This is a genomic window from Bradyrhizobium sp. 155, assembly GCF_023101105.1.
In the GTDB taxonomy this organism is placed as follows: Bacteria; Pseudomonadota; Alphaproteobacteria; order Rhizobiales; family Xanthobacteraceae; genus Bradyrhizobium; species Bradyrhizobium canariense_D.
In genome coordinates, this window is the sequence record NZ_CP064704.1 from 2,386,073 (window position 1) to 2,498,577 (window position 112,505).

Here is a 112,505-nt window from a genome sequence, read left to right on the forward strand (position 1 = left end):
GGGACGCGAGCCCGGGCGGTATCACCGGCCGCGACCATCCCGCCGGCCCGTACCACGCCGAGCACCCCGGATTTGAACGGAGGGCCCGTTTCCGCCGACGAGAGCACCTGTCGCTTCAGGCCGGCCCGAAAGCGGTCGATAAGGAGACAGGGCGTCCGGAGACCGGTCAGCTCGACGATGGCCGAGGGGCCCAACTCGATGAAGGTGCCGAGCGGCATCCGCTCCAGGTCCAGGCCAGTCGTTGTGATATTCTCACCCATATCCCCTGCTGACACCTCGAAGCCGGCTTCCGAGAGGAATGCAAAAAGCTCGGCCGGGATCAGGTGGACCTGCCGGAGATTGGGCAGGCGAGGTCGGCGGCGGGCGAGATAGCGGTGCCGGACGAAAGGGCCGGCGTGGGCGTCGCCTTGGACGCCGTGGCCCTCCACCAGAACGATATGGTCCTGGACTGGTTTGCTGAAGTGGTGCCCAGGGTCGGCGGCGACCGCCGTCACCTTTCCCTCGAGCGAGAGATCGTGCGCCTCCGGCATCAGGCGGCGCGGGCGAGCGAGCGCCGCTTCTGGCGGAAGTAGCGCGTGATCTCGGGAAGCTTCATCGCGTTCAGGACCCGGTCGGCAGGGACGCCGCCCTTTCGGGCCATCAGGACGCCCCAGTGCATGTGGTCGAGTTCGGGGATCGAGTGCGCGTCCGGATTGATGCTCAGCATGCAGCCGAACTCGAGGGCGGCCTGGTGCCAGCGCCAGTCCAGATCGAGCCGCCATGGATGAGCATTGATCTCGACAACGACGTCATGCTTGGCGCAGGCGCGCAGCACCTTCTCGACGTCGATGTCGTAGCCGGGCCGCCGCTGGAGCTGCCGCCCGGTCATATGACCGATGATGGTGGTGTAGGGGTTGGAAATAGCCCGAAGCAGGCGCTGCGTCTGCGCCTTCCGGTCCAGTTTGAAGCGACCATGGATGCTCGCGACCACGAAATCGAAGCGCTCCAGCACGTCGTCGTCATAGTCGAGCGACCCGTCCGCCAGGATGTCGGACTCGATGCCTTTGAGGATCCGGAAGTCCTTGCCGAAGCGCTTGTTCAGTCGATCCGCTTCGCGGTGCTGCTGCGCGATCTCCTCAACGGAGAGACCGCCGGCATAGTGGGCGGACTTGGAATGGTCAGCCACGCCGAAATACTCGAAGCCTCGCTGGCGCGTGGCCTTGGCCATGGTCTCCAGGGTCTCGGTGCCGTCGGAGGCATCGGTGTGGCAGTGAAGGATGCCGCGCAGGTCCTGGTCGGTGACGAGCTTCGGGAGCTTGCCTTTCAGAGCCGCCTCGACCTCTCCGCGCCCCTCCCGCAGTTCAGGATCGATGAACGGCAGGTCGAGGGCGCTATAGATCTCGGCCTCGTCGCCGGCGATCAGGGTGCGATCCTTGTGCAACCCGTCGTTCTCCAGCCGTATTCCTTTCTCCGCGGCCAAAGCCTGGAGCTGCTCAAGGTGAGCGGCAGAGCCGGTGGCGAAAAGAAGGGCGGCACCGAAGTGCTTGCGGTCGGACAAGCGGATTTGCAGTCCGTCCGCCGCCGAAGCATTCGGCGCCTTCTCGATTTTAGCAGCCTCCGCAACGATCGTGAGATCGCCGACGAGTTCGCAGCCGCGGCGGAAGTCGCCTGCAATCGTCACCCGCTTGAGCTCCGGCCAGGCCTTCCGAAGCGAATCCTTAGCGTGCGAGAGCAGGGCGGCCGTACGGTGCAGATGGAGGCGACCTTCTCCGCCTTTCGCGATGGCCAGGTTCTGCAGAATCTTGGTCTGCAGTGCCGCGCCGAGTCCTTTCGCCTTCTTGATGCGGTCGTCCTTCGCCGCCGCCTCCAATTCCGCAAGGGACGTGATGCCGAGATCCTTGTATAGACGCAGCACCTTCTCGGGGCTGAGGCCGGGCACCGACAGCATCTCGAGCACGCCCTCCGGAATCTCCTTGCGCAGCGTTTCGAGACTCGGATGAGTGCCGGTCTTGTGGAGCTTGGTGATGATGTCCGCTATCGCATCGCCGACGCCGGGGATCTCGGTGAGCCGGTCTTCGGCGACAAGTACATCGAGTGGGACGGCAAGAGCTGCCAGGCTGTCAGCGGCCCGGGAATAGGCTTTTGTCCGGTAGGGGTTGCCGCCACGCAGTGCCGTGCGCTGCGCGTATTCTCGCAGGAGGCTTGCTACACCGCGGGCATTGAGAGAAGGCACTCAACAAGCCTCCCGTCGCGCGTCCTGAAACCTCGGCGGACCAGAACGGTTTCCAGCGCTCGAGCCTTCCCCGGGAGGACAGTCGAGAGACCTCTCAAGCTTCTGGGCTGCCCGGAAGTCCTCAAGGTGCTGTGCATTCGGGCCGTAAGCGGCTTCTTTCTTGAGGAGATTAAACATCCGCCCGCCCGGCAGCTGCAGATGCCTCATCCTGCCGTGCGGAATGGATCGAGCCTTACACGGAGCGCGGACAGCATAAGCCCGGAAGTAATCGAAAGCGTCTGACATGATGTCGATAACGCCTGGTCTCGCCTATAGTTCGGTCGCCGGCCTTCACCCCCTGGGGCGCGCCCCCAAAAGTGTAGGCCTATCCCTTTTGTAGAACTGATGCTGCACCTTTGCACGACCGACTTGGCCCGTACTGGATCTCGGGCAGCGGAAACGGCTTCAACAACGCCTAGGAACGAAACGCAGCCGCGTGGCTTGGTCGCGAAAGGAGCCGCGCCATGAAACACTCCGGCATTGCACTTGCGTTAGCTCTCGTCATCCCCTGCGCAGCCTTTGCTCAAGGTGGGGGGGGTGGCGGTGGCGGCGGTGGCGGTGGCGGCGGGTCTGCCGGTGGAAGCGCTGGCGGTGCGTCGTCCTCTGCAGGTGCAGGTGGTTCGACTGCGGCATCTCCGTCCGCTACAGGAGCAGCGGGCGCTGCGAACTCGGGCGGGACTGTAAGCCCATCGGCTACCGCCCCAAATGCAAATACAAATCCAACGACGGGCACCACGAATGCGATAACCGGTATCGCCAATGGTACACCCGGCCCTCAATCCGGGCGCGATCAGGGGGCGGTCAACGGAAATAGCACGAACCCGGCAAGCCCCGGCACCAACGCTGCGGGAACCGCAACTTCATCGGGAACGCCTGCGACTAACACACAGGGAGCCGCCGCGGGCGGCATCGGTCGGCCGACGACCACTGATCAACACGATAGTGACGCCAAGATCGATCAGGAGAACAGCAAAGTCGACCAGACCGTCAAAAAGATATGCAAGAATTGCTAAATCAACGGCGACAAAGGTGATGGATACAGAACCTTGAGGTAGGGCGCGGCGATGGGAGGAACAGAGCGCAGCAATGGAACGCTCTCAATCTTTACCCCCAGAATAAGATAAGAATAGAATGACCGAGAAGTTTGATCCCGTCCCGCTGGACAAACACGCGCAGATCCCAAGCGCAACCCCGAGGTATTTTTGATAGATACGATTAGCATTCCGAACAGGCCGTCGCAGCTCACCACGGCCTCTAAAAGCAGGAAGGGCTGCCGGTCGAGCGGGCAAGAATATCGTACGCTCCGTTGGAACCGAGTAGCGCTAGTCGCGAGCGTAAGAAGAGACCATTCGGGTCACCTGGTATTTGGTACAGGCACCGCCGCGACCTCGTTGAGAAATCATCAATTGTAGGTCACGCGTTTCTTTGAGAACCCAAGAACAGACGGGTTTGGTCTCCCACTACTGTCATGAGCCGGAAAAGCGCCGGCGAGAAGTAAGACCCCACCCGGTTTGTTACCTCGCCGATAATCTCTCAATATTCGCGGCAACCACTTTGCGGTAGTGATCAAGGACGTGACTGCAATCGCCACCGCGGATGAAAATGGTGCGAGCCTCTGCAGCAGCCTCGAGCTTCTCCGTCACCATAAGAAACGTTTCATCGGAGGTGCCATTACCCGCCGCAAGCTGGCGAAGCCGCATATCCATCACCTGGAGAGCATCGGCCATGAGTATCAGCGCTGAATACCAGAAAAACATGCGAACTCCGCTTGAACCCTTGCGCGACCGAGGCGTTCGCGGAGGGCATCTTCGCGGAACGCCCAGGTTAAGCGTCCTTGGCGCCGCAGGTTCCTAGGTGGAAAGGGCGGTCTGCCGCTTGGGGGTGGGAAGAAGAGAGCATGCGGTGCAGCGTTCTTGCGTTTCGCGGCGCATGGGCGTCGTAGTCGTTGTTGAAATAAATCCACGCTCTCTTTGCGGCGCTCGATTTGATCCTGCTGGCCCACTTCAAAAGCTCCTCGTCTGAGTAATTGTGCCGGTACCAGCGCTCAGGTCCATGGAGGCGGACATAGACCTCGTCAGCCGTCTGGACGAGCTCGTCAGGGAGACGCGGACCGCTGCAAGAGCAGAAGATGATCCCCGCTTTGCGGAAGGCACCGTAGACATCTTCGTTCCACCAGCTCTTGTGACGGAACTCAACCGCATTGCGGCGGGCCGGATCGAGCTGGCTGACGATCGAATTCAACCGGGCTTTGGTATAGCGGAAGCTCGGCGGCAGCTGGAAAAGAAAGCAGCCCATCCGCTCGCCGAGAATATCCGCGATGATGCCGAAATCCCGGATCAGCGTTTTTGTACCTTTGAATTTTTTGACGTGTGTGATGAGCTCGCAGACCTTGACTGTGTAGACGATATCCTTGCCGCCCGGCTGACGGCGCCACGCCTGAACATTCGCGACGGTCGGCCATGAATAAAAGGAAGCGTTGATCTCGACCGTGTCGAAGGCAGATGCGTAATGCACGAACCAGTCCGGCTGTGGCACTTCCGCATAAAATGAGTCCCGCCACTTCCAGTAACGCCAGCCGGAACACCCTACGAAGACGGTCTTCTTCAAAGCCGGCGCGGACTTCAGTCCCTCGCTCTCCATTTTGAGCCGGCTTCGGTGCATCTTCGCTGCGCGAGCGATATTGCTTTCGCGCTGTTTCTCGCGCCGAAGCTGACGCCGTTCGCGTCTTTCCTCGGGCGTCAATTCTTTGATCACGGGAGCTGCAGCCGGACGCGGCATCGGTCAGTCCTCCTCCTTGGCTTCCAAGCGGCGCTGCACGACTCCAGATCCTTCGCGAGAGCTCGGCCCTTTCCTCATGCTCCATTTCAGCTTCGAGAACTGCAGAACGATCGGCGCCTTGACGGAAGCAGGGGAAGCGCCGCTTGCCCGCTGCGACCGCCGACACAAAACAAGCCTGCCGATTGAAAGCGTCGCAGGTTTAGATCGCGCCGGCTTCCTTGCCAGCGCGCGGCAGCCAGCGCCACACGCCCAAAACGTTGATCAGGAGAAGCACGACGTTCTGGACGCCAAGCGAGGTTTTGCCTTCAAGCACGCCGTCAGCAATCCAGGCAATGGAAGCCACAGTAAAGATGGCGAAGCCCCACACGGTAATCCGCGCGTTCAAATTAGCCGCGACCATCGTGGCCGCAATTATCGTGATGGCCGCAGCTGCCGCTCTGAGAATTTCGGGGTCCATCTTTTCCTGCTAAATGGCTAGCCGCCCGCATGCGGGCGGCCTCGCTTGCTAACGGCTCACGCTGCTTTCTGGTTCACGCTGCGCAGTGCCATAGTGTTAAGCTTCTGATCCGTCGCTTTCTCCTCGTCGAGGTTCTGCTGCAGGACCGCTGCGCAATCGTCGCGGCCCAGCATTTTGGCCCAGGCGATCAGAGTGCCGTAGCGCGTGATTTCATAGTGCTCGACGGCCTGCGCCGCCGCGATCAGGGCTGCATCGAGAACTTGTTTGTCGTCGATGTCGCCTGCGACTTCACTCGCTTCCTTTAGGATGCCATCGATGGCAGGGCAGTCGACCCCCTTGGCCTCGACGCGGTGCATCTCGAACACCTTTTCCAGCCGCGCGATTTGGCCCTTGGTCTCGGAGAGATGCATCTGAAAGCCGTTCCTGAGGCCTGAATCGGTCGCCTTCTCGATCATGTCCGGCAAGTTCTTCGCGATCTGCTGCTCTGCGTAATAGATATCCTGCAGCGTATGCACGAAGAGGTCGTTGAGTGTTTTGATGTCTTTAGTGAAAAAGCCCATGGCATCCTCCGGAGTGGTTTCCGGACAGGAAACACGCGGGGCTGTCCGGGGGTTCCCGGCGAACGATCGCGGGAGATGACTTCATCGGCGCGATAAAATCCGGTGGATGTCTCTCAATGTCAGTGCTCGTAATAGTGCGTCCACATGCTCGGGCCCTGGCCCGGCTTTTTGGGGGTGCCGCGGTTGCGCTTGACAATATTCGGAAGCACGCGCGGCAGCCGACGGCGTCTTCCATTGGCGTCACGGGGCTTCGCGATCTTCTTCTGCGACGCCGTTGGAGCTAGGCCGGCATTGTCGCTTTCAAAGTTTCGGGACCATGGATTGAGATCGCTGCTGGATTGGGGTGGTCGGTCACCGCAGCGAAGTGTTTCTCGTCGGCCGGATAGAACGGCCCATATTGTGAGCCTTCCCCCAGGGGAACCAATGCCCCCTGACCCTATTGGTTGAGGCGCACAAGGAGATTTCATGCCAAAATCCGAAAACGGAAGAACCGTGGAGACTCCGACCGAAGCTCGGCAGGCTGAGCCTGGTCCAAGTGTGCTTCTGCTGGTCGGCATAAGCACGGTGCTCGCGATTGTTACACCAGACGGTGTCTGGATGGTCTTCTTCAAGACCTGACATCGCTCTGTTGGCTTCGGATCCTAAGGCGGGCGATCGCGACTGATGGCCTGAACAGGCGGCGTTCGCCGCACACATTCGATGCGCGCCGCTTCGCAATCGCGTTGATCCGTTGTTGGTCCAGAAGCAAGCACGGCACGCCAAGCTCGACACGCTGCTGATGTACGACCGCCGCGACAACGAGCTCAAAGTAGGAGACGCGGAGGCATGCGCATCCGCAAAAGCTTGGGTCGACGAAATGGCTTAAAGTCGGCTGCGGTCCCAAGTATCGCGCGACCGCTATCGCCTTACGATACGTGCTCCACAGGCCGAACGCTACTCCCACCAAGTTGAGGTTCCCATCCGATATGCTTGCAAGCGGCACAACATATGCTTGAACCTGCGGCGAGACGCCAAGACAAACGACAGTGGAAGTCCCTCTGACCGATTGGCGGTGGCGATGCCCGAGCACCTTCCTGTTTTCGAGGCCCACCTGAGAAGGCGCGGCCGAAGGTGGACGTGGTTTTGTTACGTCCGACGGTCGCCTGCTCATGCAGGGCTCGGAAAGCAAGCGGTCTGCGGCTAAATACCGGGCCAACCGGGCGCTCTTCCAAAAGATACTGGGGGTCGCCAGCGACTCCCACCGGCATGTTGAAGACAGCAGGAGCCAGCATCGCTTCGGCCGAAGCCGGTCAGACACCTAGTCTGCCTCTTCCAGGCGGCTCATGCTGTCTTTGCGCCCGGCCACGCGACCACCTGCCCCGACATGACGAGCCGATCGCGTCCGCTCTCCTTGGCCGCGTAGAGCGCCCGGTCGGCTGCCGCCACAAGCGAGTCGGATACCATGGCCTGGGCCGGAACGTTGGTGGCCCCACCAAGGCTGACGGTGACCAGCCTTGACGGCGGATTGAGCGCGTGCAGCATGCTCAACTCGCGCAGTGCCTCGCGCACGCGCTCGCCGACCTCGACGCAGCCTTCCGCCCCCGTATTCGGCAGCAAGAGCGCGAACTCCTCGCCGCCGTACCGCGCGGCCAGATCGCCCGGCCGGCGAGCCTGCGCCGCCAAGATACGGGCGAGCGCCCGCAGGCAGGCGTCGCCGGCCGGATGCCCGTATTGATCGTTGAACTTCTTGAAGTGGTCGACGTCGATCAGCAACAGCGAGAGCGACGTGCCGTCGCGCTTGGCCCGGGCCCATTCCTCCTCAAGGCGCTCGTCGAAGTGGCGGCGATTAGCGATGCCAGTCAAGCCATCCAAGGTGGCAAGAGACGCGAGCTTGTCCTGCAGGTCCTTCTGCTCAGTCATATCCCGCGAGATCGCCACCACGCCGTCGATCTCGTTGCTGATCGACGATCGGGTGACGCGGAGTGCCGTCTCGACCCAGATCTCGGCCTTCTCGCGATGTCTCGTCCGGTAGACGATCCGCGCCTCTTCGGCCTCGCCGCTCTTCAGAGCATCGATCGCATGCTGCACCCGCGGTCGGTCCTCCGAGTTGATTCCGGCAAGCGCCGGCGTTCCGAGCAGCTTGGCGGGGTCCCAACCGAAGATGCGAGCGCATGATGGTGACGCGTAAAGAATTCGCGCGTCCAGTCCGATGCGCATGACGACATCGCTGCATTCCTCCGCCAGCAGGCGGAAATCGGCCTCCTTGGCGACCAGGGCCGCCGCCATCCGTTGCCGCTGAGAGAGGTAGCGCACCAGATAGAGACCGATCAGGCCGATCGACAGCGTGAGGCTCGTGACGATCGCCATCCGGACCACGGCCTGCCGGCGCCATGGTGCCAACACGTCGTCTTGATCCTTGGTCGCCAGGATCACGATCGGATACCGGCTGCTCAACTGGTAGAAGCTCAACCGCTGTCGCCCGTCGAGGGGAGATTTGAAGTAGTAGACGCTGGCGTCCGGCCGACCGGGCAGAGTTCGGAAGAGCTGGGACTGGGACATGTCCCGCCCGACATAAGCGCCATCCTCGTCGCCACTGCGCGCCAGCATGATGCCGTCCGCATTCAACAGCGATATCGCGCCATTGGGGCCGATGTCGAACCGCCGATAGAACTGCGTGAAGTAGGCGACCTCGATGCTCGTCAGCACTACGCCGGCGAAACTGCCGTCCGGATGGTTGAACCGCCGGGAGAGCGTGATGATCCACTGGCCGCCGGACCGGCTCTTAACCGGACGACCGATCAGGGTCCCGCGATCGTTCGAAGCTCGATGACGCCGGAAGTAGTCGCGGTCGCTGTTGTCGAGGCCGGCGAGGTCGACTTCTTCAGTCGTGGCAAGCCAGCGGCCGGTCTCGTCGTAGACGAAGATGCCGCGGATACGTTGCCGATTGTACTTCCTGGCTTGCAGGAAAGTCTGGATCTTGGCGACGGCCGCCGGGGTCGTTCCGCCGATCTCCATGCGGTCGACCATTCCTGTGAGGATAGTGTCCGCGAGATCGAATGTGTCCTCTGCGTGCTGCGTCAGCGACCTGGCGAGGTTGGCCATGTCGACTTCCGCGTTTCGAAGATCGACCTCTCGGGACTCCCACTCGCGCCATCCGCTGAGCGCCAGGATGGCGAGGCAAGCCAACGCCACGAATCCTGCGACCCGCAATGGGACTAGAGCTTTGCCGAGTTCGCGGCGGCTATGCGGCATCCGGGCTGCTCCGTTCCGAGCATGCTCGCACGCAGGTCTTAATGGCGGATGGCGCTTCCCGGGCGCCACCGCTCGATAGTAAACAATCCATCACTACGTTGTGGAAAATCAGCGAAGCGACGGAACGACACATTAACCAGGGTCCGCGCAAGCTCGCCGAGGGAGAGCCCCGAACCAGCCAGCTCGCGCGTTAACGCGGGTCTCGGCAGTCCCGCAGGTACCTATGCAAGAACATCGGGCGGCACAGCGGCGGCGAATCCTGAAAGCGGCTTCGATCTCGTTCGGCGGGGGCGCGATCGATTGCACCATCCGCAATCTGTCGGAGACGGGCGCCTCGCTCGACGTGATATCACCCGTCGGGATTCCGGACCGGTTCACGCTTATCGTGGACGCGGATCGAAGCAAGCTGCCCTGCCGCATCGTGTGGTGGAAGGAGATGCGCATCGGCGTTCGGTTCGAGGCGAGTTAGCGCTTCGACGCCTGAGCCCTGGCCCGAAAACCGTCCAAGAATCAACTCGGCAGTACGACGCGGAGCGCAGGCCGATTGACGGGGATTGCCAGCGTTTCAGGCTTCGCCAGCGCCGGAGAACAGCACCGTCGGTGGCGTGGCGCGCTGCGGCGGAAGGGACCACCCGCTCGCGGCGCCTGGTCGGCTCTTGAGATCGTACCGCTGGGCTAGGTCAAGCAGCCGCCGCTTAGTGAAAGGATCGGCATTCTCCGCCAGATCGCGCGCCCGTTGCGCGAAGCCCCTGTAAAACTCTTCCATGACGCACCCCCGCAACATCACCGAAAGCCCGATTTCAATGGCTTGCGGGACCCACGTCAAGCCTGATGGATGCAGTTGCGTAGATGTCGAGAGCGAGATTACGATTGGGCGGTAGGGAAATCCAATGGCAGTGCCCTATTCCGTCCGGAAGGCGTGCCCGGCGTGCGGTAGGCCGATGAAGATTGTGCCCGACGTAGCTCTGGAAGGGGGATGAGCGGATGCCTGGAGTATCCCGCAAGCAGCACCATCGCTATCTTATCAACACAGCCGGACGCGAGGCTTCAGCCTGTACGACGGGGATGATTGGGCCGGCTACGTTGCGTCGACACCGTCGGCCATATCGGACCAGTCGCGGTCCTGCAGTTCAGCGCCGCTGCCACCGCCCTCACGACAGCGCTCCGCCTGGCCGTCGAGAGTGGCGGACCGCAAGTATCGGCATTTCTGCCGGGCGCCAGCGAAGCCGGCCTGACGATGGCCTTCGAGCACGGCATGCGGCTTAAGTTTCCGATGCTGCTGATGTCATCCCGCGATTTCGGCAGTTGGGCCCAGTACCTGCCCCGGGCTTTATGTGAAGCGACCAAGCTTTCTTCGCCATCCAGGTTTGGTCAGCGGGTGCCAGTAGGTTGGGCTTTCATCGGTCTTTTGTGGTCCTGTCTGATGAAGGTCACGCCGACTTCGCCGCCGTTTACCCACGCCAGTTCGCATCGGCGATAAGCAATGCCCGGTGGACGAGAGCACCAGGAAAAACTCCTTCAAAAGCAGCCCCTCCACGGAGCCCTCAATGAAAGCTTGGCTCCGACGTCAGATACGTCTTTCAAAGTGCAAGCGCGCTGCCGCGTTCCGTCGATCGCCATCATGCTCGCCGGAATGGCCCGCTCGAACTCAACTCGCCGTGTCCCTCGCTTGTCCGGTGCTCTCATCACGCGCCCTCCAGATCAGGCAGTGAGGGCACCAGCGACGGCATTTCCAGGCGCGAGGATACCAGCGACGAGTCTGCGACCGAGCAGTCCCGGCCCTGTACCTTTGCGTGGTACAAGGCGATGTCAGTGTCACGGGTGAGCGTCAACTCATCCGTGGTGGCGTCGCCCTTTTCGGCAACGCCCAGGCTTATCGTCACGTACTTTCGTGGCGAGCGCGGATGGTGGATCTGCAAACGAGCGACCAGCATCCGAATCGCGTCGGCCACCTTCACCGCCCTTTCTTCGTTCACGCCGGGCAGGATCACCGCGAACTCCTCGCCGCCATACCGCGCCGACAATCCTCCCGTGTTTGCGGTGGCGCTTCCGATCACCTCGGCAATGCGCTGGAGGCAACCGTCCCTGGCCTGGTGGCCCAGGCGCCCTTGAACTGGTCGATGTCGATCAGCAGCACCGATAGAATGGCGTGCTTGACATAGGCCTCCCGCAGGAAGGCATCGAAGCTCGCCGGTTCGCGAGCCTCGTCAGACCATCTGTGGTCGCGAGCTGCGCCAATCTGAGGTTGGCCGATGACAGCGCGCCAGAAGCGGACGGGACAAGAGTACTTCCTCCATTTCAAAATTACGCTAGGCAGGAGCGGACGACGTGCCCGCGCTTGAGGGCACTGCAACCAGCAGGTAAATTCGTCTTAAATGCCGGTGCATAGGGAAGCCCTGCGTGTTGTTGGCTCGCGACGCCGTCCTCATCCGCAACACGAACCCGGAAACTGCGAGAGGTCGATGCGGGCGATGATCGACCGCAGCAGCTTGCGAGCCGAACGATAGAGATGCCGGGCGAATCTCGGCGTCCTTGCCGCGGGCAGGCCAAAGCTTGTCGTATAGAGTCTTTTTGTATCAAGGCTTTCGATGGAGTGCGACACGTGCCTCTCCGAGATGGCGAGGCCCTTTCTATCGTGGTCGGCTCGCGGCAGCCTTGATCTGCCGCAAAGGGGCCGGACTAATAGTCGCCGGGGTTCATGATCATCGGGCTTCGTGTATCGGCCGGGGCGAGCGCGCTGCTGGCGCTGTCGCGCAGGAAGCGGTCGAGTGTCGCCTGGATCTTCTCCTTGACCGCATCGGGACCGCGATCGCTCATCTCGGTATGCTGTGCGCCAGTGTGGATAATGTCAATGCCGCGCGCCTTGGCCTCTTCCGGCGTCGGCAGCACGCCGGGATCGGTTACAAAACGCGGATCCTTCGAGCGGAACGACAGGATCTTCATGTTGTCGCTAAGCACGAAAGGCACCCGCAGATTGTCGAGCGTGATCACTTTCGACACCAGCTCCGGGTGCTGATGGGCGACATACATCGAAACGTCGCCACCGTTGGAATGGCCGACGAGCGTGACGTGGTCGTAGTCGGCGTTCTCCTGCCGCCGCTTCAACTCGCCCAAGGTGAAGAGGATGTTGGCCTCGCAGCGGATATAGACATCGCGCCGGCCGACATATTGCTGACCGGCCTTGGTCATCAGCGGCGGATCGCTCGGCAGATCCTGCTGGATGCTGGCGACGAGATAACCGCGTGCGGCGAGCACGTTGGCTAGGAAGGAATATTCAGTGGCCTTGACGGTATTGCCGTTGCTGATGATGGCGAGCGGGAGCTTCCAGAGGCCGAGATTGGCCTTGGTCTCGTAATCGCGCCGTACAGCGATTTCGACCGCAATCGGCCGCTGGCGGGCGGCGTCGAACAGGGTCAACACCTCATGGCGGATCGCGAACCGGCTGACCACGAAATACTGGCCGACGCCGAGGACGCAGAAAAACGCCAGAACTGCAAACACCCTTTTCATGGTTCCGTCTCAAATCACTTTTGACTGAACATGGCCATTGGGAACTCCCGGATCGAGCGATCGTGAGCAGGTTACGGGATTAAATTTAGGCAAGGCTGTGGGCCTGGGCCCAAAAAGGGGCCGCATGTCGCGGGCTACAGCGCGAAGGACAAGGGGTTTACAGACAACCGCCCTTGCCGCGTTCGGAGCAGAGCCGCAGCGCGCTTGACAGAGTAAACAGAAAGCGCGGGCTGCGGCGCTCGTTGTCGGGCGCCCGGTAGCTCAGGGGGAGGGCCACGCCGAGATCAGCCTGGAAATCGTCCGGCAGGAAGAACCGCACGCCAGCTCCGGCCGAGGTCAGCGACAGGCCCTCGCTCAGGCGGTAACCGTAGTTCCAGACTGCACCGGCGTCACCGAACGCGTAGAGCTGATAGCCGGTCCAGTAGTGGAAATTGAGCTTCTGGTCGAAGCGCAGTTCGAGCGAGCCGGCAAGACCGTTGTCACCGCTGATCTCGGCTGCGCCATAGCCGCGCCCGAAGGCGGCGCCGCCGAGATAGAATTGCTGCGAGGTGAACAGCGGCCGTGACGCCGTCTGGCTCGCAGCGGAGAGCTTGAGCGACCAGACGTCGTTGAGCGTCTGGTAGCGCGTGAACCAGAGGTTCAGCACGGAGAAGTTCGATGACGCGCCGTCGCGCGACAACAGGTCGTCGTCGAAATGCGAGGCACCGAAGATGTCGAGCCCCTGGCGGTAGGTCAGCGTCGCGAAATTGGTGCCGCCGAAATGATCCTGGAGCCGGTAGTCGGCGGTCAGGCTCGCGGTCCTGATGTGGTCGTTGTACCAGGGGCCGTAAAGGTCATGCTCGGACACGTTGCTGAAGGTCGTCGCCGCGGTCAGGGTCAGCGAGGAGGATTGCGACTGCAATGGGACGATGCTGGCACGCAGCTCGAACGCCTCGGTCGTGGTGATGTCGCTGTCGAGGCGGCGGGCATCGCCCGGCCTAACCGCGCTATACAGCACGGACCCGCCGAGACGCACGCCGTCGACACCGACCGGTGCATCGTAGGACAGCCGTGCGAAGCCGAGCTGGCGGGGGTCATTGGCGATGGTCGACAGGTTGACCCCCAGCGTGTCGCCGGGCGTGAGATAGGAATTGAACGCGCCGGTCGCGTAGGTCTGCCACGGACCGACTGATGATGAGCCGAGATTGTCCAGACCGAATGAGGAGAAGACGTGCCATGTCTTCAAATAGACGATGAGGCGGAAGCGGCCGGTTGCACCGCCGATCTCCTCCAGTGCGGTATCGGTGATCCGGACGCCAGGTCTGCCGCCAATGAGAAAGAGCTGGCGTTCCAGCGTTGCTAGGCGCGACGGTTGCTCGGCCAGAACCGGCCCAAGCATCGGTCTAACGCCGAACTGCTCGGCGCCGTCGCCTTTCAGCTCTGCCTGCACGATGGCGCCTTCGATCACCTGGATCCGGAGCAGGCCGTCGGCAATGTCCTGCGGCGGCACGATCGCACGGCTCAAGTGAAAACCATCGGCGCGGTAGAGATCACTGATCGCGCCGGCGATCGCGGCGAGATCCGCCTGCGAAACCTTCTTGCCGACATAGGGCTGGTAGACCGCGGCGATGCGATCGCGGGAAATGGCCCGGGCTCCGCTGACCTCGATGCCGCGCAGCACGAACTGAGGCTTGGTATCGCCGCCGGTGTTGGGCTGGTCGACTGTCGGGAGCCTGACTGGCGGACGGTTCAGCGATTCCCGCTCGGTTTGGTTTTCAAAATATTTCTGAGGTTGGCGCGGATCGAACCCTGGCTGGTTCGCCTGCTGCGCGAAAGCCTGAGGAACTCCCGCGAACATCGGCGCCAACAGCACCGCTGTGGTAACGAGATGCCGCTTCCCAACGCGCGCGACTCGCTTGTCCCCGTAGTTTGACGGAGATGCGCCCGTGAAGCGGTAAGGGTTCGTTAGCCACATGATTTTTCATAGTTTTTTATGGTCAACGAATGGTTAACGCGACCGCTCCGGTGGCCGCTTCCTGCTAATCCTATGTTGAGTGATTTCGGATACCCCTCAAGGCCGGCTGTAACGGGGACTGAGGATCGTCATGCTGAGCAAAATTGGAATGCGGTGCGCCTTGGCGGCTGCGCTGATCCTGGGAACGGCCTCCGTCGCATCCGCCGCGGACGATGGCGTCTGGTCGGTCGGCAAGGCCAGCGGCGAGGTCTGGGTCGCCACCAGCGGCGCGCAGCAGGTTTCGCTGAACCAACAGGAGGCACTCAAGCCCGGCGATACCATTCGCACCGGACGAAATGGCCGCGTGCTGCTCGTCCGCGGCGAGGAAACGATCCTGATCTCTCCCAACTCGGTGGTGGGTTTACCGACCGAGAGCAAGGAAGGCCTTTCGACCACCATCATCCAGCAGGCAGGTTCGATCCTGCTCGAGGTCGAGAAGCGCAACGTCAAGCATTTCGAGGTCGAGACGCCCTATCTCGCCGCTGTCGTCAAGGGAACGCAGTTCAGCGTTACCGTGAATGCGGGCAGCACCAAAGTCGGCGTGCTCCGCGGCCAGGTCGAGGTCTCCGACTTCAAGACGGGACAGATCGCCCAGGTCCTGCCGGGGCAGGCCGCCACCGTCTTCGAGCATGGCAAGCCCGGCCTTTCTCTCAGCGGCTCCGGGACCTTCAATCCGATCGAGCACGGCAAGCCGCGCGCCTCGAGCATCGAGCGCGTCCCCGTGCCGAAATCGGGCCTGTCGGCCCCGCGCAACGCCGCGAACGGCCATGCGATCCATGCGCTCGGTCCGATCGACAAGGGCGCCAAGGCGGCCGCCGCGCCCAAGCCATCGCAACAGGCGGCCGGAGCTCACGCGCCCAAGGGCGGTGCTGCCAAGGCTGATGCTGCAAAGCCCGGCGTCGTGCGCATCTCGAGTTCGCTGGGCGAGGTCAAGCTGAACGTCCACAAGGTCACGCACGGGCTCGCCCACGGCGGCGGTGCCCCCGGACAGGCGCGCAACTCTTACGCCAGCACCGAGACGGTCTGGGGCGACTCGAAAGCGGGCACAACGGCATCCAACGGCACCGCCCAGACTGCGGTGACCACGAGCAGCGGCGTGACGGCTGGCACCAGTTCGTCGGCTGCGAGCACGACAATAGCCGCCACCACGGCCGGTGCATCCAGCGACGGCTCTGGCGGCGGCAACGGAGACTCCGGTGGCAAGACCAAACCGGACAAGGGCAAATCCGGTAACGGCAATTCCGGCAGTGGGAATTCCGGCAATGGTAACGGCAACAACGGCGCCACCGGTAACGGCCGGGGTAACAACGGCAACGGCAACGGCAACGGCAACGGCAGCAATGGTCACGGCAATGCCCTTGGCCACAACAAGCACTGAGGCGATGTCTTAGGGGATGAGGGGGCGCACCTGCGGAAGCGGGTGCGCAGGAGGATCGGGTGGGACGCTTTCGGCCGCATATTCTTGTCGTGACAGCGCTGGCGATCGTGCTGTCCACGGGGTGGCATGGTGCGCTTCGCAACGCGCTGACCGACCTGCGGTTCGCCTGGCAATCGCGTGCCGCGACCGGCAATGTCGTCGTGGTGGCCATCGACGCGCCCTCGATCGATCAGATCGGGGTGTGGCCCTGGCCGCGCCGGCTGCACGCGGAACTGTTGCACAGGTTAGAGGCCGCGGGGGCGCAGGACGTCGCTTTCGACGTCGATTTCAGCTCGCCATCCGATCCGGCCTCCGACGAGGCTTTCGTCAAAGCGCTGCGTGAGGCCGGGGGCTCGACCATCCTGCCGTCCTTCAAGCAGCCCGCGCCGAATGGCGGCGCAGCTCACATCAATCGCCCCCTGAAGCCGTTCGGCAACCAGTCGTGGCCGGCGCTGGTCAATGTCGCGATCGAATCCGACGGGCTCGTTCGCCGCTATCCGTTCGGCGAGAAGCTCGGCGAGGCCGTGATGCCGTCGATGGCCGTCGTGCTGGCCGGGCAGGACGCCAATCGGCGCCCGCCTTTCCTGATCGATTTCAGCATTCGGGCGGGCTCGGTTCCGAGTGTCTCCTACGTCGACGTGCTCCGCGGCGAAACCGCCACTCTCGACAAGCTGAGAGACAAGAAGATCATCATTGGAGCGACGGCGCTCGAACTCGGCGACCGCTTCAGCGTTCCGAATGGCCGCATTATCTCCGGACCCATCCTCCAGGCGCTGGCAGCGGAATCGATCCTCCAGAACCGGATGCTGCGCTGGACCTCTGATACCGGCATGATCCTGGGTCTCGCTGGGATCTGCCTGCTGATGGTGTATTCGTGGCGCCGCTTGGGACCGGGAATTCGCGCCGCAATCCTGATCTCGGTCGGGGCGGTTTTCGAGCTGGTGGCGGTCCTCGTGCAGGCAAGATGCCCCTTCATCATCGACACATCGCTGTTCCACATCGCGATTGTCGCCTATCTGACGGCAATTGCACTCGACGAAATCGATTTCCGAGGTCTCCTGGGGCGCATCGCCGAAAGCCGCTTTCATCGTATCGCGATGTCACTCGGCGATGGCCTCATCTGCACCGACGAAGATCAGCTCATCACCGTGTGGAATCCCGGCGCCAGTGCGATCTTCGGCTATCTGCCCGCCGAGATCATCGGCCGCCCGTTCGAAACGTTGTGCGCCGTGGCGGGGGACGGTGACGCGAGGCCGTCCATGCGCGACGCCGCGCGCCAGGCACTCCTGGTCCCTGGCGGGGCGGTCGTCGTCGAGTTCGAAGGGCGGCGCAAGAACGGTGAAACTTTCCCGGTCGAGGCGAGCTTCTCGGGCTGGCAGGGAACGGACGGCTTCCAGTACGGAGCCATCCTGCGCGATATCTCGGTCCGCAAGCGTGAGGCCGAACGCGTCAGATATCTCGCCGAGTACGACGCGCTGACCGGTCTTGCCAACCGCAACACGCTGCATGCAGGACTGGTCGGCATGATCGCGGATGCGGGGCAGCGCCCTTGCGAGGTCGCGCTGCTCGTGATCGGGCTCGACGGCTTCCAGAGCATCAACGACATGCTCGGTCATTCCGCCGGAGATCTCGTGCTGCAGGCGGTCGCTGGTCGCCTGAGAGCCGAGGCGTGCGGCGCTGTCGTTGCCCGGCTTGGCGGAGACGAATTCGCCATTGCGCGCAAAGGCGCCGATGGCGACGAGCCGATCGCGGAGTACGCCGAGCGCATGGCGCGCGCCTTCGAAGCGCCGCTTGCGACCGGCACGCGGCAGCACCGCGTCAGGCTCAGCATCGGCGTCGCCATCCATCCGGAAGGTGGCCACAACGCCGACGATCTCCTGAGCAATGCCCATCTCGCTCTGAGCAAGGCAAAGCTGACGCGGCGCGGCGGCCATGTGATCTTCGAGAGCGCGATCCGGGAGGAGCTGGAGAACCGGCTGACGCTGGAAAGCGAATTGGCACTTGCCGCCGATCGCGGCGAGTTCGAGCTGTTCTATCAGCCCCAGGTTCGCCTGATCGACGCCAGCCTGGTCGGGGCCGAAGCGCTGATCCGTTGGCGGCATCCCGTGCGCGGCTACGTTTCGCCCGGAGAGTTCATGCCCGTGGTCAATAGCTCGGCCCTGTCCGAGCGGATCGGCAACTGGGTGATGGAGACCGCCTGCCGGCAGGCACGCGCCTGGGAATTGTCCGGCGACAGCGTGCGCGTCGCGATCAATTTGTCGCCCTCGCAGTTGCACTCCGGCGATTTGGCGCATTCGGTTGCGGGGATGCTCGAAGCGACGGGGCTCACGCCGTCGCTGCTGGAGCTCGAGGTCACCGAGGACATCCTGCTTCATGACGAAGCCCGCGTGCTCGACATGTTCAAACGCATCCAGCAGCTCGGCGTCCGCGTCCTGTTCGACGATTTCGGTACCGGGTATGCGAGCCTGAGCTATTTGAAGAAGTTTCCGCTCGACGGGCTCAAAATCGACCGCTCGTTCGTGCTCGGTCTGCTCGCGGATTCCGACGATGCCGCGATCGTCGGGTCGACCATCGGTCTCAGCAAACAGCTCGGTCTCACGGTCGTGGCCGAAGGCATCGAGAACCGCGCGACGGCCGATTTCCTGGTGAGCATGGGATGCGAGGAAGGCCAGGGCTATTTCTTCGGCCGTCCGATGCCGGCGGAAGCATTCGAGCGGCAATTCTTCGCAGCCGAGTGCGCCGCCGTCAGTGCCGCCTGAACACTTGAGCTTCGCGATCAAGATCCCATAAGGTCGCTTTCAACAGCCACTTCTGAGCGATGCGAAGCAGATCTACTGCTACGAGGAGCGCTGATCACGAATCGGGAGCGCGAGCTGGGCCCCTAGATGATGCGCTGATGTTGTACGCGGAATAATTCGGAAGAGTCGCCGCGGACGTCGCGACGACTCTTCAGTGGTCACAGCACATTAGGCGACTTGGCCCTTTCACGGGCTGCTTCGACTGCATCCATCCCGGTCTGCCTGATTCGATCCAGAGCCTCGCCGCCGGTATCGGAGACCTCTGCTAACAGCGTGTCGGAGTTTTCGCGCAACGCCTGCGAGACGGCACCAACACGGCTGTTCAGGTCGGCCTTCACAGCATCGCTGGTCTCTCCGACATACTCATTCTCAATGTCGGTGGTTCTAAATGCCCCTGCGACTGCGGCGCCAATGGCCAAGCCGACGACGCCAAGCACCAGCGGTTGCTTTTCGAGCACATCAGACAATGACGACTTTGCTTTTGAGACGGCTTCGCCGCCCGGAATCTGGTCGCGCACTTTAGCGAAGCCGTCCCGCGCCATCTCTAGGCCGTCCTCGAACTGAGCCCTCATCTTGTCCGCGGTTCCTGACAGAACGCCGGATGCAGCGTCCTTGGCTGACTGCAACGTGTCTTCGCCATCGAGGGACCCTATGTGATCCATTTCGGGCGCCGTGGGCGGCGCCGCAGTGCGCTGGATCGCCGATGCCGCAGTCCGCATCGTGCTCACCCCGCCATCGACCACACCGGACGCGGCGGCCGCCGTCGACCGAGCTGCGCCCTTGATCCTGTCGTCACCAGCCATAAGCCACAGCGCGCCGCCTCCAATTAGAACGGCGGCAAGGGGATTTTCCTTGGCCGCTGCGACCAGATTGTCGAAAAAGCCGGTTTGCGTGCTCCTCATCGGACCATTCCCTTCACGGTGTCCTTGTCCTTTTCCAGCTGCCGGATGGTCTCCCGCGGCGCAAGATTACGGGCGTCCATCCGATTGATGCCGACCGCAAACAGCACGCCCGCAATGGCGCCAGCGAGGATCGCGGATGTCAGGTAGGAAAGCGGTTGCGACCATCCCGCGGAGATCAACGCCGCCGACAATGCGAACAGCGCCATCACAATGGCGGGGGTCACCAGAAGGGCGCCACCGGCAATGAAGCCTGCTGCTCCCGTTATCTTCTGCACTCTGTCGCTGAGTTCAGCCTTGGCCAAGTCGATTTCGTTCTGGAACAGCTTGGCGAACTGCCCCATCGCGTCCGCTACAAGCGTGGAGATGGTCCGAAGATCGTTCTGGCTTGTCTTGATATCGTGCTGAATGGTCATGATACGCTGCCGCCTTTGAAGGACGTCGTTCGCTGCGGATTGTTGCCGGATACCGATGAGCCCTGCATGGAAGCCTGCCCGGCTCCCGTGGAAGACGTGCTTCCGCGCCACGTGTCGCCCTGCGTCGACGACGTTCCACTACTCATCCCAGGTCGCGATGAAGGCGAGTCACCGCCGGAGGCCTTCAGGAAACGGACGGCGGCGAAACCGGCGAGCACCGAAACGCCAAGGAAAGCGGCAGGCTGACGCTTTGCGAAATCGGTTGCGCCATCGAGGAGATCGCGGAAGCTGCCGTTGCGGATCTTCTCGGCGGTATCTTCAACATAGTCCGCGGCGGAGTTGATGCCGCGGGCGGCAAAAGGCACATCGCTCTCGAAGGCGCGAGCCGCTTCCCGAACATTGCCGGCAAGTCGCTCAATGAACTCGGCTCCAGTCCGCTGCTGCTCGCGTGCCTGGCCGCGAATCTGGTCCATGGTCCCCGAAGCGAGGTCCTTGGCCGCATCCCCGGCTTCCTTGAACTTGTCCTGGGCGATGTCAGCGGTTGCCCGGAAGGCCTCGTCGGCCCGCTGCTTCACAGTCGCTCCAGCCTCCGCCATTTGGTCCTTCAGGTTCTTCGGAGAACCCGCGTTCCGATCTTCATTTGAATTCGTGCCTCTGCTCAGGTCTAGATCGCTCATGGTGTGTTCCTTCAGGTATTGGAATTGCGGGAGGGATTGAAAGCGGCTCCGACGACGTCGTCGGCGGCTGTCTTGAGCGAGTCAGCGAGGTTCTGAGTCATGCGGCTGGCATGCTCACCGAGGCCGGCCTCGGCGACTCTGCTTGTTGCCGCGTCGGCTGCCGACATTGCGGCATCTTTGGCGGCGTCAAATCCGGACTGAGCGGCCTCGGCGGCGGCCCGCTTCACGCCGTCGCTCGCCTGGCTCATGGCCTTGGCTTCAACCTTGGTTTCCGGAAGAGCGGCTGCGATAATGGCTCCGATCGCCACCCCAAGACCGGCGATTAGCGCGGCATTATCGCTAATGATCGCGCGAGCTTGTTCGGGCGCCCTTCCGGCAGCGTCCTTAGCTGCGGAGGCACTGTCCTTCGCCGCATCCACCCCGCTCTTGAGCTTTTCGCCAATCGTCTCGGCGGCCTGGGAGGCCCGTGCGCGTAAATCCGCCGCGAGACCGGCAGTCGAATCTTGCGCCTCGTCGGCCATGCTCGCGGCCTGATTGCGGGCGGAAGATAGTTGATCCCTGAGATCGCCTTGCATGGCGCGCGCTCGATCCGCCATGTCCTCGAAAACCTCGTTCGCCTTGTCCATCGCAGGGCCGGAAACCTCGGCGGCGCGGTCTCGCACGGTTTTCGAGGTGAGCGCCAAGCCGGCACCGATCATCAAAAGCGGCAAGGGGACACCACGCGCCAAGCGTAGGAGTGGAACCACCACGGCGGTCCCGGCGGCCACGCTCCGCATCGGGTTGTCCATAACTTGCTGTTTCAGTCCGTCCACCCAGCTCTTTGTCGTGTGGGTGACATAGTCGGATACTTCCGACTTGATGTGCTGCGGCGACACCTTATGGCGGATGTCCTCGGCCGTCTCCGAGACCTGCTCTTTCAGCCGATCGACCGTAGCGGCCAACTCAGCCCGACTTCGCTCGGACTCACGCCTCAATTCTTCCACGGACCGCGTCATCACATCCCTCTCTCGCTTTTCGGATTTCTTGTATTCAAACTCACGGTTTTTTGAATTGTTCCTATGAGCCGCTTCGCAGTGGATTCGATCCACAGAGCGCACCTGGGATGGGCGAGAGCGCGACCTGATCTTCGTCAAAGTCGAGACCGCAATACAACTCAGGAGCCATTAGCGGCAGCTGCGATAGGAGTAGATATCAGCCAACGGGCGCAGGTGGCCTTATGGTCTACCCCACGTGCGGCCCGGGCGTCGACCTTCGTCCGTGGTGTGCACCGCTACTGCAAGCCCTTCTTGTCATAAGCAGCTCAATTCTGGTGCCGAAGAGGATCGAAAGAGTCGGAGCTGTGATTGAGGACCCAACTGGCTGAGCGCCAGGAACGAACCAGCTGAACGACAGCCGATCTCCGGTCAGGAAGAGTGGCGCACATGAGCTCTGGACGATCGCCCAGCGGCATCTAGTCAGCTTCTGGACTCGCCGGATCGGGGGCAGAAATCTGCAGTCCCGCCTCGTTGAGAGCATCCGCAATTTGCTTCGCGAGCAGCTTGGCTTCTTCAATTCCAATTTTTGCGTCTGGGTGATGTGCAAAAAATGCGCAAATGGTCGTGGAGATAATCGTATTCACCTGGTGCGGATCAATCATTCTGCGGCACTCCAAAATGCCGCTGCTTATCGCGCGTCAATTAGGATGGGTTTAGTGAGGGGAGGTCCGGCTCTCATTGCGATGATGATCTGCAGGTCGCCCTGTTCTACGGCGACCGACGGGGACACGCCTGCTGGGTATTTTTCCGAAAGTACGCCAAGGGCACTCCTAGAAGCGCTATTTGCCTCCCAACGCTAAAGACGTTGCGCGGAAGCTCTCAGGCGCCAAGCCGAAGTGGCGCAAGTTTGATGTCCTTCTAGCGCCGACGTGCCACGGCGACGCCGAACAGGAAAGCAACGAACAGGCTGGCAAGCGGTGCTTCGCGCGTGATTGCGGCGACGGTCGCGAGGGGTTTTCCAGGCTTCCGTGCGTCGTCGATTGCAGAGGTCATGCGGTCGATGGCCGCATGCAGGCCACCTGCGACTTCACCAATGGTGCGGGATACGTCCGTCGCGGCATCAATGGCGCGCTCGGCCATGCCCGGATGGGAAGTGGACTGCGGGATCTCCGTGCTCAAGCGCGCGACCTCCAGGCTGATCATGTGACGGAGGCCGATACCTTTGGCTATCCGCGCGAGCGCTCGTTTTGAACAGCGGGTCAGATGACCTTTGGCTATCCGCGACAGGCGCCGTGGTTTTACGGCGGGTACCGGCCTTGCATGAGCAATTCGGCGCGCGGGCTTTTGTTCCGAGACGATGCGCCCCCCGCGCGGACCGCCCCCGTGAAACGACGGATGCGAATCTCTGTTAGGCTGGCTCAATCTTGCTGATCTCAGGAGACAGCTGTGACCGACCGGACCACGACGGATCGAGCCCGGCGCATCGCCTTGCTCGGCGCTCCCATCGACATGGGGGCTTCGCAGCGCGGTACCCTGATGGGCCCTGCGGCGCTCCGCACCGCCGGCCTTGCGACATTGCTCGAGAGCCTGGATTTCGAGGTCGTCGATTACGGCGATCTCTCGGTGGCCGAGCTCCGGGACCTCGCAGACAGGCCCCCCGACAAAGCCAATCACTACCGCGAAATCCAGCGCTGGACACGCGTGCTGAGCCGCAGAGGCTACGAGATCGCGAAAACCGGCGCGCTGCCGATTTTTCTCGGCGGCGATCACACGTTGTCGATGGGATCGGTGAATGCCATGGCCCGTCACTGGCAGGAGCGCGGACGCGAGCTGTTCGTGCTCTGGCTCGATGCACATGCCGACTACAACACGCCGGAGACGACGATCACCGCCAACATGCACGGCATGTCGGCGGCATTCCTGTGCGGCGAACCCGGCCTCGACGGATTGCTCGGCGATGATCCGCGCGCCTCGATCGATCCCGACAGGCTCGACCTGTTCGGCGCGCGCTCAATCGACAAGCTCGAAAAGGAGTTGATGCGCACGCGCCGGATCAGGGTTGTCGACATGCGCCAGATCGACGAGTTCGGCGTCGCCGTGCTGATCCGCCGCGTCATCGAGCGCGTCAGGGCCAGCAACGGCGTACTACATGTCAGCTTCGATGTCGATTTTCTCGACCCCTGCGTCGCACCCGGCGTGGGCACGACGGTGCCGGGCGGAGCGACATATCGCGAGGCGCATCTGATCATGGAGCTCCTGCACGATTCCGGCGTGGTCGGATCAGTCGACATCGTCGAGCTCAATCCGTTCCTCGACGAGCGTGGCCGCACCGCGCGCACGGCGGTCGAACTGATCGGCAGCCTGTTCGGCCAGCAGATCGCCGACCGGCCGACACCGAGCAATGCGATCGCGCCCGGCGAGTGATGGACGAGCCGTTTGTGCATTGCGAAGAAGAGAACTGCCGTCGCCGCCACCGGATTTAGATCAGTCCAGATGGAAATCGCCTGTTTTTGAAACAGGTGCGAATTGCAAATGCTCGTCGCAGAATGTTTCATGCGGGTCGCGCTTCAGCCGAGGATCCGCCAATGAGCAGAACATTCGACAAACCCGCGGGGACGACTCGCCGCCGCTTTCTGCGCAGCGGTGCTGCGGTGGCGGGTGGTACCGTCCTGGGCGCCCGCGCATCGGTTGCCGCCGAGACCGACAACCTTCCACCCAACATTCCCGAATGGATGAAGGCGCCCGGCGAACCGATGGGAAGCCAGCCCTACGGCGCCCCGTCACCGTTCGAGAAAGGCGTCGTCAAGAACATCTCGAAGACGCTCAAGCAGTACATCTCGGCCTCCAGCCGGACGCCATTGCAGGAGCTCGACGGCATCATCACGCCGAACGGACTGTTCTACGAGCGGCACCATGGCGGCGTTCCGACCATCGATCCGGCCCAGCACCGGTTGATGCTGCACGGGCTGGTCGAGCGCCCACTGATTTTTACAATGGATGATCTCAGGCGTTTCCCGTCGGAATCGCGCGTCCACTTTCTCGAATGCTCCGGCAATCCCGGCTACAGCAAGCCTTACGGCAAGACCGCGTCGGACCTTGTAGGTCTGGTCAGTTGTGCAGAATGGACCGGCGTCAGCCTCAAGCTGGTGCTCCAGGAGGCCGGATTGAAGCCGGATGCCAAATGGATCGTCGCCGAAGGTGCCGACGCGGCTGCGCTGACGCGCAGCATCCCGATCGAGAAATGCCTTGAGGACGCCATGCTGGTCTACAGCCAGAACGGGGAGCGGCTGCGTCCGCAGCAGGGCTATCCGCTGCGGCTGTTCCAGCCGGGCTTCGAGGGCAATATGAGTGTGAAGTGGCTGCGGCGCCTGCATGTGACTGCGGAGCCGGTTTACTCGCGCGAGGAGACCTCGAAATACACAGACCTGCTCCCGGACGGCACCGCGCGTGAATTTTCGTTCTACATGGAGGCGAAGTCGATTATCACGAGGCCCTCCGGCGGCCAACGCCTGGGCGCGCCAGGCTTCCACGAGATCACGGGCATCGCCTGGAGCGGGCACGGCAAGATCGCGCGCGTCGAAGTGTCCGTCGACGAGGGAAAGAGTTGGCAAAGCGCGCAATTGCAGGAGCCGGTGCTGACGCGTGCGTTGACACGCTTTCGCTTGCCCTGGCAGTGGGACGGAAAGCCTGCCGTGATCCAGAGCCGTGCCATTGACGAAACCGGCTATGTGCAGCCGACTCTGGCCGAGCTGCTCGCGGTGCGCGGCGAGAACTATTTCTACCACAATAACGCGATCTGGCCCTGGCGCATCGCGGCTGACGGCGAGGTGACCAATGCGCTGGCGTGAGACTTGCGGCATTGCTGTCGTCATTGTGCTGTGTACGTTTCCGAGCGGAGCGCAGGCGCAGACCTCGTACGGCCTCGGACGGCCCGCGACGGCTGCGGAGATTGCGGGCTGGAATATCGATATCGGACGCGACGGCAGCAATCTGCCGAAGGGAAGCGGCTCGGTGAGCCAAGGGCGCGAGGTGTTCGCCCAGCAATGTGCATCATGCCATGGCGACAAAGGCGAGGGCGGGCTCGGTGACCGGCTCGTCGGTGGGCAGGGCACGATCGCAACGCCAAAGCCGATCCGTACGGTCGGCAGCTATTGGCCGTATGCGCCGACGCTGTTCGACTACATCCGCCGCGCGATGCCGCAGAACGCGCCGCAATCGTTGAGCGATGAAGAGGTTTATGCGGTGTCCGCCTACATCCTGAACCTGAATGGACTGGTCGGAGCGGATGCGACGCTCGATGCCAAATCGCTTGCAGCGGTCAAGATGCCGAACCGCGACCGGTTCGTCGGCGACGCGCGGCCGGATGTGAAACACTGAGCGCCTTGGGGCGACCAGGTTCCCGTATCCGCTTGGAACTTGCCTTGGCCAAGGGCGGAACTCGCAGGACGCGATTGCATTAACCTGTGAGAGGAAAAGCCTATGGATTCCACGATGGCAACGGATCGCTTCGCAAACTCCATGTCCTCAGCGCTTCGCCATCCCGGCGTAATCGCGTTGATTGTGGCCGCGTTGACGATTGCTGCGATGCTCATCGTCGATCACGGACCATGGAATCGGGCCAAAACGCAGCCCGCCCATGTTGCGATGTACGCAACCACGGGTGAAGCCGCGCGGGCCGCAGGTGCCAAAATTCTCCCGACCGAACCGCACTCCCCGATCGAGCCGGAGCGGCCGGGGCCGAAGACGTCCCCAACCGTCAATCCAGTGACGCCGTAAGACGCTCTAGCCCTTCCGGCCGTAGTTGAGCAATCCGCCGGTGGTCTTCGGCGGATGCGCGCGCAGGGCTTCCTCGTTCGGATCGGTGCCCCAGCCGGGCCGGTCCGGAATGACCAGATGGCCGTTCTGAATGTCGGGCTCATGCGTGAACAGTTCGCGGTCCCACGCCAGGCGATCGATGTCGATCTCCATGATGCGCAGGTTCGGCACGGCGGCGCAGAAATGCGCGTTCATCATCGAACAGAGATGGCCGTAGAAATTGTGCGGGGCAACGTTGACTTCGAACGCTTCCGCGGCGGCTGCGATCTTCATCGACTGCCAGACGCCGTTCCAGGGCGTGTCGATGATCGCGACGTCCATGGCCTGCTCGCGAAAATAGGGCAGGAATTCCCGCAAGCCCAATAGCGTCTCGCAGGACGAGATCGGATGCGGGCTTTGCCTGCGGATGTAACCGAGCGCTTCCGGATTGAAACTGTCGATCTCGATCCAGAACATGTCGAGGTCCGCGATAGTGCGCAGGATCTCCAGATAGCCCTCCGTCTTGGCGTTGAAGTTGCAGTCAAGCAAGATGTCGACGTCGGGGCCTGCACCGTCCCGGATCGCTTCCAGATGCATGCGCAGATCGCGCAGGATTTTGCGATCGACGTTGATCTCGGGAGCGAAGGGCGAGCCGAAGCCCGGTCGCCAACCGGTCGGTTTGCCGTCATCATAGGAGAAGATGTTGGTTTTGAGCGCGGTGAACTTCTTCTCGCGGACCTCGCGTCCGATTGCCTTGACGCCGTCGAGGTTCTCGATCGGCGGCTTGTACCAGGACCGGTGATTGATCCGCCACGTTGCGCAATGCGACCAATAGACCCTGACATGGTCGCGGATCTTGCCGCCGAGCAGTTCGTAGCAGGGCACACCAAGACATTTCGCCTTGGCATCGAGCAGCGCATTCTCGATCGCCCCGAGCGCCTGCGCCACCACGCCGCCGGCGGCGGGACGCGTGGCCGCGAACAGTTCGGCGTAGATGCGCTCGTGCCGGAAAACGTTCTGCCCGACGACGCGGGCAGACAGGCGCTGGATCGCAGCACCGACGCCGGGCGAGCCGAAGCCCTCGTCGAACTCGCTCCAGCCGACGATGCCGTCCTCGGTCGTCAGCTTGACGAAGTGGTAGTTTCTCCAGCCGGCGTCGCAGGCGAGAATTTCGAGACTTGTTGCTTTCGACGATTTGGTCATGTCGCTCCCTGTTGCCCGGCTGGGCTTTTTTCTTTGGCGGGCGCAAGCCCGGGTCCAGCCACGATTGTTAGGCTAACGGCCTTGCGCAGTGAAGCCTGGCGAGGTGTGCAGGGAAGCCCTTCCGAACGTTCTATCGAGAAACGCGGGGAATCTGGTGGGGACAGCCATGATCTTGCCCGGGATCGTCCTGAAAAGGCGCCATGCTCTGACGTTTTTGGCCACAATCGGGATCGACCCTCCGGCCATGAGATTTCTGGCTGTGATTTCGATCCTGGCGCTGCTCACGATGAGTGGAGCCGCCATTTCAGATCAGTTTCTGACGGCCGATCAGCACGTCGCGCACGGGGTGGAATAGCGCGGCGGGCGTATACGTTTTTGTCTTGGGGGAGACGGCGATGCTTTCGATCGACCAATTCCTGCGCTTCATCAGCGTGCCGGCCGTGTTCGCGGCCCTCGTCATCGCCTCGCAGATCTCGGCAGCCTTGTCGCAAGGCAAAGGCTAGTCAGCCGATCAATGACGAGCCGAGCAGGGCGAGCACAGCCAGCGCCATCAACGCGGTGCCGAGCCAGCCCAGCGCGACGAGCCATGACCGGCCCTTGAAGCGACCCATGATCGCCTTGCTCGAGACGATCAGCATCATCATGGCCATGATCGGAACGGCCACGATGCCGTTGAGCACCGCGCTCCAGACCAGCATGTGGATCGAGTCGATGCCGGTGAACCCCAGACCGAAGCCGATGATGGTGGCGGCGGCGATGATGGTGTAGAAGCCGACCGCCTCGTCGGGCTTCGCCTCCAGCGTCGCGCGCCAGCCGAAGATCTCCGCCACGCCGTAAGCGGCCGAGCCCGCCAGCACCGGAATTGCGAGCAGGCCGGTGCCGATGATGCCGATCGCGAACAGGGCGAAGGTGAAGTCGCCGGCGAGCGGCCGCAGCGCCTCGGCGGCCTCCGTCGCCGAGTTGATGTTGGTGACGCCATTCGCGTGCAGCACCGAGGCGGTGGTGAGGATGATGAAGAAGGCGATGCCGTTGGAGAGCAGCATGCCGGAGAGGGTGTCGGCCCGGATGCGCGCCAGCTCGAGACTGCCGCCGCGCTTCAGCTCGCGCAGCGGCTTGTCGCGCTTGCCCTGGTTCATCTCCTCGACCTCCTGCGAGGCCTGCCAGAAGAACAGATACGGGCTGATCGTGGTGCCGAGCACGGCGACGACCATCATGAAATAGTCGGCGCTGACATTCGTCTTCGGCCACACCGCCGCGAGCAGCGCCGTGCTCCACGGGATCTTCACGGTGAAGGCGGTCGCGACATAGGCGAACAGCGCCAAGGTGAGGAATTTCAGCACCGGCGAATAGCGCCGATAGGGCAGGAACACCTGCAGCAGGGTCGAGCCCGCCGCGAAGATCAGCGCGTGCTCGTGGTTGAGGCCGCCGATCACCAGCGAGAGCGCCTCCGCCATCGCCGCGATGTCCGCGGCAATGTTGAAGGTGTTGGCGGCGACCAGCATGGCGACGAGCGACAGCACCGCCCAGCGCGGCGCGATCTGCATGACGTTGGCCGCCAGCCCCTTGCCGGTGACGCGGCCGATCCGGGCGCTGACGAGCTGGATCGCGATCATGAACGGCGTGGTCAGAAATACCGTCCAGAGCAGTCCGTAACCGAATTGCGCGCCGGCCTGCGAATAGGTGGCGATGCCGGACGGATCGTCGTCGGCGGCCCCGGTGACGAGACCCGGCCCCAGCCTCTGCAACAGCGACGGTGCGGATTTCGTGGGGCTGACGGCATCGTCGGTCATGGCAGGAGGGGTCTCGGTCGGGGCGCGTCCTTCACAAATGCTAATGAGGGAACAAGGTTCCCGGGCTGCGGGTAAGGCGCGCCTCGTTGATTTCTGATAAAGCTAATTTCGTTTGACTCGTCGGGCAAAACACCTGTATAAGTGCATCATCGGAGAATACCTGGTGCAGCGTTTGCACGCATTCCGAGCGCGACCGGACTGCGATGGCCCGGCGTTCGCGCAGTGCGCAACCCGCGCAGGGACACCGGCGAGATGTTTATCTCCTGAGCGCGTGCGGTCGGGACTATTTGATGCTGACGAACATGCCCCAGGCGCCGGCCAGCGCGGCGCCGGCAAAGACGATCAGCGGGTTGTTGCAGAACGCACTGCCATAGGTGCACATGGTGACGCCGAACGAGCCGATCTCGTGATGGCTCGCGGAGTAGAACAGTCCCGACAGTACCAGCAACGCGGCGGCGACGTAATACATCGATGATCTCTCCGGCCCTTTCCCGATTGCGTTGGTCGCAGGGGACATTGTCCAGCATGGCGCGAACCAATTGCATCCTGGCGAACCCGCCCTGCTGCATTTGAACTAAAGTCGACCAATCCCGGGAGATGCCGTCCCAGCGGGCCGCAATCTGGACGTGTGATCGGGGCCAGAACATCTGCGCGGGAACTGTTGGACGCGCTCTCCATTAACGAACACGAACAGACCAATCGAGGGGAGGGGCCCATGGGCGCCGAGCGGATGCACCCTCCGCGCTACTGGCGGATGCGGGCGGAAGAATTTCGCACCAAGGCGGACAATTGCGAATATCGCGAGACGCGGGACGTGCTGCGCAAGGTGGCGCAAAACTACGACGAACTGGCCCGCCGCGCAGCGCGCATCTGCACCGTCGAGAGCCTGGACGAACTGCGGGGGGGCGCCAACAGCAAGCCGGTTTGATCGTTCAGGGCAAACCCGCTTGATGGTTCACGACGAAGCCGATGATCGGCGGGCGCGATCATGGGGCGTCTAGGCCCTCGCTTCCATCAGAAGCGCTGCCCGTGCGATTTGGAACGAATGTCCACTTTGGTACTTAGGAACTCAGTCCTCCAACGAGGGATGAGATGAGCAGCGAACAGCAAGCAGGCCCGGCAACGAGGCCGGATCAGCATTACAAGCCGGGGCCGGCGTGCCCCAAATGCGAGAGGGGCACGCGCTGCCTGACCTCGATCTTCGACGTGAGGCGCGATTGCTCGGTCCTGATCTATCGGTGCGATTCGTGCCGCGAGGACGTCTGGATTTGAGCGCGCGCCGTCGTCGGCCCATCTGCGGGACGCCCCGTCGGAGATCTCATAGCAATCTCGGATAGGAACTTCGCGGGTTTCGCCCGCTTGTCGCCTGCATCGACCACGCAGGCGAGACAGCTTCTAATCATGCAATCACGCTACCCGTTGTTGAAGAAGTGGACAGCGGAAGAGCACGAGCGGCTGAAGGCGTTGGCCGAAGCGGGCTCGCGGCCGGACGAGATCGCCGGCGAGCTTGGTCGCAGCGAAGCGGCAGTGAGGGTGCGCGCCTGGCAGCACGGCATCGCGCTGCGCCTCGTCACGCAGAAGCGCGGACCCTGAAGACCGGCTGGGTCGAAGGCGGGCATCCCGCCCTGTGTTCACTTATGAACGGTCCTCAATCGCCTCTCGACGTACTCTGCGAATGGGCAGCAACACGGGAGCTTGTCATGCTCACCCGCGAGGACTTCGAGACGGATCTCGACCGGCAAAGAATGCACCAGCTCGATGCAAGCCAAACGACACGACAATTGCTGCGCCGTTCGCGGGAGCAGATCGCGGCATCGATCTCACTGCTTCAGCAGCAAGTTCCGAAGATCTGGCACCCTCAACCTCCAGAACGATAGAAACCTCTTCCGCCGTTCCCGCGTTTGCGCGCATGGCGGATCAAGACACCAGGCAGCGGCCGATTTGTGCTGCGTGCAACAAACCCATGACATTCATCGACGCGGTGAGTTCACCGGACGGCGCGATGGCCATCTTTCGGTGCTCCCAGTGCAACAAGCTGTTCTGGGAGACGCCCAGGCGAGACCAAAGCCAAAGCCAAAGCCAAAGCCAAAGCCGAAACTAAGGCGTAGAAAAGAAACGGCCCCAGCCCGGGGGGCGAGCTGAGGCCGTGGGGGGCGCCGGTCGTGCATCCGGACCGACGCGCGAATAACTTTTTGATCCCAAAAGCTGTTCCTATTTCAGGCGAGCGTGGACATCGCGCGCCCCGATGAAACACGCCTGAAACAGTTCTGAAACCCGATTGTCTCGAACGCCCCGCCGGCTGCGTCCGACCAACCTAGCGAAAAGGAGATCATCATGATCCAGGTTGGCTCGAAGGAAGAAGTCGCGTTTTTGCTCGCTCTGTTCGGCACCCACACCCAGCCGGTGAAGCGGCCGGCGAAATCGCGGCAGGCGTGAGGCGCTGATCCCATGCCAGGCTTGGCCGAATGCCAGAGCCTCTTGCGGCTTCTGATCGCAAGGGGCGACCCGAAGGCCATCCCGCTCGCGACCGGCGCCATCGATCAATATCTGAACACCGCGCCGGTGTGCATGCGCGGCCGTGGCCTGCGCGTGCTCCAGCGCGACGCGCTCGACCAGCATAGCACTGCGGTCGGCGTGCAGCGCTCGTTCGCGGAAACGGTGGATGCCTACATCGTCGGGAAGCTTGCGGAGGAGTGAGGGGGCCGAATGTCGTTTCGCCCTGTCGCTTTCGGCTTCCTGAAGAGGCACGAACGCGGCAGGAGGGAACCGCGAAGTTCCCGGAACCCATTGATCCCCCATAGATTTTTTCGCGACTTCCGGAAACCTTTGTCCGCTTCGGACCTATTAGGGCAAAGGATGCTGCAATGCCCCGATATTATTTCGATCTGCGCGACGACACCGGTGTAGCGCTCGACGAGGAAGGCTTAGCTGGCGCGCCGTTCAGGCGGAAGCCGCCAAGTCGGTCGCGGACATGGCGCGCGATGCTATCCTCTCCGCGCCTGCCGCGGGCGGCAGGCAGACGATGGCGATCGACGTTCGCGATGCCAAGGGTCCCGTGATGCAGGTCAAGTTCTCGTTCGCCATCGAGACCTTCAGGACGCCTGCGGCATCACGCGATCATTGACGCGTGAGAACGCCCGGCGGGGATTGCTCGGGCTCGAGTACGGCGATCTTGCGGCCGAGCTGCCAGACCTCGACCTTGCCGTGCTGCGTGAACTGCTGCGCGAAGGTGAGGGCGTTCGCATCCGACGCGGCCTCGAACGCTTCGGCCGATCGGAACACGCCGTTGTCGCCGACCAGGTAAGCGCGATATTGCTGGGTCATGTCGGTGGCCTCAGCCCTGGCGATTGCAGCCAGGCGGCAATATGCATGGCGGTCTCGTCCTGCCGCGCCTGGCGCAGCAGCATCTCGCGGCGGCGCCCCGGCGCGAGCGTGCGCGCCTCCTCGCGCAGCCGCGCGGCCTCCGCGGCGAGCCGTTCGTCGAGTGTCGTGGTCTGCTTGAATCGTCGTCGCTTCTGCATGCACGTCTCCCTCGTTCGCGTGGGGCGGGAGCAATTTCGGCGGTCTCATCACCGGGTCGATGCCAACTGCCTTGCGGTGATGGATCAATCCTCGCGCTTCTGGCGGCGAGAGGAAACATCATATGATATGTTGGCGGATTTAATTGCGCGAGTAAATTCAGCCACTTGAGCGCGTTACTCATCTTGATTGCTTGTGAGCAATGTGCACTTTTGGACAGAAGCGCATGTCTAATAGGGCGTAGGGAGCCGGCTCCCCTATTAGGAATCAGCTGTAGCGGCGGCGAATGCGTCTTCCTTCTCGATGCCGCGCGCGACGATCTTCAAGCATTCGTCTGGTAGCGGCCGTTGAAGCGCCTTGGCTTCTTCCCACGGCGCCCTTAGCCAAACGTCTCGCTCTTTCGCTGTCGTCAGCAGCACCGGCATTGCCTTCGGATGGATTGGCTCCACGACCGCATTCGGCGTCGTGGTGAGAAAACCGTACACCTGATGCGGCCCCGGAATGGGCTTCGACTTGGTGCCGCGATCGCCATTGAAAGTCGTCCAGATCCCGGCGAACGCGAACAGCGGCCGGGCGTCCGCGAGCGCAAACCACACGATGTCTTTCTTCTTGGTCTCCGGGTTGGGCTCCGGCGCGTATTCGGCAAAGCTGTTGACTGGCACGAGGCAGCGGTGCTCCGGCTTGAGCCACGCGCGCCAGTGCGGCGACGAGGTGTTGCGAATGTTCGTGACGGGCGGGCCGCCGGTACGCGGAGGGGGCGGCATGCCCCAGCGCATCAGCACCATCTCTCGCTCGCCGCCCGCATCGCGAATGATTGGCGCGGGGTAATCCGGAAACACACCCGGCATTGGCGCCAAATTGCCTTCATAGCGGCGGACGACCCGGAAGAGGTCGGCTATCGCGGCTTGGTTGGTGGTGATCGAATAGAGGTTGCACATATGTTCGATGATCCTTAGCGCTCGCCGGGCCACCAGTAAGATGCCGGATTATCCGCCGAGATTTTCGTTGGTCTTAATGCAACGAGTGCGCTTCGCTTATACGGATAGCGCCGCACTTCCGAACAGTTCTTGCATCGCATGTAGCGCTCAAGTTCATGCACCGGCGTCGTCTTGGCACGACGGACGACATCGAGTGCCACGGTTTGGTTGGTGTCGCATCCAAGGCATCGCACTTCGAGGTATAGGAAGCCGGCGTTGATGGCATCTCCGATCGTCGGCGATGGCTGCGCCGGGCCCTTATAGCCAAGCATCCGATAGTTCCAGGCCGCGCAAGCCAGTTTGTCGGCCTCCTTGCGCGCCTCCTTGGCGCGCTCGGCCGAAATCTTGATTTGAGTGCCGTAGAGATGTTGGCGGGACTTGGTGGTCATGCCGCGATCAAAGCCATGTGCCGGCCAAGCTGGCAAATTATCGATAGGTGGTAGGCGAGAAGCGCAACGGGCTACTTCCTGTCGTGGCTGTGGAAAACCAAAGCGCTCTCAAATGCTGACCAACTGGCGGCCCGTCCCCTTGCAATCGACGCAGGCCAGTTCGCCTCCGACCATCTCTGGAGGAAACAGGCAGCGTCCGCTCCCGTCGCATTCCAGGCAGACGATTTGGCCGGCGCCGCATTCGAGTTCCTCAACTTCGGTCTCGAATTCGGTGTCACAATTATGGGCGCAGTAAACCACCATCGTGGTTGTTGCACCCGCCGAACATGTCAAGTCATCGTCGATGAGTTTTTGCAAAGACACTCTCCGGATATTTCTCGATAGCTTCGACACGAAGCCACTCGACAGCATCGACGATATTGTCGGCCTCCCCTTCGGCATCGAAGCCGTTCACCTCATCACCGAGCCCGAGGTTGATTTGAAAACCGCCATTCCAAAAGGCGGCAATCGTGAAATTGATTTCACTGTCGTATAGATCCTGAAGGATGCGGGAGGTTCTATCCATCACAAGTCCTCTCTCAAGCCCTTAAAGAAGGGATGCCGGACTTTCCCCTCCGCCGACTTCGCGCGGTACTCTATTTCCGCAAGCAGCTTCGGCTCGACCCAGATGCCCTTGTGCGCGATCCGCTTGGTGTAAGGTTGCGTCTTGCGGACAAGCGGCTTCAATCGTTTGTGGACTTCTGCGGCAGATGACTTGTCGAATCCGAGGTCGACCTTGCCCGCATAAATGAGATCATCTCCCTTATGGCGACCAAGATAGATGCCGTCCCATTTGCCTTCGTCGAGCGCGAAACCGGCGATGGTCAGTGTCTCGCGTTGCCTGCAAGTCTTCTTGACCCATTTGTTACCCGTGCCGCTGCTGTAGGTGCTGTCGCGAACCCTGGAGACCACGCCCTCAAGCCCGACCTTGCAGGCATGCGCGAACATCTCGTTGCCTGCGATCTCGAAGCTCTCACTGAACTGCACTGCGGTGCCGGAGATGATCTTCTTCAACTCGGCCTTGCGCTGAAACAGCGGCAGGCCGCGCAGGTCTCGCCCATTCAGATAAAGCACGTCAAATGCCACGAGCACGATCTTGGTTGATGTGCCCTTCAGCTCGTTTTGAAGGACGGAAAAATCGGTGCTGCCATCGGCAGCAGGGACCACAACCTCGCCACCGATGATCGCCGATCCTGCCTTGATGTGCGGGCGACTTTCTTAAAGCGCTTGGTCCAGTCGTAGCCGCGACGGGTGTAGACGGTGACAGCCTCATTGGCCAAATGAAGCTGCACCCGGTAGCCGTCGAACTTGATTTCGTGAATCCACCGCGCTCCGGATGGCACGCGGTCCACCCACGATGGCAAGGCCGGTTTGATGAAGCCGGGGAAGGGCGCTTTCACCCCGAGCGCCCCCAGCCTTCGCTGACGCTGCAACGCCACTGACAAACTCCACGCAACGAACGCCTTGATTCGAATCTTCACGGCCGGATTCGTTCCGCCAATCTGGGCGAACCGGATGGGCGTGGGGAACCGTTTGATTCCTCTTGCGTTTCAGAGATGCAAGGAGAGCAACATGGCTAAAGCGAAGAAGCAGACAACTCGCGGTCGCAAGCAGGACCGCGCGCGCGTTGCGGGCGGGCAGAAATACGAAGTTGGCTACGAGGCAAAGAAGACGGGCCGCTCGGCTTCTGCCGTGAAGAAGGCGGTGAAGAAAGTGGGCAGTAGCCGGAAGAAGGTCGAGCGCAAGCTGGGCCGCTGATAGTTTTGCGTTAGCCCACAGGTTTGTGGCGAGCCGGTCGCATGAGCGACCGGCTTTCTTGCGCCTACTGGTGCGCCATCAGGAATCTCCTCAACTCAGGAACTGCGGCAGTCGCACCGGAATTGGTGCGGTGCTGGCTCGCCGCCGAGCTGGCGGAGCGGCCCCGGCCATACCTCCAGCCCCCTGCAAGCCGGGGCCGTCTCTCCGCCCACGCGATGAGGGCAGTGACGCGCTGCAAACAAAACGACAGCAATGTTGCTGTTTATTTCCAGCGACGCCACAACGCAGTTCGCTGTATGGTCCCTTTCCGTTTTTTTCCCACAGCGGATTTGATCACCATGCACCCCATCCAAGGTACGCATATTGCCGCAATCTTCAAACTGGCCACCCAGCAGCTTGAAGCACTTCGCGTCGCCCCAGAGATCCAAAAGGAATATTCCGAAATCCTCGTTTTAAGAGAGAAGATAAAACTGGCGACCGAGCTGAAGAAGGCTCGCCGGCAGCCCTTACTCGGTGCCCCCCCGCGCGCTTGAAGAAGGTGGAAGAGGCTCCAAGGATCGAACATTTTTGATCTAGATCAAAGTCGCATGGCGCGGGGCGGTTCGTATGATGCCATGAGTGATAAGCCGCCCGAAAAGCCAGAAGTGATGCCCCGCGAGAGCGACGAGGCCCGGCGGCGCATCATCGAAGAGTATGCCGCGGACCGCCGCGGATTGATCAGGAAGCTGCGCCAAAAGTCGAAGGGAGCGGACGCTGCGCAGGGAACATCGCAGATGATCTTAAACTCTACCATCACGTGCCCGAAGTGCGGTCACGCTGCTACCGAGGTCATGCCGACCGACGCCTGCCAGTTCTTCTATGACTGCAAAGGCTGCGGCGAGCGCCTAAAGCCGCTCTCTGGCGACTGCTGCGTGTTCTGTTCCTTCGGCACCGTTTACTGTCCGCCGGTTCAAGAGAACGGCAGGTGCTGCTGTAGCTAGCTGCCTCTAAGGGAGTGCGGCTGCCGCGCCTGAGTTTGACACGTCGGGCAAAACACTGGCAGAATGGCATCATTGAAGATCAGCCCGCGCGGAGCAATCCGCCGCGGGCTTTTTATTTGCGGAGTCGTCACTTAAACAAACGGATTTCCAAATGACCATTTAGGAGAAGGACCGAGCTGCATCTTCCTGTTGCTGAGCATGTAGTCAGGGAAGGTTTCAGGGCACCAACGCTGGCCGATATCGAAACCCTGGCACAAGCCAAGACCGAAGCGGCACTCAACGTGCTTGCTACCATCATGTTCAGAGAGACAGCGAACGCTTTTGCGCGGGTGGCCGCCGCAAACTCTATTCTCGATCGTGGGTGGGGCAAGCCGGTACAGCCCTTGGCTACGGACGCGCGGCCGCGCGAATTGCTGCAACGGATCGAACGCATCATCGTACATCCGGATCATCCATCGATAGTCGACAATGAGACCAGCGAACCCGAGGCTTCGTAAGCTTCGCATCGTCTTGTCTCCAGGCGAGGAATTGCAATGGAAACACGGTCGCCACCGACTCCATTGGAGTCTCCACAGCAAGAGAACGCGGCTCTGATTGGTTTACCCCAATGGATGCGCGACGCACTATCTCATCAGCCGGCCCCCACGCCACCGCAGCAAGCCGGAAGCGTCGATGAGCCTGCGCACGGTGAACGCACGAATATTCGAATCTTGAGCCGCGTTCCCTCGCGCCTACCTGACTAGTCTGAGGCAGGTCCGAACCACCTCGTCAGCGTCTCCGCAAGTCCGTGTTGGCTCTCGTCTCCCACCCAGGCCACATGCCCGTCAGGCCGCACCAGCACGGCTTTTGGCGCCGCGACTTGTCCAATGGACGGAAGCTCCCATGCACCGTGATAGTCCGCTTCGACGAGATTGATGCGATCTGCCCAGGGCGCGATGTCGAAGCCGCTGGTCTTCCCAAAATCAAGCAGCAAGCCGCGCGCGCCGTACAGCAACGTGAACAGTCGCAGCGGACGCCCGTCCACCACGAGGTCGAGATCGGGCATGCGGCGTCCGAGCAGCGCGTGGCCTTGGCCGAGATCGTAGTGCACGTCGAGCCCGCTCATCATCGCGCCAAAACGTTGGCGCGGCGCGTCCATCGCGAGCAGTTCGGCGACGACCTCGCGCGCGGCCTTGAGGCCGTCCTCGCCGCGGCGGAGCAGGGCGATTTGCGCCATGGTGTTGCGCAAGGTCCGCGCGCCGACGGGATGGCGCTCGGCATGGTAGCTGTCGAGCAGGCTGTCCGGCGACAGGCCCTTGACCACTTGCGCGAGCTTCCAGCCGAGATTGACGGCGTCCTGCACGCCGATGTTGAGGCCTTGCCCGCCGACGGAGTGATGGATATGCGCGGCATCGCCGGCGAGCAGCACGCGGCCTTTGCGGTAGGACACGGCCTGCCGTGCCGCATCGGTGAAGCGGGAGATCCAGGACGGGTTGTGGAGGCCGAAATCGGTGCCGTAGACGGCGACGAGGGCGTCGCTGAGATCGCGGGCGCCGGGCACGCCGGTGCGATCGAGCGTCGCTTCCGTCACGACCACCAGCACGCGCCCGCTCTCGGTCTTGCTGAGGCCGTGAAAGCCGAGCGCGTCGTGGCGCAGGCCCCATGCGGGCTCGTCCCGCATCTCGACTTCGGCCATGAGATTGCTCAGCGTCGGCTCGGAGCCTGCGAAGTCGATGCCGGCGGCCCTGCGCACCAGGCTGCGGCCGCCGTCACAGCCGACCAGATAATTCGCGCGCAAGGTCTCGCCGCCGGAGAGCGTCACGTCGATGCCGGTCTCGTCCTGCGCAAAATCCGTCACCTCGCGGTTGCGATAGATCGACACCGCGAGCTCGCTGACCCATTCGGCCAGGATGCGCTCGATGTGGCTCTGCCGCAGTGTCAGCCCGTAAGGGTGCCGGGTGGGGAGGTCGCTGATGTCGAGCCTGGTCCAGGCGAAGCCCGCGAGCTGGGTGATCTGTCCTTCGCGCAGGAAACGATCCGCGACGCCGCGCTGGTCGAGAATCTCGATGCTGCGCGCGTGCAAGCCGCCGGCGCGCGTGCCGACCAGTTCCTGATCGGCGCGCCGCTCCACCAGGGCGACGTCGACATGCGCGAGCGCGAGCTCCGCAGCCAGCATCAAGCCGGTCGGGCCGCCGCCGGCGATCACCACGGCGTGGTCTTCGTGGCGGGCGCCGGCGCGTTTGGCGTGGCCGCGCGTCCGGGACGTGGGAAGCAGTACAGGCATGTGAGACCCCTCGGGATGGTGTTCGGGTCGAGGGTTCTACGGCAGGGTCGGGGGCTTGAAGCAAGCCCGTTGCACCCCACATATCTGAGTGGGGAGAGGGAATCCCTTGTCCGCGTTCGCCGCGTTGACACGTCGGGCAAAACACCGGCATAATGCCATCATCGAAAAAGAGTTTGGTTCAACCCGCGCGGATGCGATCCGCCGCGGGTTTTGTTTTGGGCTTTTGGCTTTCAGACTTTTTGGCTTGCGATGTTTCGGTCTTGCGAGCTTCAGCAGATGCCGACGGTGCGCCGCATGGTGCTGGCGAGTTCCTCGAACGAGAACGGCTTTCTGATCATGGGAAGCCCGTCACGCCGGGGTTCACGTCCCGACAGCTGCAGGATCTTCAGCTCCGGGCGGCGGCGCCTGGCCAGCTCGGCCAGTTCATGACCGTCCATGCCGGGCATGTTGATGTCGGTGATGAGGATGGAGATGTCCTGGTTCTGCCTGAGCCGGTCGAGCGCATCCGTGCCGCTGTGGGCGCTGACCACCTTGCAGCCGAGTTCTTCCAGCATGTCGACCATGACGTCGAGCACGCCGGGATCGTCGTCAACAACCAGTACGGTATGGCTCATCACACAACGTTCCTCCTGAAGGAATAAACGCGCCCGCCTTGGCGTAAGTTCCGGTACGGCGTGGTCGAACGAGCGATGTTGGACTCCTCGTGCAAAGCACAAGGCCTAATCATCCTTCGAGAGATCGCCGGGCCTGGTGGGAAGATCGATGGCTCCGCCTTCGCCGTGAACGAGATCACGGTTCTGGTCCTCGGTTTCGTCAGCGTCCGGGATGATGGCCTCTCGCGTGTCGGGCTCCCCGTCGATGCGCGGCTTCTGGCCGGGCAAGTCCCGCGAGGTTTTCGGTGTCATGTTCAGTGTCATTGGTCGATCCTCCTGACCGGCTTAACGCGGGCAGGGACGGTTCGTTCGTTGACACCTCGGGCGAAACGCCGGCAGCCTGACTGGGATTGGCTTTCCGAAGGTCTCCGTCGGCTTTGATTCGCAAAAATCGAAATAGAGCTTGACCCGTCGGGCAAAACACTGGCATAGTGGCATCATCGAAAAGTTCGCAACGCCCGCGCGGGACCAAATCCGCCGCGGGTTTTTTCGTATCCCATTTTCGGAATCGGACGGCGGCCCACGCATCACGGCCACGCACTCGCTTGAAACGCGTTGAGGGAGCGCCGATCGGCGTGCCGCCGTCCGTACCATTGCTGGCCGCGCACGCGCGAACGTGCCGGCCCGCGGCGCGAGCGATCTGCTCGCGCCGCTGCGGTCTCCGGATACGGAGATAGGGTTCGCCCGAAACGATCGCGCCTCATTCGCGATCTGCCGCGCATTTTCTTTGTCGAGGAGAGACGATGACCGCCTATCTGATATCGCTAGCGCTCGCGGGCCTGGTTGCAATCGCGCTGTGGGAGACGTTGTCTTGAGCGAGGACATGGAAATTGCGCTCGTGAGCGAGCCGGTCCGCGCGCCTGCGCGACGGAAGACGTCCAGCGCGCGCACCCTGACCGAAATCCGCTCGCTGGCGCGGAGCCACACCAGGACTGCGCTCCGTGTGCTCGTCGGCATCATGCGCAGCGACGACGCAACGCCGGCCGCCCGTGTCTCCGCCGCCAATGCAATCCTCGATCGCGGCTGGGACAAGGCGGCGCAGCCGATCGAGAACGGAGAAGATGGCGTGCTGGAATTGATTCACCGGATCGAGCGCATCATCGTGTACCCGGGGAGCTTGCGCGGTGGGGATGCCGATCGTGACGCCTGAGCCGTGGAAAAATCGAGCGAGCGCATCCATTGTCCATCCTGAAAATTCCGACGGCCAAGATATTCGAGCCGCTGCTGCAGCCCGCGCGCTACAAGGGCGTTTATGGTGGACGCGGCTCCGGCAAATCGCATTTCTTCGGCGAGCTCCTGGTCGAGACCTGTCAGGCCGAGCGCGGTACGCTCGCTGTGTGCATTCGAGAAGCGCAGCGGACGCTGGCGCAATCTTCCAAGCGGCTGATCGAGGGCAAGATCGCCAGCCTTGGCCTCGGCCACGGCTTCAAACTGTTCTCTTTCGCGGGCTTCAGGCCAATCTGGTTGTCTCCTTCTACTTCGCCAAGCGCGGCTTCGAGAATGTTGCGAGGATCATCAAGCGGTGAAGATGGCGGATGACGAAATCAGGGCGATCGTTGCTGAGACGTTGGCTGAGCAACAGAGGCTTCAGCAGGCGAACATCGATGCCATCGTATTGAGGACGGTGGCATCGGTGCTGGCGTCCTTCGGAATCGAGGATGACGACCGAAAAGAGCTGAGGGCTGATTTTCAGCACCTGCGCCGATGGCGAACGAGCGTGGAGCAGGCGCAGAGCTACACCTTCAAAGCCGTCATTACGGTGATCGCCACCGGGCTGATGGGCGCGGTTTGGCTAGGTGTCAAGGTCGTGCTGGGCAAGTGAGCCTCAATCGGCACGACATTTCTGCACTTCCACTCACATCATCTCATCCCAATGGACCGTCTCATGTACAGAATTCGCATCGTCGATGCATCCGATGACGACATTGTCGATACATTGGCCGATCTGCATCAGTCGGCGTTCTTCGATGCGGCTCCCTTGCCGCAATTCCAGTTAGGGGCGTGGTGGCTTGCCTATCACGGCGCTGAGCCAGTAGCCTTCGCCGGTATCGTGCCGTCAACGCACATTCGAAATGGCGGTTATTTCTCCAGAGTCGGTGTGTTGCAGCGGCACCGGGGACGTGACCTCCAGTGCAGGCTGATGCGGGTGATGGAGGCACGGGCACGGCGTATTGGATGGGACAGCATCGTCTCGGATACGACGGACAATCCGGTGTCTGCCAATAATTTCATCCGGGCGGGCTATCGGCTCTTCGAACCCCATGTGCCCTGGGCTTGGCCGCATACGCTTTACTGGCGAAAGCGGCTTCGCTGAGCGAATGGGGCCATGTTTCCCGTGATGCGGAACGCGATTCCCGCAACGGAAAATGGTTCGCGGGATGAAGCGCACACGGAACGTCTAAGGGCCTGGCAGCTTGACAGCTGCCGGGCCCTTTTTGCGTATTGAAGCGATGCGGGCGGAGCACTTGCGAATTCAGCGGTGCCGGGCTTTAAGTTTGCTCCTGCGGGAAATTCGGCAACGATAAGCCGATGTAAGGGAGCGCCGTCGATGCCCACCAAGCCTCAATTGCCGGAACGTTCGACGCGGGCGACGGGCGCGCCTACCGCGCTCGATGGTCTGCTGGTCATCGATTTCACGCGTGTGGTCGCCGGCCCGGCCTGTACGCAGACGCTTGCTGATTTCGGCGCGCACGTCATCAAGATCGAGAATCCAGACGGAGGCGATGACACGCGTGCGTATGAACACGCCGAGATCGGTGGAGAGAGTGCTGCCTATCTGAGCCTCAATCGCAACAAGCGTGGCATCACGCTCGACCTTACCGTGCCGGAGGCTCGTGAGATCGCGCTGGATTTGATTCGCAAGGCCGACGTGGTCGTCGAGAACTTCTCCAGCGGGGTCATGAAGAAATTTGGCCTCGACTATGAAGCTGTTGCGCCGCTCAATCCGCGGCTAGTCTATTGCTCGATCTCCGCCTACGGGCGCACCGGACCGTTTGCCTCGCGTCCCGGTTTTGATCCGATCACGCAGGCGGAAAGCGGCTTCATGTCGCTCAACGGATTTGCCGATGGCCCTGCGGTTCGCACCGGCCCGCCCATCGTGGACATGGCGACGGGGATGTCTGCCTGCAACGCCATCCTGATGGCGCTGTTGGCGCGGGATCGGCTCGATCGCGGTCAGCATGTCGAGGTCGCCCTGTTCGACGTCGCGATGGGCATGACCGGTTTCTATGGCATGGCCTATCTGATCAACGGCGAAAATCCCGGTCGGTTTGGTAATTCGCCGAGTGGCTCACCTACCGTCGGCGTCTACGAGGCCTCCGATGGACCGCTTTACATGGCCTGCGCGAATGACCGGCTCTATCGCCGGCTGGTGGTTGAAGTGCTGAACAGGCCCGATCTCATCACCGATCCGCAGTTTGCAACGCGCAAAGCCCGCTCCGAGCACAAGGAGCTTTTGCGAGCAGCCATCGCGGAGGTCTTTGCAAGCGATACCCTCGAGAACTGGATGGCGAAGATGAAGCTGGCCAATATCCCGGTCGGCTATCTCCGGACGGTCGAGGAGGGGTTCAATGCACCGGAGGCGCGAGCGCGCCATCGCTTGAACCGGATTCCGCATCGTACGGCAGAGTGGGTCCCGAACATCGAGCCGCCGATTGCCATGAGCTTGACCGGCCCGGTTGATCCTGTGGCTGCTCCGTTGCTGGGCGAGCACACGGAGCAGGTCTTGCGCGATACGCTCGGTTACGACGAGCGTCGGATATCGCAGTTCACCCAAAAGGGCGTCTTCGGGTCGGGCAAACCCTCGACCTCGCGCTGAGCCTGGAGGGCGAACCTACAGGCCAGGCCTCGCGCGGATGGCGTATCATGGCTTGGCAATGCCGCTACCTTCGCGGTATCGCATCCTTCCGGCGCCTTGTTCAGGACGACCATACTCCGACAGCGCTGCCCCGGCTTGATTTGGCAAGGGTCTCGCCGCATAAATGCGTAAAGCGAGGGATACGAATGGCGCCTGGTCAAGAGCCGAGCGTGGGCCGGCCCGCTACGGTGCAATCCGATGAACCTGCCCATGCGGCAATGATCGCGAAGGCCCGGGCGCTCGTCCCACGGCTGCGAGAGCGAGCGGCGCGGACAGAGGAGTTGCGGCATTTGCCGCCGGAAACCGAGAAGGATCTGCACGACGCTGGCCTGTTCCGAATGCTTCAGCCCAGGCGCATTGGCGGCGCAGAACTCGATTATGTCGCCTTGATCGACTGCGCGGACCTGCTCGGACAAGCAGACGCCTCGGTGGCCTGGAATCTGGCCAATCTGGCGAGCCATCACTGGATGCTCGGCATGTTCGAGCCGACGGCGCAGGATCTGGTCTGGGGCCTTGATCCGGACGCACTGATCGCGTCCTCGTTCATTTTTCCGGCCGGCCGTGCCACGAGAGTCGAGGGCGGATACCGGCTCCATGGCAGCTGGCCGTTCTCCTCGGGCGTTGCCTCCTGCGCATGGAACATGCTTGCAAGCGTGGTCTACTCCGACGATGAGGCTGACGGCATCGAGTATCGGATATTTCTGCTGCCGAAAGCCGACTACAAGGTTCTCGACACCTGGAATGTCGCGGGGCTGCGCGGGACAGGGTCTTGCGACGTGGAGGTCAGGGACGCTTTCGTGCCCGAGGACATGACGGTTGCAGTCGGCGATCTTGACGGTGGGCCGACGCCGGGAAGCAAGCTCAATCCCAACCCGTTGTATGCTCTCCCGGTGTTCTCGCTATTTCCCTACGTCCTCTCTGGCGTCGCGCTGGGAAACGCGCAGGCGTGTCTCGACGATTATGCGGAGGTCGTCCGTCATCGCATTTCCACCTATAACCACGCCAGGCTGAGCGACTTTCAAAGCACCCAGATCAAGATCGCTGAGGCCTCGGCGAAGATCGACGCTGCACGCCTGATCATGCGCTCGGCCTGTCTGAATGCCATGGAGGATGCAAGGCGGGGTCATATCCCCGATATGGCGACCAAGACCCGATATCGGCGCGACGGCGCTTTTTCAGTAAACTTCTGCACGGATGCGGTGTCGATGCTGTTTGCCGCGAGCGGAGCACGGGGCCTGTTCACGACGGGCGCGTTGCAGCGGCAGTTCCGCGATGCGCACGCGATCAATTCGCATCTCGCGTTCAATTTCGATGCAGCCGGGACCAACTATGGACGCGTGGCGTTGGGCCTGCCGTCCGAGAATCTCACGCTGTGAGGCCGGCCGATGAATGATCTGCCGAAGCAGCCGGCCGTTCCCGATCCGGCCAACGAACTCGCGAGCGACAGCTCGCCGATCGATCCCCGTGATTTCCGCAGTGCGCTAGGCACCTACGCCACGGGGGTGACGATCATCACAGCCGCGGCTCCTGACGGCAAGCCCTATGGCCTGACGTGCAATTCGTTCGCCTCGGTCTCGCTGAATCCGCCGCTGGTTCTTTGGAGCCTGGTTGTCTATTCCTCTAGTCTGACCATCTTCCAGAACGCCAGTCATTTCACGGTCAACGTGCTTGGCGTTTCGCAACAGGCGCTTGCGAGCAAATTCGCCAAATCGTCTGATGACAAGTTCACCGGTGTCGAGTGGACGCCGGGCCTCGGCAACGCGCCGGTGCTCGCCGAGAGCGTCGCCAATTTTCAATGCCGCTCGGTCAATCGCTATTACGGCGGCGACCACGTGATCTTTCTCGGTGCGGTCGAGGCCTATACTTACAATGCGAAGGAGCCGCTGCTCTTCGCGCGCGGCGCGTTCGGCCGATTTCTCGCCGACGGCTAGCGCAAGCAGTCACAGCCCGCGTGCTTCAGTTCGCGCTCGACGGTTCAGCGCTCCCCGCCGAAAGCTTGTAGATTTCGAGCGCATCCGCATCCGCGCCTCGCGCGGCCTTGGCGAGCCTGAAAAGTTGTCCGGCAAGCGAGGCCATGGGCACCGGGGTCGACGTCGTCTGCGCGACATCGGCGACGGTATCGAGGTCCTTGAGCATTGTAGCGATGTGACCAAGCGGGGGTGAGTGAATGCCCTGGACCATCCGCGGAACGAACAGCTGCAACGGAATGGAGTCAGCAAAGCCGCCGGCGAGTGCTTCGGGCAATCGGTTGGCATCGATTCCGGCGTTCACGGCAAGGCGTGTTGCCTCCGCAAGAACAGCCATCGCGCATCCGACGATCACCTGGTTGCACAGCTTTGTGGTCTGCCCCGCGCCGGTCGGGCCCATGTGGGTGAACCTGCATGCCATAGCCAGCACGTAGGGGCGGACCCGCTCGATGTCGCTGGCTCTTCCGCCGGCCATGATCGCAAGCGTGCCTTCCTCAGCGCCCTTGGTACCACCGGACACCGGCGCGTCGATCCAGCCAGCGCCATTCGCTGCTAACAATCGCGTTGCAAGGTCCCGTGCGGCGTCAGGATGGATCGACGAGAAGTCGACCACGAGCTTACCCGCGCCGGGTGCAGTTGAGATGCTCGCGGGCCCGAAGATCACCTCTTCCACGGCGGCCGCATCCGTCACGCACATGAAGACGATGTCCGAGCTCTCCATCAAGTCGCGTGGGCTGGCTGCGCGTCTGGCACCGGCCTCGACGAGCGCGGCCATCTTCCATTCCGAACGGTTCCAGACAGTGATCTGATGGCCGGTGTTGAGCAGGCGCCGGCTCATCGGTGTCCCCATCAGCCCAAGGCCGAGATAGCCGAGCCGCTCGACGCCTTGCGGGTTTGTCTTGCTCGCTTCAGCCATAGGTTGCCTCCATCTATCCCTCCACGACGCCGCGCGACGTGCACTACCATACATGGTGTATCCCACGACGAAACCGCGCGGCCTGCATGGCTTGCTTGATTGTTTGAACCATGAAACATTTGCCACGGTCGGGTTGGATGGCGCCGGTCGGCGCCTGGGCAGCGGAGTGGGCACGATGCGAACCGTTTCGAAGTGGATCTTGGCTTTGGGGGCGGCAGCGGCCGTGAGCGCGGGCGCAGGCTCGTCATGGGCGCAGCAGACAATTCGCGTCGGCTGGACGATTCCGGCCGAAGAATCCAAATACTGGATGATGCGCCGCCCGGCTGAGTTTCCCAATCTCGGCAAGACCTACAACATCGAATGGACCCAGTTTCAGGGTACCGCTCCGATGACGCAGGCATTGGCGGCGGGCGCGCTGGATTGCGCGACGCAGGCGCCGCTGTCGCTCGCCAACGGTGTGGTTGGCGGCAACCTCAAGGCCTACATCGTGGCGCAGCACGTCTTCGAGAAGGCCGGTGGTTTCTCGGTCTACTGGGCTGTCATGGACGACTCCCCGATCAAGACGATCGCCGATCTCAAGGGCAAGACGGTCGGGATCTCCGTGATCGGCGGCGGCACCCAGGGCCCGTTCAATCTGTTGCTGAAGCAGAATGGCATCGATCCGGCCAAGGACATCAAGCTGGTCGAGGTCGGCTTTGCCGTCTCCGAAGATGCGTTGCGGCAGGGCCGCGTCGATGCGGTCAACATGAACCAGCCGTTTGCCGCGCGTGCGGAGGCAAAGGGCGGCACGCGCAAACTGTTCTCGCTGTCGCAGGCGATGCCGAACATCGTGCACATCCTGGAAGCCTGCCGTGCCGATTTCGTCGACAAGAACCCGGAACTGGTCAAGGCTTACGTGCGTGACATTACTTCCGGCATGAAGAAAGCGCTGGCGAACCGCGAAGAGACGTTGAAGGTCGTCAACGAGGTCCTGAAAGCACCTATTCCGGTTCTCGAGACCTATCTGCTCAAGGACAATGATTTCGGCCGCGATCCGGGGGCGGCACCGAATTTCGCCGCGATCCAGAAGATGCTGGACATCTACGCGGAGACAGGGATGCTGCCAAAATTGGATGTCGCCCAATTCAAGCATTCTACGATTGTCGCTCCGCTTCAATAAGGCGATCGGGCGACTGAACCAAGCGAGAAGGTCGCGGCGTCCAGGATGATCCGGGACGTTGCATGAAGAAGATGCGCGTATGAAGAAGCTCCGATCTCGGATCACGACGGATGGCCTCGACCGGGCTCCGCACCGTGCATTCATGCGTGCGATGGGGCTCGACGACGCTGCGATTGCCAAGCCGATGGTAGGCGTCGTCAGCATGAAGGGCGAACAGACGCCCTGCAACATGACGCACGACTTTCAGGTCGCAGCGGCCAAGACCGGAATCGAAGAGGCCGGCGGCACGCCGCGCGAGTTTTCGACCGTGTCGGTTTCCGACGGTATCAGCATGAATCACGAAGGGATGAAGTTCTCCCTTTTTTCGCGGGAGCTGATTGCCGACTCGATCGAAGCCGTCGTCCATGGTCTCGCCTACGATGCGCTGATCGGATACGGCGGATGCGACAAGACGCTTCCCGGCGTGATGATGGGCATGGTCCGCTGTAACGTGCCGGCTATTTTCATCTATGGCGGCAGCGCGCTACCGGGCCGCGTCGACGGGCGAACCCTCACCGTGCTCGACTCCTACGAGGCTGTCGGCAGCTTCATGACCGGAGAGATCGACGGCGCCACGCTCGAGCGGATCGAGCGCGCCTGCCTGCCGACCATCGGCGCGTGCGCCGGCCAATTCACTGCCAACACCATGGGGATGGTGTCGGAGGCGATGGGCCTCACCATTCCAAACGTGTCGATGGTGCCAGGTGTCTATGCCGAGCGCGCGCAGATATCCAGGCGGGCCGGTCGCCTCATCATGGAGATGCTGGAGCGCGGCGGGCCGTTGCCGCGCGACGTCGTGACGCGGAAATCCCTGGAAAACGGTGCGGCGATCGTGGCTGCCACGGGCGGTTCGACCAATGCTGCGCTGCATCTGCCGGCGATCGCGAACGAGGCCGGGATCGCATTCACGATCGATGATGTCGGCGAGGTTTTTGCCAGGACGCCGCTGATCGGAAATCTGCGGCCGGGAGGCAAATATACGGCAAAGGATGTCTACGATATCGGCGGCGCTGCCGTGGTGATCCGGGAACTGATCCAGAGCGGGCATATTGATGGCAGTTGCCTGTCGATCACGGGCCGTACACTTGCCGAAGAATATGGCGCCGCCAACGCACCTGACGGAGAGGTTGTTTACGCGGCTCGTGCCCCGATCATGCCAGATGGTGGTGTGGCCGTGCTGAAGGGAAACCTCTGTCCCGATGGCGCGGTGATCAAGGTCGCGGGCCTTAAGAACCAATTCTTTGAAGGCGTGGCGCGCGTTTTCGAAGACGAGGAGGCCTGCGTCGCGACGGTTCGTGATCGCACCTATCAGGCGGGCGAGGTTCTCGTGATCCGCAATGAAGGGCCGGTGGGCGGTCCCGGCATGCGCGAGATGCTCGGCGTCACCGCGCTGATCTACGGCCAGGGCATGGGCGAGAAGGTGGCCCTGATCACGGATGGACGGTTCTCCGGCGCCACCCGCGGAATGTGCATCGGCTATGTGTCTCCCGAGGCCTTCGTCGGCGGCCCGCTGGCGCTGGTACGCGATGGCGACAGGATCCGGATTGATGCCGCGAACCGGCGGATGGATATGCTGGTCGACGAGCAGGAACTCACTGCTCGCCGACACGATTGGAAGCCGCGTCCGCCTCGTCACCGTGCCGGTGCCCTCGCCAAATATGCGCGATTGGTTGGCCAGGCACCGGGCGGCGCCGTCACGCATGAGGGCCCCGCAGAATGGCCCTGGTTCGGATGACGCGGCGCACCTGGCCCGAAACAGCCACTGGTCTGGCAAGTTTCTTGCTAAGCTCGCATCGCTGACGGAGGATGTTCAGCAAGCCTGTTGCGCAGGGTTCGCGCGAATGAAGTGAGACGAGATGAAGGTAGTGCCTTCGAGATCGAGCGAATGGGTGAGACCGGTGACGCCGCAAAAGCCGGCTTCTGCAATCATCGAGATCGAGAGCGTCTCTCAGGTATTTCAGACCTCGGCGCGCAAGAACCATGTGGCGCTATCGGACATCTCGCTGGCGATCGAGGAGGGAGCCTTCGTCTCCATCCTTGGTCCATCCGGCTGCGGCAAGTCGACATTGCTTTACGTCGTCGGCGGCTTCGTCAGCCCGACCAGCGGCTCAGCGAAGATCAGGGGACGGACGATCACGGGACCAGGGCCGGATCGCGGACCGGTATTCCAGGAATTCGCGTTGTTTCCGTGGAAGACCGTGCTGGGCAATGTGATGTACGGCCCTCGCCAGCAGGGCGTGCGCACCGCCGAGGCGGAAGCACAGAGCCGGGCCTTGATCAACATGGTCGGGCTCAAGGGCTATGAAAACTTCTATCCCAAGGAGCTGTCCGGCGGCATGAAGCAGCGCGTGGCGCTGGCTCGAACGCTGGCTTACCATCCCGAGGTTCTGTTGATGGACGAGCCGTTCGGCGCGCTCGATGCTCACACGCGAACGCGGCTGCAGAACGATCTGTTGAACATCTGGGAGCGTGATCGCAAGACGGTGCTGTTCGTCACGCATTCTGTGGACGAAGCAGTTTTCCTGTCGGACAAAGTCGTGATGATGTCGAAATCGCCCGGCCGCATCCGCGAGGTCATCGACATCGATCTGCCGCGGCCGCGCCGCCGCAGCGAGCTGCTGCTCGACCCTCGCTACCAGAAATACGTCGTCGATATCGAGCGCATGTTCGACGAGGTCGAAGATACGGGATCGGCGTCATGACATCGCTGACGGCCCTTGCCAAGCGTGCCGCGCCGGTGTTTGCCTGCATCGGGCTTCTTGCGGCATGGCAGGTTGCGTCACTCGCGCTGAAGAACGACAGCTTCCCGACGGCGATCGAGGCAATCCGTGCAATCCCGGACATCCTCGGAGATAAGGAAGCGCTGATCAACATCCTGGCCTCGCTCCGCCGCATGGCGGTCGGGTTTGGCATAGCGGTATCGGTTTCGATCCCACTCGGCCTGTTGATGGGCCGCAGCCGGGCCGTCGCGGCGTTCTTCAATCCGCTTCTGATGGTGATCTATCCGGTGCCGAAGGCAGCCTTGATGCCGATCATCATGCTGTGGCTCGGCGTCGGCGACATCACGAAGACGCTGGTGATCTTCCTCGGCGTCAGCCTGCCCGTAATCTATCACAGCTTCGAGGGCGCCAAGGCGGTGGAAGAGAAGATGCTATGGTCGGGCGCCGCGATGGGGCTTTCGCCTGCGCAACGGCTGGTCCGGATCGTACTGCCGGCGGCGCTGCCGGAAATTCTGACCGGTTGCCGCACCGGACTCGTGCTGGCGCTGATCACGATGATTACCAGCGAGATGATCGCCCGTCAGTCCGGCGCCGGCAACATCCTGTTCAATGCACTCGACATGGGCCAATACGACACCGTCTTTGCCATGATCATCATCGTCGGCGCGATGGGAATTTGCCTGGATGCGATCTTCGAGCGGGTCCGCGCAAGGCTGGTGCGCTGGTCTGAGCCTCAGTTCGACATGCCGCTGAGCTTCTCATGATGCCGCAGCTTCGCTCTACCAACGTCATCCTCGGGCTCGCGCCGATCGTGCTGGTGATCGCGCTGTGGCAAGGCCTCGTATCATTTGGCTTTGCGCCTGCGGTGTTGCTGCCGCCGCCGGGATACGTCTTCAGCAGGCTGCTTCAGCAACTCGTGACATGGTCGTTTCAGCAGGAGATCGCGGCGACCCTGATCCGGTTGTTTGCCGGCTTCGCGATTGCGGTCGTGCTCGGTGTCAGCATCGGCATCGCCGCCGCCGCCAGTCCGGCTATCAACGCCGTGGTCCGGCCGATCGTTCGCGTGCTCGCGCCGTTGCCCAAGGTCGCGCTCTATCCAGCATTGCTGCTGCTGCTCGGCTTCGGTCACGGATCGAAGATCACGCTGGTCGCGGCGGATGCACTCTTTCCCATTTTGCTCTCTACTTATTACGGCGCTTCAACGGTGGAGCAGAAGCTGATCTGGTCGGCCATGGCGGCGGGAACGCCGCGCTATGAGATCCTGTTCAAGGTGGTGCTGCCGGCAGCGATGCCCTCGATCCTGACCGGTTGCCGGATCGGCCTTGTCATTTCGTGTATCGTGGTGTTTCTGGCGGAGATGATCACGTCGAGCGACGGGCTCGGACATGTCCTCGTCACGGCGGCTCGGACCTTTCAGGCCGTCGATATGTTCGTGCCGCTGATCACGATCTCGCTGCTGGGCCTGATCCTCAATGGCCTGCTGGGGGCCGTGCGCGCGTATCTGCTGCGGGGTTTCCCCGAAGCATGAACTGACGAAGAAGAAACCAGAAGACCGGGAGTAGACCATGCTGGCTGATCGCATCGAGGCAAAATGGATCGACGCATTTTGCGAGATTTTTGAGCGATGCGCCGTCAAGGCCGGCGATACCGCGGCGATCCTCTCGGAAACCCAGTCACGTGCGTTGAATGTTCATCTGGCGGAGCTCGCGCTGCTGCGGATGGGCGCGCGACCGTTCCACGTCGTCATGCCGACCCCACGTAACCGGAATATCGTTCCGGTTCGCTCGACCGGGGCGAGCGAGGCGATCCAGCGGCTTGGCCCGGTTATCACCGCGCTTCAACAGGCTGGCTTTGTTGTGGATTGCACCATCGAGGGCCTGATGCATGCGGTCGAGACACCCGAGATCCTCAAAGCCGGCGCACGTATCCTGGTGATTTCCAACGAGCATCCCGAGGCGCTGGAGCGGATGGTGCCGGATCCCGCGCTCGAGAAGCGCGTTCGCGCGGCGGCGAAGATGCTGCGGGGGACCAAGCGGATGCGGGTGACTTCAAAGGCCGGCACGGCGCTCGACGTCGATATGGTCGGCGCGTCCACTGTCGGCGTGTGGGGGTGGACGGACAAGCCCGGTACGCTGGCGCATTGGCCCGGCGGCATCGTCGTCAGCTTCCCCAAGAGCGGAACGATCAATGGCACGCTGGTGATGGCGCCCGGTGACATCAACCTGACCTTCAAGCGTTACCTGACATCGCCGGTGAAGATGACGCTGAAGGACGATTATGTCGTCGAGCTGGAAGGCGAGGGCACTGATGCCGCGATGATGCGTGCCTACCTTGCGGCTTGGGGCGATCGGGAAGCCTATGCGGTATCGCATGTCGGCTTCGGCATGAATCCGGCCGCGCGCTACGAGGCACTGTCGATGTATGACCAGCGCGATACCAACGGCACCGAAATACGCGCCGTCTCCGGCAACTTCCTGTTCTCGACCGGGGCCAACGAATTCGCCGGCCGTTACACGGCGGGCCATTTCGATCTGCCGATGATGGGGACGACGATCGAGCTCGATGGCATTGCCGTGGTGCGCGAAGGTGTGCTTCAGGACTTCTTCGGCTAGTTCCGATCGAGCACGGGCGGACGAGCCAGGTCAAAGTGACGGAGCAGGTCGACCATGGCTTGAAGCCGTTTTGTCCGATAGGCGTCGACGTCCATGCCTGAATAATCCAGAAAGCCTGCGCCCGTGCGCAGGCCGATCCGGCCCTCGTGCATGTTCCGCGAAATGACCTCCGGTGCACGATAGCGGTCGCTGCCGAGCGCGCCTTCGAGATAGCGGCTGGCATAGTAGAGGATGTCGCCGCCACCCCAGTCGATGAATTCGAGCAGCCCGAGCACGGCGTAGCGGAAGCCGAAGCCGAAGCGGATCGCCTTGTCGATCTCCTCGGCGCTGGCGACGCCTTCCTCGACCATGCGCGCGGCCTCGTTCATCGCCAGCGCCTGGATGCGCGGGACGATGAAGCCGGGTGTGGCTGCGCAGACCACCGGCACCTTGCCGATGCCTTCGAGCAGCGCCTTGACCTCCTCGATGATGGCGGGGTCGGTGGCGTTACCGGGCGAAACCTCCACCAGCGGAATCAGGTAGGCCGGATTGAGCCAGTGCACATTGAGGAAGCGGCGGGGATTTACGATCGCGCCTGAGAGGTCGTCGACGAGAATGGTCGACGTCGTTGATGCGATGATGGTATTGGGCCCGACTTGCTTTGAGGCGGCCCCCAGCACATTCCGCTTGAGCGCGACGACTTCGGGGACCCCTTCGAAGACTATTCCCGCATCGGACAGTGCCGCCGCGCTCTGGCTGGCGGGCACCACCGAGACCCGCGCAATCAGCGGATCGACATCCGCCTCGGTCAGTAGCCCCAGCTTCGCCAAGCTGGCAAAGGTCTTGCTGATTTCGCCGAGCGCATCTGCCTCCAGCCTGGCGAAATCTTCGGCTGAACGGGCCTTGATGTCGATCATTGTGACCGTATGCCCGGCGTAGGCGAACGCGACGGCGATGCCGCGGCCCATGCGGCCGGCCCCGAGACAGGCGATGATGGCTCGGCTGGTCATCGCTTAAAATCCCTTGCGAAGAAGCGTTTGCAATGCGGTTTTATCGAGATTGCCGAGTCCCAGCGTCTCGAGGCTCCGGCCGCCTTGCGCGAAATCCTCACCGCAAACTGCGCCACCAATGGCCAGGAATGCTTTGGCCAGCGGCGTAGCCACGCCCGCCAGGGCAGCGACGGAGACCAGCAGCGACAGCCCGAGCCGCAAATCTTCTCTCATGTAGCGATGCTCGGTCAGCACGATCTGCTCGCGCCAGTCGCCGGAATCGGTCAGCCGCTCATGCGAGCCGCGGCCATACATCCACACCTCGCCTTCCCTCGCGTAATGATGGGCGAGCGGAAAATGCGGTGCGCCATATCCGAGCGCTTCACGCACGGCCATCCGTTCGGCATCGAGCGCGTCGGTGACCCGGCGAATCGCGGCTTGCGTTCCTTCCTTATGGATGTCCCACTTTTCGAAGTGCTCGATCGGGCCTGCATTCATCACGATCAGCGGCGGATGGATAATCGGGCCTGCATTCATCAGCGCACCGGAGAGAGCATCGCCACACGGCTCGATTGCACCTGGGAAAGCCTGTCCAATCACCTCAAGTGCGCGCGGCGCCTGATCGAGCGGGAAAATGCCGACCGGCAGTCGCTTGGCGCGGATGGTGATCGCGACCTCGAACGGCCCGTGCTTGCGGGTCAGCCAGGGCAAGGTTCCGGTCTCGGCAAAGCACGCCTTGGCGTGGTTGCCCGCATCCCGCGCAGCCTGGGCGAAGATCATCGAGCCGAACGTGGCCGGCGGCAAAAACACAACCTGTCCATCCCGCAGATGGGGAGCAAGCAGGCGCGCGATATCAGTCTGCGCGAAGGCGGGGGCAGGGCACAGGATCAGCTCTGCACCGTTGACGGCCTCGGCGATGCCGGTCGTCACCAGCGCTAATTTCACGTTATGACGGCCGTTATGATCTTTCACCAGGACGCGCGAGCCGGCGGCGCGATGTGCTGCGACCTGATCCGCGTCGCGGCGCCAGAGCCGGACCTCATGTCCCGACAGCGCAAAATCCCCCGCGGCCGCGAAAGAGCCGTTTCCTCCCCCCAGAACCGCAATCTTCAAGATGCTTCTCCTTGCGTGCGCGATTGCGCATCAAGCTGTTTCAGCAGGAAATGCTGGACCTTGCCGAGCGCTGTGCGCGGCAGGTCCGTGACGAAAATGATGTCGCGCGGAACCTTGTAGCGGGCGAGCTGGGCCTGGAGATGCACTTTCAACGCGTCTGCTTCCAGTCGACCGCCGGATCGCGGGATCACATAGGCGATAGGCACCTCGTCCCAGCGTGGATCGGGCCGGCCGATCACGGCGCATTCGCTGACATCGGGATGTTCGAGCAGGACGCGTTCGACCTCCGCCGGATAGATGTTCTCGCCGCCGGAAATGATCATGTTCTTCTTGCGGTCGCGCACCCAGAAATAGCCGTCCGCGTCGCACAGGCCGATATCGCCGGTACGATACCAGCCGTCGTGCAGCGCATCGCGCGTGGCGTCCGCATTGCCCCAATATTCGAAGAACACGTTCGGGCCGCGCACCGCGATCTCGCCCGGTGCGCCCGCCGGCACCTCGTTGCCGGCCTGATCAATCACTTTCGCTTCGCAGCACAGGCCGGCAAGTCCGGTCGAGCCCGCGCGCGAGAGATCGCCACCAAGCCGGGTGTAGACTGCAATGGGGCATGTTTCCGTCGAGCCGTAGACCTGGAGCACCGGGACGCCACGCGCGACGAAACGGTCGATCAGATGCGGCGGCACGATGGTCGAGCCGGTCGCGACGGCTTTGAGTGACGAAAGGTCGGTCGTGGTCCAGGCGGGATGCTCGCTTACGGCCTGGATGATCGCCGGCACCATCACCGTCAAGGTCGGCCGCTCCCGTTCGATGGCTGCAAGCGCGGTGTCCGGCGTGAAGCGTGCGTGAACCGTGACCATCGCGCCCAGCTGGAGCGCCGCCGTGGTCTGGATGTTGAGGCCACCGACGTGGAAGAACGGCAGCAGCGTCAGCACATGGTCGTCAGACGTCATGTTGTGCATGTGTTGGCTCATGACGCCGTTCCAGAACAACGCCTCCTGGCGCAGCACCGCGCCTTTCGGTCGTCCGGTCGTTCCCGATGTGTAGACAATGAGGAGCGGGCAGGAGAGATCGGTGTGCGGGTTGCGGCCGGTGCCCCGGCTCCGAGCCAACAGGTTTTCGAACGTCGTGCCGTGAGGCGGTTCGAAATCGAGCCCGACAATTGCAGTGCCCTCGAGTTCGGCAAGAATTCCCTCAAATGCCTGCTCGAGCACCAGGACCTTGGCGCCGGCATCATTGAGGATGAAAAGCTGCTCGGCGATCGCCAGACGCCAGTTCAGGGGCACCAGCATCGCGCCGAGTCGCGCGCAGGCATAGAGCAGAACCAGATAGTCCGGCCGGTTCAGACCGAGGATGGCCACGCGGTCGCCCCGGGCGACGCCGAGCTCCTGCTTCAATGTCGCCGCCGTTCGTTCGATCCGTGCAGCGAACGCTGCATAGCTCAACCGTTCGCCTTCGAAGGCGATGGCTGTCTTGTCTGGCGCGAACGCCGCGTTGCGATCGATCAGACTACAGAGGTCCACCGTCAGTCGTCCGTTTCGCCGGCCTCGTACAGTGCCTCGCGCCCGATCCGGTCGAGGCAGAGCTCCGCTGTCCAGGGCAACATCAGCGAGCCGCAGCGGCTGTCGCGATAGATCCGCTCGAGCGGCAGCGAGCGCAGCATAGCCTGACCGCCACAGGTGCGGATCGCGAGCGCGGCGAGCTCATTGGCGCCCTCCATCACCGAATATTGCGCGGCATAGGCGCGCAGCACCTGCTCCTTGCTCGGGTTGGCGCGCGCCTCGGTGACCGCCTGGAACCAGATTGCCTTGATCTGCTCGAGCTTGATCTGCATCTGCGCGACCGCAATCTGCTTGGTCGGATACATCCTGCGCTTAACCGGCGGCATGCCCGGTACTTCGCCGCGCAAATATCGCACGGTGAAGTCATAGGCGGCTTGCGCAAGGCCCATATAGGTCGGCGACAACGTCAGGAACATGTGCGGCCAGCGCATCGCGGCCTGGAAATAGACGCCCCGCGGCATCAGCGCCGAATCTGCCGGCACGAACACGTCCTTGAACAGCAGCGTGCGCGAGACTGTTCCGCGCATGCCGAGCGGATCCCAGTCGCCGACGACCGAAACGCCTTCCGATTTTGCAGGGATGGCGAGGTAAAGCGTATTGCGGCGGGAAGCCTTCTCGCCTTCCTCGATCTCGGTGCAGAGAACGCCGTAATAGTCCGCATGGCCGGAGAGTGATGCAAAGATCTTCTTGCCGTTGACGATCCAGCCGCCCTCGACCGGCCGTGCTTCCGTGCCGAAAGCGACCCCGCCTGCCGCTGCCGCACCGCCCTCCGAGAAGGGCTGCGAATAGATCGCGCCGTCTTCGACGATGCGCTTGTAGTGGACTGCACGTCGCCGCTCGTGCTCAGCGCGGGTCTCAGCGTCCATGTCGAGATCGTCGGCGAGCGGGCCCGACCACAGCGTTGAGCAGACATGCATGTTCCAGGTGAGCGCGGTTGCGCCGCAATAGCGGCCGATTTCGGCTGCCGCGAGTGCGTAAGTTTGATAGTTGGCCCCGAGCCCGCCATGCTTCTTGGGGACGGCAATACCGAGCAAGCCGACACGATGCAGGTCGCGATAATTCTCCGACGGGAAGATCGCCTCGCGGTCGTAAGTCGCTGCGCGGCCGGCGAACACGCTTTGGCCGATCTCGCGCGCCCGCGCGATGATGCCGGCCTGCTCGTCGCTCAGTCGGAATGCGACGGGATCGAAGATCGGTGCATCCAGCGCGACCTTGTCACTCGCGCCGATGGTCTTGCTGACTTGCATGGTCATGGCGCAGTCATCCTACGTGTTGATCGCGACGGAGTTCAGGAACCGGCCGAGGGCCTCGTCAAAGGCATCGGGGCGCTCAAGGTTTGCAAGATGGCCGACACCGGCCAACTCGACATACTCGGCAGATGGAATGTAGGTCGCCGTCTTCGCCATCATTGGCGCTGGCGCGTTGTTGTCCTTAGAGCCGGACAGCAGCAGCGTCGGGATGGAAATGTCCTTGAGGGTGCTGCGTTGGTCGAAGCCAATCAACGCCAGCATCATGGCGCGATAGCTCGCCTCGGGCACGCTTGCCATGCACTCGCGTGCAAGCTCCATTCCCCTGGGATCAGGATCGTCGCCCACCAGTTCCTTCACCAGAGAGGGCGCCAGCGACTTCATCGTTTCGCCGCGATCGAGCGGCCCCAGCCGTGCGGCGATAAACGATGTCTGCCAACCGCCGTCGGCCTTGCCGAAGGCGGGGCTGGTCTGCGCCAGCACGACCGCGCGCGCCGGTTTCGCGGATTGCACCAGCCATTGCTGAACGATCATGCCGCCGATGGAATGCCCGACCAGAATTGGCTTGCTCGCACCAAGCTGCTCGATGAATCGCTGAAGCGCATCCGCCAGGGCAGCGATGCTGACGCTGGAGAGCGGCGCCGATCCGCCATAGCCCGGCATGTCCCATGCAATCGCGTGGAAGCGGTCGCCGAATGTGGCAAGCTGCTGCCGCCAGGCCCGTGCCGCACCCCCGATGCCATGCAGGAAAATCAGAGGTGTCCCGCCCGGATCGCCCGCTGCTTCATAGGCGAAGCGGCCGTCCTTTGTTATCATTGGCGCAGGCTGCGACACGCGACATCCTTTTGTCCGGCCCTTCGATGCTAACAGGCCTGTGAGGGATGGGAAGAGATAATTTTATACTTAAAGCAATTTTCGGGCCGGGGTCCGGCGTGCGGCTGTTTGCGGCCGAGTCGAGCTTTGTTTGCAAAAGTTTGAAGGTTAAAATATATCGAGAGAGCGATTAGCTGAATGCAAGGAAGGCCAGCGCATGTCCGGATTACCGCATTCGCCGCACGCGCTGGTGACCGGTGGCGGTCGCGGCATTGGTCGCGCCATCGCAGCAGCGCTCGTCGAGGCCGGTGCAACGGTGACCGTCCTTGGGCGGAACGCTGCGACGCTTGAAGAGGCTGTCAGCGCAGGGGCAGCGCATTTTGCGGCCGTCGCCGACGTCTCGGACGAAACCTCATTGAAAACGGCCATCGCTGACGCGAGCGCGCGGAAGCCGATCGATATTCTGATCGCCAACGCGGGAAGCGCCGAGTCTGCGCCGTTCTCCAAATCCGACAGCGCCCTGTTCGCGCGCATGATGGATGTCAATTTCATGGGCGTGGTCCATGCTGTCAGCGCTGTGCTGCCCGGGATGAAGGACCGTCCCTATGGTCGTATCGTCGCGATCGCGTCCACGGCGGGGCTCAAGGGATACGCCTATGTCAGTGCTTACACCGCGGCCAAGCACGCTGTGGTCGGTCTCGTGCGGTCTCTCGCTCTCGAGATGGCCGGCAGCAACGTGACCGTCAACGCGGTGTGTCCCGGTTTCACCGACACCGATCTCGTCGCCGGCAGCATCGAGAACATCATGAAAAAGACGGGGCGGAGCCGCGAGCAGGCCATTGCTGAGCTCGCGAAACATAATCCGCAAGGGCGATTGATCTCTCCTCGGGAGGTCGCGGATGCCGTGCTCTGGCTGTGCGGCGAGGGCGCCGGCGCAATCACCGGGCAGGCAATCGCTGTTGCCGGTGGTGAGATTTAGCGCGCATGGCAAAGGCGCGGAGCAAGGAAGCCAAGGAGATCGTATGAGCAGACCAGCCAATCCCGTGACCTTACCGCTTGCGGACTATTCGCCGCAGCACTTCCTGCTGGCCGTCGTCGATGGTGTTGCAACCGTGACGCTCAATCGTCCGGAACGAAAGAATCCGTTGACCTTCGAGAGCTATCGCGAACTGACCGATTTCTTTCGCGCCTGCGCGTTCGACGATGCGGTCAAGTCCATCGTCATGACCGGCGCTGGCGCCAATTTCTCGTCCGGCGGCGATGTGTTCGAGATCATCGGTCCGCTCGTGAAGATGGACACCAAGGGGCTGACGGCGTTTACGCGGATGACCGGCGACCTCGTCAAGGCGATGCGGGCCTGCCCGCAGCCGATCGTTGCCGCGGTTGAAGGCATCTGTGCCGGCGCGGGCGCGATCATCGCCATGGCGTCGGACATGCGGCTTGCGGCGAGCGGGGCCAAGGTAGCATTCCTCTTCAACAAGGTCGGCCTTGCCGGTTGTGACATGGGCGCCTGCGCGATCCTGCCGCGGATCATCGGACAGTCCCGCGCTTCCGAGTTGCTCTACACCGGCCGGTTCATGACCGCGGAGGAGGGCGAGCGCTGGGGCTTCTTCAGCCGCCTCGTCACCCCGGAGCAGGTGCTGCCCCAGGCACAAGTGCTCGCCAAGCAAATCGCGGAGGGACCGACCTTCGCCAACACCATGACCAAGCGGATGCTGGCCATGGAATGGGCGATGTCGGTGGAGGAGGCGATCGAGGCGGAGGCTATTGCTCAGGCGCTGTGCATGACGACGGCCGATTTCGAACGGGCCTTCGAGGCCTTTGCCAACAAGGTCAAGCCGGTCTTCAGGGGCGACTAAGCCGGGCTTTGCCGTCAGCCTGCCGCAATGGGGACTTGCGCGCGATTAGTTTAGGCTTAAAATAGTTTCGGCGGGTTGAATTGGCGAGGCTCCCATGAAAGTCGCGATCATCGGTGGCGGACCTGCGGGTCTCTACGCTGCAATCCTGCTCAAGAAGCAGCGACCGAGCGCCGAGATCGCGGTATACGAGCGCAACCGCGCCGACGACACCTTCGGCTTCGGCGTGGTGTTCTCGGACGCCACGCTCGATAATTTCGAGAAGCACGACCTTCCGAGCTATCGCCGCATCACCCAGGAATTCGCCTACTGGGACGACATCGCAGTGCACTTCCGCGGAACGGTCCATCGGGTCGGCGGCAACGGCTTTTGTGGCTGCTCGCGGCAGAAGCTGCTCCTGATCCTCCAGGCGCGCGCGCGCGAACTGGGCGTCGTCCTGAATTTCGAAGCGGACGTCGAAGACGAATCCCGCTTCGCCGACGCCGATCTCATCCTGGTCGCGGACGGCATCAACAGCCGCTTCCGTGACAAATACGTCGATCATTTCGCGCCGGAAGTCGACCTGCGTGCCAACAAGTTCGCCTGGATGGGCTCGACCAGGCCGCTGGATGCCTTCACCTTCATCTTCCAGGAGACGGAGTGGGGGCCGTTCATCGCCCATGCCTATCAATATGAAGCCGGCCACTCGACCTGGATTTTCGAGACCGATCCGGAGACGTTCGAACGCGCCGGGCTGACAGGGCTGAACGAGACCCAGTCGGCTACGCGAATGGCGGAGATTTTCGGCTGGTTCCTCGACGGTCACCAACTGCTCACCAACCGCTCGACGTGGCGCAACTTTCCGATGATCCGCAGCAAGCGCTGGGTCAAGGACAACATGGTTCTGCTCGGCGACGCCAAGGCGAGCGCGCATTTCTCGATTGGCTCAGGCACCAAGCTCGCAATGGAAGACGCGATCGCGCTGGCCGAGGCGATGGACAAGGCGCCCAGCATCAAGGCGGCGCTGGACGTCTATGAGCACGGGCGGCGCGAGGAGGTCGAGAAGACGCAGCACGCCGCCGACGTTTCGCTGGTCTGGTTCGAGCATGTCGACCGCTTCTGGGATTTCGATCCGGTGCAGTTCGCCTTCGGCGTGATGACGCGCTCGAAGGCGATCACCTATGACAATCTGAAACTCCGCGCTCCCGACTTCGTGGCGGAGGTCGAAAGATCGTTTGCCAAGCGTGTTCGTGACAGCGGTTTCGACGTCGACACCGAGAAGCCGATGGTGCCGCTGTTCCAGCCATTCCGGCTGCGCGAGATGGAGATCGCCAATCGCGCCGTGGTGTCGCCGATGTGCATGTATTCGGCGAAGGAGGGCATGCCGACCGATTTCCACCTGGTGCATTACGGATCGCGCGCGATCGGTGGCGCCGGTCTGATCTTCACGGAGATGACCTGCGTTGCCCGCGACGCCCGCATCACGCCCGGCTGCACAGGACTGTGGAATGACGAGCAGGAGGCATCCTGGCGGCGCATTGTTGATTTCGTCCATGCCAATTCAGCCGCAAAAATCTGCCTGCAACTGGGGCACGCCGGGCGCAAGGGTGCGACCAGGCTGATGTGGGACGGCATGGATCGTCCGCTCGAGGAGGGTGGCTGGGAGGTGTTTTCGGCATCGCCGCTGCCCTATTTCCCCGACAGTCAGGTTCCGCGCGAGCTCGATCGGGCCGGCATGAACGTAGTGAGAGATGCTTTCGTCGCGGCGGCCGAGCGCGGCGAACGCTGCGGCTTCGACATGCTCGAATTGCACTGCGCCCACGGCTATCTGCTTGCGAGCTTCATCTCGCCGCTGACGAACACCCGCACGGATGAGTATGGCGGCTCGCTCGCCAATCGTTTGCGCTTTCCGCTCGAAATCTTCGAGGCGCTGCGGGCCGTGTGGCCGTCGCACAAGCCAATGTCGGTGCGCATTTCCGCGACCGACTGGGCCGAGGGTGGCATCGGCGGCGACGACGCGGTGGCGATCGCGCGCGCCTTTGCCGAGGCCGGCGTCGATCTCGTCGACGTCTCGACCGGGCAGACCGTGCGCGATGCGCAGCCGATCTATGGCCGCATGTTCCAGACCCCGTTCTCCGACCAGGTCCGCAATGAGGCGTGCGTGGCCACGATGTGCGTCGGCAATATCACGACGGCGGACCAGGCCAACACCATCCTGGCCGCGGGCCGGGCGGACCTCGTCGCGCTCGGGCGGCCGCATCTAGTCGATCCCTTCTTCACCATGCGGGCGGCGGCCTGGTACGGCGCGGGAGACGCGTTCTGCCCGCCGCAATATCTTCCCGGAAAAGATCAGATTTTCCGCAACAGCGTGCGCGACCGGCAGGATCTCGAGGAGCTGAGAATTAAGGCTAAGCCCAAGACCCGGGCCGAGCTCAAGGCGGAGGCGACAAAGCCGCTTGCGGCGGAGTGACCGCCCGTGCGAATTTGGCCGCGTTGCCTGGTGTGTACCGAGTGGAGTGAGGGCGATGAAGGCGATTATCGTCGGTGGCGGTATCGGTGGTCTCACCACCGCATTGATGCTGCCCTCGCGGGGCCTCGCTTGCGAGATCTTCGAGCAGTCCGACACCATCCGCGAGCTTGGCGTCGGCATCAACACGCTGCCGCATGCCATGCGCGAGCTGGCAGGCCTCGGTTTGCTCCAGCAGCTTGACGATGTCGCGATCCGCACCGACCAGCTCTATTACCTCAACCGTCACGGCCAGGAAGTCTGGCGCGAGGCCCGCGGCATCGACGCCGGCCACGATGTGCCGCAATTCTCGATCCACCGCGGTCGCCTTCAGGGCGTCATCCATCGGGCTGTCGAGGAGCGGCTCGGGCCGGAGGCCATCCACACCGGCTGCCGCCTCGGTGCCTTCACGCAGGACGAGAGCGGCGTCACCGCGTACTTCTTCGACCGCTCAGGCGCGCACATCCATACCGCGCGCGGCGACATCCTGATTGGTGCCGACGGCATCCATTCGCGGGTCCGCGACACGCTGTTCCCGAGCGAGGGGCCGCCGTGCTGGAACGGTCTGATGCTGTGGCGCGGTGCGCGGGATTGGCCGCTATTCCTTACCGGCAAGTCGATGATCGTCGCCGGTGGCCTCAACGCCAAGGTGGTGATCTATCCCATTGCGGAGGGATCGAGTCCGGCGAGCCGCCTCACCAACTGGGCGGTGCTGGTGAAGGTGGGCGAGGGCAATGCCCCGCCGCCACGCAAGGAAGACTGGTCGCGGCCGGGCCGTCGCGAGGAGCTGATGCCGCATGTGGCGCGCTTCTCGGTGCCTTACGTCGACGTGAAGAGCCTGATTTCGGCCACGCCCGAGTTCTACGAATATCCGACCTGCGACCGCGATCCGTTGCCCTATTGGTCGTCGGGCAGAGTCACGCTGCTCGGCGATGCCGCGCATCCGATGTATCCGGTTGGCTCCAACGGCGCTTCGCAGGCCATCCTCGACGCGCGCTGCCTCGCTGACGCGCTGGTGCGCGCCGAGCATCCGCGCCAGGCATTGCTTGAATACGAAAAGAAGCGCCTGCCGATGACCGCGGATATCGTCCGCTCCAATAGGCGTGGCGGTCCCGAAGGCGTCATCGACGCCGTCGAGCAGCTCGCGCCTGATGGTTTCGACAATGTCGACAACGTGCTGAGCTATTCCCAGCGCGAGGCGATCGTGCGCGGCTATGCCACCAAGGCCGGCTTCGCCGCAGTGCCGGGACTTGCGGCGGTGCGGGCTTAAGATGCCCTGCTAGCCGCCGGGAGGTGGCGGCAGGAAGTGGATGTTGAACTCGGCGGCCATCGCCACCACGTCCTCGGGCTTCTGTTCCTTCATGTTGTGGAGGCCCCAGAACAGGTCGAACAGCTTGCGGGTCGGTGACACCCAGAACAGCACCTTCGCGGTCTGCTCCGATTTGTTGAAGATGCCGTGCGGCACACCCATGCCGAGCCGGATCAGGTCGCCCGCGGTCGCCTGCGACTCGGAATTGCCGAGCATGAAATCGAGCTTGCCCTCCAGCATGTAGAGATATTCATCCTGGTCGGGATGGATGTGCGGCGGCACGAACGTGCCCGGTGGCAGCGTCGCATGCCAGGAGAAGCTGTGCTCCGTGTTGCTCTTCGGCACATAGGTCTGGCCAAGAATGTTCCAGGAGATGCCCTGGATTCCCTCATTGGCCCGTGTAATGCCGGTGATTTCGCTCTTCATTGTGATCCTCCCTCAACGCGACGTGCGGCTTAGTTCGCCGCCTTGCAGTCCTTGGCGTAGCGGTCGCCGTAATTCTCGAAGACTTTCTGGACGATCTCGGTCTGGAACTTGCCGTCCGCGCGCTTGGCGACCTTGGTCAGGTAGAAATCCTGGATCGGATAACCATTGGTGTTGAACTTGAAGGCGCCGCGCAGCGAGGTGAAGTCGGCCTTTTTCAGAGCGGCCGCGACCGCATCTTTGTTCGAGAGATCGCCCTTCACGGCCTTGACGGCGCTGTCGATCAGCATCGCGGCATCATACGCCTGGAAGGCGTAGGTGCCGGGCACGCCGTTATAGGCGGCCTCGTAGGCGGCAACGAACTTCTTGTTCTGGGGATTGTCGAGATTGGGCGCCCAGTTCGCGCCGCCGAACATGCCGACCGCAGCGTCCTGTTGCGCCGGCAAGGTCGATTCATCCACCGTGAAAGCCGAGAGCACCGGAATGCTGTCGGCGAGGCCAGCCTGTTTGTATTGCTTCACGAGATTGACCCCGAGGCCGCCGGGCATGAACGTGAAGAGAGCATCCGGTTTCTGCGATGAAATCTTGGAAAGCTCCGGCTGGAAGTCGAGCGTGTTGAGCGGCATGTAGGATTCCTCGACGATCTCACCCTTGTAGTCGAGCTTGAAGCCGGCGACCGAGTCCTTGCCGGCCTGATAATTCGGCACCATCAGATACATGCGCTTGTAGCCGCGATCCTGCGCGACCTTGCCGAGGATTTCGTGCACCTGATCGTTCTGGTACGAGGTCACGTAGAAGAACGGGTTGCAATCCTTGCCGGCAAAAGTGGATGGGCCGGCATTGGGGCTGATCAGGAAGGTTTTCGATTCCGTCACCGGCCGGTGGATCGCCTGAAGGATGTTGGAGAAGATCGGGCCGACCACGAAGTCGACCTTGTCGCGCTCCAGCAGACCCTTGACCTTGGTGACCGCAGCGTCCGGCTTCAATTCGTCGTCGACCACGACGACCTCGAGGTCGCGACCGCCCATCTTGCCGCCGAGATCCTTGACCCCGAGCGCAAAGCCGTCGCGAACCTGTTGGCCGAGTGCAGCGGCGGGTCCCGACAGGGTCACGATCACACCCAGCTTGATTTTTTCCTGGGCGAGGGAAGGGCTCACCGCGGTGCCAAGCAGCAAGGCGGCCGCGGCCAACGTCATTTGCGTCTTCATGATCTGTCCCCCGTGATAACAGGACTTGCGCTGCAAGCCGCTACTTCAATCCAAGTTTATGCCGATGATTGCTGCCGCGGCAAGCGAGCTCAAAGTGTCGTCATCCGGCGGGCAGCGGTGCATGCAAGTGGCGCGCCAATTATTTGAAGCCTAAAGAAATCGGCATGCGGTCGATTGTTGCGGCTTTACGCTTGCAGCCGGCGTCGATTTATTTGAAGCTCAAAACGTGGGGGATCCGTGCCGGGCGCCAATGCCGGCCGTGAGTGACTGCATCAACATGCTCGATTCCGAGACCAAGGCCGTCGAAACTCCGGAGGATCACGCCGAAGAGCTTCGGCTGTGGCTACGCCTCTTGACCTGCACGACCCTGATCGAGGGCGAGGTTCGTGGCCGGTTGCGGCAGCGCTTCGACGTCACATTGCCCCGTTTCGACCTGATGGCGCAGCTCGACAAGGCACCCGACGGCATGACGCTGTCCGACGTCTCTAAGCGCATGATGGTCTCGAACGGCAACGTCACCGGTCTGGTCGAGCGCCTCGTGGAATCCGGTCATCTCGACCGCCGCACGTCGGAGACCGACCGCCGCGTCCAGGTGATCCGGCTGACTAAACTCGGTCGCGCCGAGTTTCGCAGAATGGCCGCGGAACACGAAACTTGGATCGCCGATCTCTTCGCCGATCTGACGCCGAAGGATGTGCGCGAATTGATGCGGCTGCTCGCCAAGACCAAGGCATCGGCGCAGAAATCGGCCGCTCGCCGCCGGATTTAGGTCCGCGGCTGAGGCACCCACCAATCCCGTTTGCCGCCGGAAAAAGCACGGGATGCCCAAAATCCGCTATTGCGCGAAATTGCTTTAAGCTAAAATGTTTCCGAGTGCTGCCGGGTGCTTTCCATGCTGAAAGGAGCGTGCGATGGCCAACGCCGCCAAGGTTCAAATCTCGGGCTCGCATGGCGACAATGCCGCGACAGCCCATGTCGATGCGTTCGCGCGGCAGCATCTTCCGCCACGCGAGCTCTGGCCGGAATTCATCTTCACACGACCGGAACTGCAATATCCGCCCCGCCTGAACTGCGTCAGCTATTTCCTAGACCGCTGGGTCGAGCAGGGACATGGGGACGCTGCCTGCGTGATCAGCCCCGCCGTCAGCTACACCTATCGTGAGCTGCAAACGCTCGTGAACCGCATCGCCAATGTGCTGGTCGGCAAGCTTGGTCTCGTCACCGGCGGGCGCGTGCTGCTTCGCTCGGCCAACAATCCGATGATGGTCGCGACCTATCTGGCGGTGATCAAGGCCGGAGGCATCGTCGTGGCGACGATGCCGCTGTTGCGCGCCAAGGAGCTGTCCTATCCGATCCAGAAGGCGGAGATCACGCTCGCGCTCTGCGATGGCAAGCTCGCCGAGGAAATGGAGAAGGCGAAAGCCGCAGCCCCAGGCCTCAAGCGCGTGGTCTATTGGGGCAACGGCAGCGGCGACTCGCTCGAGGCGCTGATGGGGGATGCAAGCCCGGAGTTCAAAGCCGTCGATACTGCATCCGACGACGTCTGCCTGATCGCGTTCACGTCGGGCACGACCGGCGATCCCAAGGGCACCATGCATTTCCACCGTGACATGCTGGCGGTCTGCGATGGTTATGCGCGCAACATCCTGCGGGCGGAGCAGAAGGATCGTTTCGTCGGCTCGGCACCGCTCGCCTTCACGTTTGGCTTCGGCGGCGTGCTGTTTCCGATGCACATCGGCGCCTCCTTTGTCGTTCTGGAGAAGACGGCGCCCGACGACATCCTGAATGCGATCGAGCAGTATAAGACCACGGTCTGCTTCACCGCGCCGACCGCGTACCGGGCGATGATTGGCAAGCTTCCGGGCCGCGATATTTCCTCGCTTCGCAAATGCGTGTCCGCCGGCGAGACGCTGCCCAAGCCGACATTCGATGCCTGGCTAAAGGCGACCGGCATCAAGCTGATGGACGGCATCGGCTCGACCGAGCTGCTGCACATCTTCATCAGCGCGACCGAGGACGAGATCCGCCCCGGTGCGACGGGCAAGCCGGTGCCGGGGTATGAAGCGAAGATCGTCGACGATTCCGGCAATGATTTGCCGCCGGGCACGATGGGACGGCTCGCGGTCCGCGGGCCGACCGGATGCCGCTATCTCGCCGACGAGCGGCAACGCAAATACGTCCAGAACGGCTGGAACATCACGGGCGACACCTATCTGATGGATAGCGACGGCTATTTCTGGTATCAGTCGCGCTCGGACGACATGATCGTGTCGGCCGGCTACAACATCGCAGGCACGGACGTCGAGGCGGCGCTGCTCACGCATCCCTCGGTCGTCGAATGCGGGGTCGTCGGCGCGCCAGACGAGGCGCGCGGCATGATCGTGAAGGCCTATGTCGTTGCCGCGCCGGGCGTAACGCCGGATGCCGAGCTCGTGGCTGCGTTGCAGGAGCATGTCAAACGCGAGATCGCGCCCTACAAATATCCGCGCGCGATCGAGTTCGTGACGCAGCTACCGAAGACCGAGACCGGCAAACTAAAGCGCTTTGCCCTGCGGCAACTGGCGCAGACCGCGCTGCCGTCCTCCGGCGTCGCGGCGGAATGAGAAGGATAGAAAATTGTCAGTGACCACGCCGAAAGGCCCGCACCTCGCGGTGCTGCCGACAACAGCCGAGGATAAAACCCGCTCCAGGGCGCAGGTGCTCCAGCCGTCCGGTTGGCCGGTACCGAAAGGCTATGCCAACGGCATGGCCGCCGAGGGACGCATCGTCGTCACTGGCGGCGTCATCGGCTGGGATGACGAGGAGCGTCTCGCGGAGGGTTTTGTCGCGCAAGTGCGCCAAACCCTAGGCAACATCGCGGCGATCCTCGCGGAGGCCGGCGCGCAGCCAGAGCATCTGGTGCGCCTGACCTGGTACGTCGTCGACATGGACGAGTACCTGACGAACCTGAAAGAGCTCGGCAAGGCCTACCGCGCCATCTTCGGCGCGCACTACCCGGCGATGGCGCTGGTTCAGGTCGTCCGGCTCGTCGAGAAGGCGGCGCGCGTCGAAATCGAAGCCACCGCCGTCATTCCGCGCTGAACCGACGGCTTGTCCAGCTCGCCTTTTTTAGGTTCGCCTTGGCGAGATCACCTAGTCCTCAGGCTCCGCATCCGGCGCAAGATCGGCGGAGCGGAACGGCTTGGCCTTGTCGAGTTTCCGGTAGGCGCGCGAGGCGGTCCGCAACAGTTTCTTTTCGCGCTTGCGGTTGCGGAAGCGAATGCCCGCCTCGGGGACGGCCTCGTTCAATGACGCCGCCAAGGTTTGCCCTCGCGCATCGTCATTCAATCGCCCGAGGGACTTTTGCGCCTTGCGCAATTGCTTGAGGATCGACTGTTGCTTTGTCAGCGACTCGTCTGCGAACAGGTCCTCGAGCGACTCGATCGAATAGGTCAGCCGCTTGTTGAGAAGCCGCAGCTTGTGCCGTTTCTCGACGTCGAGCTCGCGCAATTTTCGCGCTTGCTTGAGCAGCGTCTTTTCCCATTCCGTGAGTTTCGCTGTTGCGTGGTCGGCGAGCGTGCAGCGGCGTAGCCTGATAGCTTCCTTGCTGCGCCGGGTCGACCAGGGGCCGCTCTCGATCCAGGCTGACGTCTGCGCGACGAGATGGCGATACCGCGCGGATTGCAGCGCGCGCGCCAACTGGCGATGGCTCTCGGCGCGCTTCTCGTCCCAGTGCTGGAGCTCGGCAATCACGGTCAACTCGCCGCCACTTTCGGCGATGACCCGCTCGATCGCCACGTCGAGGTCCCGCACCATGCCGAGCTGGCTGTTCAGCCATTTCAGTTCGGTCCAGACCTCCGGCCGAAGGGCGTCGTCGACCATCGGCGAGAAGAAGCGGATGGCGGTGCGCAGATGCGTCAGTGCAATCCGGATCTGGTGCAGTGCCTCGGGATCGCCGCGGCAGGTGCCGTCATGCTGGGCGCGAACGGCGGCGAGGTGACGGCGGGCGATGATCCGGAACGCCGTGTCGCAGACCATGCCGGGGCTGAGGCGGCCGGGCAGGGCATTGCGCCTCGCCGCAGGCTTGACGCGCGCGGCCGTCGAATTCGTGTTGGGTCGCGCCATTTGCAGATTGCCTTACTTGCTCTCGGCGATCGCGTCCCGGCAGTTCTGGAGCGTCTGGTCTTGCGTCCCGGATGCATCGATGGTCGCCCAACCGACATGGCCGATATTGTAGTGCTCTTGCAGTGCGGCAACCTCTTGCGTGGCGTCGGATGCGTCGCCCCGGCGGCCGCCGATCCGCGCCTGCCGGGTCGCGAGGTCCGCAACCAGAAATAGGCCGTTCAGCGGCAAGTTGCGCTCGCGCGCCAGTGCGGCGACCGCGTCTCGTTCGTCCTCCCGGGCGAACACGCCGTCGATGATCGCTGAATGGCCTTGCGCCAGCACCCGCCCGGCGCGCCGAGCCAACATGTCGTAAACGCGGCCTGTAACCTCCGGCGTGTATGCGGATGCCGGCAGCCGGTCCGTGTGCTCGACCCCGAACATCTGCTTGCGGATGAGGTCGCTGCGCAGCACGACGGCCCCCGGCTGCGGCGTAACGTCCGGCGCGAGCGCGCGTGCCAAAATCGTCTTTCCGGTGCCTGACAATCCGCCGATTGCAATCAGCCGGGGAGCGGGCGGCTGGATCAGCGCGCGGGCGAGGCCAAAATAGCGTCGTGCCTGGTCGAGAATACTGGGATCATCGGAATGCGGCGGCTTCAGCCGTGCCAGCGCGACCTGGGCGCGGATCGCCGCCCGGATGGACATGAACAGCGGCAGTGCGGAGAGCGCGTCGAGATTTTCGACCGGAGTCGCGGCGAGATAGCAGTTCAGCACGATATTGGCCGCGCGTGGCTGATCGTGGTGCAACAGGTCCATCAATCCGAATGCGAGATCGTAGAGCACGTCGGTGGTTGCGATCCGGGCGTCGAACTCGATGGCATCGAACAGCACCGGCCGCTCGTCGATCGACACGATGTTCGCAAGATGCAGGTCGCCATGGCAGCGGCGCACGAAGCCTTGACGGCCGCGCTCTTCGAGCAAAGGCCGGAGGCGGAGGAATATTGCTTGCGAGTCTCTGCCGAGTTCTGCGATCTCTTCGGCTTCGAAATGATTGCCGGTCCGCAGGCCATTGCTGTTGCCATCGATCAGGCCGGGGATGGAGGAAACCCATGCGTAGCCGTCGGCGCGAACAGCCTGCGCATGCGAAGCCGCGATCGCGTTGGCGACAGCCGAGGCAAAAGTGTCATCCAGCGCTCCGGCCTTGGCCAGATGATCCAGCGTCCGGTTTTCGTCGAAGCGCAACATGTCGACCGCATACTCGATCGGCCGGCCGCTTCCGTCGACCTTCACCGATCCATCGGGCTCTTCCGTGATCGCCACGACGCGGTGATAGATCTGCGGCGCCAGCGGCCGGTTGATCCTGATCTCCTCCTCACACGCCGCCTTGCGCTTCTCGAGCGTTGAGTAATCGAGGAATGGAAACTGCACGGCGCGCTTGATTTTCAGGGCGCGTCTGCCTTCGAGAAAGACCGAAGCTGCGTGCGTATCGATCCGCCTCACGTTCGGATGACCCGCGGAATTGGTGAGCGCCGCAAAGATCCGGTCCAGGGTCGCAGAATCGTTTGTCATTCCAGCTGGTACATCCAGATGCGTCGGAAGGCGGCCCGCCGGCAATCAGGGTAATCCATAGAAGCAGATCGCGACCAGTCCTTGACTTCGGTCAACGCCTGTCTCCTTCCGACCGGTCGGAGTTCCCGGGCTTGACGAGGATCAAGCGTCCCGACCAAAGCCGGCCTATTCTGGTGGTCAAGGAGAATCCTGATGCCCATCAAGGACGTCTTTCTGCCGCTCGTTGGCCAGCCACGCGGCCCGGCCCTTGCTGCGATCGAGAAATGCGTGGCCGTTGCCGCCGACCTCGGCGCCAGGATCACCGCGCTGGCACTCGAGGAGGATGTCTTCGTGCGGCCGAAGGTGACGCTCCCCGATGCGGCCGAGGCAAACGGGTCGGTTGGCGCGGGCGACAGTCAGCACCTCCTGGATGCGTTCACCCGTGCAACCTCCCGCACCGGCATTCGCGCTCAAAGCCGGTCGGCCAAGGTGCCGGCAGACCAGATCGCGTCAGTCCTGGCCGAGCACGGACGCTTCAGCGATCTCACGCTGCTCCCCGTGACGCCACACGACAGCCGAACCGAGCACATCATCGAGACGCTCCTGTTCGAATCCAGGCGGCCAGTGCTGCTTTGCCCGGAGCAGCATGTGGACGAACTGCGACCGGAATTCGAGAACGTCATGATCGCCTGGGATCACTCGGCGCGTGCGGCGCGGGCGGTCGGCGATGCGCTGCCTATCCTTCAGGCAGCAGCCCTGGTCCGCGTGGTGACCGTGGCGGACGACAAGTCCGACGCGATCGTGCAATCCGGCACGGCTCTCGTCGACCATTTGAGGGAACACGGGGTCTACGCCTCGTTCGAAACCGCGAAGGGCAACGGCAGCTCGATTGGCAAGGTGCTCGGAAGCTGGGCGAATTCCCATGCCATCGATGCGATCGTGATGGGCGCCTACCATCATTCGCGCCTGAACGAGATCGTTTGGGGCGGTGTGACAAAGACCGTCATTGGCGAACCACCGTGCTGGGTTATGCTCTCGTACTAGGCGGGTCGCCAGTTTATCGGCCTGATCGTCAACCATCGGAACCGCCACCGACCGGGCGCATTTGCTTTCATGTCAATCTATCGTCTGAAGAACCTGCTGTCGCCGCGTTCGGTTGCGCTCGTCGGTGCGAGCGCCCGCCCGGTCTCCGTTGGACGCGCCGTTCTGGAGAACATCCGTAAGGCCGGATTCACGGGACAGTTCGGCCTCGTCAATCCGCGCCATGCCGAGATCGGCGGCGTCGCGGCCGTGGACAGCCTCGATCAATTGCCGTTCTTGCCCGAGCTTGTGATCATCACCGCGCCGGCGCGCGCGGTTCCCGGCATTGTCGATCAAGCCGGGCGGCGCGGCTCGGCGGGTGCCCTGATTGTCTCGGCCGGGCTCGGCCACGGACCGGGGTCCCTGCACGAGGCCGCCATCATTGCGGCCCGCAAATACGGCATGCGGCTGATCGGGCCGAACTGCTTGGGCATCATGATGCCCGGCGTGAGCCTCAACGCGAGTTTTGCCGCGCACATGCCGGGGCCCGGGAATCTCGCGCTGATCTCGCAATCGGGGGCGATCGCGGCCGGCATGGTCGATTGGGCCGCGCAGCGCGGCGTCGGCTTCTCCGGCATCGTCTCGATCGGCGATCAAATCGACGTCGATCTTGCCGATCTGCTCGACTATTTCGCGATGGATCACAAGACCCGCGCGATCCTGCTCTATATCGAGGCCATCAAGGACGCGCGCAAGTTCATGTCGGCCGCGCGGGCCGCGGCGCGTGTGAAGCCCGTTGTCGTGGTGAAGTCCGGGCGAATGGCGCAGGGCGCGAGGGCGGCTGCCACGCATACCGGTGCGCTTGCGGGCGCCGACGCCGTCTACGACGCGGCGTTCCGCCGCGCGGGCGTCCTGCGGGTCTCCGATCTGCGCGAGCTGTTCGATTGCGCCGAGACGCTCGGCCGCGTCGAGTCGCCGGCGGGAAAGCGCCTCGCCATCCTGACCAATGGCGGCGGCATCGGTGTCCTCGCCATCGATCGATTGGTCGAGCTCGGCGGCATTCCGGCGACCATCTCGTCGGACGCCCGCAAGAAACTCGATGACGCGCTGCCGCCGACCTGGTCCGGCGCAAATCCCGTCGACATCGTGGGCGACGCCGATGCGTCGCGCTATGCGGCGGCGCTCGACGTGTTGCTTGCCGATCCCGACAACGATGCGGTCCTCGTCCTCAACGTGCAGACCGCGATCGCCTCGGCTGCCGATATCGCAACGATGGTGACCGAACGCGTCAAGGCATATCGCGAGAAGCACCGCAATTGGGCCAAGCCCGTGCTCGCCTCGTGGATCGGAGCAGACCAGAACATCATCGAAACACTGTCCGGCGCCGGCATCCCGAACTATCCGACCGAGGATGATGCCGTGCGCGGCTTCATGTACCTCGTGAGGCACCGCGAAGTCGTGGAGGAACTGAGCCAGGTTCCACCCGCAATGCCCGACACGTTCGTGCCGGACGCACGTGCCGCAAGACAGATCGTAGCTGCTGCCATCGCAGACGGCCGCCAATGGCTCGAACCCGTCGAGATCAAGCACCTGCTCGAAGCGTACGATATCGCGATGGTGCCCACATACGCCGCGGGCGATGTCGAGCAGGCGGTGGCCTACGCGAAAGATATCTTCGCCCAAGGCGCCACCGTCGTGCTGAAAATCATGTCGCGCGACATCGTCCACAAATCCGATGTCGGCGGCGTCGTGCTCAATCTGACGACGGTCGAGGCGGTGCGCGCCGCCGCTACTGATATTCTCGGTCGGGCGAGCAAGCTGCGCCCGCAAGCCCGCATCGAGGGCGTCATCGTGCAGGCGATGGTGGTGAAGGCGAAGGCGCGCGAGTTGATTCTGGGCCTCGCCGACGATCCGACCTTCGGCACGGTCGTTGTGTTCGGCCGCGGCGGGACCGCGGTCGAGATCATCAACGACAAGGCGCTTGCGCTTCCGCCGCTCGATCTGCAACTGGCCCGCGACCTGATCGACCGCACGCGCGTGTCCCGGCTGCTTCGCGCTTACCGGGACGTGCCGGCGGTGAAGCCCGACGCCGTCGCCATGGTCCTGGTCAAGCTGGCGCAGATGGCCGCCGACATTCCCGAGATCCGCGAATTCGACATCAATCCGCTGCTGGCGGATGAAACCGGCGTGACCGCGGTCGACGCTCGCGTCGTAGTCGGGCTACCGCAACGGAAGTTTGCCGGCTCCGGCGCCGCCAACTTTGCCGTTCGGGCCTATCCGTCGCAATGGGAGCGCCGCCTCAAGCTCAAGGAGGGCTGGCGGATCTTCGCGCGGCCCCTGCGTCCGGAGGACGAGCCGACCATCCACGCATTCCTGCGTCATGTCACGGCGCACGACCTTCGTCTGCGTTTCTTCGCGCCGATGAAGGAGTTCACCCACGAGTTCATCGCGCGCCTGACCCAGCTCGACTATGCGCGGGCGATGGCCTTTATCGCATTCGACGAGGCGACCGGTGAGATGGTCGGCGTTGTCCGACTCCATTCGGACTCGATCTACGAGAGCGGTGAATATGCGATCCTGCTGCGGTCCGACCTCAAGGGCAAGGGTCTGGGATGGGCCTTGATGCAGCTGATCATCGACTACGCGAGATCGGAGGGCCTCAAAGCGATCTCGGGTGATGTTCTCAGGGAGAACACCACCATGCTGGAGATGTGTCGCCAGCTCGGCTTCGATGTGACGCCGGATCCGACCGAGCCGGATATCTGCGATGTCAGGCTGAAGCTCTGAGCGCGCCGCTACAGCTGGCCTTGAGACAGGTCAAGCCGGCCGCCCCATGCTGGCCTAGAACTGCCGGCTGAATGGGGACCGGTTGTCCCGATGAGGTGGAAGCGTGAACTCCGAACCGCTGTTGCTGGCGAGGCCCTCCGACGAAGAGCTGAAATTGTGCCCGGAAGGGCCGTGGATTGCCGCGAACGTGTCGATGCTTGAGACGTTGTCCCGGTCGGTCGGGGCAGACGTCGATCGATCCAGAGCCGTGACGCTCGACATGTCGGGCGTCAGTGCGCTCGACACGCTCGGCGCCTGGGTCCTGGAAAAGCTATCGCGCAGGGCCTCATCATCCGGTCGACCGGCCGAATTTGTCGGTGTCGCCGACCATTTCAGTGGCCTGATGGAGGAGGTGCGTCAGGTCAACCGCCACACGCCGCTGCCGGCGCCCGCACCCAACCCGATTCTGCTCAGACTGAACGATCTCGGCAAGTCCACGGTCGGCGCGCGCGAAGACGTCACGATCTTTCTCCAAATGCTGGGCGCGTTGTTCGTGGCCGTGATCGGCGTGCTGCGCCGGCCGCGCTCGCTGCGGCTGACATCGCTGATCTATCAGCTCTACCGCATCGGCTGGCAGGCCATCCCCATCGTCGTGCTGATCACCTTCCTGATCGGCGCCATCATCGCCCAGCAGGGATTCTTCCATTTCCGCAGGTTCGGCGCGGAGTCCTACACGGTCGACATGGTCGGCATCCTGGTGCTGCGCGAGCTCGGGGTGCTGATCGTCGCCATCATGGTCGCCGGCCGTTCGGGAAGCGCCTACACTGCCGAGCTCGGCTCGATGAAGATGCGTGAGGAGATCGATGCGCTCTCGACCATGGGCCTCGATCCCGTCCACGTCCTGATTCTGCCGCGGGTTGCGGCCCTGGTGATTGCGCTGCCGATCCTTGCCTTCATCGGATCGATTGCCGCACTCTATGGTGGCGGCCTGGTCGCGCAGTTCTACGGCGGTATGGCGCCGGCGATCTACATCGCGCGGCTGCACGAGGCGATCTCGGTCACCCATTTCGAGGTGGGCATCCTGAAGGCGCCGTTCATGGCGCTGGTGATCGGAGTAGTCGCCTGCAGCGAGGGCTTGCGCGTGAAGGGTAGCGCCGAATCGCTGGGACGACAGACCACGACGTCGGTGGTCAAGTCGATTTTCCTGGTGATCGTGCTCGACGGCCTGTTCGCGATCTTCTTCGCCTCGATCGGAATGTGATCATGGGCGAATCGCAAGAGCAGTTCGCGATCCGCGTCCGCGACCTCGTGGTCGGCTTCGGCCGGCAGACCGTGCTCGATCATCTGACGCTCGACGTACGCCGGGGTGAGATCCTCGGGCTCGTGGGGGCGTCGGGTGGCGGCAAGTCGGTGCTGATGCGAACCATCATCGGCCTCATCCCGCGCCAAGGCGGGACCATCGAGGTTACGGGACGGCCAATCGGCGGCCGAGCCGAAGGCGCCGCCACGACATGGGGCATCCTGTTCCAGCAGGGCGCACTTTTCTCCTCGCTGACGGTCCGGCAGAACATCCAGCTTCCGCTCCGTGAAAATCTCGTCCTGTCGCAGGAGCTGATGGACGAGATCGCGATCGCCAAGCTCGAAATGGTCGGGCTGCGGCCGCAGGATGCCGATAGATATCCGGCGGAGCTATCCGGAGGCATGACCAAGCGCGTGGCGCTGGCGCGCGCGCTCGCGCTCGATCCGCCGATTCTGTTCCTGGACGAGCCGACCTCAGGCCTCGATCCGATCGCGGCGGGCGATTTCGATGCGCTGATCGGGACGCTGCAAAAGACCCTCGGCCTCACCGTGTTCATGGTCACCCATGATCTGGCGAGCCTGACAACGGTCTGCGATCGGGTCGCCGCTCTCGCCGACGGCAAGATCGTGGCGATCGGTCCGATGCGCGAACTGCTGCAATCCGAGCATCCCTGGGTGCGCGCCTATTTCCACGGCAAGCGCTCGCAGATGCTGCAACACGAGATGAGATGAGACATGGAATCCCGCGCTCCCTACGTGCTGATCGGCAGTTTCGTCCTGGCGGCGATCCTCGCGGTGTTCGGCTTCGTCTATTGGCTGAACAACACCGGCGGGATCGGGCCGCGCACGAGCTATCACGTGCAATTCCAGGGCCCGGTGCCCCGTCTTCTGGTCGGCGCCGGCGTGCTGTTCAACGGCATCCGCGTCGGCGAGGTCACCCAGCTCGGGCTTGCGCCGGACAATCCACGCTTTGTCAATGCGACGATCTCGGTTGCTTCAACCACGCCGGTGCGTGCCGACAGCAGGGTCGGGCTCGATTTCCAGGGGCTGACCGGCGTGCCGGTGGTGACGCTGGAGGGAGGCGTCATCGTCACTAAATCCGGCGAGCCCCAGACCTTGATTGCCGAGGCCGGTGCGGGCCAGAGCATGACGCAGGCCGCGCGCGATGCACTGCGGCGGGTCGACACCGTGCTGGAGGACAATTCGGGCCCGCTGAAGGACACCATCGCCAATCTCAAGACCTTCTCCGACGGGCTTGCGCGCAACACCGGCAAGATCGACGGCATTTTGGCGGGCCTGGAGAAGATGACCGGCGGCGGAACGCCGGCGCAGAAAGTCACCTATGATCTGCGCACGCCGCAGAACCTCGGTCCGGGCGGCAAGACGCTCTCGGCGTCACTGGCCATCCCCGAGCCGACAGCGGTCGCCATGCTCCAGACCCAGCGCATGCTGTTCGCGCCGGGCGGCGATAATCCGGGCTTTGCGGACTTCCTCTGGGCCGACAGCATTCCCAAGCTGATACAGGCGCGTCTGATCGACAGTTTCGAGAACTACGACATCGCCCACGCGCCGTTGCGCACGGCCGATCTCGGGCAGGCGGACTATCAGCTGCTGATCGACATCAGGCGCTTCCGCATTGCCACCGAGGGGGAGACGCGGGTCGAGATCGGGCTGTCGGCGCGGATCGTCGACAAGAACGGCAAGGTGATCGCCTCGCGTCTCGTCGAGACCAGCGAAAAACTCGACAAGATTGTGCCGGCCATGGCGGTCGCAGCGTTCGATAGGGCCTTCACGCGCATCGCGAAGGAGCTGATCGGCTGGACGGTGCAGGCGGTGTGACGCCGGCTATTCCAGGGTCTTGAGGTAGGACAGGAGATCGTGGATCTGGTCCGGACTGAGCTCGAAGGCCGGCATGTCGGCGTGGCCGGTGTTGATGCCCTCAGCCAGCGCCTCCCCAAGGCTCTCGATGGGATAGCGCTTGTGCAGGGCCCGCAGCGGCGGTGCGATCTTGAGCGGACTGTTCGACGCACGGTCGATCGCGTGGCAGCGCGCGCAATGGGCTCGCGCAAGGCCTTGCCGCCTTGTTCGGCGGTCGGGGCAGCCAGGACAGGCGTCATCAGAAGCAACCCGATCAACCCGTGACGCAGCATTCCTTGCAGCATGTAAAGTGACCCCGTTTAAGTCTGGGAGAAGAATAGGGCGGGGATTCCCTCCAAAATTGATCTGGGTCAACCGGCTTTGGCGCACTGCAGTAAAATGCAGCTGCGCGGCGGGATGGCCTGATGGGCAGCCGGCGCTTGGAGTGGTCGATGAAGCCCGTAGTCACGATTGAGCCGAACTGGCAGCTCTGCGGCGATTGCGCCGTCCGCGCATCAGCGGTCTGTTCGTCTTTGGATGCGGCCGAGCTTCGGGAATTCGAGCATCTCGGCCGGCGCGTCCATTTTTCCTCAGGCGAGACTGTGTTCTCCGAGGAGGACATCACGACCTCGTTCTACAACCTCCTCGAGGGCGTCATGCGGCTGTACAAGCTGCTGCCCGACGGCCGCCGGCAGATCGTGGGCTTTGCCTTGCCCGGCGATTTCCTGGGGATGAATATTTCTGGCAGGCACAATTTTTCGGCCGATGCGATCGGCGCGGTGACCGTATGCCAGTTCGCGAAGTCACCCTTCGGCCGTTTCATCGAGGACCGGCCGCATCTCCTCAGGCGGATCAACGAGCTGGCGATTCGCGAGCTGAGCCAGGCCCGGGACCACATGGTCCTGCTCGGCCGCCGTTCGGCCGACGAAAAGGTTGCGGCCTTTCTGCTCGGCTGGCGCGAGCGGCTGGTCTCCCTGAAGCGGGCGTTGGACACGGTTCCGCTTCCAATGAGCCGCCAGGACATCGCCGACTACCTCGGCCTGACCATCGAGACCGTCAGCCGCACCTTCACCAAGCTGGAGCGCCACGGCGTGATCGAGATCATTCATGGCGGGATCAGCCTGCTCGATCCGGCGAAGGTCGAGGCCTTGGCCGCAGCCTGATTCCAACGCAGCGCGGCTCGATTTTGATCGGGATCAATGCATTCGGCCGGGTGCCCCGAATAATGCTCAAAACCACAGGGGAGAGCATCATGCCGGCTGACGCGTTGCTTATGAGCACCATTGTCGTGGCAATCTTTGTCACCTTCGCCGGGGCTCTGGTCTGGGCAGACCGGCAAACCAGTGCAGGCCGGCCCGAGTCGGACGTCAAGCGTCGAAGCTTCTGAGATCACCGTCCCATCCTGCGGCGCCCGCGGGGCGGGCTATGCCGTGCGAGTTCGGGACGCTTGGCAGCGCCTCAACGCAAGGTGGCGTGCCGCACTTGCAACTCTGCATCCACTGGGACGCATTGGCTCATCCTTCGGCTGCCGGCTTCACGCCTGACCGCGGCATTTTCGCCGCGTTTGCCTCAAATAGGGCGCATGCTTTCCGGTTGAAAAACTGGGCTACACTGACTACGCAGGGACCCCAGTGCCTCGCAGTCTTAGGAGCCCAGTGGCGTGCCTCAGGACAAGACCGGCGACGACCCCCGACAAGCGGCGGGGAATAAATTATCGGTCCTGCGCAAGCACCCGATCTTTGCGGATCTGGAGCCGGAGGCGCTGGATCAGCTCTGCCGTTACGCCAAGCACACGACGGTGAAGCGCGGCGCGACGATCGCCGCCAAGGGCGATCCCGGCAACAATCTGTTCGCGGTGATCACAGGGACGGTGAAGATTTCCTCGTCGTCGCCCGACGGCCGTAACGCCATTCTCAATCTGATCGGTCCCGGAGAGATCTTCGGCGAGATAGCGGTGCTCGACGGCGCCCCCAGGTCGGCCGATGCGACCGCCAACACCAATTGCGAGCTCTACATCATCGATCGCCGGGACTTCCTGCCGTTCGTGAAGAGCCAGCCGGCGCTCGCAATGAAATTCATCGAGCTGCTCTGCGCGCGCCTGCGCTGGACCAGTCAGCAGGTCGAGCAGGTGATCCTGCAAAATCTGCCGGGCCGGCTTGCGAGCGCGCTGCTCGGCCTCACCGAAGAGCGCAAGTTCGACTCCGGCAGCGGCACGCTCGCCATCACGCAGCAGGAGATCAGCGAGATGGTGGGGATGACGCGCGAGAGCATCAACAAGCAATTGCGCGCCTGGGCGGGCCGCAACTGGGTTCGCCTCGAGCACGGCGCCATCGTCGTGCTCGACATTAATGCCTTGCGCGAACTCGCCGAGAGCGGGCTCGACAGCTAGCTGTCGATGATCGCGACGGCGCGGGTCCAGCCCGCGGAGGCCCGCTCGATCTTCACCGGAAAGCACGAGACGGTGAACCCGGTCGAAGGCAGCTGGTCGAGATTGTGCAGCTTCTCGAGGTGGCAATAGCCGATGTGCCGCCCCGCCTTGTGGCCCTCCCAGATCAGGCCGGCATCTTTCGTTTCGGCATATTTCTTCGCGGTGTGGACGAACGGTGCGTCCCAGCTCCAGCCGTCGGTGCCGGTCAGCCGCACGCCGCGGTCGAGCAGATACATGGTGGCCTCGTAGCCCATGCCGCAGCCTGAGTTGACATAATCGGCTTGGCCGAACCTGGCGCCGGCGCCGGTGTTGACGACGACGATCTCCAGCGGCGACAGCGCATGCCCGATCCGCCTCAACTCCTTCTCGACGTCGTCGGCGCTCGCCACGTAGCCGTCGGGCAGATGCCGGAAGTCGAGCTTCACGCCGGGCTGAAAACACCATTCCAGCGGGACCTCGTCGATCGTCCATGACCGCTCGCCGCGATTCATGGTCGGATGGAAGTGCCAGGGCGCATCGAGATGCGTGCCGTTATGGGTCGACAGCGAGACCTGCTCGACGGCCCAGCCCTGGCCGTCCGGCAGATCCTGTGCCGTGAGGCCGTCGAAGAACTGCAGCATCCGCGGCAGGCCCTGCTGGTGATCGATGTACTGGATCGTCGGGTGATTGCCCGGCGGATCCGCCGTCACGTCGTTTCTGAGCGGCACGGAGATGTCGATCAGCTTCCGCGGCATAGGCATTCCTCGGGATGTCCCTTTTGCTTCGCAGCATCTTGAGAGGACCGCACCGGCGGCGTCAAGCAACGCGCATGAACGCTTGCAGCGTCAGACGACATATGATTTCGGAAAAACTGGACGAGGAGCCGGCTGTCTGCCCAAAGCCGGTCTGATCCATCGATGCAACTCTAGCATTGATCGATGCCGGATTTGGCTTGGACAGAGAATGCCGCGCGCCCTAGGGACGACGATGGCGCTTGACTTCACACCGGAAGTGGAGCGACCCAAGGCGGCCCGCAGCATCTGCCCAACGATATAATCACCTCAGGAGGAAGCCCAGATGAAGATACTCACCGGCGTCATCGCAGCCGCTCTGCTGGCGGTCTCAGCCCCCTTGGCGACCGCACGCGATTTCCGTTCCGCCGACATCCATCCCGCCGATTATCCAACCGTCGAGGCCGTCAAGTTCATGGGCAAGCAGCTCGCCGCGGCGAGCGGCGGCAAGCTCGGCGTGAAGGTGTTCCCCAACGGTGCGCTGGGCTCCGAGAAGGACACCATCGAGCAGCTCAAGATCGGCGCCCTCGACATGATGCGGATCAACGCATCGCCCTTGAACAACTTCGTGCCGGAAACCATCGCGTTGTGCCTGCCCTTCATCTTCCGGGACACGCAGCACATGCGCACTGTCCTTGACGGCCCGATCGGCGACGAGATCCTGGCGGCCATGGCGCCCGCAGGCCTGATCGGCCTTGCCTATTACGACAGCGGCGCCCGGTCCATTTACACCGTCAAGGCACCGATCAAGTCGCTCGCGGACGTCAAGGGTCTGAAAATTCGCGTCCAGCAATCCGACCTGTGGGTCGGCATGATCCAGAGCCTCGGGGCCAATCCGACCCCGATGCCCTATGGCGAGGTCTATACCGCTCTCAAGACCGGTCTGGTGGACGCTGCCGAGAACAACTGGCCCTCTTACGAGTCCTCGCGCCACTTCGAGGCCGCCAAGTTCTACAACGTCACCGAGCACTCCCTGGCGCCCGAAGTTCTCGTGATGTCCAAGACGGTCTGGGACACGCTGAGCAAGGAGGACCAGGCGATGGTCCGCAAGGCGGCCAAGGAATCGGTGCCCGTCATGCGCAAGCTCTGGGACGAACGCGAGCAGGCCTCCCGCAAGACGGTCGAAGCGGCCGGCGTTCAGGTCGTGACGATCGCCAACAAGGCGGAATTCGTCGACGCGATGAAGCCGGTGTACGACAAGTTCGCGGGTGACGAGAAGCTGAAGAGCCTCGTCAAGCGTATCCAGGACACGAAGTAAGACCATAGCGCCGGTCCGGCGTTGCCGACTGGCGACGCCGGACCGACGCATTGGACGCGCGCAAGGAGACTTGCAAGGAGACTTGGATGACAGACCCTCACGTCGCAGACCACGAACTGGACGTAGCCGGACGCCCGTCCACCGGCTTGCTGTCCCGGATCAATGCTCCCGTCGCTCGGCTAGGGATGTATCTGTCGGTGACCGGGCTGCTCGTCATCGTCACCATCGTCTTCTACCAGGTGTTCGGACGCTACGTGCTCAATTCCAGCCCGACCTGGACGGAGAACCTTGCGTTGGTTCTTATCCTGTATGTCACGTTGATCGGCGCCGCCGTCGGCGTGCGCGATGCCGGACATATCGGCATGGACAGTTTGCTGGTGATGCTGCCGGATCGCGCGCGGGAGAAGATCGAGCTTGTCATCCACGTCCTGGTCGCCGGCTTCGGCGTCGCGATGGCCTATAACGGCTGGATCCTCGGAGCGTCGGTCGGAACCGTGAAGATCCCCAATCTCGGGCTGCCCGAAGTCATCCGCTACGTGCCGCTGATCGCCTCCGGCGTCCTCATCGTCTCCTTTTCAATCGAGCACATCATCGCTCTCCTGCGCGGCGAAGAGGTCGTCCCCTCATGGAACTGATCATCCTCGGCGCCACTTTCTTCGGCTTCCTGGTCCTCGGCGTCCCGGTCGCCTTCGCGATCGGCCTCTCGGCGATTTGCACCATCCTCTACGAAGGCCTGCCGGTCGCGGTCATCTTCCAGCAGATGATGTCGGGGATGAACATCTTCTCCTTCCTCGCCATCCCGTTCTTCGTCTTCAGCGGTGAGCTGATGCTGCATGGCGGCGTCGCCGACAAGATCGTGCAGCTTGCCAAGAATCTCGTCGGACACATCCGCGGCGGGCTCGGCATGTCGAACGTGGTCGCCTGCACGCTGTTCGGCGGCGTCTCCGGCTCGCCCGTGGCCGACGTGTCGGCGATGGGGGCGGTGATGATCCCCATGATGAAGAAGGAAGGTTTCGACACCGACTACGCCGTCAACGTCACCACCCATGCCTCGCTGGTCGGAGCACTGATGCCGACCAGTCACAACATGATCATCTATGCGCTCGCCGCCGGCGGCAAGGTCTCGATCGGCGCGCTGATCGCCGCCGGCCTCCTGCCGGCCCTGGTGCTGATGGTGTGCATGCTGGTCGCCGCTTACGCGGTCGCGGTGAAGCGAGGCTATCCGGCCGGCAAGTTCCCGGGCTGGCCCGCGGTTTTTCGCTCGCTCGCAGCCGCTCTGCCCGGCCTTCTGATCGTCGGCATCATCCTGGCGGGCATCCTGTCCGGCGTGTTCACGGCCACCGAATCCGCGGCCGTCGCGGTCACCTACACGATCCTGCTGACGTTCTTCATCTACCGCACCATGACCTTGCCGAACTTCCTGCGCGCCGCGGCCAAGGCGGTGAAGACCACGGGCGTGGTGCTGCTGCTGATCGGCGTGTCCACCATGTTCCAGTATTTGATGGGGCTTTATGAGGTCGCCGACTTCGCCGGCGAGATGATGAGCAAGGTCTCGACGCAGCCCTGGGTCATCTTCCTGCTCATCAACGTCATCCTGTTCGTGCTGGGCACGTTCATGGACATGGCGGCGACCATCCTGATCTGCACGCCGATCTTCCTGCCGATCGCGATGAAGGCGGGCATGGATCCGGTGCAGTTCGGTATGTTGATGCTGATCAACTGCGCGCTCGGGCTGAACACCCCGCCGGTCGGGACGACGCAGTTCGTAGGCTGCGCCATCGGCGGCATCTCGGTGGGCGCGGTGATGCGCACCATCCTGCCGTTCTACGCCGCCCTGATCGCAGCTCTGATGTTCGTGACCTACGTCCCCGCCTTCTCGCTGTGGCTGCCGCGCCTGCTGATGGGCTACAAGGGATAGCAGCAATACAGGAGAATCTATCCGTGACTGACTATCGCAAGCTCTTCGATCTCACCGGCAAGACGGCCGTGGTGCTCGGCGCCGCCTCCGGCATCGGCAAGTCGTCGGCCGAGGCGCTGGCTGGGCTCGGCGCCCGTGTCGTCTGCGCCGATCGTGCGCTTGACGCCGCCGAAGCAACTGCCGCCGGCATTCGTGAGAAGGGCGGCTGGGCCGAAGCGGCTGGGTGTGACGCCGCGAGCGCTGCGGACGTCAATGCGCTGGCCAAGACCGTGATGCAGAAATTTTCGCGGCTCGACATCGCGGTGACGACGCCCGGGCTCAACATCCGCAAGACCATCCTCGATTACACCGAGGAGGATCTCGACCGCGTCCTCAACCTCAATATCAAGGGCACGGTCTGGTTCTTCCAGGCCTTCGGCCGCATCATGGTCGAGCAGAAGGGCGGCAGCATCATTGCCTGCTCCTCAGTGCGGGCGGTGACGATCGAGCCGGGCCTCGGCGTCTACGGCTCGACCAAGGCGGCGATCGGCCTGCTGGTGAAGGGCTTTGCTTCTGAGGTTGGACGCTCCGGCGTGCGCGTTAACGCGATCGCGCCGAGCATCGCCGAGACCGCGCTGACCGGCCCGTTCAAGCAGCGTCCCGACATCTACAATCTCTATGCCGGCCACACCGTGTTCAACCGCTGGAGCAGCGCCGACGAGGTCGCGACCGCCGTCGCCTATCTCGCCTCGGACGCCGCGAGCTATGTCAGCGGCAGCACGCTGTTCGTCGATGGCGGCTGGACTGCCGTCGACGGGCCGCCGACCGGCCTCACCCAGTTGCACACGTAGGGCGCTTACCTACCCGGTGAAGCCGGCGCGCTGGCGAAGCCCCTTGCGGTTTGCGCCGGTCAGCAACGCGATCAGCGCGGCCGCCTCTTGCGGATGTGCGGCCCGCGTGGTCACGCCGGCCGTGTACATCGTCACGAGCTCGCAGCCCGGCGGCAGCGCTCCTGACAGTGCGATGCCGTCGGTCGCGATGATTTCGGTGGCCTGGGTGCAGCCGATCGGATGCGCGGCGCTGGATGCCGCAAGCTCCCGCATCGCGGTCGCGCCGTTGGAAAAGATCTTGAGGTGCGAGGCGACCTCGTAGGAGATGCCGAGCTGATCCAGGACCTTTGCGACATGCTGTCCGGCGGTCGAGGCTTTCGTGTCCGGGACGTAGATCGCATCGGCGCTGCGCAGTACTTCGCGCAGATCGGCTTCAGTCTTCACTGTCACCCTGGGATCGCGGCTGCGGACCGCCAGCGCGGTTTCGACTCGCCCGACATCCGAGATCGAGGCGGGACTGACGAGCTGCTCTTCGGCAAGCTTTGCAAGCAGCGCCTGCGTCAGGATCACCAGATCGGCCGCCGTCCCCGCGCGCAGCTTGTCGGCCATGATGCCGACCGCGCCGAACTCGCCGTCGATGCCGAAGCCGGTCTGCGTCTTGAAGGGATCGCTGAGGCCGCGCACCAGGCCTTGCGCCGCGCCTCCGCTCAAAATGCTCAGTGTCGTCACGATGGCAGCTCCATGGCTGCAATGATCTTGTCGCGGGTGATCGGCAGGTCGCGCACGCGCACGCCGAGGCAATCGTAAACGGCATTTGCGATCGCGGCCGTCACCGGGCCGTGGGCGGCCTCGCCGGCGCCGACGGGCTCGATCTCCGGCCGCTGCACGATCTCGACATCCACCATTGGCACCTCGCTGAAGGTGAGGATCGGATAGTCGGTCCAGGACGTCGATGTGACGCGCGTGCGGTCGAAGCGGACGCGCTCCTTCAGCACCCAGCTCGTCGCCTGGATCGCGCCGCCCTCGATCTGGTTGATGACGCCGTCCGGGTTGATGGCCTCGCCGACATCGACCGCCAGCGTCAGCCGCTTGACGCGGATGTCTTCAGTGCCTTCGACCTCCGCAATGGCGGCGCAATAGGCCCCCGTATTCTTGTAGCGGGCGAAGCCGACGCCATGACCGATGCCGGCCTGCTTCTCCGGTTTCCACTGCGCGCGTCGTGCCGCGGCCCGGATGACGTCCTTCGCGCGTTCGTCGCGCAGATGGCGCAAGCGGAACGCGATCGGGTCTTCGCCGCGCAGGGCGGCGACCTCGTCGAGGAGGGACTCGATGGCGAACACATTGCCTTGTCCGCCGAGTGTGCGCAGCGCCGAGGTCCGCACCGGCATCGTCAGCAGCCGGTGGCTCGTGACCGTCCAGGACGGGAGGTCGTAGAGCGGAACGGAGTTGCGGTCGCCGCCGCCGCCATTGGCTGGGGGCGGATTGGTCGAGATCAAGCGCGGGTAGGGGTTCGTAATCTCGGTTGCGGCGAGCAGCGCGGGCTGCGCCGCGCGCCCCGGCCGCGCCGCGTGGCCGTTGCTCCAGATCGCATGGCGCCAGCCGACGATCTCGTTGTCCGCATTGAGATCGGCCTCGATCTCGATCGCCATCGCCGCGCCAAACGGTGCATAGGACATCTCGTCGTGGCGCGACCACTGCACCCGCACCGGACGGCCGCCGGCAGCTTTCGCCAGCAGCACGGCATCCAGCGCGACATCGTCAGCAGCATTGTGTCCGTAGCAGCCCGCGCCTTCCATGTGCTCGACCACGATGTTTTCTGGCGGCAGCTTGAGCACGATCACGAGGTCGGCCCGCAGCAGGTAGACGCCTTGGCTGTGGGTCCACACGTGGACGCGATCGCCGTTCCATTGGGCCATCGCACAGGACGGTGCGATCGAAGCGTGCGCGATGTAGGGACGGATGTATTGCCGGCGGAGGGTGCGAGCAGCTTTCTTTATCGTCGCCGCAGTGGTCCTGGTGTCGATGACATCAGTCTCGACCGGTTGGCCCTTCAGGAAGCCCGCCAGATCATCTTCATCTGGCAGCGGCTCGCCGGCCGACCATGTCGCGCCCTTGCGCAAGGCTTTCAGCGCGGCTTCCGCCGCTGCCTCGCTGTCGGCGACCACGCCGGAAAAACCGCCATCGCGGACGATCGCGACGAGGCCGGGAACGGCTATCGTCGCCGTCTCGTCGAGCGCGATCAGCCTGGCGCCCGAGATGTCCGGCCGCAGCACGCGTCCGTGCAGCAAGTCCGGCAGCGGACAGTCATGGATAAAGCGCGCCCGTGCCAACACCTTGTCGGGAATGTCGAAACGCTGGACCGAATGTCCGGCCACAGTGCGCTTGGCGACAATCTTCGCCGTCGCGCCCGCATTGGCGTCGCGGTCGAGCGAAACGTCGCCGGCCAACTCCCAATAGCTGGTCCTGACATTGCCGGGGCCCGAGATCGTGCCGTCATCGATCTCGAGCAGCGATGCATCGACACCGAGACGTTCGGATGCGGCGGCGAGGAAGCGCTGGCGCACCTCGGCACAGGCGTGGCGCAGCGCGCGGCCGGACTGCTGGATCGAAAGGCTGCCCGAGGTGACGCCCTCGTTCGGGCTTGCCGCCGTGGAGGCGCGGATCATCTCGATGCGACCAATATCGACGTCGAGCTCGTCGGCTGCGATCTGCGCCAGGGCCGTGACGATGCCCTGTCCGATCTCGACCTTGCCGGGCGAGATCGCCACACGGCCCTCGCCGATGAGCTTCACCCAGGATGACAGCTTGGGATTGGCCGCAAGGCTGACCGGCAGTGTCGGGGCAGGGGACGGCACACTCATGATGTCGCCATCTCCGCGGCCGCCCGCAACACGGCGCGGACCATGCGGTTGTGCGATCCGCAGCGGCACAGATTGCGATCGAGCGCGGCTCTCACCTCGGCCTCCGTCGGCGACGGATTGCGCTTCAGCAGCGCCGCCGCGCTGATCAGGATTCCCGATACGCAATAGCCGCATTGCATCGCCTGCTCGGAGATAAAGGCGCGTTGCAGCGGATGCGGTTGCTCCGCGGTGCCGAGGCCTTCCACCGTGACGACCTCCTTGTTGGCGACCGACCACATCGGCATGTCGCAGGAGGCCATCGCGCGATCACCGACCATGACATGGCAAGCGCCGCACTCGCCGGCCCCGCAGCCGAAATGCGGACTTGTGACGCCGAGCCGGCCGCGCAGCACATCCAGCAGCGTCTGATCCGGATCGGCATCCACGGCCGCGGCCGTGCCGTTGAGCTGGAATTGAATGGTCGGCATTGTCGCTCTGCGGCCTCAGGACTTGTCGAACTTCTTGACGACATCGGCCCATTTCTCGATGTCGCCGCGCAGGAACTTGTCGAATTCCTCCGGCGTCATCGACATGGGCACCGCGCCCTGCGCAGTCCAGAGTTTGACGATGTCGGAACGCTTCACCATTGCGTTCACGGCGGCATTGAGCTTGTCGATCACGGGTTTCGGCGTGCCGGCCGGAGCCATCAGGCCGAGCCAGATCGTGGCTTCATAGCCTGCGACACCCGCCTCGATCGCTGTCGGCACGTTCGGCAGCACGGCTGAGCGCTGCTTGCCGGTGGTCGCGAGCGCGCGGACCTGGTTCTCGCCGATGTTCGGCGCCATCGTCGGCACCGCGTCGATCATCATCTGCACCTGCCCGCCGATCACGCCGCTGCGCGCCTCGCCACTGTTGCGGTAAGGAACATGGACAAGATCGATGCCGGCCATGGCTTTGAACAGCTCGCCGGCCATGTGATAGGGCGTGCCCTGGCCGGACGAGGCGTAGTTCAACTTGCCCGGCTGCGACCTGGCGAGGGCGACGAACTCCTGCAGCGTCTTCGCTGCGACTTGCGGGTTCACCACGATGACGAGATCGGAAGAGTTCACCGGTGCGATCGGCGCGAGGTCGCGCATCAGCTCGTATTTGCGCTTGTCCGGCGTCAGCAGCGATTCGTTCGCGGTCTGGGTGTTGGACATCATCAGCAGCGTGTAGCCGTCGGGGGGCGACTTCGCCGCTTCGACCGTGCCGATGACGCCGCCCGCGCCGGTGCGGTTCTCGATCACGAAGGACTGGCCAAAACTCTCCTGGAGCGCATTGCCGATCTGCCGGGCCGCGACATCGGCGGGCCCGCCGGCGCCGAAGGGCACGACGATCCGGACCGTGTGGTTGGGATAATCCTGCGCCAGGGACGGGGCTGCGGCGAAGGTGCAGAGCAGACCGGCGGCCAGCGCCAGCATGAATTGTCGGGCCGTCACACCCACCTCCCTGATGTCGTTCTTGTTGCTTGGCACTGTAGCGGCAGGGGAGGCGGACTGTCGACGCCTCACAAAGCCGATGGCGCCTGGAATATCCGGCGGTTTTCGGTGTGGCGGCGCCGCCTTCGCGGTCGCGGCAGGAACCGGCGGCGCACGCGGTCTGAGCAAATCGCATGGGCGTTGCCGGATAAATACCCTCGGCTGACAGGTAGTTTGGTGTTACCAAATTGGACATGAACCAGCACGCCAAGATCGAAATCCGCCATTCGACCTGTCCGCATGATTGCCCGTCGGCCTGTGCCCTCGACATCGAGGTGGTCGAGGGGCGCAGCATCGGTCGTGTCCGCGGTTCGAAAAAGCAGACCTATACGGCCGGCGTGGTCTGCGCCAAGGTCGCCCGTTATGCCGAGCGTATCCATCATCCCGATCGGGTGACGTATCCCATGCGCCGCGCCGGGCCGAAGGGCTCCGGCCAATTTGCGCGGATCAGCTGGGACGAGGCGCTGGACGAGATTGCGGATCGCTTCAACCAGGCCGAGCGCGAATTCGGCGCGGAGTCAATCTGGCCCTATTATTACGCCGGCACAATGGGGCTGGTGATGCGCGACGGTCTCAACCGCCTCACCCATGTGAAGAAATATTCGCGGTTCTATCAGACCATCTGCGCCAATGTCGGCCGCATCGGGTTCGCGATCGGCACCGGCAAGATCGCCGGCGTCGATCCGCGCGAGATGGCGCTGTCCGATCTGGTGGTGATCTGGGGCACCAATCCCGTGAACACGCAGGTCAACGTAATGACGCACGCTGCCCGGGCGCGGAAGGAGCGTGGCGCCAAGATCGCGGCCGTCGACATCTACGACAACGAGACCATGAAGCAAGCGGATATCAAGATCATCCTGCGGCCCGGCACCGACGGCGCGTTCGCTTGCGGCGTGATGCATGTCCTGTTCCGCGACGGCTATGCCGATCGCGCCTATATGGACAAGTACGCCGACTGCCCTGACGAGCTCGAGGCGCATCTCAAGACGCGCACGCCCGAATGGGCGTCGGCGATCTCGGGCGTGCCGGCGGCGGAGATCGAGGCTTTTGCCAAACTGGTCGGCGAGACCAAGCGGACCTTCTTCCGGCTCGGCTACGGCTTCACCCGCTCGCGCAACGGCGCGGCGCAGATGCATGCTGCGAACTGCATTCCCGCGGTGACCGGCGCCTGGCAATATGAAGGCGGCGGCGCCTTCTTCAACAATTTCGCGCTGTGGCACTTCAACGAAGCCATCATCGAAGGCCACGACGCCATCGACCCAGCTATCCGCGCGCTTGACCAGTCGCAGATCGGCCGCATCCTGACCGGCGATTCCAAGGCTCTGCACGGCAAGGGTCCGGTCAAGGCGCTGCTGATCCAGAACACCAACCCGATGACAGTGGCGCCAGAGCAGGCACTCGTGCGGCAGGGGTTTGCGCGCGAGGATCTGTTCGTCGCGGTGCACGAGCAGTTCATGACCGAGACGGCTGAGATGGCCGACATCGTGCTGCCGGCGACGATGTTCATGGAACATGACGATCTCTATTACGGTGGCGGCCACCAGCACATCTCGGTCGGCCCGAAGCTGATCGACCCGCCCGGGGAATGCCGCTCCAACCACGAGGTGTTACAGGCGCTGGCGCCGCGGCTTGGCGCCAGTCATCCGGGGTTCGAGCTGACGCCGCGCGAGTTGATCGACGCGACGCTGAAGCTCAGCGACCACGGCGACATTGCCGGCCTCGAAGCCGACCTCTGGCGCGACCTGCAGCCGGATTTCCGCACGTCGCATTATCTCGACGGATTCGCCCACGCCGACAGGAAATTCCATTTCAAAGCGGATTGGGCGCATCCGCCGTTCGGCCAGACGATGGGTGACTTCGACAAGATGCCGTCGCTGCCGGACCATTGGGCGGTGATCGAGCATTCCGACCGAGCCCATCCGTTCCGGCTTGCCACGAGCCCGTCGCGCAGCTTCCTCAACACGACCTTCAACGAGACGCCGTCCTCCCAGGCGCGCGAGGGCAAGGCGAGCGTGATGATCCATCCCCTGGATGCGGCCGCGCTCGACATCGCCCATGGCGACGCCGTGACGCTCGGCAACGCCCGCGGCGAGACAACGCTGATCGCCACGCTGTTCGAGGGCGTGCGCCGCGGCGTGCTGATCGCGGAGTCCGTTCATCCCAACAAGAACCATATCGGTAACCGCGGCATCAACATGCTGACGGGCGCGGACACGATCGCGCCGATCGGCGGCGCCGCTTTCCACGACAACAAGGTCTGGATCAGGAAAGTGGTGGCGGCCTGATCCGCAACATGCGCTTCGATGGGGTTACAAGTTTGTGTCGAGACGCTAAAGCGGCGCCGCGCCGCAAATTGCCCTTGCACCTTTGGCCCGAGCTGCCGCAAATGGCTGCAAAACGGAGAGCCCAAGGAAGCGAGCGCGCCATGACCGACACCACAGCCGTGATCACCGAGAAGCGCGGGCAGGCGCTCTGGATCACCATCAACCGGCCCGAGAAACGCAATGCGCTGAATGGCGAGGTCATCGCCGGCATCACGCGCGGCTATCGCGACGCGCATGACGACAAGGATGTCCGAATCATCGTGCTGACGGGCGCGGGCGACAAGGCGTTCTGCGCCGGCGCGGATCTGCAGAACTCCGGCGCGGCCTTCGCGATGGATCATTCGAAGCCGAATGTCGACTATGCTGATCTGCTGCGGTTGTCGCAGAACGCGACCAAGCCCGCGATTGCGCGCCTCAGCGGCGTCTGCATGGCAGGCGGCATGGGCCTGCTCTGCATGACCGACATGGCCGTCGCCGCCGATCACGTCATCTTCGGCCTGCCGGAAGTGAAGGTCGGCGTGTTCCCGATGCAGGTGTTGAGCCTGTTGCAGGCGATCGCGCCACCGCGCCTCGTCAACGAATGGGCGTTGACCGGCGAGCCGTTCGACGCGAAAGCGGCATTGGCAGCAGGCCTGCTGAACTACGTCGTGCCCACGGCCGAGCTGGATGCCAAGGTCGACTGGCTGATCGGCCGCATCGTCGACAAATCCCCGACCGCGATCCGTCGCGGCAAATACGCGATGCGCGCCATCGCCTCGATGTCGTTCGACGAGAGCATCGCCTACACCGAAAGCCAGATCGCGCTGCTTGCCATGACCGAGGATGCCAAGGAAGGGCTGAAGGCGTTCAGCGAGAAGCGCAAGCCGGTGTGGACGGGAAAATAGGCGATCCTTTCAGCGCATTGATCGTGCTGCCATCGGCCGACGTGCCATTATTCCGAGGGGAGATTGGCGTTTAGCCGAATAAGGAGAGATCTTGTCCGCTCTTCGCGACGCTTTTTTGTGGCAATGATCAACTGCCTGGCCGTACGCTTGGCGTAGGTTGGCAGTTGGCGACTTGATCTATGACGACCAGCCGCGCGCAACTCTGCATCCGTGAGATCGCTGTCGGCGCCCTCGGTAAATCCTCCGTGTCGGAAAGACCTAAAAGAAAGCTCCTGACGTAGGCCAGCCTCTGTGATGATGGTTTTTACCACACTACGTAGATAGCGGAGATCCTTGCGTGGGGTAATCCATGGTAGCGGGATTGCCGACTGACGATGCGCATGATCACGACGGAATACCAGACCGGAGAGGGTGGTCCTCTTGATCTCGTCGAGTTCCTCCATAAGCTCAGGAAAGAGAGGGGTGCCCGTTTCGTCTGATAGTGGCCACCAAGCCTCGTCTCCATTCTTCGGATGCACGATTCTGACGCTATTTGGCCGCTCGCTGGGTCGATAATGCGAAATGTCGAAGGCGCCAATTACAGCGCAGGTGACCGAAAATGTTTTCGACACGCCGACCGGGCGCTTTCTGCTTGTGCCTCAGGGAGCGCGTCTGATCGGCATGTACGACAGTCAGGTCACCTTCGGCCAGTCACGTGTACTGCTCGTCTGGACACGCCTGATCATGCCAAATGGACGTTCGATTGTTCTCGAGCGGCAGCCTGGCGCTGATACCGCCGGGTATGCAGGCCTCAAAGACCAGGTCGACAATCACTGGGGTGAGCTATTCAAGGCTGCGGCATTATCGACGTTTCTGGCGGTCGGGACCGAACTAGGTGCCGGCTCGGACGCCAACAGCAACGACAGCGCAATCATCCAGGCATTGCGACACGGCGCCTCCGACTCCCTTAACCAGACCGGACAGCAGGTGGTTCGGCGCAGTCTCAACATTCAGCCGACTCTGACCGTGCGGCCTGGTTTTCCGGTTCGTGTCCTTGTCAATCGTGACCTCGTACTTGCGCTATACGGAGGCTAACGGTTTGCCCAAGCTTAGAATAGGGGCACTGCCCGACGACAAGCCCGTCAAGGTCACCACTGAGATTCCAGCATCAGTGCATCGGGATCTCGTCGCCTATGCAGAGGCCCTGGCAATCGAAAGCGGGCAGCGCGTCGATCCGGCAAAGCTGATAGCGCCCATGCTGGCGCGCTTCATGGCCACGGATCGCGGCTTTGCGAAGGTACGGCGTGCGATTTATTCGCGAGAATTAAGCGCAGGATAGCGTTCACCCAAAAGTGTGAGGAGGCTCAGTAGGGCCGGGCTTTCGTTATCAGGTCGCCAGTGTGCGGATAAGCCAATCCTGCTAGCTCCTGTTCCATCGCGCAGTTCGCGGTAGACCAAGCCAGGGAAAGTCGCGCCCGTCTCCGACTCCATGACCAGGCTAATCCCAAGGCCCATGCTGATGAGGCTTTTGATGATACCTCTGCTGACATCGTGCCGTTCTATCCTCGGTCGGTCAGCGCATACGAGCTTGGATGTCAGCAAGTCCTCGAGTTCCGGCCCGGGATCGTGTTGGCTCAACAAAACCTTCTCATTCCTAAGGTCGGTCCAGTAGATACTATCGCGTGCAGCCATCGGGTGATCTTGAGGCAAGGAAATGAGCACCCGCTCACTCCAAAGTGGCCAAACATGGTTGCCCGGCAATGGCACCTCGCCCGTAAGGAAAAGAAGATCGAGGCTGCCGTTCCGGAGAGCCGTCGTTAAGCCAGTTTTTGATCGTTCCGCCGTGACTAGTTCGATAGCCGGAAAGCGACGCTTGAAGTCCAGCAATGTGGCGCGCAAATTGCCTGCTGACATAGATGTGCAAAACCCCACGCGCAGGTATTCTGGTTCGCACCCACCGCTGGATGTCCGCGTTTTCATAAGGGCATCGATCTGCTCCAGGATAGTTCTCGCAGCCCGCAAGACATTTCGACCGGCGGGCGTCAGCCTCACTCCGCTGCTCGAACGCTCGAACAGCATCATCCCGATGGACTGCTCGAAGTGCTTGATGGACCTGCTGAGCGCCGAATGGCGAACGGAGAGCAGTTCCGCAGCCCGTCGGAAGCTACCGCAATCGGCCGCGGCGACTGCGGATCGGAGATGATGGAGATCGACGTTGTTGATGGTGGCGCGGTTAGTATCGCCGTCCTTTGATGCGTTGATATTCATCCCAGAGAGCCGAACAAGACCACATTTTAGACGGGCCAAAAATCTTTCGACCTCAGCTTTAGGTTGTAACTTCAACCAAGAGATGATGACAGATTTATGAACACAAATGCCAGCGTCCAGAAGCAATGGCCACGGTTGCGTAGGCATCCGTGATCAGTACAGCCGAGTGATCGTGCTCATCCTTTGCTTTCCAAGTGCGCAATTTGACAACGTTCATAGCCGCCTCCCCCGTCAGCTCAGCGAGCGTCTCATTTCGTAAGCTCGGATCGGAAACCGCCGGCTGACATGCAGCGGCCGCCCCGGCGATCACCTGACAGTATTGCTGCTTTTGCCACGCATTCGACGTTAAGTAACTCTGCAGCAGGCGCCGTGCCCTCGACTTAAGGTGTCTACGATCCTCTCGGATCCCTTGGTGATGTGAGCTGAACCAACTGAACATTGTTCGCCCGTGCGCATCAAGCCGAATGGGGGAGGGCGCGCTGGACCCATTAGATTCCAGATGCGCTCCGGAGGCAATTCACTTCACCACACCATTTTGGAGCGCGCCGGCAGCACCGGATGAAGCCTGGTCCCTAAAGCGACGCCGATGTTCTCGATGCGCCGGCCGACACGCAAATTGCGCCTGCGGCGGCCCAGGCCGGGGAGCCGATGAAAGACGCGGGCGCCGCGGCGACAGCTACCTGCTCCTTCCGTTAGATGGCAGTTCTTATTTCATGGAGATGAATACGCGGTCGCAAGTCGAGCGCCCGGTGATCGAGTTGATCACCTAGATCGATGAATGCGTCCGCCTGCCGCCGGAGCTCGTCCGCGACCATCGGAGGCTGCGTCGCGATGGTCGACACCACGCTCACCCGTACGCCTCGGCGCTGCACCGCCTCCACCAGTGAACGGAAATCGCCTTTCGCCCGAAACAGAACCATTTCGTCGACATCGCCAGCCAACTCCATGGCATGCACCGCGAGTTCGACGTCCATATTGCCCTTGACGTTGCGCCGTCCGAACGAGTCGACGAATTCCTTCCATAGGACTCAAAGCGGGACCCACATTCGTTCCGGCCGTGGAACCAAATCCACGCCGCTCAGTAATCTACCAGGGACGTGCAGTTAGCGGAGACAGACCGGTCCAACCATTGAGGTGCGCGCCACCTAAGGGTGGCGGGAGCGGAGATGCGATAATGCCGGCTGCATTCGGCGCCGCGGCGGCAGTTGCTCTTTTTGTAATTCCAGTCTCGGCGCTTTCCCAATCACTTGAGATTGTACCGGGCGGCGTCCGGATGCGAGGTGGGGAATGCGAGCAATTGCGGCGAGCCTGCGAAAACAAGGACGTGCTAGGCGAAGGAAATTGTCGGCGATACAGGGAGACCTGCCAACGGCCAGTTCGGAGGGATGCGTGCGCCGAATTGCGACAAGCCTGCCTGAACAAGGACGAATTGGGCGAACGAGGCGAAGGAAATTGCCGCAGGTACCGCCAGACCTGCAGAGGGCGCTTGTAAAGCGCTGATGGTCGGTGTGGTACAGTGATCCGCCATCGCTCGCGACCCCACATGCACAGCACCCCGGAGGCCGCCCCGATCGGCGGCTTTCGTTTATGTCGGGTCTAGCCTGCGACGTCGCCTTTGGGCCCCATAACCGAATTCGAGACGCATCTCATTAACGCCCGCTTCATGGGGCTGGAGCGGACGTCTGACCGCCATCTTCGCGCCAAGCTCCTGCTTGAGGATTATCGAAGCCGCGTTATCCCGCCGCGCGTTCCTGCTGCGCGCCAACGGAGCCCGTCATGTCGAAATTGGCAATCGTATTAGTGTCGGCATTTGCTGTCACTTTGGCCACGGCGCAAGATACTGCGTCAGGACAAAGGCGAGGGCCGGCCACTACCAGCACGTATGAAACACACCTTTTCCTATTTGATGGACCGATGCGAGGTGATGGCATCCGGCACCGAAGCCAGCCCACAATCGTCACCCCAACGCCGGGGCCATTGACCCCTGAGGCACTGGAGACCCCGACAAGATCCGGATCATTCCCGACCGCACTAACGCGAGCTGGCCCGGGGTGCGGCGCGTCTCAACATTTCCCGGCCTCCCTCCGGCCGAAGCCCTCGATCATACCTTAGATACGATCACAGCCCGCTACGGAGAGCGCACAACCAACATGGTAGCCATGCAACTCGAATATCCGCGAGGCTAGGCGCTCTCTGAAGTACCGCTGATGCATCTCTAGGGGACTTACAAGAAGGAAGCGGTGCCCTGTTAAGACATCTGCGGCATCTCAGCGGTCCCGTCCTCCAAGACCGATAGCTAACAACCTCTGCAAGTGCAGCATACCGCGCCCAGCCACGTGATGGACTACGTCATCCAGCGATCGACCCCTTTGCGGTCAGGCTAACATTGGCCAGCGGCTTCTAGTATCCCTTTTTGAAGGCAGGCAATACGTTCGGTGCACTCACCGCCTGTTCGGCTTGTAGATAAACATAGCGAAGGCCGCGCGTTGTGCGAAGTCCCAGCTTTCGGTGACTAGCCATCGATTGGTCAGCCGTCAGAACGTCTCGGTGATCTTGCTCAGGCGAGGTGGACGATCCGGGTCAAATCCGCAGGCCCGGGCGGCCTGCTCGATCATCCGATAGGCCGGAATCAGCATGGTCATCGGGTCGGTGGCGGGATCATCCGCGGCCAGCCAGGGCAGCGAGCCACGCGGTCCGCCGCATAGATGAAGCGCGATTTTTTGCCCGCGCAATTCTTCTGCCAGCGCGTCCACCATGGCCGCCGTTTCATCCATCAGGCGCATGATGATGACCGGCGTGCGCGAGGATAACGCGGCGCGCGGCCCATGCTGCAGCTCGGCGGCGCTCAGACCAATGGAAGGCAGGCGCAGGATTTCCGAAAGTTTGAGCGCCATCTCCCGCGCCGAGCCCAGGCCTAGGCCCCGTGCCGCCACAAACACCGCTGACGCTTTGGTGAGATCGTCAGCAATTCCCGACCAGTCGAGCGGTAGCGCGCAGTGCAGGCGCTCGGGCAGCCTGTCGAGGGCTGATCGCAGTGCATGATCTCCCGCCAGCTCGGCAACAAGTCCGGCGCCGGCGGCCATCGAGCCGATCACGGTCTTGGTCGCCGCTACGGAGTGCTCCTGTCCGGCTTCGATCGGAACAACGAATTCCGCTTCGTCAGCCACCGGCGACGACGTCGCATTGACGATGGCGATGGTGCGGGCACCCGCGGCGCGCGCCGACCTGGTCGCCGCGACAAGATCCGGGCTGCGCCCGGATTGCGAGATCACGATGAACAGCGCATGGCGCAGCATCAACGGCGTGCGAAAAGCCGTGATCACCGAAGGAGCGCTGGCTGAAACGGGAAGGCGAAGCCGCGTCTCGACAAGGTATCTCAAGTAAACCCCGGCATGCCCCGAGCTGCCCCGGCCGCACACGACGCACAGGGGCGCACAGCCAATCCCAATTCGCTGTGCGATGTCGCGCGTGGCCGGGCGATTACCAAGGGTTTTGGCGACAACATCCGCGCTTTCTCCGATTTCGCTCGCCATCGCGGATGTCGTCACGGCTCGACCGCTCCGCCTTGCTTGCGCGCCGCTCCCATGGGATGCCGATCACGATGCGAGTCACGATCCCCGGCGAGCTCGGCAAACACGCGCCGAAGATTGCCGTCACAGTTTTTCAGGATGGTCTCGGCATCGAGGCTGTCGACACCCAACGCCAGCAGGCCTGCCGTCTTGATGTCTCCCTCGGCCTGCTCAAGCCAGTGTGCCGCGTGCGACGGATCACAGTGCGCGATTTGCGCCACCATGGCCTCGGCGCGCCGCTTCAGCTTGGCATTGGTCGGCTGCATGTTCACCATCATGCCGCGGTACACCCGGCCAAGGCGCAGCATGATTCCTGAGGAGATCAGGTTCAGCACGACCTTTTGCGCGGTGCCGGCCTTCATCCGCGTGGAGCCGGCAATCAACTCGCGGCCCGTCTCGATCAGCACCGGAAACTTTGCCGACGCCAGCAGTACGGTGCCGGGATTGTTGGCAACGCCGATCGTCACTGTACTAAAAGAGCCTGCCTGCTGCAGCGCCCCGACCGTGAATGGCGTTGTTCCGCTGGCGGCAACGGCGATCACAACGTCGTGCGACGTGAGCCGCGCGGCATTGATCTGTGTGACCGCGCCATCGATATCATCCTCAGCACCTTCGATGCTGGTGACGAACGCGCTGTCTCCGCCGGCGACGATGAAGTGAACGCGCTCGCTGGGCCATGCGAAGGTCGGCATCAACTCGGCGCCGTCCTGGACCGCCACGCGGGCCGAGGTGCCGGCGCCGACATACACTATGCGTCCATGATCACCCAGCGCCGCTTTGGCGGCCTCGGTCGCCGCAGTGATCGCGGGAAGGGCAGGGCCGATCGCCGCGACTGCCGCAAGCTGGCCCTCCCACATCGCTTCCATCGCTGACGCGAGCTGCCATGCATCAAGATCGGCAAAGCGGGGATCGACTTCTTCGGTGGCCATATAATTGATCCATGCTCCATCAAACGCGGAACTTTGAAGCCTGCTCTTGGTCAGCTTCTCTCTTGGGCAGGTCTTTGCTGGGCACCTCAAGCCGCCCTCGCGCCACCAGTAATGCGCCGGCCGCCCCGTCGGCATCAGGACACCTCAGGCGCGCGCGCAGGTCTGGCGTCAGCCACGGCGTAATGGCATCCGCGAGCCCGCCTACCAGCGAGAGCCGGTCAATTCCTCTCGCCAGGAAAAGATCAAGCAGATCGCCAATGGCATCGGCCGCGCGTTCGACAATGCGACGGCCGACCGGATCGCCCTGATTGGCGTGCCGCATCACGATCGGCGCGAACGCTGCGTAGTCTGTGGCCCTGGCTTCTTCAGACCAGGCCACCGCCTGATAAGGATCATGGTCGAAGGCGCCCAGCACCTCTGAAAGCAATGGGGTCAGCTCGCCGCGGCGATCCGCGGCCCGCAGCGCCAGTCGAACAACCTGCAGGCCGATGTCGGCGCCGCTGCCTTCGTCCGACAGGGGAAAGCCGTAACCGGCGAGACGGACTTCGCGGCCGTCGATCAGGCCGACACCCACCGAGCCGGTGCCGGCTACCACGATGGCCCCGTCCGCAACGCTATGGGCGCCGAGACAGGCCGCCAGGCCGTCGCTGATGAAGATGACCGACGCAAAGGGATGCGCGATCTTGTTGAGGGCCGCTTCCGCACCGCGGCGACCGAGACCGGCAAGGCCAATTCCGGCGTGCATCCGCGCGAAATCCTCGCGCGTCAGTCCGGCCTGTGCGGCTGCCGCTTCAGTGGCTTCCATGATGGACCGCCAAGCATTGTCAAAGCCAATCCGCGTCGTGGCGGGCCCCGCGCTTGCTCCACCGAGTACCCTGCTGCTTTCGTCCTCGATCCGGGCGCGGCAGCGGGTTCCGCCGCCATCAATGCCGAGATACGTGGTACCTTTTGTTCCCATGGAAAGTTAACGCGGAGATTTCTTTCCGGGTCCCGCCGAAGCTGCTTGGTGTACATTTGAGGGCCTTCTACGGGACTCGCCTCACGGTCCGTGACTGCCATTCTCGGATCAATACAGATGGGCAACGCTGGTTATTCCGCTCCCACGATTTCCGCGCAGCACATCTTTGATGGTGCCGACATGCGCGGGCCGGGGTCGGTCAGAATCTCGCAGGGGCGGATTGAAAGCATCACCTTCGGCGAGGCGGAGGCGCGCGCCTCAATCCATCTTCCCGGAGACGCGATCCTTGCACCCGGATTCATCGACATCCAGGTCAACGGAGGCGGCGGCGTTCTTCTCAACGACCAGCCCACGGAGGCTGGCGTCCGACGCATCGTTGAGGCGCACCGCAAGGCGGGGACCACGGGCTGCTTGCCGACCCTCATCACCGATCGCAGCGAGGTCATCGAGCGATTGGCTGCAGTCGGCCAGGCTTGCCTGACGATTCCCGGCGTTCTCGGCTTTCATCTGGAAGGACCGGCCCTCAACAGGTCTCGCAAGGGCATTCATCCGGAAGCCGAGATACGCGTGCCGGATCGGCGCGATCTCGCGGCAATCAAAAGTTTTGGGGGGTGCGGCCGCTCCATGGTGACCTTGGCCCCGGAATGCGTGCCCGCATCCATGATCGATGAGTTGATCGGCGCCGGATTGCGTATCGCGGCCGGCCACAGCGACGCCACCGCAGCCGAAATCGGGCAGGCGGTCGATCGCGGTGTCTCGGGGGCGACCCATCTGTTCAACGCCATGTCGCAGTTGAACCCCCGGGAGCCGGGCCTGGTCGGCGCCGCGCTTGACGATGACCGGCTGTTTGCAGGGATCATCTGCGACGGCATCCACGTTGATCGCGCCGGTTTGCGCGTTGCGTTCCGCTGCAAGGGACGTGATCGATTGATGCTGGTCACCGATGCCATGCCACTGGCGGGCACCGACGACCGGCAATTCTTGCTACAAGGAAGGCACGTCACGTTGCACGAAAATCGCCTGACGGGCCCCGATGGCACACTCGCTGGCGCTCACCTCACCATGATCGAGGCGCTGCGCAACGCTGTTGAGTTGCTCGAAATCTCCCTTCTTGATGCCCTCATCATGGCTTCTCGGACGCCCGCGGCATTTCTGGGCCTTGAGTCCGAGCTTGGACGGATCGCGCCCGGATACCGCGCGGACCTTGTCGCCTTCAATCCGAACTTTGAAATCGTCGGCACATGGATAGGCGGTGTCGGTTCGACGGGCAGAGAACTTCACGCTGAAGATTGAAGGAGAGGACGCAAGTCGGCGACCCGGTTCATAGTGGACCACCGACTCGCAACCGCGACACGGAGGCGGGCGGTGTTGACCATCTCTTCCCGCTGGTGCTTGGGAAAGCCTCCAAGAGATCCGTCAAGCAACAGTGGCTGCCGTTCTCTCAGAACTCCGCAACGAAATCGCAACGAATTGGGTGAAGCGACCGTGAACAAAGCGGGACGGAAACGCCTGTCATCTCAATAATCAATAACTCAGGAGATGTTCACTGCGTTCGGGACGCACGAGATGGGCTCGATCAGATCGCAACTTGAACCGACTGTCGGTATTGGTAGTTGCGCTTCCCCGCGACCACCGACTCTTTCGACATACCGGCGCACGCGACCGGAAGGGTCGCCTTTAGGTGACTCAAGCCTGCGCGCCTCCCTTGATCGGCATCACCTTTTTGGAATCGAGCCAGTTGTCGATCCGATCAGCCCAGTGCTGCATCAGCTTCGTGCGCGAGCCGATCGCCGCGCGGGGTCCGTGCCTCTTGTGGAGACCTTCCACAGTAGAGTTACCGGAATGCGCGAGCTGCAGCTCGACGACACCGCCATCTCAAGCCTTGGCGTCCTTGATCCCATCGTGGTGAGACAGGCTCGAGAACGTGGTTCGGAAACCGTGGGCACAACGAGAAGGATACGTATTGACCGGTCCTTCGATCGGCGGCCGGGTATCGCAAATCGCCGGTCAAACTCTTGAAGGTGCGGACGGCTAAAGCGGGGCTGATGCAATCGTTCCTCACGGCGAACAGATGAGCCGCCGCAAGCAGTGCCTTGTTTTTGGCAAGCATCCGACGACGCTCGCCATTGATCCCGGGGCGCCATCAATTTCGATGGCCAGTGCCTTCAAAGGCCTGCATCTCCGGCGCTACGGCCTCCGCTTCGGGCGCCTCAGACGTGGAAGAGCGGAAGGTGATCGGCATCAAGGCGAACGCCACGATGGACCTTCAGAGACCGTGCTTGACCGCGCCGACCCTTAGCCAGGAGGAGTGCCGGTTTTGCGTTGCGGGAAGATCCGGGCTTCATGCCTTCGTCTCAGATGTGCCTACGCTTACGTTCGTGACGTGCTATGCTAATTATAAACAGCCAATAGGTGTGCCATGTCCGGTATTGCAGAATGGCTATCATCGATCGGTTTGGGAGAGTACGCTCAGCGCTTTGGCGAGAACGCCATTGACCTATCAGTTGTTGGGGATCTCACCGAGCAGGACCTGAAGGACCTCGGTGTCCTGCTCGGCCATCGCCGCAAGATGTTGCGTGCTATCACGGAGCTCAAGGGCGACATTGCGCGCACGCCTCAAGCGGGCGGCAAGGCGGCGCGGGACGGAGCCGAGCGGCGTCAACTCACGGTTATGTTTTGTGATCTGGTCGGCTCCTCGGCGCTCTCGGCCCGTCTTGATCCGGAAGATTTGCGAGTGGTTATTGGCGCCTACCACAGCTGCATTGCGGAGGTGATCGCTCGGAATGGGGGTATCATCGCGCGATACATGGGCGACGGAGTGCTCGCCTATTTCGGTTATCCACATGCCCACGAGGATGATGCTGAGCAAGCGGCGCGCGCCGGGCTGGCGCTGGTCGATGCCGTGGCCAACCTCCAGACATTCCCGTCCACGCAACTTCGGGTCCGCGTCGGGATTGCTACCGGGATGGTGGTCGTAGGCGATTTGACGGGAGAAGGTGCGGCGAAAGAGCAGGCGGTTATTGGCGAAACACCAAATTTAGCTGCGCGCTTGCAGACGCTCGCCGATTCGGGCGCCGTCCTGATCTGCGAGAGTACTCACCGGCTAACCGAAGGACATTTTGAATTCCGGAATCTTGGCCCAGTCGTCCTGAAAGGTTGGGCGGAGCCAACACAAGCATGGCAGGTGCTGGGCACTACCGGCATCGACAGCCGCTTCGAGGCCCAGCACAAAACTCAGTTGACGCAGCCAATTGGACGCGAGGAGGAGATCGAGTTGCTGTTGCGTCGCTGGCAGCGCGCCATGAGCGGCGAGGGTTGCGCAGTAATGCTTACCGGAGAGGCGGGCATCGGTAAATCGCATATCGCCTTGGCGCTCGACGAGCGGCTGCAAGGAGAGGAGCACATCACGGTGCGCCAATTCTGCTCGGCGCATCATACTAATAGTGCGTTGTACCCGTTTATCCGGCAACTCGAACGAGCCGCCCGATTCGAGCGGAGTGATTCGCCAACGGCTAAATTCGCCAAGCTTGAGGTCCTGCTCGGTCGATCCGGAGCTGACGCAGATCGCGTAGTGCCTCTGGCCAATCTCTTGTCCTTGCCACTCGGTGAGCGTTACCGACTGCCGGAGCTGAGCCCGCAAAAGCGCAAAGAAATGACATTAGCGGCGCTATTGGCTCAGCTGAAAAGCCTGGCAGCACTGCAACCAGTGTTCGTCATTGTTGAGGATGTCCATTGGGCGGACCCCACTTCTCTCGAGCTCCTGACGATGACCTTGGAACAAGTGCCGCGGCTTCGGGTGCTGCTGCTCATCACCGCGAGACCGGAATTCACGCCGCCCTGGCCTGGTCATGCGCATGTTACGACGCTCTCTTTGACGCGACTTAATCGTCGCAACGGAGCGGCGTTGATCGAGCGGGTCACCGCCGGCAAGGCGCTCCCGAAGGAGGTTTTGGATCAGATACTCGCCCGCACTGATGGCGTGCCACTGTTCGTAGAGGAGCTGACCAAGACCGTGCTCGAAACCGGATTCTTGCAAGAGCAGGACGATCATTACACCCTAAGCCGCCCTCTGCCAGCGATGGCGATTCCGACCACGTTGCAGGCATCGCTGATGGCCAGACTAGACCGACTGGCCCCCGTAAGGGAGGTAGCTCAGGTCGGCGCCGTGGTGGGGCGCGAGTTTTCGTACGAACTGCTGAGCACGGTGGCCGGGTTGCCAAGAGAGAGACTGGAGGAGGCTCTTGCCCAGTTGGTTCGATCGGAGTTGATCTTCTGCCGCGGCGAGATACCGCAGGCGGTGTTTACCTTCAAGCATGCGCTTGTGCGGGACGCTGCTTATTCAGGGCTCCTGAAGAGCCGACGCGCAGCGCTGCATGCCACGATCGCGGAGGCCTTCGAGCAACGGTTCCCGGAAATTGTGGACGCTCAGCCCGAAACGCTCGCGCACCATCTCACGGAGGCCGGACTGTTCGAAAAAGCGGAGGCATACTGGCTGCAAGCCGGGAAGAAGGCAGCCATGCGCTCCGCCAATCTGGAGGCCATTGCGCACTTGCAACGAGGGATCGAGGCCACGAACCATCGGCCCGATGACGCACGAAATGACAGGCTTGAACTTGACCTCCAGTTCGCTCTGGGGCCCTGCCTGATCGCTACCCAAGGGCCAGCCTCCAACAATGCGATGGCTACCTTTGCCCGCGCGCGAGAGCTATGCGAGCGCCTGCGAGATCCTCCCGAGCAACTTCAGGTCATGTTCTGGCTAACCACTGCGAGCGTCATTCGCGGTGAGCTGCCGCTGGCCCAGGAAACGATCGCCGCTTTACTTCATCTCTCCCAAACGCGCGGCGACCGGCCAGCCTTGCTCAATGCGATGCGCGGGCAGGCGATGATCCGCCTGTTCATGGGACAGATCACCGGAGCCCAGGAAGCGATCGAACGGGCTTTCGAAGCCTTCGAGGCGAGCAGCGAGGAGGATAGACTGGCAGCGCGTGTGGCCGGCCAGGATGCCGGCGTGGCCGACCTTGCGCTGATGTCGTGGCCACTCTGGCTGCTTGGCCGCGACGATACGGCCATTATGCGAATGGACGCTGCAATTCAGCGCGCCGATGCCATTAGCCATCCCCATTCGCAAGCATACGCATTCTATTATGCGTGCATTCTCCAAGCTCTGCGCGGCGAGTTCCTGATAGCGCAGAGTTATGCCGAGCGCTGTATCGCCCTGTCGGAGGAGCATGGATTCCGGCAGTGGCGTTTGGCCCGCGCCGTTCGCGGCATATGCATGGCATCGCTCGATCGCTCACCCAACGCGCTTGGGGAAATCCGTGCTGCGTTGGACGAGTATCGTCACGCAGGTTATCAGTTGGCCATCACCGCACTCTTGGTACTTTTGTGTCAGCGCCTGTTGATTGATCGCGACTACGAGCCCGCGCTGGAGTTGATCGAGTCGGGCCTTGCTATAAGTACCCGCAACAGCGAACGAATTTTGGAAGCCGAATTGTACCGACTCAAGGCGCGGGTGCTAATTGGGCGCGGTGGACCAGATGCCGATCCTGTGGCGCACTCCCTGCTCGAACAGGCATTGGCCACGGCAAAAAGCCAACGCGCAAAGGCCCTTGAACTTCGGGCCGCGACAGATCTTGCCGCGCTGTGCATCGATCAGCAACAACGCGAGCAGGCGCTCGATTTACTTGCGCCGATCTATGACTCCTTCACCGAGGGCTTCGACACGAGAGATATGAAGCAGGCGAAGGCGCTGCTCGACAACCTGCGGTGACTATCGCAAAGCGCCGGTTCGTTGCGTCTGGCCCGGATGATTGGCCTCAAAATCATTATTCGAGGTCGAGGATTTCCGTTCGGAGACTTCCGCCATTCCAATGATGCTCGAGCCTTCATGCAGCGGCTCGCTTCAGCTCCTTGTGATATTCACACACGCTTTGCCAAGCCGGCCCCTCTGGCTTCTCGTTGATGAAGTGCGGCCCGTCGTGCGCAGGCCGCGCCTCATGCTCTCCGAACGCCCCGATTGCCTGCTCTGCAGCGGCCTTTCCCAGCTTGCGTCCATTATCGAGATTGCTGTGATTCCATTTGAAATTGATGTGACCCGGAACGTGAATCTCTACGATCTTGAGTTTCCTGTCCCTTGCCTCTTCCTCTTCCGATTTTTTGTCATACCGGACGTGGTATTTGAAAAGCTTGACGTCGTCCTCGCCAACCGTCGAGGCGAACAATTGGCAAAGATTTGCCAGCGCGTCATGAAGGTTCTCCGGCTTGCGGATTTGCTTTGAATCAACGATCCGGCTCACCCATATCTCTTCCACCTCCGGGTGCTCCTCCAGCAAACTTTCGAAGTTGACGGTATCGACAAGCGCGCCTTCGCAGTAGGTCACTCCGCCGATCTCTACGGTACCTTCGACGAAGGGAAGAGCCGAACACGCACACAAGGTGCGTGCGTCGATAGGGCCCTCAAACGAAAACTTTTCGCTCGCCCTTTTCATGGGACGATTGGAAAATAATGCGAGCTTCTGCTGATCAAGGTTCCAAGCGTTATGGAAGATTGCTGGCTTTCCAGGCTTTTTCAGCTGTTCGAAATTTATGCCCTTCATGAACTCGCTATCCGGATAGTTGATCCGTGACAGGCCGTTGACGTTGGAAAGGTACATTAAGGACGTCAAATAACGGATGAAGGGATTGGTTGCCATCGCTTGATTGAGAATCCATCTGTTGAAATCCCCTTCATCCAATCTGGTGAACTTCTTTTTTCTGTCTCTGTCAGGCAGCTGATTGAACAAAATCTCCATCGAGTCCTGGAAGATGTCCATCATCCGGTATGGATCCCATAGGAAGTCCTTATAGTTGTCGGAATCGCTGACGAAGTTGTTCAGCGCCTTTATGTTGCTGCGCCAATCCGGACCGAAGACTGTGTTTATGGGAAAACGCTTATAGCTTTCGTCGTCCCGAAAGACGCCCTTCCTGAAGAATTGGTGAGTCTTTTCGACTTTGTCTTCGTGATCGCCCCATTGGTTATAGACGATCCCGACCCACGCGCCGATGCAGGACAATGCCCAGACATCGAACGTTATGTTGTGGGCGGCGAGAGCCTCCAGAACCCCAATGTGCAGCCCTGCCGCCGGTCCACCACCGCCGAGCGCTATTGCTCTCTTCGCCATGGCATCCTCCGTTGAGTCTTGTGTGACTATGCTCCGATCGAATTTCACTGCCGCGAAAGACTAGTAGTTTTCATGCCCATTGAAAAGCGTTCGGAATCTCAGTTGGCCGGAGTTTGGCAGAAGGATGCGCGGGAGCCCTGGTGTTGATCCGAGACCCGAGCGACGCGAGTTAAACGTCGCGGCAGGGACCGCTAAGCTCTCGCAGATAGAAGCGAACGCTTTCGTTGTGTCGGTGTCCTCGAAACAGAATCGGAAGCCGGCGTCCGCATCTATCCACCAATCGATCTTCCTTCCTTTTGATATCCGGGACGCCTCTGAGCGGAACTGATCTAACTGTCGCCCATGCGGTTCTTCACCTTTCAATGTCTCTTCCTTTAATGCTTTATTGTCTCTGCCATACCGCCGCGCCGCCAGTGACAACCTGGTGATGAGGGCCGTCAAAGAGCCCTGAGGGACCCGAGAGAGCCGAGGCTGAAGACTAGCTGGACCGTTCTGTGGTCTGCAAACACGCTCGGTCCCCCTTCTAAATAGGTATGAGCGTCGCCCTGCGTGCGCCTGCAAGCGTCCGGCGTTTATTCCGGTCTACTGCTTGAGTGAGCACAGGTGGTCACGAGCAGCATGGTCCGGGTGCATTGCCAATCGCTTCCCAACATCGGTTCATAGACCCCACGAGGAGTACCGATGGCCATAGTGGTACCAGCCGCCATCAAAACAACGGCGGTCAGCGCGAGCATTCGATAGGTTGTCAATTTCAACTTCATTGCGCTTCCCTCCAGTGGACGCGCGCAGGCTACGCTCGGCGATACTTGCCGCTTGTGAACTACTTCACAGAATGCGCATCACAGCCGTGTGCAGGAGGCCCGTCCGCGTGAACTGGCGGGCTTCTGATCGTGTCCGCAATTAGACTCAGTTCATCGGCTGCCCCTTTGCACAACAACCACGGTTCGCCGAAGACGACGTCACTGACCTTCATCTTGATCGGCAAAAGTGGGTCTCCTCAGAAAGCGGAGCGGCGGACGCCATCGCGGCGCTGCGTGCGGTACGGGGACATGGTGGTCATTGCGACGGGCAAGCCGCGGCGCTGCCGCCGGTTCCCTCATCGATGAGGTTGCGTCAGGTTAGATCTGGCATGGCGCCGTTCACTGAGATGGTGTTGTTGGTCATGTGTGTTGTCCGCTAATACCGGTTGCGGACGATGTGGTGGCGAGCTTTTCGAAACAGCAGTCGTACTGTCCGTTTGACCTCCAAGTTCGTGGTGATAGTGTCGCAATTCGCGGTCCGCCCGGGAGGACACGATGGGATGGTTTGACCGCGTGTTTGGAAGGACCTCGGCGCCTGCTACCAGACTCTTTGCGAGCTTTAAGCGGAAATCACGGGCGCCGACTGATCCCGATCTTCTGAAGATCGCCAAAGACCGAAGAGGGCATATTTCGCGGAAGGCCGCGAGAGAGGAATACAATCGGCTGCTTTTGGAAAAGTACGCGCACGATAAGTCATGACTTCTAACCCATCCAGTGGCGCCACTACGGGGCAATCTTGACGTCCCTAGCGGTGCCGGCACATGACCCGAATTTGCGCTCACGCCTGTCGCATCTATCCGCTCTGAGTGCACCAACTATCGAGACGTGATACTCTGTTTCCCATCGTCCTCAAGCTGCGATGAGGAACGAATGAGGCGGCGGGCGTTCATAGCAGGCACTGCAGTGCTCTCGTTTCGCCGAGCGGTTCGCGGGCTCAGGGGCTCGCCGTCGGCTTGGCTTTCTCGCTGCAGGTGACGGGAGCGGGGAAGCCCTCAATCAAGCCGAGCTTGCGTGCATCTGCGCCAGTACGGTTCTGTGCGGGGCGCGCGCGATGAAAGGCGCGTCACCTATCGGTCTTGCTGCGCCTCATGAGTCCGCGTGTAACCTAAACCGGACATTCACCCCGACTACACTGAGCCTGGCGCGCGATCGGCAGATTCGACGGCTGATCGATGCCCGGCGCTGAGCCGTGAGCGGCCAGTGAAGATGATCAGGGACCGACTTTTCCTTCGCACGGCCACACTGCAGTCAGGGCCTTGTTCACTAGCAGAGACGCGCAACACCCTAGGCAGATGCGGCTATTTCCCTAACCTAAGCTATTACGGCGGCGCACGGTTGTCTGGTTAGAATCATCTATTTTCGATTGCCGCGATTGGAGCCCGCATGATTACGTCCACACATTGCAGGGATTTTCCCAACCAGTACAAGACACTTTCCTCCGCCCCAACACTTCCGAAGACCGAGCTTATTTGTTGAGGAATATCGCCAAGAGCTTTGCGGGTGTCGCTGGTCAATTTGAGCTGCTGCCGGAAAGATCAAGACGTTACAAGGTCGTAAAAGAAGGTACCGCGCGCTCGCCAATCGTCGACAGCACTGGTCACATTGCAGAGGTGGCGAGATAGCTAGACCGGCAGACGTAGCCAGACGTATTTACTAGACAGCGTGCCTGTTGGCGTCGAAATCTCCATATCGACCACCCGAAATGAGCCTTTATCTTCATAAACGTAGCGAAGGTGCCAGACCGGGCCGAGTTGCGGCGAGATGGCGAAGTCGTCCAAGGCAGACGCGACGTATCGAACGGCATCGCGTCGCTCAACCGGTGCGGAGAACATCGCCTCTATCAGCGCGGCCAGGCTCATGCCCCCGACCAGCATGGCTCGTGCCGTTTCGTCGCCGTGGGTAAGCCGGAGCGCGGTCACGATTGCCGCAATAGCATCGGGGTTCTTCAGAGCCACGGCAGATTCGCTTCGCCCAGCAAAAGCATAATGCGGATGCCGCCCCATTCGTGCAAGCGGCATTGATTCGCCGCCAACTGTCCCAATGGCTAAATGCCCAGGGCGAGCCGCCCTTGCGAAGCTTCGATCGGCAGTATTGATGACACTTTCCCGAACCGAACCGAAGGGAGGGAAAGGGAAAGGCTGGGGGCACGGCTCGAGCCGCTCTCACGGTCCGACTATGAGGCCGCTAGGACGAGAGACTTTGGCTTCGGTAGGTGCTTGCCGGTCATACGCCTCATAGGGCGAAGGCCGCAGCGAGAGGTTAAATCGCTGCGGCCCGCGCGTGGTCAAATGAGCCCGGTTAAAAGGACGAAGTGAAATATGCAGCCAGCCCCGGTGACGAAAATTCGTATCCATTCGGCGTAGGCCGTAGGATTACGGCCTGAGCAGTCCAGGGTTCTCTTTGTAGAACCTGATCAGCTCGATGAGGTTTTCGATTCCGAAGTCTGTGAACGCCTGGATGCCGTCTTCTCCGACGCCATAGACGCAGATGAAGCCGTCCTCGATCTCCATTTCGTTGACGATGTCCCACAGCCAATCTTCGTCTTCGCCGAGGTCTTTCGCGACCTGGGTGATGGTGGTGACGTGATGGATCTTGTTGACGTGCGTGGAGACGAACGTCATCAGTTGGCTGCTAGTCATCATCGCGATCAGCGTAGCAATCCTGATCGCCCACGCGATTGACGCCATACGCTCCTAAGGCGCAACGGAGTGGCGCGAGATGTTGGAGGTTCGGCAGCAGCGGTACGCGCGAGTTTATCCGGGAATGTGACGCTCTGTTGGTCCAAGCGCTCGCAACACGAACACGGCTGCGAAATGCGGATGCGGCGTTTCGCTAGATCGGCATGGCGCTCCAACAATAAGCAGCCTCACAGCTCGGCTGTCGGGTTCAGGCGGCGCGTACACTCCGTCCCTTTCCAGATCCCCGCCGACGATGGGGTAGTCTTGCTG

106 protein-coding genes and 6 pseudogenes (1 of these 112 cut by a window edge) are annotated in these 112,505 nt (G+C 62.5%); 56 read left to right on the forward strand and 56 right to left on the reverse strand.

All coding sequences use genetic code 11. The annotated features are described in order from the left end of the window. The 6 genes from IVA93_RS11560 to IVA93_RS11585 all read right to left on the reverse strand — a co-directional run. Window positions 1-530: the 5' portion of an MOSC domain-containing protein gene (locus IVA93_RS11560; protein WP_247372805.1), read on the reverse strand. 34 nt of this gene lie to the left of the window's left edge; only the first 530 of its 564 coding nucleotides appear in the window; it begins with the start codon at window positions 528-530; its stop codon lies off the left edge, out of view. Beyond that, window positions 530-2,212 carry a DNA polymerase/3'-5' exonuclease PolX gene (locus IVA93_RS11565; protein WP_247789784.1) on the reverse strand — a complete coding sequence of 561 codons (1,683 nt, stop codon included), beginning with the start codon at window positions 2,210-2,212 and terminating at the stop codon, window positions 530-532. Before IVA93_RS11565 ends, IVA93_RS11560 begins: the two co-directional genes overlap by 1 nt. Before the next feature lie 1,553 nt (window positions 2,213-3,765). Further along, a complete protein-coding gene (locus tag IVA93_RS11570; protein WP_247789785.1) occupies window positions 3,766-4,008 on the reverse strand; it encodes a hypothetical protein in 243 nt (80 codons plus the stop codon). Window positions 4,009-4,075: 67 nt separating this feature from the next. Further along, on the reverse strand, window positions 4,076-5,029 hold the full coding sequence (locus IVA93_RS11575) for a DUF72 domain-containing protein (protein ID WP_247372813.1): 954 nt from the start codon (window positions 5,027-5,029) through the stop codon (window positions 4,076-4,078). Between the two features lie 199 nt (window positions 5,030-5,228). Beyond that, window positions 5,229-5,486: a hypothetical protein gene (locus tag IVA93_RS11580; protein WP_247488376.1), complete on the reverse strand. Its 258-nt coding sequence runs from the start codon at window positions 5,484-5,486 to the stop codon at window positions 5,229-5,231. A 56-nt stretch (window positions 5,487-5,542) separates the two neighbouring features. After that, window positions 5,543-6,046 carry a YciE/YciF ferroxidase family protein gene (locus IVA93_RS11585; protein WP_247789786.1) on the reverse strand — a complete coding sequence of 168 codons (504 nt, stop codon included), beginning with the start codon at window positions 6,044-6,046 and terminating at the stop codon, window positions 5,543-5,545. A gap of 465 nt (window positions 6,047-6,511) precedes the next feature. Here IVA93_RS11585 and IVA93_RS11590 point away from each other — a divergent pair, with 465 nt between their 5' ends. Then, window positions 6,512-6,664, forward strand: a complete 153-nt coding sequence (locus IVA93_RS11590; RefSeq protein WP_247488378.1) for a hypothetical protein — start codon at window positions 6,512-6,514, stop codon at window positions 6,662-6,664. Between the two features lie 702 nt (window positions 6,665-7,366). Here the strand turns inward: IVA93_RS11590 and IVA93_RS11595 are convergent. Further along, on the reverse strand, window positions 7,367-9,277 hold the full coding sequence (locus IVA93_RS11595) for a sensor domain-containing diguanylate cyclase (RefSeq protein WP_247789787.1): 1,911 nt from the start codon (window positions 9,275-9,277) through the stop codon (window positions 7,367-7,369). Between the two features lie 223 nt (window positions 9,278-9,500). Between IVA93_RS11595 and IVA93_RS11600 the strand changes: the two genes are divergently transcribed. Next, window positions 9,501-9,746 (forward strand): PilZ domain-containing protein, encoded by a 246-nt coding sequence (locus IVA93_RS11600; RefSeq protein WP_247789788.1) that lies wholly within the window; start codon window positions 9,501-9,503, stop codon window positions 9,744-9,746. Window positions 9,747-9,842: 96 nt separating this feature from the next. Here the strand turns inward: IVA93_RS11600 and IVA93_RS11605 are convergent, their stop codons facing one another. Beyond that, window positions 9,843-10,043 (reverse strand): hypothetical protein, encoded by a 201-nt coding sequence (locus IVA93_RS11605; protein WP_247372824.1) that lies wholly within the window; start codon window positions 10,041-10,043, stop codon window positions 9,843-9,845. Between the two features lie 303 nt (window positions 10,044-10,346). Between IVA93_RS11605 and IVA93_RS11610 the strand changes: the two genes are divergently transcribed. Beyond that, on the forward strand, window positions 10,347-10,757 hold the full coding sequence (locus IVA93_RS11610) for a hypothetical protein (protein ID WP_247789949.1): 411 nt from the start codon (window positions 10,347-10,349) through the stop codon (window positions 10,755-10,757). Here IVA93_RS11610 and IVA93_RS11615 read toward each other — a convergent pair. The 4 genes and pseudogenes from IVA93_RS11615 to IVA93_RS11630 all read right to left on the reverse strand — a co-directional run bounded on the left by IVA93_RS11615 (window position 10,649) and on the right by IVA93_RS11630 (window position 14,741). After that, a pseudogene (locus IVA93_RS11615) lies at window positions 10,649-10,963 on the reverse strand (PilZ domain-containing protein). The gene IVA93_RS11610 and the pseudogene IVA93_RS11615 overlap by 109 nt on opposite strands. After that, window positions 10,963-11,418, reverse strand: coding sequence for a diguanylate cyclase domain-containing protein (locus IVA93_RS11620; protein ID WP_346771683.1), 456 nt, complete (start codon window positions 11,416-11,418; stop codon window positions 10,963-10,965). The pseudogene IVA93_RS11615 and the gene IVA93_RS11620 overlap by 1 nt, the downstream one beginning before the upstream one ends. A 538-nt stretch (window positions 11,419-11,956) precedes the next feature. Beyond that, window positions 11,957-12,787: an alpha/beta hydrolase gene (locus IVA93_RS11625; RefSeq protein ID WP_247789789.1), complete on the reverse strand. Its 831-nt coding sequence runs from the start codon at window positions 12,785-12,787 to the stop codon at window positions 11,957-11,959. Between the two features lie 157 nt (window positions 12,788-12,944). Further along, window positions 12,945-14,741, reverse strand: a complete 1,797-nt coding sequence (locus IVA93_RS11630) for a ShlB/FhaC/HecB family hemolysin secretion/activation protein (protein ID WP_247789790.1) — start codon at window positions 14,739-14,741, stop codon at window positions 12,945-12,947. A 130-nt stretch (window positions 14,742-14,871) separates the two neighbouring features. Here IVA93_RS11630 and IVA93_RS11635 point away from each other — a divergent pair, with 130 nt between their 5' ends. Beyond that, a complete protein-coding gene (locus tag IVA93_RS11635; RefSeq protein WP_247789791.1) occupies window positions 14,872-16,158 on the forward strand; it encodes a FecR family protein in 1,287 nt (428 codons plus the stop codon). A 59-nt stretch (window positions 16,159-16,217) separates the two neighbouring features. After that, window positions 16,218-18,956, forward strand: a complete 2,739-nt coding sequence (locus IVA93_RS11640; protein ID WP_247789792.1) for an EAL domain-containing protein — start codon at window positions 16,218-16,220, stop codon at window positions 18,954-18,956. A gap of 197 nt (window positions 18,957-19,153) precedes the next feature. Here IVA93_RS11640 and IVA93_RS11645 read toward each other — a convergent pair whose 3' ends face one another. From IVA93_RS11645 to IVA93_RS11670, 6 genes are all read right to left on the reverse strand, one after another. Beyond that, window positions 19,154-19,897, reverse strand: coding sequence for a hypothetical protein (locus IVA93_RS11645; RefSeq protein WP_247372835.1), 744 nt, complete (start codon window positions 19,895-19,897; stop codon window positions 19,154-19,156). Beyond that, the gene (locus tag IVA93_RS11650) at window positions 19,894-20,310 is read right to left on the reverse strand and encodes a phage holin family protein (protein ID WP_018454880.1); all 417 of its coding nucleotides are present in this window, start codon (window positions 20,308-20,310) and stop codon (window positions 19,894-19,896) included. Before IVA93_RS11650 ends, IVA93_RS11645 begins: the two co-directional genes overlap by 4 nt. Further along, on the reverse strand, window positions 20,307-20,906 hold the full coding sequence (locus IVA93_RS11655; protein ID WP_247296978.1) for a hypothetical protein: 600 nt from the start codon (window positions 20,904-20,906) through the stop codon (window positions 20,307-20,309). Before IVA93_RS11655 ends, IVA93_RS11650 begins: the two co-directional genes overlap by 4 nt. 92 nt (window positions 20,907-20,998) lie before the next feature. Then, the gene (locus IVA93_RS11660; RefSeq protein WP_247361406.1) at window positions 20,999-21,982 is read right to left on the reverse strand and encodes a DUF3618 domain-containing protein; all 984 of its coding nucleotides are present in this window, start codon (window positions 21,980-21,982) and stop codon (window positions 20,999-21,001) included. Window positions 21,983-22,437: 455 nt separating this feature from the next. Further along, complete coding sequence (locus tag IVA93_RS11665) at window positions 22,438-22,623, reverse strand: hypothetical protein (protein ID WP_247789793.1); 186 nt, start codon at window positions 22,621-22,623, stop codon at window positions 22,438-22,440. A 256-nt stretch (window positions 22,624-22,879) separates the two neighbouring features. Continuing rightward, window positions 22,880-23,164 carry a hypothetical protein gene (locus IVA93_RS11670; protein ID WP_247789794.1) on the reverse strand — a complete coding sequence of 95 codons (285 nt, stop codon included), beginning with the start codon at window positions 23,162-23,164 and terminating at the stop codon, window positions 22,880-22,882. Between the two features lie 243 nt (window positions 23,165-23,407). On the opposite strand from IVA93_RS11670, the gene rocF reads away from it, so the two are divergent. From rocF to IVA93_RS11690, 4 genes are all read left to right on the forward strand, one after another. Then, a complete protein-coding gene (gene rocF / locus IVA93_RS11675; RefSeq protein ID WP_247361407.1) occupies window positions 23,408-24,385 on the forward strand; it encodes an arginase in 978 nt (325 codons plus the stop codon). Between the two features lie 161 nt (window positions 24,386-24,546). After that, window positions 24,547-25,809, forward strand: a complete 1,263-nt coding sequence (gene soxC, locus IVA93_RS11680; RefSeq protein ID WP_247789795.1) for a sulfite dehydrogenase — start codon at window positions 24,547-24,549, stop codon at window positions 25,807-25,809. Next, window positions 25,796-26,338, forward strand: a complete 543-nt coding sequence (locus IVA93_RS11685) for a c-type cytochrome (protein ID WP_018454873.1) — start codon at window positions 25,796-25,798, stop codon at window positions 26,336-26,338. Before soxC ends, IVA93_RS11685 begins: the two co-directional genes overlap by 14 nt. 102 nt (window positions 26,339-26,440) lie before the next feature. Beyond that, window positions 26,441-26,737, forward strand: coding sequence for a hypothetical protein (locus IVA93_RS11690; protein ID WP_018454872.1), 297 nt, complete (start codon window positions 26,441-26,443; stop codon window positions 26,735-26,737). 6 nt (window positions 26,738-26,743) lie between these two features. On the opposite strand, the gene IVA93_RS11695 is transcribed toward IVA93_RS11690, so the two are convergent. Further along, window positions 26,744-27,958, reverse strand: coding sequence for a mandelate racemase/muconate lactonizing enzyme family protein (locus tag IVA93_RS11695; RefSeq protein WP_247789796.1), 1,215 nt, complete (start codon window positions 27,956-27,958; stop codon window positions 26,744-26,746). A 166-nt stretch (window positions 27,959-28,124) separates the two neighbouring features. On the opposite strand from IVA93_RS11695, the gene IVA93_RS11700 reads away from it, so the two are divergent. Next, the gene (locus IVA93_RS11700) at window positions 28,125-28,313 is read left to right on the forward strand and encodes a hypothetical protein (RefSeq protein WP_085350650.1); all 189 of its coding nucleotides are present in this window, start codon (window positions 28,125-28,127) and stop codon (window positions 28,311-28,313) included. Window positions 28,314-28,461: 148 nt separating this feature from the next. Here IVA93_RS11700 and IVA93_RS11705 read toward each other — a convergent pair whose 3' ends face one another. Both IVA93_RS11705 and IVA93_RS11710 read right to left on the reverse strand, forming a co-directional pair. Next, window positions 28,462-29,748, reverse strand: a complete 1,287-nt coding sequence (locus IVA93_RS11705) for an NRAMP family divalent metal transporter (RefSeq protein WP_085384814.1) — start codon at window positions 29,746-29,748, stop codon at window positions 28,462-28,464. 283 nt (window positions 29,749-30,031) lie between these two features. Then, window positions 30,032-30,217: a hypothetical protein gene (locus tag IVA93_RS11710; protein WP_018454867.1), complete on the reverse strand. Its 186-nt coding sequence runs from the start codon at window positions 30,215-30,217 to the stop codon at window positions 30,032-30,034. A gap of 246 nt (window positions 30,218-30,463) precedes the next feature. On the opposite strand from IVA93_RS11710, the gene IVA93_RS11715 reads away from it, so the two are divergent. The 5 genes and pseudogenes from IVA93_RS11715 to IVA93_RS11735 all read left to right on the forward strand — a co-directional run bounded on the left by IVA93_RS11715 (window position 30,464) and on the right by IVA93_RS11735 (window position 32,872). Continuing rightward, window positions 30,464-30,676 carry a hypothetical protein gene (locus IVA93_RS11715; RefSeq protein WP_247789797.1) on the forward strand — a complete coding sequence of 71 codons (213 nt, stop codon included), beginning with the start codon at window positions 30,464-30,466 and terminating at the stop codon, window positions 30,674-30,676. A 473-nt stretch (window positions 30,677-31,149) separates the two neighbouring features. Beyond that, on the forward strand, window positions 31,150-31,341 hold the full coding sequence (locus IVA93_RS11720) for an SANT/Myb-like DNA-binding domain-containing protein (protein WP_247335279.1): 192 nt from the start codon (window positions 31,150-31,152) through the stop codon (window positions 31,339-31,341). Window positions 31,342-31,448: 107 nt separating this feature from the next. Then, a complete protein-coding gene (locus tag IVA93_RS11725) occupies window positions 31,449-31,625 on the forward strand; it encodes a hypothetical protein (RefSeq protein WP_247789798.1) in 177 nt (58 codons plus the stop codon). 571 nt (window positions 31,626-32,196) lie between these two features. Beyond that, on the forward strand, window positions 32,197-32,445 hold the full coding sequence (locus IVA93_RS11730; RefSeq protein ID WP_247789799.1) for a hypothetical protein: 249 nt from the start codon (window positions 32,197-32,199) through the stop codon (window positions 32,443-32,445). 167 nt (window positions 32,446-32,612) lie between these two features. Beyond that, window positions 32,613-32,872 (forward strand): annotated as a pseudogene (locus tag IVA93_RS11735) (DUF6894 family protein). Here IVA93_RS11735 and IVA93_RS11740 read toward each other — a convergent pair. The 7 genes and pseudogenes from IVA93_RS11740 to ligD form a co-directional block, all read right to left on the reverse strand. Continuing rightward, window positions 32,866-33,072 (reverse strand): hypothetical protein, encoded by a 207-nt coding sequence (locus IVA93_RS11740; protein WP_018454859.1) that lies wholly within the window; start codon window positions 33,070-33,072, stop codon window positions 32,866-32,868. The pseudogene IVA93_RS11735 and the gene IVA93_RS11740 overlap by 7 nt on opposite strands. Continuing rightward, a complete protein-coding gene (locus IVA93_RS11745; RefSeq protein WP_018454858.1) occupies window positions 33,069-33,269 on the reverse strand; it encodes a hypothetical protein in 201 nt (66 codons plus the stop codon). Before IVA93_RS11745 ends, IVA93_RS11740 begins: the two co-directional genes overlap by 4 nt. Window positions 33,270-33,527: 258 nt before the next feature. Further along, window positions 33,528-34,205, reverse strand: a complete 678-nt coding sequence (locus tag IVA93_RS11750; protein ID WP_018454857.1) for an SOS response-associated peptidase — start codon at window positions 34,203-34,205, stop codon at window positions 33,528-33,530. Window positions 34,206-34,219: 14 nt separating this feature from the next. After that, entirely contained in the window at window positions 34,220-34,633 is a 414-nt protein-coding gene (locus IVA93_RS11755; RefSeq protein ID WP_018454856.1) for a hypothetical protein, read from the reverse strand. A gap of 108 nt (window positions 34,634-34,741) precedes the next feature. Beyond that, entirely contained in the window at window positions 34,742-34,990 is a 249-nt protein-coding gene (locus IVA93_RS11760; protein WP_157642926.1) for a hypothetical protein, read from the reverse strand. Beyond that, a complete protein-coding gene (locus IVA93_RS11765) occupies window positions 34,968-35,198 on the reverse strand; it encodes a hypothetical protein (protein WP_018454854.1) in 231 nt (76 codons plus the stop codon). The genes IVA93_RS11760 and IVA93_RS11765 overlap by 23 nt, the downstream gene beginning before the upstream one ends. Continuing rightward, a pseudogene (ligD, locus tag IVA93_RS11770) lies at window positions 35,198-36,111 on the reverse strand (non-homologous end-joining DNA ligase). The gene IVA93_RS11765 and the pseudogene ligD overlap by 1 nt, the downstream one beginning before the upstream one ends. A gap of 133 nt (window positions 36,112-36,244) precedes the next feature. Here ligD and IVA93_RS11775 point away from each other — a divergent pair. From IVA93_RS11775 to IVA93_RS11785, 3 genes are all read left to right on the forward strand, one after another. Then, the gene (locus IVA93_RS11775; protein ID WP_007601546.1) at window positions 36,245-36,430 is read left to right on the forward strand and encodes a DUF3606 domain-containing protein; all 186 of its coding nucleotides are present in this window, start codon (window positions 36,245-36,247) and stop codon (window positions 36,428-36,430) included. Between the two features lie 41 nt (window positions 36,431-36,471). Beyond that, a complete protein-coding gene (locus IVA93_RS11780) occupies window positions 36,472-36,963 on the forward strand; it encodes a hypothetical protein (protein ID WP_247789800.1) in 492 nt (163 codons plus the stop codon). A gap of 240 nt (window positions 36,964-37,203) precedes the next feature. Beyond that, entirely contained in the window at window positions 37,204-37,410 is a 207-nt protein-coding gene (locus IVA93_RS11785) for a GDCCVxC domain-containing (seleno)protein (protein ID WP_026232829.1), read from the forward strand. 131 nt (window positions 37,411-37,541) lie between these two features. Here the strand turns inward: IVA93_RS11785 and IVA93_RS11790 are convergent, their stop codons facing one another. From IVA93_RS11790 to IVA93_RS11805, 4 genes are all read right to left on the reverse strand, one after another. Next, the gene (locus IVA93_RS11790) at window positions 37,542-37,853 is read right to left on the reverse strand and encodes a hypothetical protein (protein WP_247789801.1); all 312 of its coding nucleotides are present in this window, start codon (window positions 37,851-37,853) and stop codon (window positions 37,542-37,544) included. 296 nt (window positions 37,854-38,149) lie between these two features. After that, complete coding sequence (locus IVA93_RS11795; protein ID WP_247789802.1) at window positions 38,150-39,673, reverse strand: FAD-dependent monooxygenase; 1,524 nt, start codon at window positions 39,671-39,673, stop codon at window positions 38,150-38,152. A 269-nt stretch (window positions 39,674-39,942) separates the two neighbouring features. Next, window positions 39,943-40,287, reverse strand: coding sequence for a response regulator (locus IVA93_RS11800; protein ID WP_018454848.1), 345 nt, complete (start codon window positions 40,285-40,287; stop codon window positions 39,943-39,945). A gap of 105 nt (window positions 40,288-40,392) precedes the next feature. After that, the gene (locus IVA93_RS11805) at window positions 40,393-40,590 is read right to left on the reverse strand and encodes a hypothetical protein (protein WP_018454847.1); all 198 of its coding nucleotides are present in this window, start codon (window positions 40,588-40,590) and stop codon (window positions 40,393-40,395) included. A gap of 547 nt (window positions 40,591-41,137) precedes the next feature. Between IVA93_RS11805 and IVA93_RS11810 the strand changes: the two genes are divergently transcribed. The 7 genes from IVA93_RS11810 (at window position 41,138) to IVA93_RS11840 (ending at window position 46,113) form a co-directional block, all read left to right on the forward strand. Beyond that, window positions 41,138-41,476: a hypothetical protein gene (locus IVA93_RS11810; RefSeq protein WP_026232828.1), complete on the forward strand. Its 339-nt coding sequence runs from the start codon at window positions 41,138-41,140 to the stop codon at window positions 41,474-41,476. A 29-nt stretch (window positions 41,477-41,505) separates the two neighbouring features. Next, window positions 41,506-41,865 (forward strand): phage terminase large subunit, encoded by a 360-nt coding sequence (locus IVA93_RS11815; RefSeq protein ID WP_018454845.1) that lies wholly within the window; start codon window positions 41,506-41,508, stop codon window positions 41,863-41,865. Continuing rightward, complete coding sequence (locus IVA93_RS11820; protein WP_026232827.1) at window positions 41,849-42,148, forward strand: hypothetical protein; 300 nt, start codon at window positions 41,849-41,851, stop codon at window positions 42,146-42,148. The genes IVA93_RS11815 and IVA93_RS11820 overlap by 17 nt, the downstream gene beginning before the upstream one ends. Before the next feature lie 63 nt (window positions 42,149-42,211). After that, complete coding sequence (locus tag IVA93_RS11825; protein ID WP_247296989.1) at window positions 42,212-42,640, forward strand: GNAT family N-acetyltransferase; 429 nt, start codon at window positions 42,212-42,214, stop codon at window positions 42,638-42,640. A gap of 234 nt (window positions 42,641-42,874) precedes the next feature. Continuing rightward, window positions 42,875-44,143 (forward strand): CaiB/BaiF CoA transferase family protein, encoded by a 1,269-nt coding sequence (locus IVA93_RS11830; protein ID WP_247789803.1) that lies wholly within the window; start codon window positions 42,875-42,877, stop codon window positions 44,141-44,143. A gap of 185 nt (window positions 44,144-44,328) precedes the next feature. Beyond that, entirely contained in the window at window positions 44,329-45,558 is a 1,230-nt protein-coding gene (locus IVA93_RS11835; protein ID WP_247789804.1) for an acyl-CoA dehydrogenase family protein, read from the forward strand. Window positions 45,559-45,567: 9 nt separating this feature from the next. Continuing rightward, window positions 45,568-46,113 carry a flavin reductase family protein gene (locus tag IVA93_RS11840; RefSeq protein WP_085349517.1) on the forward strand — a complete coding sequence of 182 codons (546 nt, stop codon included), beginning with the start codon at window positions 45,568-45,570 and terminating at the stop codon, window positions 46,111-46,113. A gap of 25 nt (window positions 46,114-46,138) precedes the next feature. On the opposite strand, the gene IVA93_RS11845 is transcribed toward IVA93_RS11840, so the two are convergent. Then, complete coding sequence (locus IVA93_RS11845; RefSeq protein WP_247789805.1) at window positions 46,139-47,065, reverse strand: NAD(P)-dependent oxidoreductase; 927 nt, start codon at window positions 47,063-47,065, stop codon at window positions 46,139-46,141. Window positions 47,066-47,240: 175 nt separating this feature from the next. Here IVA93_RS11845 and IVA93_RS11850 point away from each other — a divergent pair, with 175 nt between their 5' ends. From IVA93_RS11850 to IVA93_RS11875, 6 genes are all read left to right on the forward strand, one after another. Then, complete coding sequence (locus IVA93_RS11850; RefSeq protein WP_247789806.1) at window positions 47,241-48,224, forward strand: ABC transporter substrate-binding protein; 984 nt, start codon at window positions 47,241-47,243, stop codon at window positions 48,222-48,224. A 79-nt stretch (window positions 48,225-48,303) separates the two neighbouring features. After that, the gene (gene ilvD / locus IVA93_RS11855; protein ID WP_247541591.1) at window positions 48,304-49,998 is read left to right on the forward strand and encodes a dihydroxy-acid dehydratase; all 1,695 of its coding nucleotides are present in this window, start codon (window positions 48,304-48,306) and stop codon (window positions 49,996-49,998) included. 121 nt (window positions 49,999-50,119) lie between these two features. Beyond that, window positions 50,120-50,965: an ABC transporter ATP-binding protein gene (locus IVA93_RS11860; protein WP_247541592.1), complete on the forward strand. Its 846-nt coding sequence runs from the start codon at window positions 50,120-50,122 to the stop codon at window positions 50,963-50,965. Then, window positions 50,962-51,747 carry an ABC transporter permease gene (locus tag IVA93_RS11865; RefSeq protein WP_247541593.1) on the forward strand — a complete coding sequence of 262 codons (786 nt, stop codon included), beginning with the start codon at window positions 50,962-50,964 and terminating at the stop codon, window positions 51,745-51,747. The genes IVA93_RS11860 and IVA93_RS11865 overlap by 4 nt, the downstream gene beginning before the upstream one ends. Further along, window positions 51,744-52,511 (forward strand): ABC transporter permease, encoded by a 768-nt coding sequence (locus tag IVA93_RS11870; RefSeq protein ID WP_247452918.1) that lies wholly within the window; start codon window positions 51,744-51,746, stop codon window positions 52,509-52,511. The genes IVA93_RS11865 and IVA93_RS11870 overlap by 4 nt, the downstream gene beginning before the upstream one ends. A 37-nt stretch (window positions 52,512-52,548) precedes the next feature. Then, a complete protein-coding gene (locus IVA93_RS11875; RefSeq protein ID WP_247541594.1) occupies window positions 52,549-53,595 on the forward strand; it encodes a 2,5-dihydroxypyridine 5,6-dioxygenase NicX family protein in 1,047 nt (348 codons plus the stop codon). Here the strand turns inward: IVA93_RS11875 and IVA93_RS11880 are convergent. Genes IVA93_RS11880 through IVA93_RS11900 form a run of 5 tightly spaced genes read right to left on the reverse strand, consistent with a single transcriptional unit; the run spans window position 53,592 to window position 59,298 of the window. Next, entirely contained in the window at window positions 53,592-54,584 is a 993-nt protein-coding gene (locus IVA93_RS11880; protein ID WP_247789807.1) for a 3-hydroxybutyryl-CoA dehydrogenase, read from the reverse strand. The genes IVA93_RS11875 and IVA93_RS11880 overlap by 4 nt on opposite strands. Before the next feature lie 3 nt (window positions 54,585-54,587). Then, the gene (locus IVA93_RS11885; protein ID WP_247541596.1) at window positions 54,588-55,676 is read right to left on the reverse strand and encodes an NAD/NADP-dependent octopine/nopaline dehydrogenase family protein; all 1,089 of its coding nucleotides are present in this window, start codon (window positions 55,674-55,676) and stop codon (window positions 54,588-54,590) included. Beyond that, complete coding sequence (locus tag IVA93_RS11890) at window positions 55,673-57,196, reverse strand: class I adenylate-forming enzyme family protein (protein WP_247541597.1); 1,524 nt, start codon at window positions 57,194-57,196, stop codon at window positions 55,673-55,675. Before IVA93_RS11890 ends, IVA93_RS11885 begins: the two co-directional genes overlap by 4 nt. A 2-nt stretch (window positions 57,197-57,198) precedes the next feature. Next, on the reverse strand, window positions 57,199-58,488 hold the full coding sequence (locus IVA93_RS11895) for an acyl-CoA dehydrogenase family protein (RefSeq protein WP_247541598.1): 1,290 nt from the start codon (window positions 58,486-58,488) through the stop codon (window positions 57,199-57,201). 12 nt (window positions 58,489-58,500) lie between these two features. Further along, a complete protein-coding gene (locus IVA93_RS11900) occupies window positions 58,501-59,298 on the reverse strand; it encodes an alpha/beta fold hydrolase (RefSeq protein ID WP_247398460.1) in 798 nt (265 codons plus the stop codon). Between the two features lie 214 nt (window positions 59,299-59,512). On the opposite strand from IVA93_RS11900, the gene IVA93_RS11905 reads away from it, so the two are divergent. The 4 genes from IVA93_RS11905 (at window position 59,513) to IVA93_RS11920 (ending at window position 64,906) form a co-directional block, all read left to right on the forward strand. Next, a complete protein-coding gene (locus IVA93_RS11905; protein WP_247375016.1) occupies window positions 59,513-60,274 on the forward strand; it encodes an SDR family NAD(P)-dependent oxidoreductase in 762 nt (253 codons plus the stop codon). Window positions 60,275-60,317: 43 nt separating this feature from the next. Next, a complete protein-coding gene (locus tag IVA93_RS11910) occupies window positions 60,318-61,154 on the forward strand; it encodes an enoyl-CoA hydratase family protein (protein WP_247452905.1) in 837 nt (278 codons plus the stop codon). A gap of 94 nt (window positions 61,155-61,248) precedes the next feature. Continuing rightward, on the forward strand, window positions 61,249-63,600 hold the full coding sequence (locus tag IVA93_RS11915) for a bifunctional salicylyl-CoA 5-hydroxylase/oxidoreductase (RefSeq protein WP_247541599.1): 2,352 nt from the start codon (window positions 61,249-61,251) through the stop codon (window positions 63,598-63,600). A gap of 55 nt (window positions 63,601-63,655) precedes the next feature. Beyond that, entirely contained in the window at window positions 63,656-64,906 is a 1,251-nt protein-coding gene (locus IVA93_RS11920) for a flavin-dependent oxidoreductase (protein ID WP_247541600.1), read from the forward strand. A 9-nt stretch (window positions 64,907-64,915) separates the two neighbouring features. Here the strand turns inward: IVA93_RS11920 and IVA93_RS11925 are convergent, their stop codons facing one another. Together IVA93_RS11925 and IVA93_RS11930 are read right to left on the reverse strand one after the other, a co-directional pair. Continuing rightward, window positions 64,916-65,371 carry a cupin domain-containing protein gene (locus tag IVA93_RS11925; RefSeq protein WP_007601580.1) on the reverse strand — a complete coding sequence of 152 codons (456 nt, stop codon included), beginning with the start codon at window positions 65,369-65,371 and terminating at the stop codon, window positions 64,916-64,918. A gap of 29 nt (window positions 65,372-65,400) precedes the next feature. After that, the gene (locus IVA93_RS11930) at window positions 65,401-66,576 is read right to left on the reverse strand and encodes an ABC transporter substrate-binding protein (RefSeq protein WP_247541601.1); all 1,176 of its coding nucleotides are present in this window, start codon (window positions 66,574-66,576) and stop codon (window positions 65,401-65,403) included. Between the two features lie 250 nt (window positions 66,577-66,826). Between IVA93_RS11930 and IVA93_RS11935 the strand changes: the two genes are divergently transcribed. The 3 genes from IVA93_RS11935 to IVA93_RS11945 all read left to right on the forward strand — a co-directional run bounded on the left by IVA93_RS11935 (window position 66,827) and on the right by IVA93_RS11945 (window position 69,657). Then, complete coding sequence (locus tag IVA93_RS11935; RefSeq protein WP_247452889.1) at window positions 66,827-67,345, forward strand: MarR family winged helix-turn-helix transcriptional regulator; 519 nt, start codon at window positions 66,827-66,829, stop codon at window positions 67,343-67,345. Between the two features lie 142 nt (window positions 67,346-67,487). Next, a complete protein-coding gene (locus tag IVA93_RS11940; RefSeq protein WP_247541602.1) occupies window positions 67,488-69,179 on the forward strand; it encodes a benzoate-CoA ligase family protein in 1,692 nt (563 codons plus the stop codon). Between the two features lie 19 nt (window positions 69,180-69,198). Continuing rightward, on the forward strand, window positions 69,199-69,657 hold the full coding sequence (locus IVA93_RS11945; RefSeq protein WP_371827135.1) for a RidA family protein: 459 nt from the start codon (window positions 69,199-69,201) through the stop codon (window positions 69,655-69,657). 51 nt (window positions 69,658-69,708) lie between these two features. Here the strand turns inward: IVA93_RS11945 and IVA93_RS11950 are convergent, their stop codons facing one another. Both IVA93_RS11950 and IVA93_RS11955 read right to left on the reverse strand, forming a co-directional pair. Further along, window positions 69,709-70,680 carry a CHAD domain-containing protein gene (locus IVA93_RS11950; protein ID WP_247541603.1) on the reverse strand — a complete coding sequence of 324 codons (972 nt, stop codon included), beginning with the start codon at window positions 70,678-70,680 and terminating at the stop codon, window positions 69,709-69,711. A gap of 12 nt (window positions 70,681-70,692) precedes the next feature. Further along, window positions 70,693-72,225, reverse strand: coding sequence for a bifunctional aminoglycoside phosphotransferase/ATP-binding protein (locus IVA93_RS11955; RefSeq protein ID WP_247541604.1), 1,533 nt, complete (start codon window positions 72,223-72,225; stop codon window positions 70,693-70,695). A 192-nt stretch (window positions 72,226-72,417) separates the two neighbouring features. Between IVA93_RS11955 and IVA93_RS11960 the strand changes: the two genes are divergently transcribed. The 5 genes from IVA93_RS11960 (at window position 72,418) to IVA93_RS11980 (ending at window position 79,128) form a co-directional block, all read left to right on the forward strand. Next, a complete protein-coding gene (locus IVA93_RS11960) occupies window positions 72,418-73,248 on the forward strand; it encodes a universal stress protein (RefSeq protein ID WP_247541605.1) in 831 nt (276 codons plus the stop codon). 69 nt (window positions 73,249-73,317) lie between these two features. Then, on the forward strand, window positions 73,318-76,011 hold the full coding sequence (locus tag IVA93_RS11965; protein ID WP_247541606.1) for a bifunctional acetate--CoA ligase family protein/GNAT family N-acetyltransferase: 2,694 nt from the start codon (window positions 73,318-73,320) through the stop codon (window positions 76,009-76,011). Between the two features lie 103 nt (window positions 76,012-76,114). Next, complete coding sequence (locus IVA93_RS11970; protein WP_247541607.1) at window positions 76,115-77,251, forward strand: ABC transporter permease; 1,137 nt, start codon at window positions 76,115-76,117, stop codon at window positions 77,249-77,251. A gap of 2 nt (window positions 77,252-77,253) precedes the next feature. Next, complete coding sequence (locus IVA93_RS11975) at window positions 77,254-78,021, forward strand: ABC transporter ATP-binding protein (protein ID WP_247541608.1); 768 nt, start codon at window positions 77,254-77,256, stop codon at window positions 78,019-78,021. A 3-nt stretch (window positions 78,022-78,024) separates the two neighbouring features. Beyond that, complete coding sequence (locus tag IVA93_RS11980) at window positions 78,025-79,128, forward strand: ABC-type transport auxiliary lipoprotein family protein (protein WP_247541610.1); 1,104 nt, start codon at window positions 78,025-78,027, stop codon at window positions 79,126-79,128. Between the two features lie 6 nt (window positions 79,129-79,134). Here IVA93_RS11980 and IVA93_RS11985 read toward each other — a convergent pair. Next, window positions 79,135-79,451 (reverse strand): annotated as a pseudogene (locus tag IVA93_RS11985) (c-type cytochrome). A 147-nt stretch (window positions 79,452-79,598) separates the two neighbouring features. On the opposite strand from IVA93_RS11985, the gene IVA93_RS11990 reads away from it, so the two are divergent. The 3 genes from IVA93_RS11990 to IVA93_RS11995 all read left to right on the forward strand — a co-directional run bounded on the left by IVA93_RS11990 (window position 79,599) and on the right by IVA93_RS11995 (window position 81,535). Continuing rightward, on the forward strand, window positions 79,599-80,309 hold the full coding sequence (locus tag IVA93_RS11990) for a helix-turn-helix domain-containing protein (RefSeq protein WP_247541612.1): 711 nt from the start codon (window positions 79,599-79,601) through the stop codon (window positions 80,307-80,309). A gap of 89 nt (window positions 80,310-80,398) precedes the next feature. Then, a complete protein-coding gene (locus tag IVA93_RS40760; RefSeq protein WP_256464733.1) occupies window positions 80,399-80,533 on the forward strand; it encodes a hypothetical protein in 135 nt (44 codons plus the stop codon). Window positions 80,534-80,806: 273 nt separating this feature from the next. Next, window positions 80,807-81,535, forward strand: coding sequence for a Crp/Fnr family transcriptional regulator (locus IVA93_RS11995; RefSeq protein ID WP_018454810.1), 729 nt, complete (start codon window positions 80,807-80,809; stop codon window positions 81,533-81,535). Here IVA93_RS11995 and IVA93_RS12000 read toward each other — a convergent pair. Beyond that, complete coding sequence (locus tag IVA93_RS12000) at window positions 81,532-82,308, reverse strand: cyclase family protein (protein ID WP_247297017.1); 777 nt, start codon at window positions 82,306-82,308, stop codon at window positions 81,532-81,534. The genes IVA93_RS11995 and IVA93_RS12000 overlap by 4 nt on opposite strands. Window positions 82,309-82,630: 322 nt before the next feature. Between IVA93_RS12000 and IVA93_RS12005 the strand changes: the two genes are divergently transcribed. From IVA93_RS12005 to IVA93_RS12020, 4 genes are all read left to right on the forward strand, one after another. Continuing rightward, window positions 82,631-83,602, forward strand: a complete 972-nt coding sequence (locus tag IVA93_RS12005) for a TRAP transporter substrate-binding protein (protein ID WP_085349491.1) — start codon at window positions 82,631-82,633, stop codon at window positions 83,600-83,602. Window positions 83,603-83,688: 86 nt separating this feature from the next. Beyond that, window positions 83,689-84,237 carry a TRAP transporter small permease gene (locus IVA93_RS12010; protein ID WP_026232817.1) on the forward strand — a complete coding sequence of 183 codons (549 nt, stop codon included), beginning with the start codon at window positions 83,689-83,691 and terminating at the stop codon, window positions 84,235-84,237. Continuing rightward, on the forward strand, window positions 84,228-85,520 hold the full coding sequence (locus tag IVA93_RS12015; protein WP_247297019.1) for a TRAP transporter large permease: 1,293 nt from the start codon (window positions 84,228-84,230) through the stop codon (window positions 85,518-85,520). Before IVA93_RS12010 ends, IVA93_RS12015 begins: the two co-directional genes overlap by 10 nt. 23 nt (window positions 85,521-85,543) lie before the next feature. Beyond that, complete coding sequence (locus tag IVA93_RS12020) at window positions 85,544-86,350, forward strand: SDR family NAD(P)-dependent oxidoreductase (RefSeq protein ID WP_247297020.1); 807 nt, start codon at window positions 85,544-85,546, stop codon at window positions 86,348-86,350. Between the two features lie 9 nt (window positions 86,351-86,359). Here the strand turns inward: IVA93_RS12020 and IVA93_RS12025 are convergent, their stop codons facing one another. Genes IVA93_RS12025 through IVA93_RS12040 form a run of 4 tightly spaced genes read right to left on the reverse strand, consistent with a single transcriptional unit; the run spans window position 86,360 to window position 90,629 of the window. After that, window positions 86,360-87,058 carry a molybdate ABC transporter substrate-binding protein gene (locus IVA93_RS12025; RefSeq protein WP_247541614.1) on the reverse strand — a complete coding sequence of 233 codons (699 nt, stop codon included), beginning with the start codon at window positions 87,056-87,058 and terminating at the stop codon, window positions 86,360-86,362. Further along, entirely contained in the window at window positions 87,055-89,190 is a 2,136-nt protein-coding gene (locus IVA93_RS12030) for a xanthine dehydrogenase family protein molybdopterin-binding subunit (RefSeq protein WP_247541616.1), read from the reverse strand. The genes IVA93_RS12025 and IVA93_RS12030 overlap by 4 nt, the downstream gene beginning before the upstream one ends. Further along, window positions 89,187-89,657, reverse strand: coding sequence for a (2Fe-2S)-binding protein (locus IVA93_RS12035; protein WP_247541618.1), 471 nt, complete (start codon window positions 89,655-89,657; stop codon window positions 89,187-89,189). Before IVA93_RS12035 ends, IVA93_RS12030 begins: the two co-directional genes overlap by 4 nt. A gap of 15 nt (window positions 89,658-89,672) precedes the next feature. Then, entirely contained in the window at window positions 89,673-90,629 is a 957-nt protein-coding gene (locus IVA93_RS12040; protein ID WP_247541688.1) for a Bug family tripartite tricarboxylate transporter substrate binding protein, read from the reverse strand. Between the two features lie 251 nt (window positions 90,630-90,880). Between IVA93_RS12040 and IVA93_RS12045 the strand changes: the two genes are divergently transcribed. The 4 genes and pseudogenes from IVA93_RS12045 to IVA93_RS12060 all read left to right on the forward strand — a co-directional run bounded on the left by IVA93_RS12045 (window position 90,881) and on the right by IVA93_RS12060 (window position 95,212). Next, on the forward strand, window positions 90,881-92,971 hold the full coding sequence (locus IVA93_RS12045; protein WP_247541621.1) for a molybdopterin-dependent oxidoreductase: 2,091 nt from the start codon (window positions 90,881-90,883) through the stop codon (window positions 92,969-92,971). Window positions 92,972-93,111: 140 nt separating this feature from the next. Beyond that, window positions 93,112-93,894, forward strand: coding sequence for an enoyl-CoA hydratase/isomerase family protein (locus IVA93_RS12050; protein WP_018454799.1), 783 nt, complete (start codon window positions 93,112-93,114; stop codon window positions 93,892-93,894). A gap of 576 nt (window positions 93,895-94,470) precedes the next feature. Then, window positions 94,471-94,968: pseudogene (locus IVA93_RS12055) on the forward strand (TraB/TrbI/VirB10 family type IV secretion system protein); the annotation flags it as partial. 4 nt (window positions 94,969-94,972) lie between these two features. Next, the gene (locus IVA93_RS12060) at window positions 94,973-95,212 is read left to right on the forward strand and encodes a DUF2274 domain-containing protein (protein WP_247364588.1); all 240 of its coding nucleotides are present in this window, start codon (window positions 94,973-94,975) and stop codon (window positions 95,210-95,212) included. Here the strand turns inward: IVA93_RS12060 and IVA93_RS12065 are convergent. From IVA93_RS12065 to IVA93_RS12085, 5 genes and pseudogenes are all read right to left on the reverse strand, one after another. Further along, the gene (locus IVA93_RS12065; protein WP_247361554.1) at window positions 95,185-96,141 is read right to left on the reverse strand and encodes a LysR family transcriptional regulator; all 957 of its coding nucleotides are present in this window, start codon (window positions 96,139-96,141) and stop codon (window positions 95,185-95,187) included. The two genes, IVA93_RS12060 and IVA93_RS12065, sit on opposite strands and share 28 nt — an antisense overlap. A gap of 692 nt (window positions 96,142-96,833) precedes the next feature. Next, window positions 96,834-97,160, reverse strand: a pseudogene (locus tag IVA93_RS12070) (NYN domain-containing protein); the annotation flags it as partial. A 1,515-nt stretch (window positions 97,161-98,675) separates the two neighbouring features. Next, window positions 98,676-99,674, reverse strand: coding sequence for an SIS domain-containing protein (locus tag IVA93_RS12075; RefSeq protein ID WP_247367350.1), 999 nt, complete (start codon window positions 99,672-99,674; stop codon window positions 98,676-98,678). 11 nt (window positions 99,675-99,685) lie between these two features. Further along, window positions 99,686-100,639: an N-acetylmuramic acid 6-phosphate etherase gene (locus tag IVA93_RS12080; protein WP_247367352.1), complete on the reverse strand. Its 954-nt coding sequence runs from the start codon at window positions 100,637-100,639 to the stop codon at window positions 99,686-99,688. Between the two features lie 19 nt (window positions 100,640-100,658). Next, window positions 100,659-101,597, reverse strand: coding sequence for a glucosamine kinase nucleotide-binding domain-containing protein (locus IVA93_RS12085; RefSeq protein WP_247485315.1), 939 nt, complete (start codon window positions 101,595-101,597; stop codon window positions 100,659-100,661). 117 nt (window positions 101,598-101,714) lie between these two features. Between IVA93_RS12085 and nagA the strand changes: the two genes are divergently transcribed. Together nagA and IVA93_RS12095 are read left to right on the forward strand one after the other, a co-directional pair. Next, on the forward strand, window positions 101,715-102,890 hold the full coding sequence (gene nagA / locus IVA93_RS12090) for an N-acetylglucosamine-6-phosphate deacetylase (RefSeq protein WP_247367367.1): 1,176 nt from the start codon (window positions 101,715-101,717) through the stop codon (window positions 102,888-102,890). Window positions 102,891-104,016: 1,126 nt separating this feature from the next. After that, complete coding sequence (locus IVA93_RS12095) at window positions 104,017-107,367, forward strand: AAA family ATPase (RefSeq protein WP_247789808.1); 3,351 nt, start codon at window positions 104,017-104,019, stop codon at window positions 107,365-107,367. 115 nt (window positions 107,368-107,482) lie between these two features. On the opposite strand, the gene IVA93_RS12100 is transcribed toward IVA93_RS12095, so the two are convergent. The 3 genes from IVA93_RS12100 to IVA93_RS12110 form a co-directional block, all read right to left on the reverse strand. After that, window positions 107,483-108,757, reverse strand: coding sequence for a patatin-like phospholipase family protein (locus IVA93_RS12100; RefSeq protein ID WP_247367373.1), 1,275 nt, complete (start codon window positions 108,755-108,757; stop codon window positions 107,483-107,485). Between the two features lie 2,422 nt (window positions 108,758-111,179). After that, entirely contained in the window at window positions 111,180-111,512 is a 333-nt protein-coding gene (locus IVA93_RS12105; protein ID WP_247367376.1) for a hypothetical protein, read from the reverse strand. Window positions 111,513-111,929: 417 nt separating this feature from the next. Then, complete coding sequence (locus tag IVA93_RS12110) at window positions 111,930-112,178, reverse strand: hypothetical protein (RefSeq protein WP_247541689.1); 249 nt, start codon at window positions 112,176-112,178, stop codon at window positions 111,930-111,932. Window positions 112,179-112,505: the final 327 nt, after the last annotated feature.

Bases quoted from the DNA above. Each gene is read 5' to 3' on its own strand.
- IVA93_RS11590 (WP_247488378.1), top strand. From the start codon at position 6,512: ATGCCAAAATCCGAAAACGGAAGAACCGTGGAGACTCCGACCGAAGCT.
- IVA93_RS12110 (WP_247541689.1), bottom strand. From the start codon at position 112,178: ATGACGTTCGTCTCCACGCACGTCAACAAGATCCATCACGTCACCACC.
- IVA93_RS11645 (WP_247372835.1), bottom strand. From the start codon at position 19,897: ATGAGGAGCACGCAAACCGGCTTTTTCGACAATCTGGTCGCAGCGGCC.
- IVA93_RS12075 (WP_247367350.1), bottom strand. From the start codon at position 99,674: ATGGCGAGCGAAATCGGAGAAAGCGCGGATGTTGTCGCCAAAACCCTT.
- IVA93_RS11725 (WP_247789798.1), top strand. From the start codon at position 31,449: ATGCTCACCCGCGAGGACTTCGAGACGGATCTCGACCGGCAAAGAATG.
- IVA93_RS11950 (WP_247541603.1), bottom strand. From the start codon at position 70,680: ATGGCGCGACCCAACACGAATTCGACGGCCGCGCGCGTCAAGCCTGCG.
- IVA93_RS11990 (WP_247541612.1), top strand. From the start codon at position 79,599: ATGAAGCCCGTAGTCACGATTGAGCCGAACTGGCAGCTCTGCGGCGAT.
- IVA93_RS11720 (WP_247335279.1), top strand. From the start codon at position 31,150: ATGCAATCACGCTACCCGTTGTTGAAGAAGTGGACAGCGGAAGAGCAC.
- IVA93_RS12010 (WP_026232817.1), top strand. From the start codon at position 83,689: ATGACAGACCCTCACGTCGCAGACCACGAACTGGACGTAGCCGGACGC.
- IVA93_RS11865 (WP_247541593.1), top strand. From the start codon at position 50,962: ATGACATCGCTGACGGCCCTTGCCAAGCGTGCCGCGCCGGTGTTTGCC.
- IVA93_RS11625 (WP_247789789.1), bottom strand. From the start codon at position 12,787: ATGAAAAGGGTGTTTGCAGTTCTGGCGTTTTTCTGCGTCCTCGGCGTC.
- IVA93_RS12080 (WP_247367352.1), bottom strand. From the start codon at position 100,639: ATGGCCACCGAAGAAGTCGATCCCCGCTTTGCCGATCTTGATGCATGG.
- IVA93_RS12015 (WP_247297019.1), top strand. From the start codon at position 84,228: ATGGAACTGATCATCCTCGGCGCCACTTTCTTCGGCTTCCTGGTCCTC.
- IVA93_RS11880 (WP_247789807.1), bottom strand. From the start codon at position 54,584: ATGACCAGCCGAGCCATCATCGCCTGTCTCGGGGCCGGCCGCATGGGC.
- IVA93_RS11830 (WP_247789803.1), top strand. From the start codon at position 42,875: ATGCCCACCAAGCCTCAATTGCCGGAACGTTCGACGCGGGCGACGGGC.
- IVA93_RS11690 (WP_018454872.1), top strand. From the start codon at position 26,441: ATGGATTCCACGATGGCAACGGATCGCTTCGCAAACTCCATGTCCTCA.
- IVA93_RS12000 (WP_247297017.1), bottom strand. From the start codon at position 82,308: ATGCCGCGGAAGCTGATCGACATCTCCGTGCCGCTCAGAAACGACGTG.
- IVA93_RS11940 (WP_247541602.1), top strand. From the start codon at position 67,488: ATGGCCAACGCCGCCAAGGTTCAAATCTCGGGCTCGCATGGCGACAAT.
- IVA93_RS12030 (WP_247541616.1), bottom strand. From the start codon at position 89,190: ATGAGTGTGCCGTCCCCTGCCCCGACACTGCCGGTCAGCCTTGCGGCC.
- IVA93_RS11875 (WP_247541594.1), top strand. From the start codon at position 52,549: ATGCTGGCTGATCGCATCGAGGCAAAATGGATCGACGCATTTTGCGAG.
- IVA93_RS11700 (WP_085350650.1), top strand. From the start codon at position 28,125: ATGATCTTGCCCGGGATCGTCCTGAAAAGGCGCCATGCTCTGACGTTT.
- IVA93_RS11835 (WP_247789804.1), top strand. From the start codon at position 44,329: ATGGCGCCTGGTCAAGAGCCGAGCGTGGGCCGGCCCGCTACGGTGCAA.
- IVA93_RS11780 (WP_247789800.1), top strand. From the start codon at position 36,472: ATGAGCGACCGGCTTTCTTGCGCCTACTGGTGCGCCATCAGGAATCTC.
- IVA93_RS11900 (WP_247398460.1), bottom strand. From the start codon at position 59,298: ATGATAACAAAGGACGGCCGCTTCGCCTATGAAGCAGCGGGCGATCCG.
- IVA93_RS11715 (WP_247789797.1), top strand. From the start codon at position 30,464: ATGGGCGCCGAGCGGATGCACCCTCCGCGCTACTGGCGGATGCGGGCG.
- IVA93_RS11710 (WP_018454867.1), bottom strand. From the start codon at position 30,217: ATGTATTACGTCGCCGCCGCGTTGCTGGTACTGTCGGGACTGTTCTAC.
- IVA93_RS11695 (WP_247789796.1), bottom strand. From the start codon at position 27,958: ATGACCAAATCGTCGAAAGCAACAAGTCTCGAAATTCTCGCCTGCGAC.
- IVA93_RS11580 (WP_247488376.1), bottom strand. From the start codon at position 5,486: ATGGACCCCGAAATTCTCAGAGCGGCAGCTGCGGCCATCACGATAATT.
- IVA93_RS11805 (WP_018454847.1), bottom strand. From the start codon at position 40,590: ATGACACTGAACATGACACCGAAAACCTCGCGGGACTTGCCCGGCCAG.
- IVA93_RS11755 (WP_018454856.1), bottom strand. From the start codon at position 34,633: ATGACCACCAAGTCCCGCCAACATCTCTACGGCACTCAAATCAAGATT.
- IVA93_RS11935 (WP_247452889.1), top strand. From the start codon at position 66,827: ATGCCGGCCGTGAGTGACTGCATCAACATGCTCGATTCCGAGACCAAG.
- IVA93_RS40760 (WP_256464733.1), top strand. From the start codon at position 80,399: ATGCCGGCTGACGCGTTGCTTATGAGCACCATTGTCGTGGCAATCTTT.
- IVA93_RS11965 (WP_247541606.1), top strand. From the start codon at position 73,318: ATGTCAATCTATCGTCTGAAGAACCTGCTGTCGCCGCGTTCGGTTGCG.
- IVA93_RS12100 (WP_247367373.1), bottom strand. From the start codon at position 108,757: ATGGCGAAGAGAGCAATAGCGCTCGGCGGTGGTGGACCGGCGGCAGGG.
- IVA93_RS12045 (WP_247541621.1), top strand. From the start codon at position 90,881: ATGAACCAGCACGCCAAGATCGAAATCCGCCATTCGACCTGTCCGCAT.
- IVA93_RS11870 (WP_247452918.1), top strand. From the start codon at position 51,744: ATGATGCCGCAGCTTCGCTCTACCAACGTCATCCTCGGGCTCGCGCCG.
- IVA93_RS11635 (WP_247789791.1), top strand. From the start codon at position 14,872: ATGCTGAGCAAAATTGGAATGCGGTGCGCCTTGGCGGCTGCGCTGATC.
- IVA93_RS11795 (WP_247789802.1), bottom strand. From the start codon at position 39,673: ATGCCTGTACTGCTTCCCACGTCCCGGACGCGCGGCCACGCCAAACGC.
- IVA93_RS11960 (WP_247541605.1), top strand. From the start codon at position 72,418: ATGCCCATCAAGGACGTCTTTCTGCCGCTCGTTGGCCAGCCACGCGGC.
- IVA93_RS11910 (WP_247452905.1), top strand. From the start codon at position 60,318: ATGAGCAGACCAGCCAATCCCGTGACCTTACCGCTTGCGGACTATTCG.
- IVA93_RS11800 (WP_018454848.1), bottom strand. From the start codon at position 40,287: ATGAGCCATACCGTACTGGTTGTTGACGACGATCCCGGCGTGCTCGAC.
- IVA93_RS11980 (WP_247541610.1), top strand. From the start codon at position 78,025: ATGGAATCCCGCGCTCCCTACGTGCTGATCGGCAGTTTCGTCCTGGCG.
- IVA93_RS11905 (WP_247375016.1), top strand. From the start codon at position 59,513: ATGTCCGGATTACCGCATTCGCCGCACGCGCTGGTGACCGGTGGCGGT.
- IVA93_RS11570 (WP_247789785.1), bottom strand. From the start codon at position 4,008: ATGTTTTTCTGGTATTCAGCGCTGATACTCATGGCCGATGCTCTCCAG.
- IVA93_RS11670 (WP_247789794.1), bottom strand. From the start codon at position 23,164: ATGATCAGCCTGGAGGTCGCGCGCTTGAGCACGGAGATCCCGCAGTCC.
- IVA93_RS11850 (WP_247789806.1), top strand. From the start codon at position 47,241: ATGCGAACCGTTTCGAAGTGGATCTTGGCTTTGGGGGCGGCAGCGGCC.
- IVA93_RS11585 (WP_247789786.1), bottom strand. From the start codon at position 6,046: ATGGGCTTTTTCACTAAAGACATCAAAACACTCAACGACCTCTTCGTG.
- IVA93_RS12095 (WP_247789808.1), top strand. From the start codon at position 104,017: ATGTCCGGTATTGCAGAATGGCTATCATCGATCGGTTTGGGAGAGTAC.
- IVA93_RS11775 (WP_007601546.1), top strand. From the start codon at position 36,245: ATGGCTAAAGCGAAGAAGCAGACAACTCGCGGTCGCAAGCAGGACCGC.
- IVA93_RS11785 (WP_026232829.1), top strand. From the start codon at position 37,204: ATGATCTTAAACTCTACCATCACGTGCCCGAAGTGCGGTCACGCTGCT.
- IVA93_RS11930 (WP_247541601.1), bottom strand. From the start codon at position 66,576: ATGAAGACGCAAATGACGTTGGCCGCGGCCGCCTTGCTGCTTGGCACC.
- IVA93_RS11745 (WP_018454858.1), bottom strand. From the start codon at position 33,269: ATGCAGAAGCGACGACGATTCAAGCAGACCACGACACTCGACGAACGG.
- IVA93_RS11975 (WP_247541608.1), top strand. From the start codon at position 77,254: ATGGGCGAATCGCAAGAGCAGTTCGCGATCCGCGTCCGCGACCTCGTG.
- IVA93_RS11860 (WP_247541592.1), top strand. From the start codon at position 50,120: ATGAAGGTAGTGCCTTCGAGATCGAGCGAATGGGTGAGACCGGTGACG.
- IVA93_RS11925 (WP_007601580.1), bottom strand. From the start codon at position 65,371: ATGAAGAGCGAAATCACCGGCATTACACGGGCCAATGAGGGAATCCAG.
- IVA93_RS11665 (WP_247789793.1), bottom strand. From the start codon at position 22,623: ATGATTGATCCGCACCAGGTGAATACGATTATCTCCACGACCATTTGC.
- IVA93_RS11840 (WP_085349517.1), top strand. From the start codon at position 45,568: ATGAATGATCTGCCGAAGCAGCCGGCCGTTCCCGATCCGGCCAACGAA.
- IVA93_RS11650 (WP_018454880.1), bottom strand. From the start codon at position 20,310: ATGACCATTCAGCACGATATCAAGACAAGCCAGAACGATCTTCGGACC.
- IVA93_RS11630 (WP_247789790.1), bottom strand. From the start codon at position 14,741: ATGTGGCTAACGAACCCTTACCGCTTCACGGGCGCATCTCCGTCAAAC.
- IVA93_RS11845 (WP_247789805.1), bottom strand. From the start codon at position 47,065: ATGGCTGAAGCGAGCAAGACAAACCCGCAAGGCGTCGAGCGGCTCGGC.
- IVA93_RS12065 (WP_247361554.1), bottom strand. From the start codon at position 96,141: ATGAATATCAACGCATCAAAGGACGGCGATACTAACCGCGCCACCATC.
- IVA93_RS11730 (WP_247789799.1), top strand. From the start codon at position 32,197: ATGCCAGGCTTGGCCGAATGCCAGAGCCTCTTGCGGCTTCTGATCGCA.
- IVA93_RS11790 (WP_247789801.1), bottom strand. From the start codon at position 37,853: ATGTACGATGATGCGTTCGATCCGTTGCAGCAATTCGCGCGGCCGCGC.
- IVA93_RS11595 (WP_247789787.1), bottom strand. From the start codon at position 9,277: ATGCCGCATAGCCGCCGCGAACTCGGCAAAGCTCTAGTCCCATTGCGG.
- IVA93_RS11920 (WP_247541600.1), top strand. From the start codon at position 63,656: ATGAAGGCGATTATCGTCGGTGGCGGTATCGGTGGTCTCACCACCGCA.
- IVA93_RS11605 (WP_247372824.1), bottom strand. From the start codon at position 10,043: ATGGAAGAGTTTTACAGGGGCTTCGCGCAACGGGCGCGCGATCTGGCG.
- IVA93_RS11955 (WP_247541604.1), bottom strand. From the start codon at position 72,225: ATGACAAACGATTCTGCGACCCTGGACCGGATCTTTGCGGCGCTCACC.
- soxC (WP_247789795.1), top strand. From the start codon at position 24,547: ATGAGCAGAACATTCGACAAACCCGCGGGGACGACTCGCCGCCGCTTT.
- IVA93_RS12085 (WP_247485315.1), bottom strand. From the start codon at position 101,597: ATGGGAACAAAAGGTACCACGTATCTCGGCATTGATGGCGGCGGAACC.
- IVA93_RS12050 (WP_018454799.1), top strand. From the start codon at position 93,112: ATGACCGACACCACAGCCGTGATCACCGAGAAGCGCGGGCAGGCGCTC.
- IVA93_RS11825 (WP_247296989.1), top strand. From the start codon at position 42,212: ATGTACAGAATTCGCATCGTCGATGCATCCGATGACGACATTGTCGAT.
- IVA93_RS11655 (WP_247296978.1), bottom strand. From the start codon at position 20,906: ATGGCGGAGGCTGGAGCGACTGTGAAGCAGCGGGCCGACGAGGCCTTC.
- IVA93_RS11915 (WP_247541599.1), top strand. From the start codon at position 61,249: ATGAAAGTCGCGATCATCGGTGGCGGACCTGCGGGTCTCTACGCTGCA.
- IVA93_RS12005 (WP_085349491.1), top strand. From the start codon at position 82,631: ATGAAGATACTCACCGGCGTCATCGCAGCCGCTCTGCTGGCGGTCTCA.
- IVA93_RS11660 (WP_247361406.1), bottom strand. From the start codon at position 21,982: ATGACGCGGTCCGTGGAAGAATTGAGGCGTGAGTCCGAGCGAAGTCGG.
- IVA93_RS12040 (WP_247541688.1), bottom strand. From the start codon at position 90,629: ATGCTGGCGCTGGCCGCCGGTCTGCTCTGCACCTTCGCCGCAGCCCCG.
- IVA93_RS11600 (WP_247789788.1), top strand. From the start codon at position 9,501: ATGCAAGAACATCGGGCGGCACAGCGGCGGCGAATCCTGAAAGCGGCT.
- IVA93_RS11750 (WP_018454857.1), bottom strand. From the start codon at position 34,205: ATGTGCAACCTCTATTCGATCACCACCAACCAAGCCGCGATAGCCGAC.
- IVA93_RS11685 (WP_018454873.1), top strand. From the start codon at position 25,796: ATGCGCTGGCGTGAGACTTGCGGCATTGCTGTCGTCATTGTGCTGTGT.
- nagA (WP_247367367.1), top strand. From the start codon at position 101,715: ATGGGCAACGCTGGTTATTCCGCTCCCACGATTTCCGCGCAGCACATC.
- IVA93_RS11765 (WP_018454854.1), bottom strand. From the start codon at position 35,198: ATGGATAGAACCTCCCGCATCCTTCAGGATCTATACGACAGTGAAATC.
- IVA93_RS12035 (WP_247541618.1), bottom strand. From the start codon at position 89,657: ATGCCGACCATTCAATTCCAGCTCAACGGCACGGCCGCGGCCGTGGAT.
- ilvD (WP_247541591.1), top strand. From the start codon at position 48,304: ATGAAGAAGCTCCGATCTCGGATCACGACGGATGGCCTCGACCGGGCT.
- IVA93_RS11575 (WP_247372813.1), bottom strand. From the start codon at position 5,029: ATGCCGCGTCCGGCTGCAGCTCCCGTGATCAAAGAATTGACGCCCGAG.
- IVA93_RS11740 (WP_018454859.1), bottom strand. From the start codon at position 33,072: ATGACCCAGCAATATCGCGCTTACCTGGTCGGCGACAACGGCGTGTTC.
- IVA93_RS11895 (WP_247541598.1), bottom strand. From the start codon at position 58,488: ATGACCATGCAAGTCAGCAAGACCATCGGCGCGAGTGACAAGGTCGCG.
- IVA93_RS11705 (WP_085384814.1), bottom strand. From the start codon at position 29,748: ATGACCGACGATGCCGTCAGCCCCACGAAATCCGCACCGTCGCTGTTG.